The sequence below is a fragment of the Rhizobium sp. PL01 genome (assembly GCF_033447125.1).
Classification (GTDB): Bacteria; Pseudomonadota; Alphaproteobacteria; order Rhizobiales; family Rhizobiaceae; genus Pararhizobium.
In genome coordinates, this window is record NZ_JAWQUM010000001.1 from 455,993 (window position 1) to 571,335 (window position 115,343).

The following is a 115,343-nucleotide window of genomic DNA, read 5'->3' on the forward strand; positions in this document are numbered from 1 at the left end:
GGCCTCGACCCGCACCAGCAGGTCGTCAGGCCCCGGAACGGGCGTCTCGATCTCGCGCACGAAGAGATTGCCGATCGATTCCAGGCGCATGGCTTTCATAGGCTCGTTCCTCCCAAAACAATGACGGTGATACTGGCATGCTCCGTCAGCGGCTGCCAACGACTGGTTTGAATTTTAGCGGCTGAAAAACTTTGTTATTTGGGTCTTGTACAAAATCGCGTCTGGCGCGTTATATGATTGTGAAAAGCTTGATAGCCGCTGCGGCTAAGACGGGGAGACCAGATCATGGAATGGAAGGGCCGGCGCCAATCGGGCAATGTCGAGGACGAGCGCGGAGCGGGTCCGGTGCGGGGCGGCATGGGCGGCAATCCGTTCGGCCGGGGTGGTGGTTTCCGCCTCCCGACCGGCGGTGGCGGCCGTGGCGGCGGCATGAGCATCGGCACGATCATCTTCCTCGTTGCTATCTATTTCGTCCTGAAGATGATGGGCATCGACATGCTGCAGGTGCTCGACGGCGGGCAGGGCAGCTCGCCTAGCGTCCAGCAGACCCAGTCGCAGTCGCCGCAAGGGTCTGCGCAGGAAGAGGAAACGAAAGCCTTCGTGTCGACCGTGCTGGCTGAGACCGAGGATACCTGGAACGGCATCTTCCAGGCGAGCGGACAGACGTATGTCGAGCCGAAGCTGGTTCTCTTCCGCGACGGCATCAATTCGGCCTGCGGCATGGCGTCGTCGGCCAGCGGCCCGTTCTATTGCCCTGGCGACCAGAAGGTCTATCTCGACATGGCCTTCTTCGATGAACTGGCTCAGAAGTTCGGCGCATCCGGCGATTTCGCCGAGGCCTATGTCGTCGCCCACGAGGTCGGCCATCACGTCCAGAACCTGCTCGGCATCTTGCCGAAGGTCAACGCCCAGCGCCAGCGCATGAGCGAGGCGGATTCCAACCAGATGTCGATCCGTGTGGAGCTGCAGGCGGATTGCTTTGCCGGCATCTGGGGCAAGTACACCGAGCAGAAAGGTCTTCTGGACACGGGCGATCTGGAGGAGGCACTGAACGCTGCCACCCAGATCGGCGACGATACGCTGCAGAAGCGGACCCAGGGTTATGTCGTTCCCGAAAGTTTCAACCACGGCACCTCGGCCCAGCGCTCGACCTGGTTCAAGCGTGGCTTCGACAGCGGTAAGCTTTCGGCCTGCGACACCTTCAATAGCAATATCTGAACAAACGGCGGCGCGTCCCTGCGCGGGCGCGCCGCTCTCTTATGACCGGCTTTCAACTTTGGCGTTAAAAAATTCACCCACCGCGCTGCCGCCAATCGAAAAAAAGCCACGAGGCAACCTATATCTCTCCTATCGAGACGGAAGCTGGTGGAAAAAAACCGGATGTGCCGGGTGGCCAGCGAAGGAGAACAAGCATGCGAAAAATCATCACCCTGACATTGACGGCAGCGGCCGTTGCCCTATCGGTGGTGCCGTCAGCATTTGCGACGGAAACGCTCGGCACCATTCTGTTCGGTCATCCCATGGAGCCCGGCATTGCCGTCGTCATGATGAAGTCCGGCGATCGCGGCGGTGATCGCGCTCCAGCGATCTTCCGTGATCCGTCCGCCGAGACGCGCGCGCGGGCGCAGGCGGAAATTGCCTCCAATCCGGTGATCAAGGCATCCCTGGAGCGCCGCAATATTCGGCCGCACAACGTTCTTGCCATTCAAACCGCGCTGGATGGCAGCAAGATCATTTATGCAAGATGAGAGCAGCGCTTTGCGGTATCATTCGCCGTAAACGTGCAACGCCTGAAGGAGAAAGACAGTGAAGAAGATTGCCACGCTTGTTCTGGCCGCCGCCCTTCTGGCTCCTATCGGTGCTGGTTTGGCAATCGCGCCTGCCTACGCCCAGAAGTCGCCGACGGCCCGCCAGGCCGCCAACACCAATCCGAGGGTCACGGTGATCATCATCCGCGATTATATCGGCCCGGACGATTTCCAGCAGGTGCCGCGTACCTATCGCGATCCCTCTCCGCAGACCTATGCAAAGGGGCAGGAGGAAATCCGCAACTCGCCCAATATCCGCGCTGCCCTGAAGAAGCGCGGTATCCCGGCACGCAACGTCAATGGCGTCCAGACAGCCTTCAATGGCGGCAAGATCGTCTATGTGAGGTGATCGGTATTGTGGGGCATCCGGTTTCATGAACACGGATGCGACCCGGCGAAACTATCGCGCGCGCCCAACCGTTACTCAATGCGACACCGATCTGTGACCGTTTACCGGCCGCAATAAACGGGTGCCGTATTTTTGAGGAGAATGACAATGCGCAGATACATCATGCTCGCATTTGCCGTCCTGATCTCGGCCATGCCGCTTGGCAGTTTCGCCAGCGCCCGTGATGCGCGTTCCGGCCAGGTCAGCATCACCGTAATCATCATCAAGGATGAGGTTGACGACGACGACCAGACACAACAAGTACCGCGGACCTATCGCTATCCTTCGCCACAGACCATCGCCAAAGCTCAGAACGAAATCCGGTCCGATGCTTACCTCAAGAGCTTTCTCCTGAATAAGCGCGTCCAACTGCGCAACGTTGTCGGCATCCAGACCGCTTTCAACGGCGGCAAGATCGTCTATGTGAAATAATCACTTTGCGTAGGACAGCCTTGAGCGACGGGAGCGTTCGCCTCACTCGAGGCCCTGTCGATTCTATCAAGCCAGCCAAGGCGTTCGCCTGCAGCGCTCATCAATGTTCCCGAAGCACTCATCACGAACATTGAAATGTTCACGTATTGTTTCCGTTATAATTTTCAGATACAGACGATCTGCCTGTCATGTTCGCGTTCTGTATCCGTGCGCTGCCGGATGCCCAGTGAGGTTTGTCCGATGATTGATCCGAAGTCAGCGCGGCGCGGTCTTTTCCTGGTTTTTGTCATCCTGTTCCTCGATATCATGGGCATTGCCATCATTGTGCCGGTGCTGCCTGCCTATTTGAAAGAACTGACGGGCGATACGATCAGCGAGGCGGCGGTCGATGGCGGCTGGCTGCTTCTGGTCTATTCCGGCATGCAGTTCATCTTCGCGCCGCTGATCGGCAACCTGTCGGACCGTTTCGGCCGGCGCCCGATCTTGCTTGTCTCCGTGCTGACATTTGCGCTCGACAATCTGATCTGTGCGTTGGCGACAACCTACTGGATGTTGTTTATCGGCCGGGTGCTGGCGGGGATCAGCGGCGCCAGCTTTTCCACCGCTGCGGCCTATATCGCCGATGTCAGCGATGACACCAACCGGGCGAAGAACTTCGGCCTGATCGGCATCGCCTTCGGCACGGGCTTTGCGCTCGGCCCGGTGCTGGGCGGCCTGCTTGGGGAGTTTGGCCCGCGCGTTCCGTTCTATGGTGCCGCCGCCCTGTCTTTCGTCAATTTTGTTGTCGCCTGGTTCCTGCTGCCCGAGACGCTGCAAAGCCATAACCGCCGCCGTTTCGAATGGAGGCGGGCCAATCCGCTCGGAGCCTTGAAGCAGATGCGCAACTATCCTGGCATCGGCTGGGTGCTGCTGGTGTTTTTCCTGTTCTGGCAGGCGCATGCGGTCTATCCGGCGGTCTGGTCCTTCGTCGCCTCTTATCGCTACGGTTGGAGCGAGGGGCAGATCGGCCTGTCGCTCGGTATTTTCGGTATTTGCGGCGCGCTGGTGATGGGGTTTGTCCTGCCCAAGGCCATCCCGCTTTTAGGCGAATGGAAGGCAGGCGCAGTCGGGCTGATCTTCACCGGCCTCGGCCTTGTGGGGTATGCCTTCGCCTTCCAGGGCTGGATGATCTATGCCGTCATCATCGTTACATGCCTCGAGGCGCTGGCCGATCCGCCGTTGCGCAGCATCGCTTCGGCCAAGGTGCCGCCGTCGGCACAAGGCGAGTTGCAGGGCGCCTTGTCGAGCATTTCCAGTTTCACAACCATTCTCGGACCACTGATGTTTGCGCAGATCTTCAGCGTCTTCACCGCGCCGCAGGCACCCGTCGCGTTTGCCGGTGCGCCGTATGTTCTGGGAGCCGTCTTCGTCGCGCTGGCCATTGCCGTCTACATCCTGAAAGTGAGGCCGGTACCCGATCCGGTGGATGATGGCGGTGCTGCGGGGCAGGCGGTTTGACCGGTTCCCAGTGGCTTTTCAGTGGTTCCGCGTGAAAAACGATCAAGTTTTGTGATGTTTGGATGAAAAAATATGCACATTTGCCGTTCTGGCTGGTGCTTTTCAAACGGTTGTTCTATTTCCCATTCTTCCGTCTTGCGGCCCATACTGGCTGCGACGAAGCCAAAGGCCTATCCTCATCATGCTGACTTCAACCCCTGTCGATACGGGCGTCCGCACCGATAATTCCTGGTCTGCGCATTATCGCGCCACCATCGCGCTTGGCGTGCCCTTTGTCGGTGCCCAGCTGGCGCAGTTCGCCATCCATGCCACCGACGTCCTGATGGTCGGCCGCCTCGGCACGACCGAGCTTGCGGCGATGGTTCTGGCTGCGCAGATGTTCTTCACCATCTTCATTTTCGGCTCGGGCTTTGCCAATGCCGTCGTGCCGATCGTGGCGCAGGCCGAAGGCCGCGGCGACCGCGTTGCCGTGCGCCGTGCCGTGCGCATGGGCATGTGGGCGGTGCTTGGCTATGGCGTCATCATGGCGCCGGTGCTGTGGCAGGCGGAACATGTGCTGCTGATGCTGGGTCAGAAGCCCGAGGTCGCGGCCCTTGCCGGAAGCTATCTTCATATCGCTCTCTGGGGCATGTTCCCGGCGCTGCTGTTCATGGTGCTGCGTGGCTTCCTGAGTTCGCTGGAGCGTGCCGGTATTATCCTCTACGTGACGATTGTCGTGCTGCTCGCCAATGCAGCGCTTTGCTATGTTTTCATCTATGGTCACTTTGGCGCTCCGGCACTCGGCATCGTCGGCGCCGGCATTTCGGCGCTCATCGTCAATACCCTGAGCTTTGTGCTGCTTTTCATCTATATCCAGGCGCAGCCGCAGACCCGTTCCTACGAGATCTTCGTGCGCTTCTGGCGGCCGGACTGGCCGGTGCTGAAGGATGTCGTCAAGCTCGGCCTGCCGATCGCCGTCACCATTCTGGCCGAAGTCAGCCTGTTCACCGTTGCGTCGCTGTTGATGGGTATGATCGGCACAGTCGAACTCGCCGCCCACGGCATCGCGCTGCAGTTCGCCTCCGTCGCCTTCATGGTGCCGCTCGGGCTGGCGCAGGTCGCGACCGTGCGCATCGGCCTTGCCCATGGCCGCCGTGACGCCGAGGGCATCAAGCGGGCGGCGATTGCTGTTTTCGTCGTCGGCTGTGGTTTTGCCCTGATCGGCAGCGTTGTCTTCGCGGTGTTTTCGCACGAACTCGCGGCGATGTATCTCGATACCAACCGGCCTGACGCGGCGCAGGTTCTGGCCTATGCCGGCCCGCTGATCGTCATTGCCGGTGCGTTCCAGCTGGTCGATGGTGTGCAGGCCCTGGCCGCCGGCATGCTGCGTGGCCTGAAGGATACGACGGTGCCGATGGTTCTGGCGCTGGTGTCCTACTGGCCGATCGGCTTCGTCGCCGCGTATTTCCTGGCCTTCCACTTTGGCTTCGGCGGCGTCGGCGTCTGGTATGGCTTCGTGCTCGGCCTGACCGCTGCCAGCATCTCACTGACCTGGCGCTTCTTTCTTTTCCTGAAGCGCGAGCGCAAGATTCTGGCCTTGCCGGTCGGAACGCGTTTGTGATCCGTATCGTGCCGGCGATGCCGGCACGGGCGGTCATGAGTGCATTCATATTCTGGCAAACATCCCGCATCGGAACCCGCCGGTCGCCAGCGAAGGCATGCACTGTATCAACGGCGATAGCGATAACCTTGGTCTCGCCGATACGCCGGAATTGATCGAGATGCCCGGGCTCGTCGAGCGCATCATGCGGTATGCTGTGTGGCCGGAAGGATGCCACCGTGCCGATGGTTCTGGCGCTGATGTCCGATGGCCGATCGGCTTCGTACTCGGCCTTACCGCCGCCAGCATCTCGTTGACCTGGCGCTTCTTTATCTTTCTGTCGCGCGGAATGAAACTTCTGGCGGCCAAATAGGGCGATTGATCAAACGCGGAGATGGGCATGCCGGAAAAGACACTGAACCTTCAGCCGGAACTGAGCAACGAAACGCTTTTTCTGCGCCCCTTGAAATCAGATGATTTGGATGGGCTCTATGCGGCCGGCAGCGATCCGGCCGTCTGGGCGGGGCATCCGGCCAGGGAGCGGTACAAGCCAGAGGTTTTTCGCCAGTATTTCGATGCCCAGATGGCTAGCAAAAGTACGCTGGCTTTCGTCGACAGGACCACGGGAAAGCTGATTGGCTGTTCGCGCTATTACGTGGCGCCGGACCAGCCGCAGGCGGTCTCGATCGGCTTCACCTTCCTGAACAACGGTTACTGGGGCGGGGCCACCAATTTCGAGATCAAGCGCCTGATGCTCGACCATGCCTTCCAGAGCGTTGGCGACGTCTGGTTCCACATCGACCCCAGCAATATCCGCTCGCAGAAAGCCACCACCAAACTCGGGGCGGTGCATGCCTATGATGCGGTGCTGGATATTTCAGGTTCACCGGTCAACTGGATGTGCTTCCGGCTGACGCGGGATGCCTGGGCGCAGGTCAAGTCAGCACGCGGGTAGCGGGGACCAAGCGGCGCTTGACGTCTATTGGCCGCTTTCAAAGCGATCGTAGAAAGCGCGAATCCTGCCTTCTCCGGCGCGATTTTGTTCTTTATTTGTTCCTGCTTCTGACTTAGGCTGGCAATGATCAAAGGGAGAATGAAATGACTGCTTATGCGACTGTCGGAACGTTGGATCACGCGACATCGGTGCGCTTCTATGATGCCGTTCTCGCCACTATCGGCTGGAGCGCCCACGTCAACTATCCGGGCTGGCGTGCCTATACTCTGGGTGGCAGCGGCGAAGGTTTTCTTCTGTGGGTCTGCGAGCCGTTCAACCATGAACCGGCAACGCCCGGCAACGGTACGATGGTCGGCTTCATGGTGAAGTCGCATGCCGAGGTCGAAGCTTTCTATCATGCGGCGCTCGCCCATGGCGGCACCGACGAAGGCGCTCCGGGCGCTCGTCCGCAATACGGCCCGGACTGGTATTCGGCCTATATGCGAGACCCGGCCGGCAACAAACTTTCCGTAGTCTTCAATGGTTAGAGCCCTCAGGGGCTAAATAAAAAAGCCCCGGTACTCCTTTGAGAGACCGGGGCTTTTCTGTGTTTGATGATGTCAGGTTTCAGCGTTCGGCCAGCGCCGGTTCGCCCTTCTTCTCGCGCACCAGATTGATGAAGCGGCGGAAGAGGTAGTGGCTGTCCTGCGGGCCGGGCGAGGCTTCCGGGTGGTGCTGGACCGAGAACACCGGCTTGCCGGTCAGGCGCAGCCCGCAATTGGTGCCGTCGAACAGGGAAACGTGAGTCTCTTCAACACCTTCCGGCAGGGACTTCGAATCCACCGCGAAGCCGTGGTTCATCGAGACGATCTCCACCTTGCCTGTCGTGTGATCCTTGACCGGATGGTTAGCGCCGTGATGGCCCTGATGCATCTTTTCGGTGGTGGCGCCAAGCGCCAGGCCCAGCATCTGGTGGCCAAGGCAGATGCCGAACAGCGGGATGTCGCTCTTGATCAGCTCCTGGATGACCGGAACAGCGTATTCGCCTGTTGCAGCCGGGTCGCCCGGGCCGTTCGACAGGAAGATGCCGTCCGGCTTCTGCGCGAGAACGTCCTCGGCTGATGTCGTTGCCGGCATGACGGTGACCTTGCAGCCAAGACCGGTGAACAGGCGCAGGATGTTGCGCTTGACGCCATAGTCGAGCGCCACGACATGATGCTTGGTGTCGGCATCGGCCAGCTCGCTGGCGTCTTCGTTCCAGACCCACGGCTTTTCGCTCCAGCGCGAGGACTGGCCGGAGGAGGCTTCCTTGGCAAGGTCGAGGCCTTCGAGACCGCTCCAGGCCTTGGCTTCAGCCTTCAGCGCCTCAATATCGAAGACGCCGTTCGGATCGTGGGCGATCACGGCGTTCGGCGCGCCGTTTTCGCGGATCCAGGCTGTGAGCGCTCTGGTGTCGATGCCGCTGAGGCCAATGACGCCGCGCGCCTTCAGCCACGTGTCGAGGTCTGTGGTGGCGCGGTAGTTCGACGGGGCGGTGATGTCGGCCTTGAAGATGACGCCGACCGCGCCGTGGCGTGCTGCCGGCGTCAGGTCTTCGATGTCTTCGCCGTTGGCACCGATATTGCCGATATGCGGGAAGGTGAAGGTAACGATCTGCCCGAGATAGGACGGATCCGTCATGATCTCCTGATAGCCGGTGAGCGCGGTGTTGAAGACCACTTCGGCCTGCACCTTGCCGGTGGCGCCGATGCCCTTGCCTTCGATGACAGTGCCGTCGGCCAGAACGAGCAGGGCGGTTGGTTTTGTGGTGGTCCAGGGGGCTGTCGCGGTCATTGTCTTCATCCCGTTCAGGCGGCGCGTCACGAACGTTCGATGGAACGCCGGCCGGCCGTTGTGGTTTGCAGGCGGACAGATGCGAGCGATGGGCGCGCGCTCTCAGGCCTGGTCACGATGTTGGTGCAGGTGACGGTCAATAACTGCAGCACCCGGCAAGGTCAATCTTGAAGACGGTAAGATCGGGCTTTTCCTGCGGCTTTTACCGCGGATTCTCGCATTTCGTTTGCTCCGGTCTGTCCGGCTGGTTTATGAAACGCCATCAAACAGGAGTAAGACAGATGCGCGATCAACTCGCTGCCGCCCTCAAGGATGCAATGAAATCAAAGGACGCACCGCGGCTTTCCACGGTTCGCCTCGTTCTGGCCGAGGTCAAGACCCGCGATATCGCCAATCGCGGTGCCGGCAAGGGCGATGCCAGCGACGACGAGATCCTGCAGATCCTGGCCAAGATGGTCAAGCAGCGTGAGGAATCGGCCAAGATCTACGAAGACAATGCCCGCCCGGAACTTGCTGCCAAGGAACGTGCGGAAATCGCCGTCGTGCAGGATTTTATGCCCAAGCAGCTGAGTGAAGCGGACGTGCGGGCCAATGTCGCCGCTGCCATAGCAGAAGCCGGCGCCAGCGGCCCGAAGGACATGGGCAAGGTCATGGCGGTGCTGAAGGAGCGTTATGCCGGCCAGATGGATTTTTCCAAGGCGTCGTCGGTGCTCAAGGAACTGCTGACAGCTGCCTGACGGCTGATCCCCCTGCTGTTTTTTCCGGCGCGGCCTGCGTATGAAAGGCCGCGTCGATGAGTGCAAATTTTTCTGCCTGATAGGTCCAGTATTCGCGCACAAACCCTTGCGAAAGCCACAGCATGTTTTTGCCGGCCACGGTCTCGTGACCGAGGCTGCCCATTTGGGCCGCCTTGTCCATCAGCCGTTTCAGGTGCGTTTTCGAGATCAGGTAGCGCTGGCAGATGTCGGCTGATGAGACCTGACCGAGCACCGTGCGCGGCGCGTCGGGATCGAAGTCCTGGATCCGTGCGATGAAACTGTCCATCACCAATCCGCCGGAATTGGCCCAGGTAAACAGATTGAATGTCTCGCCCGGATTGCGCACCGCGTGATTTTCCAGAATTCCCTGGGCAATGGTGGGCTGCAAGCGGGCAAACAACACCGGATTTTCCGCCAGCGCCACAGCCCTTTCGCCACCGTCCAGCGTGTCGAGAATGGCCAGATGGACATAGAGCCATTTGACGATGGATTGAACCGCCATATCCGTCGGTTCAAGCGGCCGCATCCGATGGTCGGCAGGGTTGTCGATCGGACGGGCGAAACGATAGGCAAGCATTTCCTTGATGAAAGCGCCGGCAGTATTGCGGCTGGCAATGTCATATTGCATCGCTGCCGCTACAAAGCGCCCGGAATAGAGGCCCTTCGCCGGGTCTTGAGGATCGGGCCTGTAGTAAAGCGAAAATCCAAGCTGCGCCATCAGCCAGCGCTGTTGTGAGGCGAAGATCGAATTCAGCCGCGGATTTTCCGCAAAAAGCGCGGTCATCCGCCGCGCATTTTCCTGCATGGCAGCAAAGAAGGCGGTGTTGGACACAAGGTCGTTTGCTGCAAGGGGCATCTTCGCGGTTTCCGGAAGGGCGGTCCGTAATTCATTGCCTGTCTTGCGTTTGGTATCAACTGTTTATTCCCGGCGCATGACATATCGATTCAAGGAAAATGCTACCGCCGTGTTTGCTCATGTCGGCCGTGATGTTTCGTCAACCTGTGAATTGCGGGTATGATGCGTGCCCTCGCTGGCGCGGCCCGCGATTGCCGCCTATATGGAAACCAGCCCAGAGGTATTCATGCGATTTTCCAACACCTTCCTTGACGAGATCCGCGACCGCGTTCCCATTTCCGACGTGATCGGCAGACGTGTGACCTGGGACCGCAAGAAGACCAATGCCTCGCGTGGTGACTATTGGGCCTGTTGCCCGTTCCATGGCGAGAAGTCGCCGAGCTTCCATTGCGAGGACCGCAAGGGCCGCTACCATTGTTTTGGCTGCGGCGTATCGGGTGATCATTTCCGCTTTCTGACCGATCTCGACGGCATGGCTTTTCCAGAAGCCGTGCAGCAGGTGGCCGATCTTGCCGGTGTGGCGATGCCGCAGCCGGATGTCGAGGCGGAAAAGCGCGACCGCCAGCGCATCGGCCTGCAGGACGTCATGGAAGTGGCGACGCAATTTTTCCAGGACCAGCTGCAAACGGCAAACGGCGCCAAGGCGCGCGCCTATCTTCGCGACCGGGGCCTGACCGGACGCACCATCGAGACGTTTCGTCTTGGTTTTGCGCCGGAAAGCCGCAACGCGCTGAAGGAGTTTCTGGCCGGGAAGGGTATACCGAAGGACCAGATCGAGGCCTGCGGTCTTGTCGTCCATGGTCCGGATATTCCGGTCTCTTACGATCGTTTTCGCGACCGCATCATGTTCCCGATCTTGTCGTCACGCGAAAAGGTCATCGCCTTTGGTGGCCGCGCCATGTCGCCGGACGCGCCGGCGAAATATCTCAATTCCAATGAGACGGAGCTCTTTCACAAGGGCAATGTGCTCTACAATTTCGCCCGCGCCCGCCGCGCCATGTCCGGCGCCGACGGGGCAGGGACGATCATCGCCGTCGAAGGCTATATGGACGTCATCGCGCTGCATCAGGCGGGTATCGAAAATGCTGTTGCACCGCTTGGTACAGCGCTCACCGAAAACCAGATGACGCTGTTGTGGAAGCTCACCCAGCAGCCGGTTCTCTGCTTCGACGGTGATGGCGCCGGTATCCGTGCTGCCAACCGCGCCGTCGATCTGGCGCTGCCGCACCTGAAGCCCGGGTTCTCCGTGCGCTTCGCCATGCTGCCGGATGGCAAGGACCCTGACGATCTCGTGCGCAATGAAGGCCGCGCGCCGTTCGACAAGGTTATGGCCTCGGCGCGGTCCTTGTCGGAAATGGTCTGGCTGCGCGAGGCGCAGGCCGGTGGCTTCGATACGCCGGAGAGCCGCGCCCAGCTGGAAGCGACCTTGAAACAGGTGGTTTCGGTGATTGCCGATGAAAACGTCCGCCGCCACTATGGCCAGGATGTGCGCGACCGGCTGAACCAGTTTTTTCAAGGAGCGTCGCGCCAACAGAATGGCCAGCGGAATTTTGACCGCAACCAGCGCCAGGGTGCCAACCGGAATGGCGGCCAGGGGCAGGGGCGTGGCGGCCAGCAGGGCGCGCGCATGTCGGAGCGTTCGGGCATTTCCGACAGGCTCGCCCGCTCATCGCTGGTGAGTGGCCATCAGGCATTGCCGCCCTTGCGCGAAAGCGTTCTGGCCCTGACCATCGTCAATCATCCGCAGCTGCTGTTTGAAGAATATGACGAGATTTCCGCGATCGAATACGACAATCGTGACCTGCAGCGCTTCTGGTCGTCGGTGCTGAACGCCGCCGCCGCCAAGGGGCCGCGCCTGTCGCGCGAAATCCTGGTCGAGCTACTCGAGGCCGAAGGTTTTGACGTTCTGTTGAAATCGCTCGACCAGCAGATCCGCTTTGCCCGCCTGTGGACCGCAACCACGGCCGCGGCGCCGGAGGATGCCCGCGAAGGCTACCTGCAGGCGCTGGCGCTGCACCAGCGTACCAAGGCTTTGCTCTGGCAGCGGCGCGAACTGGAAAGCGAACTTGCCTATGCCACCGAGGAAGGCGACGACGACACCGTCAGCCAGATCCTGCGCAATCTGCAGGAGGTCCAGCTGGAGGTGACGCGGCTCGAAAACCAGGAGGCGATCATCGACGGTTTTGGCGTCCTGTCCGGGCGTGTGAAGGGGCCGGCGGGCAAGTAGAGCCCGCCGTTCGCTTTCTCTGAATGCTGGCCTATCGTCAGGGTCTTGCCACCGGTCCCGGCAATTGCAAGACTGCCTATCGATTGGGTCGCCTGCGATGTCATCCGCAGGCTCGGGGGAGGGTCGCTTATGACTGAAATCACCTTGCTGGCTTTCGCGCTGGTTGCCTTTATCGGTATTGCCACGCCCGGTCCGACTGTGCTCTTGGCGCTGACCAACGGCTCGCGCTTCGGCGTGCGGCGCGCCCTGATCGGCATGATCGGTGCGGTGCTGTCGGATTTTGTCCTCATCGGCGCTGTCGCGCTCGGTCTTGGCGCGCTGCTGGCCGCGTCCGAATTCTGGTTCTCCGTCGTCAAATGGATCGGTGCCGGGTATCTCGCCTTTCTCGGGATCATGCTCCTGCGTTCGAAGGGCACGCTCAACGAAACGCTGCATGGAACGGCGGAGGGCGTATCGGGCTCCGCGCGGGCGATCCTTCTGAAGAGCTTTCTGGTCGCAGTGACCAACCCCAAGGGATACCTGTTCTTCTCAGCCTTCCTGCCACAATTCATCATGCCATCCGAACCGCAGATTCCGCAATATGCCCTCTTGGCTGCGGTCTTCGCCTCGATCGATTTCCTGGTCATGTTCGGCTACGCGGCGCTCGGCTCACAAGCCGTGAGGGTACTGAAAAAATCCGGTGCGCTCTGGCTTGACCGGATCTGCGGCGGCGCGCTGTTGGCGCTTGCCGGTTCGCTCGCACTCTATCGGCGTGCGAGCGTCTGACGGCTGCATACACACCGTCACGCTTGACCGTTCCCACGCTTGGATGTATTTCGCAGATAGGTCTCGGATACCTGCCGCTCGCAATCTCCCGGTGAAATTCTAAATGTGATGATCTTCTCGCCCTCGAAGCATTTCGTGTGGTGGGCAATGCGAGCTCCCCTCCCGATGTTCGAAATGCAATATTGAGGAGAATGAGATGTCGTCAGGCAACTCTGGTAACAATGCCTTCTTGACTGCCCCTCTTGGTTCAATTTTTGCCAGGACCGCATTTCCCATCATCTTCGTCATGAGCATGAACGGGCTGTTGACCATCGTCGATGCGATGATGCTCGGCCTCTATGTGGGTCCCGAAGCCGTCGGCGCCGTCGCCTCGGTGTTTCCGGTCTTCATGCTGCTCGTTGCGCTTTCGACGCTTGTCGGCAGCGGCATGGCAAGTCTTCTGGCCCGCAACATCGGGGCGGGTGATTTCGAAAGCGCGCGCTCTGTGTTTGGTAGCGCGCATGGCCTTGCGCTGGCGATTGGCGCAGGGTTCGCGCTGTTGTTTCTCCTGTTCGGCAAAGCCCTGGTTCTGGCCGTGGCGAATGGAACCGGGCCTCTTGCCGATATGGCCTATACCTATATCGCCATCATCGCCCTGTTCTGCCCGTTACAGTTCCTGCTATCGGTCAATGCGGACGCCCTGCGCTGTGAAGGGCGGGTGGGATTGATGGCGCTGCTCAGCATCTTTATTTCGCTGGTCAATCTCGCCCTGAACTATGTCTTCATCGCGTCGTTCGGGCTTGGGGTTGCGGGATCGGCCTATGCCACGGTGCTGGCTCAGGGGCTGGCGCTTGGTCTTCTCGTCCTCTTCCGTCTCTCCGGGCGAACCGCCTTGCCGCTTGCCGCATTGCTTCGCAGCAATCCGTTTTCGGGATGGGGTCGAATCGTTGCCCTTGGTGCGCCGCAGAGCCTCGGCTTTATCGGCATGGCCTTGGTCTCGGCAACCATCATCGTCACTCTGCAGAGCGTGGCAGCCCAGACCTATGACACCGTCATCTCGGCCTACGGGATCGCCACCCGCGTCATGACCTTTGCGTTCCTGCCACTGTTGGGCATGGGGCAGGCCATGCAGGCGATCGTCGGCAACAACAGAGGGGCGGGCCTTTGGCAACGTTCGGACAAGGCCCTGCGCCTCGCCGTCGTCACCGCGCTGATCTATTGTGTCGCCGTCGAAATACTGCTCGTCTCCTTCGCCCGGCCGATTGGCTCGATCTTCGTCAGCGATGGTGCCGTCATCAGCGATGTCGCCCGGATCATGCCGTTGATGGTCACGATGTATTTCCTGTCGGGACCGCTGATGATGATCGGCAGTTATTTCCAGGCCATCGGCGACGCCAAGCGGGCGGCGATCCTGGGATTGGCTAAGCCCTATCTCTTCACCATGCCGATGGTCGTCATCTTCGCGGCATTTCTCGGCGAACCGGGACTATGGTTCGCCACCCCGGCTGCGGAGGTGCTGCTGCTGGCGGTGACCGTGCTTGTCTTGTGGCAGACAGCGAAGAAACGATCCCTTGGCTGGGGGCTGTTTACGCGGCAGATCGAAAGCAAGCCGTAGTGTTTTGCGGCAGGATTTCGGGCCTGATATCGGTTCTTGAAATCCCGCTTGTCGCAGTGAACCGGTGTCGTTCCACCGCTGCCCGTGCACAGGTGCCGGCCATGTGGACAGACGGGCACCCGAGCGCTAAGTCTGTCGCAACCTAACCTGCGGGTGCGACGGGCTCTCTCGTCGCTTTCACATGGTTTTATGGTGCCATGCAAACCGAGACAGCAAGAGCGATAACGTGCAGCCGCCAGACTATACCTTTGATGCAAAAAGGCTCCTCGCCCTCGATGGCTACGATATTGTAGACACGCCCGACGAGGCCGGGTTTGATGACATCGTGCTTCTTGCGGCACAGATTTGCGACGTTCCCGTTGCCTTGGTCAGCTTTGTCGGCCGTGATCGGCAATGGTTCAAGGCGCGCGTCGGTTTTGAACCCTGCGAGACGAATCTGGAGAGTTCCGTCTGCGCCCATGCGCTGATCGAACCGGATTTGCTGATCATTCCGGATCTCACGCAGGATGAGCGAACAAGCGCCAATCCGCTGGTGACGGGCGAGCCTTACATCCGGTTTTATGCCGGTGCGCCGCTGCGCACCGCTGCGGGCGACGTGATCGGCAGCCTCTGCGTCATCGATGGAAAGCCGCGTCCGGACGGATTGACGCAAGCGCAGGCGAGCGCATTGCGCAGCCTCTCCGGCCAAGTCATGAGCCAGCTGGAACTTCGCCGCGCGATCGGTGAGCGCGACAGAGCGATGGCGCTCCAGCAAACGGATGAACTGCGGCGTGAAGAGAGTGAACGGCAGTATAAAACCCTGTTCGACGCCATTACCGATGGATTCTGCATTGTCGAGATGAATTTCGATGGCAGCCTGCCGGCCGATTATCGGTTTGTCGAAATCAATCCGGCTTTCGCGCAGCAGACCGGACTGGAGGATGCGCGCGGGAAATGGATGCGCGACCTCGCGCCTGATCATGAACAGCACTGGTTCGATCTTTACGGCGGCGTGGCAATGACCGGCCAACCTGTCCGTTTTGAGCAGTTTGCCGCTCAACTGGGTGGCCGCTGGTATGATGTTCACGCGTTTCCTGTCGGAAACCCGGCTTTGCATCAGGTCGGCATTCTCTTCAACGACGTCACGGATCGAAAGTCCACGGAGCTTCTGCGAAAACAGGTCGAGCAGCAGCAGGAGGTTCTCAATAAGGAACTGAGCCACCGGATGAAGAATACATTCGCGATGGTGCAGGCGATCGCATCGCAAACGCTCCGGCGCGTTTCCGACCGCGAGCCGGTCGAGGCGTTCACACAGCGTATACAGGCGCTATCGACCGCCCATGATGTGCTGGTGAAGCAGAATTGGGCCGCGGCCAATATGGATATCGTCGTCCGAAGCGTGCTTGCGACATTGGCGGAGAAGGACAGGTTCGTTATCACCGGGCCAGGCATCGGCCTCGGCGCCCGGGCAACGCTCGCACTGTCGCTTCTGCTGCATGAACTCACCACCAACGCCGTGAAATATGGCGCGCTCTCCAACGAAAACGGCCGCGTTTCTGTCGACTGGCGGCTCGATGTTATCGACGGCACGGAAGAACTGACGCTTGCCTGGCGGGAGACCGGCGGACCTGTTGTCACCGAGCCCAGCCAGAAGGGATTCGGTTCCCGGTTGATCCGGATGGGACTGATCGGCACCGGCGGCGTCGAACTCTGCTACCAGCCGCAGGGCTTCAGCGCAGAGTTCAAGGCGCCCCTTGCTCAGCTGCAGGAAGCCGAGAACCCCGGCAATTAGATCGCCAATACACTGCTGGTATCCCGGCTTTTGCGATCGGCGAAAGAGAATCCGGTTCTTTGACCAAAGCACTGATTTTCAGCGTTAAAGTGCCAGCAGGGGCATCCTGTTCATCGCCCCTTTCCGTGATGGTTATCAAGACACCGCACATCGTTTCGGGGGCTTCGAGGTTGAATGGTCAGCGCACTCGTCCGGGCAAGCGCCCATCCCGGCGGCAAAACTCTCGCACCCGCCACCGTTCCTGTGCCATAGTCCCGCTTCCCCACGAAAGCGATTCCATGCCGCAGACCCAAAACCGTATCGATCCCGTGTTTGAGACCGAAGGCGCCAAAAATCCGCTGTCGGTGTTGAAACGGGTCTACGGCTATCCCGCTTTTCGCGGCAAGCAGGCGGCCGTCGTCGAGCGCGTCGTGTCCGGGGGCGATGCCGTGGTTTTGTTTCCAACCGGTGCCGGAAAATCGCTCTGCTTCCAGATCCCGGCGCTCTGCCGCGATGGCGTCGGTATCGTCGTCTCGCCGCTGATTGCGCTGATGCGCGATCAGGTGCAGGCGCTGAAGCAGCTGGGTGTGCGGGCAGCAGCCCTCAATTCCTCGCTGTCGCGCGAAGAGTTCGTCGATGTCCGCCGGGCGATTGCCAATGGCGAGCTTGATCTTCTCTATGTGACGCCGGAGCGCATCGTTACGCCGGCCTTCAAGGAGATGATCGGCAACGCCCGGATTTCGCTCTTCGCCATCGATGAGGCGCATTGTGTCTCGCAGTGGGGCCATGATTTTCGCCCGGAATACCGGGAATTGGGCCAGCTCGCAGAGCATTATCCCGGCGTGCCGCGCATGGCCCTGACGGCGACCGCCGATCCACACACGCGCGAAGATATTATCGACAGGCTCGGCCTGCGCAGTGCCGAAGTGTTCACCACCTCGTTCGACCGGCCCAACATCGCCTATGAAATCGTCGAGCGCGACCAGCCGCGCCAGCAGTTGTTGCGTTTCCTGTCACGCCACAAGGGCTCGAGCGGCATCGTCTATTGCCTGTCGCGCGCCAAGGTCGAGGATACGGCCGAATGGCTGAACGGGCAGGGCATTTACGCGCTCGCCTACCATGCCGGTATGGACCGTGCGGTGCGCGACACCAATCAGGATGCGTTCCTCAAGGAGGAAGAGCTTTGCCTGGTGGCGACCGTCGCTTTCGGCATGGGCATCGACAAGCCGAACGTGCGCTACGTCGCCCATCTCGATCTGCCGGGTTCGGTCGAGGCCTATTACCAGGAAACCGGCCGTGCCGGGCGTGACGGCCTGCCGTCGGACGTCTGGATGGCCTATGGCATGGCCGATGTCATCCAGCGCGGCCGGATGATCGATGGCGGAACCTCCGGCGACGATATCAAGCGGGTCGAGCGCGCCAAGCTGAATGCGCTTTTGGCCATTTGCGAAACCCCCGGCTGCCGGCGGCAATCGATCCTTGCCCATTTCGGCGAGGCGCATGGTGGTGGATGCGGCAATTGCGATACCTGCATCAACCCGGTGGAAACCTGGGATGGAACCGACGCGGCGATCAAGGCGCTGGCCGCAATCTACCGTACCGGCGAACGGTTCGGCACCGGCCACCTGATCGATGTGCTCTTGGGCACCGAAAACGAAAAGACCGAGCGCTTCGGCCACAGCAAGATGCCGGTGTTCGGGGCGGGCAAGGATATCCCGTCGAAAACCTGGCAGTCGGTCTATCGCCAGCTTCTGGCGGCCGGCCTGATCAGCGTCGATCACGAAGCGTTCGGAGCGCTGAAGCTGGAGGCCGATGCCCGCACCGTCTTCAAGCGCGAGCGCGAGGTGCGTTTCCGTAAGGACCGGCCGACAACCGGTAAAGGCAAGGGCAAGAATGCCCGGCAATCGGCGGCATCCGGCGCCAAATCGGCTCTGTCCGGTTCGGAGGCGGAGCTGTTCGAGGCACTGCGCCGGGCGCGTTCCGGCATTGCCAAGGAGTTGGGCGTACCGCCTTATGTCGTCTTCCCGGATACGACCCTGATCGCCTTTGCCACCGAGCGTCCGCACAATCACGATGCGCTGCTCGGCATTTCCGGCGTCGGCCAGTCCAAGCTGGAACGCTATGGCGATGCGTTTCTGGATGTGATTCGCGGGTTCGAATGAGGTCTCAAAGCCTCAAAGAGGCCGGATGGTCTTGAGAACTTCGAGCGGCGATGCTGTGATTGCCCAGTTGTACTGCTGCAGCGACGGCTTGCGGGTGACGACCTCCCTGACAAATATCCGGCAAAAGGCGCGACTTGCCTCGATCGGGCGGACCTTGAGCTGCGACGCAAGGCGGCCAAGTTCATCCTGAGATACGGCCCCATCGGCAAGACGCGCGTCCAGACCGCGCTCACACGTTCCCGCCGCGCGGGCCTGGCCCCACCGGTTTTCGCTAAGACTGGCGAGATGCTCCTGCCATTCTACTTCCGAGAGTGCCGCTGGATCGGCGAAATCTGCCTGCTTGGCTATAAATTGATTGATCGTTAGACCGGTTAATCCCAGCGTTGCCAGTACGACGACCAAATTCACAAATGTTGATCTTTTCAAGGGCGGGTCCTGCAGTTGTTTTCTCTGTCATGCATCCTTTTGTTCCCCGTCACATCCTCACCGTCATGCCACCATCTACCGTCAGCACATGGCCGTTGACGAAGGAGGCGGCGTCGCTGGCCAGAAACAGCGCTGCACCGGCGATCTCGTCCGGCCGGCCCCAGCGTTGCGCGGGGATGCGCTGGCGCACGAACGGCATCAGGTCCTCGTTGGCGGCCATCTCGGCGTTGGTCTCTGTCGCAAACCAGCCCGGTGCGATGACATTGCTGGTGATGCCATAGGGACCGTACTCGACCGCCATCGAACGCATCAGTCCGGTCAGCCCCTGTTTGGCAAGGGGATAGATGCCGTCGCCCGGCATTGCCACCTGGCCGTTGATCGAGGTGATCGAGATCAGCCGTCCGTGCTCGTTGCGCTTCATCAACGCCGCCGCATCGCGCGACAGGGTCGTGGCGGCGATCAGATCGGTCTGGATCAGCGCCAGGATCGCATCATCGTCGAATTCGGCAAGCGGCCGCCGGTCGCGGGCGCCGACATTGTTGACAAGAATATCCAGCCGGGCATGGCGCTGGTCGATGCCGGCGAGTGTTGTTCGCTGCGCCTCCCGGTCGGCGATGTCGAAGGCAGCAGCCTCGGCGCTGCCGCCGGTCTTGGTGATCCCGGACACGGCCTCCTCAAGCGTTGCCGCTGTTCGGCCGGTGATAACGACATGCGCTCCGGCGTCGGCCAGTGCCCGGGCAATTTCCAGTCCAAGGCCTCGCCCGCCGCCGGTGACCAGTGCGACCCGGCCTTTCAGGGAAAATCTGTCGAAGATGCTCATACGGTTCTCATCGCATGGGCAGCGGTGTTTTTCCACCGGAAAGGCTAAATTTTGCCACGCTTACAGGCAGTTGCGTCCTTGACACCCGGGGTTTGGCGGCTAAACCGGCCGTTCTGTTCATTTTGGGAGGAGGCCGCTTTGAAGGCTGTTGCATCGTTATCGGCGTTTGTCGGCAAGACATTCGCTATCTGGGTCATTCTGTTCGCGGTTCTCGGTTTCGTCTTTCCGGACACGTTCAAGCAGATCGCGCCCTATATTGTCACGCTTCTGGCGATCATCATGTTCGGCATGGGCCTGACGATTTCGGTTGGCGATTTTCGCGAGGTTGCGCGCCGGCCGTTCGATGTCGCCATCGGCGTCTTCTCGCAGTTCATCATCATGCCGCTCATCGCCGTCATCCTGACGAAGATCATCCCGATGGCGCCTGAAGTCGCAGCCGGTGTTATCCTGGTCGGCTGCTGCCCCGGCGGCACGTCGTCGAATGTGATGACCTATCTTTCCAAGGGTGACGTGGCGCTGTCGGTCGCCTGCACCAGCGTCACGACGCTGGCAGCCCCGTTGGTCACGCCGTTCCTCGTCTGGATGTTTGCCAGTCAGTATCTGCCGGTTGATGGCTGGGCGAGGTTCCTCAGCATCGTCAAGGTCGTTCTGGTGCCCCTGGCGCTGGGCTTTGCCCTACAGAAGATTTTGCCCGGCCTTGTCAAGGCAGCGGTTCCAGCCCTGCCGCTGGTCAGCGTTGTCGGCATCGTGCTGATCGTTTCGGCTGTTGTCGGTGCGAGCAAGCCGGCTATTGCCACTTCCGGCCTGATGATCTTTGCCGTCGTCGTCCTGCACAATGGCCTTGGCTATCTGCTCGGCTATTTTGCCGCCCGTGCCAGCGGCCTATCGCTTGCCAAGCGCAAGGCGATCGCCATCGAAGTCGGCATGCAGAACAGCGGTCTCGGAGCCGCCTTGGCCAATGCCTATTTCTCGCCGGTTGCTGCTGTTCCGAGTGCAATCTTCAGCGTCTGGCACAATATTTCCGGTGCGCTGCTGGCCAACTACTTTTCCCGCCGCGTCGAGGACGAGCCGCAAGCGACAAAGCCTGCCTTCGTGAAATAATGTAATGCCGGGGGCGGGTTTTCCTGCTCCCGGTTTGCCGGCGAGGGGTATCCGCGGAGGATAGCTCTCGCCTTGTCGCAGGTCCGGGTGGCCTGCGTCGTATCTGGACGAGGCCACATCATCGCCCTGTCCTGCAAGCGCCGCACGCTGACGCTGCCTTCTGCTGTCACACGCATCGGAATATGATATGTTTCGATCGCAACCCGACATCAGCTTGGAAAGCGCGTTCATGACCTCAGCTTTCATCCAACATCTCTCTTCCGAACTTTCCGCTTTGAAGTCTTCCGGGCTTTACAAGTCCGAGCGTGTCATCGTTTCCAAGCAGGGTGGCGAGATCGAGGTGGCGTCGGGGGCGAAGGTCTTGAACTTCTGCGCCAACAATTATCTTGGGCTTGCCGATAATGCCGACCTGATCGAGGCCGGCAAGCGGGCGCTCGATCGTTATGGGTATGGCATGGCCTCGGTGCGGTTCATCTGCGGCACGCAGGAAGAGCATACGCAGCTCGAGGCGCGGATTTCGTCGTTTCTCGGGATGGAAGACACGATCCTCTATTCCTCCTGTTTCGATGCCAATGGCGGCCTGTTCGAAACGCTGCTGGGCGAGGAAGACGCGATCATCTCGGATGCGCTCAATCATGCCTCGATCATCGATGGCGTGCGGCTGTCGAAGGCCAAGCGCTTCCGCTATGCCAACAATGACATGGCGGCGCTTGAGGAAGAACTGAAGAAGGCCGAGGGTGCACGCTTCAAGCTGATCGCCACCGATGGCGTCTTCTCGATGGACGGTATCATCGCCAATCTGCAAGGTGTCTGCGATCTCGCCGAACAATACGGCGCCATGGTCATGGTCGATGACAGTCATGCGGTCGGTTTCGTCGGTCAACATGGCCGCGGTTCGGCCGAATATTGCGGCGTCGAGGGCCGGGTGGATATCATCACCGGCACGCTCGGCAAGGCGCTCGGCGGTGCCTCCGGCGGGTATACGTCGGCAAAGACGGAAGTGGTCGACTGGCTGCGCCAACGCTCGCGCCCCTATCTGTTTTCCAACACGCTGGCCCCGGTGATTGCGGCCGCCTCGCTGAAAGTGTTCGACCTGATCGACACTGGCGATGCTCTTCGCGCCCGGCTCGAAGCCAACGCGACGCTGTTCCGCTCAGAGATGAGCAAGCTCGGCTTCACGTTGGCCGGCGAAGGTCATCCGATCATCCCGGTGATGCTGGGCGATGCGTCGCTGGCGCAGGCGATGGCCGCGAAGATGCTGGAAAAGAGCGTCTATGTCGTCGGCTTTGCCTTCCCGGTCGTGCCGAAGGGCCAGGCCCGTATCCGCACCCAGATGTCGGCCGCCCATAGCGAGGCGGATGTGCGCCGGGCGATTGCGGTGTTCGAAGAGGTCGGACGGGAGTTGGGCGTGATCGGGTGAAGCAGGTGGTGTTTCTTCGCATTCGCGGCTTCACCCCGCTCTGTCCTTTCAGGACATCTCCCCCTCAAGGGGGGAGATTATTCTTTTCCCTTGAGGTGACTGGCTGAATGAGAGCCAGCCTGAAGGGCACACACTGCATAGCTGATCTCCCCCCCTGAGGGGGAGATGTCACGAGAGTGACAGAGGGGGGTGAAACGTCATTCTCCAAGGTCAATATCTGCTAATCCAAGGACCACCCGATGACAAACATGATGAAGGCGCTCGTTAAATCCAGACCGGAAGCCGGCCTGTGGATGGAGCATGTGCCGGTACCGGAGCCCGGCCCCAATGACGTGCTGATCAAGGTGAAGAAATCGGCGATCTGCGGCACCGATGTGCATATCTGGAACTGGGACCAGTGGGCCCAAAAAACCATTCCGGTGCCGATGGTCGTCGGCCATGAGTTCGTCGGTGTCATCGCCGAAATCGGCTCGGCCGTTACCCGGTACCATGTCGGCGAGCGTGTTTCGGGCGAGGGGCATATCGTCTGCGGCAAGTGCCGCAATTGCCGCGCGGGCAGGGGGCATCTGTGCCGCAACACGCTCGGCGTCGGCGTGCATCGTCCGGGCTCATTTGCCGAATATGTCTGCATCCCCGAATACAACGTCGTTGCCATTCCCGACGAGGTGCCGGATGAGGTTGCCGCGATCTTCGATCCGTTCGGCAATGCTGTTCATACGGCCCTGTCCTTCGATGTCGTCGGCGAGGATGTGCTGGTCACCGGTGCTGGCCCGATCGGCATCATGGGTGCGCTTGTCGCCAAACGCTCCGGCGCGCGCAAGGTTGTGATTACCGATATCAATCCGGTGCGCCTGGCGCTGGCGGAAAAAATGGGCATCGATTATGTCGTCGATGCGTCCAAGGAAAACCTGTCGGATGTGATGACGCGCATCGGCATGACCGAGGGGTTTGATGTCGGGCTGGAAATGTCAGGCGCTGCCCCCGCCTTCCGCGACATGATCGACAAGATGAACAATGGCGGCAAGATCGCCATTCTCGGCATTGCGCCGACCGGTTTCGAGATCGACTGGAACAAGGTGATCTTCAAGATGCTCAACCTCAAGGGCATCTATGGCCGCGAGATGTTCGAGACCTGGTACAAGATGATCGCCTTCGTCCAGGGCGGCCTCGACCTGTCGCCGATCATCACCCACCGCATCGGCATCGACGATTTCCGCGACGGGTTTGAGGCCATGCGCTCCGGAAATTCCGGCAAGGTCGTCATGGACTGGTAGGGCTTTCCCGCACCGCTGAGAGGCGGTGCGGACTTGTCTGCTACTCAATGACTTCCCGCGGATAGACACCCCAGAGTTTCGCCTGGGCAACATAACCGCTGAGCCGTGGCCGCTGGAGGGCGACACTGCACCAAGAGCCGCTGCAGTCGCGGATTTTCACAAGCACGCCTGGCTGCAGCAGAGCCGTGATGTCAGCGCCTTGGGCCGGACTGCGCTGCAGATTGGCGCCCTGTTTCAGCCATGGCGCAACGGTGGCCGTGCGCTGACCCGACAACAGGGCCGCGTGCATCCAGCCGGACGCTCCGTCCTGATCGCGCACCAGCCGCCAGTTGCCCCACTCCTCGATCAGTTCCAGCGGCAGACCGGTGACCATGTAGACGAACCGCACGGCATAATCGGTCGAGGGGCCGACGCGCATACGGGCCGTCTCGCTTTTCAGCGAGACGAAACGCGGCAGTTTGAGGCCGGTCACACGGCCGGTATTGCGGCCGGAGGTGGCGATGCTGTCGCTGGCCGCTATGGGTGCGGGCGTTGCCTGGGCAGGCTGCACCATTGCCGCGAAGGCCGAAAAGAACACGATTGCCGCCTTCATCCGTGCTGTCTCCCGCCGCTGGCGGGGTCTACCGTCCGGTGCTCGCCCATCAGCACGAGGTTGCCTTTTTCAGCGCCGCCGTGATGCCATCCAGCGAAAAGTCGTATTGCGTATTCGTGCCGCGACTGGAGGTCGCCTGCAGCGTCAGCGTGGATCCGGATTTCATGGCTGCGACCAGCGCGTTGTCGCGGTTTTCGCGGGTGAGCCATGCGACGTTTCCGCGCGGGGTCATGGCAAAGGCCTCGCCGCCGATCTTGATCGTGACCTCGGATTCGGCCTTCAGGCCGTAACCCATCTGGGCTTGCGGCATGTAGCCGCCGGCGCCCTTCGGCGCGACCAGCAGGAAGTTGTTGCCGTGGTTGACCTCGGCCGGCTGCATGGTGCGCGGCATGGTCAGGGCGTAGCAGTTGGTCTGGCCGTTATCGTTGTAGGAATAGACGCCCCAATGGCCAAAAGTCTTGACCATCACCGGCTGTGCCTGGGCTGGCAGGATGGTGCTGGCAAGCGCCAGGGCGGCGAGGATATGTCGGTTGAGGGACATCTGATCTCCGTCATTTCGGGGGATGGGCCTGACTGGCAGGCAGGAATTGTGCCCGCAATGAACCGTCTGAAGGTTATCAGACGGTAAATATTGCCCCCGCGAAATTTTGGGTGCGGCAGCTCAGCGCAGCCGCCAACTGGGGCGTCCGGCACTGCCGGAAATGGTTCTGGCAGATGCCCGGTTATCCGGTCATAAACGATCACTTTTCTGTTAGGAGGGTTCCAATGCATGCTCCGGCATGGCAAGCGGGGGCCTTAGACAAGCAGATGAGGTTCCCCAGATTGATTGATTTGAATGTGTCCCGCCGAACCTTCCTTCAGGCGGGCGGCGCCTTTGCAGCGCTCGGTCTTGCCGGCTGCGCCACCACGGCTCAGCCCGTCATTGCGCCGGTGAAAGCCGAACCCATCGTGCTGAATACCGCCGAAAGCGAAATGTATGCGGCCCGGCCGGAAGAGCAGTTCCCGCTGCCGGCCGTCCCCTACCAGAAGGTTCCAGCGCGCTTTCGCCGCCAGTGGGTCGACAACACCACCGGCGAGCGGCCCGGTACGCTGGTCGTCGATACCGCCAATCATTTCCTCTACCTCACCTATGAGAACGGCAAGGCGATGCGCTACGGCGTCGGTCTTGGCCGTGCGGGCTTCGAATGGGCCGGTCGCGGTGTCATCCAGTACAAGCGCAAATGGCCGCGCTGGACCCCACCCGACGAGATGGTCGCCCGCCGCCCTGATCTCAAACCCTACAGCATTGCCAATGGCGGCATGGATCCGGGCCTGAAAAACCCGCTCGGTGCCCGCGCGCTCTATATCTTCAAGGACGGCGTTGATACGATCTACCGCATCCATGGTTCGCCGGAATGGTGGACGATCGGCAAGTCGGTGTCGTCCGGCTGTGTGCGCATGCTCAATCAGGATGTGATCGATCTGCACAGCCGGGTGCCCAACCGCACCGAAATTCTGGTCATCGGCGCAACAATGGCCTAACTGCCGGCCCGGGCGTCCTTGACGCCGGCATGAACCGTTTTGGGTGGCGATGGAGGCAAGGCCTTGACATCGCCCCCTGCCGCATCATCTCTCAGGCAGCCGGACTTGGGAGGGTTTTGATGATCTATTCTGGAAGTTGTCATTGCGGTGCGATCGCCTTTGAGGTCGAGGCCGAAATCACGCAGGCGATGGATTGCAATTGTTCGATGTGCCGCCGGCGCGGCGGACTTCTCGCCTTCGTGCCGCGCGAAAATTTCAAGCTGCAAACGCCGGCCTCGGCCGTGTCGACCTATCAATTCAACAAGCACGTCATCCAGCATCATTTCTGTGCCAACTGTGGAATTGCGCCCTATGCCGATGGCGAAAGCAAGACCGGCCCGATGACGGCGGTGAATGTCCGCTGCCTGCCGGATGTGGATCTCGAAACTCTGACGATCACCAAGGTCGATGGGCGAAGTTTTTGACGCGGCCGGAAAAGCGTTTCGGGTTGAAGTCAGACCGCATCTGCAAGCGTAGATTCCTTTAGCCCTTGTCTTTCCATCAACAGTTCCTACATTTCGGCCATGGAACTGAATCTTTGAAGCACTCCGCTGGATTCAGTCTTTTTTGCCGATTTGAACGGTTTTTCACCGGAAATGCTTGACGGGACCGAAAATTGTGGGAATCACCATTTCTAAACACAGAAGGTGAAATGGGTACGGCGGATACGACCATCATGCAAGTGATGTCCAGATGGCACTGCTGTCGCAGCTGGCCGGTGGAACCGCGGTGACTATCGTGGTTAATCAGGAATTAAATATCATCCCTTTACGTCAGGGGTAATGATTCGCGGTGGGTGTGGTGACGCGCCCGGGCCTTAAACAGGTTTGTACCGCTCACACGTTGAATGCTGTCCAGGAAAGCGACGATATAAATGGCAACCAAAGTCAAAGAGAACGAAGAAGCAGAAGCCGAACGCGAAGGCGCACCCGACGGCCCGCTTCTCGATCTCTCGGATGACGCGGTCAAAAAAATGATCAAGGCCGCCAAGAAGCGCGGCTATGTGACCATGGATGAGCTGAACGAGGTTCTGCCGTCCGATCAGGTTGACCCCGACCGTATCGAAGACATCATGGCGATGCTCAGCGAAATGGGCATCAACGTGGTCGAGGACGAGGAAGCCGACGAAGGCCCAGCCGCGTCCGAGGAAGAAGACAACGACGCCGACGGCGAGAGCGAAGGTGGCGAACTTGCCCCTTCGAGCGGTACGGCCCTTGCGACCGCCAAGAAGAAAGAACCGACCGACCGCACCGATGATCCGGTGCGCATGTACCTGCGCGAAATGGGCTCGGTGGAGCTTCTGTCGCGTGAGGGCGAAATCGCCATTGCCAAGCGCATCGAGGCTGGCCGCGAAACGATGATCGCCGGTCTCTGTGAGAGCCCATTGACGTTCCAAGCCATCATCATCTGGCGTGACGAACTCAACGAAGGCAACACGCTTTTGCGCGAGATCATCGATCTCGAAACCACCTATTCCGGTCCGGAAGCCAAGGCTGCACCGCAGTTCCAAAGTCCTGAGAAGATCGAGGCTGACCGCAAGGCTGCCGAGGAAAAGGAAAAGAACCGCAAGCCGCGCGCTGGCGACGACGACGTGACCAATGTCGGCGGCGAAGGTCTGCCTGGCGAGGAAGAGGAAGAGGACGACGACGAGTCGAACCTTTCGCTTGCCGCGATGGAAGCCGAACTGCGCCCGCAGGTCATGGAAACGCTCGACATCATCGCCGAGACCTACAAGAAGCTGCGCAAGCTGCAGGACCAGCAGGTCGAAGCTCGCCTTCAGGCGACCGGCACGCTGTCGCCCGCACAGGAGCGCCGCTACAAGGAACTCAAGGACGAGCTGATCACGGCTGTGAAGTCGCTGTCGCTCAACCAGAACCGCGTCGATAGCCTTGTCGAGCAGCTCTACGACATTTCCAAGCGTCTGATGCAGAACGAAGGCCGTCTGCTGCGTCTGGCCGAATCCTATGGCGTCAAGCGCGATTCGTTCCTGGAACAGTATGCCGGTGCCGAACTCGATCCGAACTGGATGAAGTCGATCGCCAATCTGGCCGCCAAGGGCTGGAAGGAATTCGCCAAGAACGAAGGCACGATGATCCGCAACATTCGCGGCGAGATCCAGAATCTTGCCACGGAAACCGGCATCTCGATCCTGGAATTCCGCCGTATCGTCTCGATGGTACAGAAGGGCGAGCGCGAAGCCCGCATCGCCAAGAAGGAAATGGTCGAAGCGAACCTTCGCCTCGTTATCTCGATCGCCAAGAAGTATACGAACCGCGGCCTGCAGTTTCTCGACCTCATTCAGGAAGGCAATATTGGCCTGATGAAGGCGGTCGACAAGTTCGAATACCGCCGTGGTTACAAGTTCTCGACCTATGCGACGTGGTGGATCCGTCAAGCGATCACCCGCTCGATCGCCGACCAGGCCCGCACGATCCGTATTCCGGTGCACATGATCGAAACGATCAACAAGATCGTTCGCACATCGCGCCAGATGCTGCACGAGATCGGCCGCGAGCCGACCCCGGAAGAGCTGGCCGAAAAGCTGGCCATGCCGCTCGAAAAGGTCCGCAAGGTCCTGAAGATTGCCAAGGAGCCGATCTCGCTCGAAACCCCGGTGGGTGACGAAGAGGATTCGCATCTCGGGGACTTCATCGAGGACAAGAATGCACTGCTGCCGATCGACGCCGCCATTCAGGCGAACCTGCGCGAAACGACGACCCGTGTTCTCGCCTCGCTGACGCCGCGCGAAGAACGTGTTTTGCGCATGCGCTTCGGTATCGGCATGAACACCGACCACACGCTCGAAGAAGTCGGCCAGCAGTTCTCGGTTACCCGGGAACGCATCCGTCAGATCGAAGCCAAGGCGCTGCGCAAGCTCAAGCACCCGAGCCGCTCACGCAAACTGCGCTCGTTCCTCGATAGCTAAACGACAGCTTTTTCGAATGAAACATCAAACCCGGTCAGTGAAAACTGGCCGGGTTTTTCGTTGGGCCGCTGGCGATGATATCGGGCAACGTCCGCCCGATGGCTGTTCGGCCAACGCGAGCCTCGACCTTTGCTTGTTCGCCCAAGCCGACAGGTTTATACTTGAGTGCTCGCTAAAACCTTCGGGCCTCGATCGCACACGCTCTGTTAATTGACATCGACCGCCCGCCTTGTCGGGCGGTGTGTTCGGTGAGGTGGGAGGCGGAGGCACAATCGCGGCGCCACCGTCACGGCTGCGCCGCATGGGAGGTGTGCCATGACCACGTACATCGTGCTGATCAACTGGACGGAGCAGGGCGTCAAGAATGTGCGCGACTCGCCGAGGCGTCTCGATGCGGCGAAGAAGCTGCTGAAGGACATGGGCGGTTCGTTCCGGGAATTTTACCTGACCATGGGCGAACACGACATGGTGGCGGTGTGCGAAGCGCCGGATGATGCGGTGATGGCGCGGTTTGCCCTTTCCCTCGGCATGGGCGGCAATGTCCGTACCAGCACCTTGAAGGCATTTCCGGAGGCTGCCTATCGGGAACTCGTCAGTTCGCTTGGATAGGGGGCGAAATCCGAGACGCCGTTTATCGGTAAGGCATCACGTGCATTTGCATGGCGAGACCGCTTGCTCTTGGTTCTCTGTCATCGCGACCCCATGTGTTAGAAGCAAAGTCGCTTCAAACACATGGAGTTCGCCATGCTCGACAAGCCCGTTAAGATCCCCGGTCCGGATCATCCGATCACGATTACGTCCAATCCCGGCCGCGTCATCGTCCGGCTGGGAGACGTGATGGTCGCCGACACCCGCAGCGCGCTGACATTGCGCGAGGCATCTTATCCTGCTGTGCAGTACATTCCCCGCACCGATGTCGATATGGCGCTGCTGCAATCGACGGATCACGGTAGCTATTGCCCCTACAAGGGTGAGGCTTCCTATTTCAGCGTGCCGTCCGGTGGCGAGCGGCTGGGCAATGCCATCTGGTCCTATGAGGCGCCCTATGCAGCTGTTGCTGCCATCAAGGGCCACCTGGCCTTCTATCCCGATCGTTTCGAGATCACGGACGCTTGAGCTGGTGTCTGCTGCGCTAGGAACAGCGTTGCGCCCATGCTAGGGGTAAGGCCGCTATCGGGCTAGGCCGCCCGGTTCCCGTATCCCTTTGTCCCGCCGGTCACGATCCGGTCAGTATCCGGTTCTATCCACCATTCATGACGCAGAATACGGAAAAACGATGGGGCACATTCAAGGCGGGATTGTTCGCCTCTGCGGCTGTGCATGTCGTTGCCGCTGCGTTTCTGCTTTTCGATTTGCCGATGACGCCGCCAGAACCTGAAAAGGAGGAGGTGGTCAAGGTCGAGATGGTGCCCGACCCGGAGAAGAAACCGGAACCGGAAAAAAAGCCCGAGCCCGAAAAGAAACCGGCGCCAGAGCCGGAAAAGAAGCCGGAGCCGAAACCTGAGCCGCAGCAGAAGCCGCAGGAAGAGGTCAAGCCGATTGAGACGCCGATAGACGAGGCGCAAGTGAAACCTGGGGAAGAAGGTGCGAAGCCGCCTGCGGAGAAACAGGCGGCGGAGCAGGCCGAAGCGCAAAAAGCAGAAGCCCAGAAGGCAGAGGCAGCGAAAGCCGAGGCCCAGCAAGCAGAAGCAGAGAAAGCAGAAGCGGAAAAAGCAGAAGCGGAAAAAACCGAGGCCCAGAAGGCCGAAATGCAACCGCTTCAGCCGCAAGCCTTCGAATCTGCGGCCAAGGACGGCGGCAAGGAGGCAGGCGGCGATCGCCCGTCGGAGCCGCAGAACCAGCCCGAACCTGAATTGCGCGCAGAGCCTGTCATTCCACCGGCCGGCCAACAGACGCCGGAAAAAAATGAGCCGCAGCTGAGCCAGCCGGAGGCAAAGCCCGCCGATACATTGGCCGTTGCCAAGCTACCCGAGCTTGATCTTCCCGAAACGGCCAATGCCAATGCGGTGCTCAACGAAGGTGAAGCGCTGATCGAAACAGTGCCGATCCCGCAGGCCAAGCCTGCCGACAGGCCGGTCGATGCCGCCGATCAACAGCTTGCCTCGTCAGAGACTGTTTCGGCGGATGCCAGGCCAAGCCGCCCGCCATCGGAGTTGAAGAAGGCACGTGAACTCTATTCCGCCAATACGCTGTCGGATCCGCGCGTCCGCCAGGCGCTCGGCCAGTTGCCCAGGGACCGGCGAATTGTGCAGATGTGCATGATCGAGACGCTGGAGCAGGTTCGCCGCACCCGGCCGGATACTGTGCCGCGGGGGCTGTTCTTCGATCCGCGCAACGGTTCGCCCATCGTCGGGCAGGTGATGACGGCCAATCGTGCCGCCTACAAGACTGCAGACGGCTGGATCGACGTCGATTTCAAATGCACCGTCAACGCCGACGTCAACGGGATCACCGCCTTCAGTTTCGCGGTCGGTGGTTCAGTGCCGAAAAGCCAGTGGCAGGCGCGGCGGTTTCCGAAAAATTGAGCCGCCGCGCCTGTTGCTGCATTACTTGTAAAAGCCTTCGCGCAGGTTGATGCCGTGTTCCAGCCAGGCTTTCATGGCGCAAAGCGCACCGGTCCAGCCTTCGCAATTGCCATAGGAGCCCTTCAGCCCGCCGGGCGTTTCGCGCCAGCCTTCTTCGGCAATGGTGACCAGTGTCCTGCTGCCATCCACAGGTTCGAACAGCATTGTCACCGTGGTGTCGTATTTCGGCGTTTCCGCGCCCGGTCCTTCGTAGGCGGCCCACTGAAAGACGATTTTCTCATCCTTGATCACGTCGACTACCTTCACCGGGAAGGCGCCGGGGAAATCGTGAAAATCCCAGGTGACGGTCGCGCCGGTCTCAAGCCTGCCGTTGGCGCCACCGGTGGTGAAATAGCGTGACAATTGGTCCGGATTGACCACCGCCTCGAAAACCGCCGAGACAGGCTTAGCGATGCGGCCCGCGACCCTGAATTTCAGTTCCATGTTCTTTCCTCCTGCTTTTTCTGCTTGTCCTGGTGCCCATTATGTTATAAAAATATAACATGTCAACTGATGATGAAAATGATAGAATCTTCAAGGCTTTGGCTGCATCCAGCCGGCGTGCCATGTTGGATGTGCTGAAAGATCAGCCGCAGACCACCGGGGATTTATGCGCGCGGTTTCCCGCCCTCGATCGCTGCACGGTGATGCAGCATCTGAAGGTGCTGGAGGCGGCCGATCTGGTCATCGTCAAGCGCGAGGGCCGCGAGCGCTGGAATTACCTCAACCCGCTGCCGATCAAGCATATCCATGACCGCTGGATCGGTCCCTATGCCGCCCAGGCGGTCAACTTGCTCAGCCGGTTGAAGGACGATCTGGAAGGGTAGGGCGCGTTCATCCGGCGGCGGCCTTTTCCAGTTCCGCGACGTCGATCTTCACCATCCGCATCATCGCGTCGCGCACCCGACCGGCCTTGGCCTGGTCGGGATCGCTCATCAGCTGCATCAGTGCATTCGGAATGATCTGCCAGGTGACGCCGAAACGGTCGGTCAGCCAGCCGCATTGCTGTGCTTGTCCGCCGTCCAGCAGGCGGTCCCAATAATGATCGACCTCCGCTTGGTCGGCGCAGGCGACGAAGAAGGAGATGGCGGGCGTCAGCTTAAAATGTGGTCCGCCGTTCAGCGCCATAAAGCCTTGCCCCTCCAGTTCGAAGGCGGCGGTGAACGTTTTTCCGTCCGGTCCCTTCTGCTGATAGGTGACCTTCGCCTGCCGGAAAATCGAAAGATAAAAGGCGAGCGCCTCGTCGAGAGTGTTGTCGAACCAGAGAAAGGGCGTGATCTTTTGCATGAACTTTCCTCCTGTTGGCGTGAACTTTACCTGCAAAGACGAATGGGCAGTCCCATATTCGACAGTCATATGATCTTTTTCTGAAACACCGAAGCCCTTGGCAGCACTTTGCTTTTCCTTTGCAGGCCGGGCAGCCATCGAAAGCGCCAGCCGAAACAACGTCATCGCCTCTTGTTTATCGAAAAATATATCTTAAGATATGTCTAGCGTTATATCTTAAGAAGGAAAACTCCATGTTTGGACGTCACCGCGGACATGAACACCGCAATCACGATGAATCCTGCCGCGAGCGGCATGCACACGGCGGTCATGGCCGCCATGGTCCCGGCCGTTTCGAAGGCGGCTTTGCCTCGCGCGACGGTTTTCGCGCCGGGCGCAAGCTGTCCTCGATCGATCTGCAATTGCTGATCCTGGCGCTGCTTGCCCGCCAGCCGGCCCATGGCTACGAGCTGATCCGCACCATCGAGGAAATATCCGGCGGCTTCTATGTTCCGAGCCCTGGCATGATCTATCCGGCTTTGACCTATCTCGACGAAATCGGCCATGCGGTGGCGGAAGCCGATGGCAACAAGAAGCTGTTCACCATCACCGATGCCGGCCGGGCAGCACTTGAGGCTGACCGGGCAGCGGCCGATCGCATCATCGAAGGTCTTGGCCGCATCGGCGCCAAGATGGATGCGGTGCGCGATGTCATGGAGGGCCGGGGGCAGGTCCCGGGCGAGGATCCGGAAGCGCATGGCCACCACGCGCTGGAGATTGCCCGTCAGGCGATCAAGGCCTCCCTGTTTCACAAGAGGGGCTGTTCCTCCCAGGAGGCCACGCGGCTTGCGGATATCCTCCGCCGGGCCGTCGAAGAGATCAATCGCGGCTAGAACCGCCCACGTTGAAGGATTTTACATGACAGAAAGACACGCCGTCGCGCGCGTCCGCCACGAGTTGCGCCGCCGTCTGCTGACTGTGAAGACGGCCGAGCGGCTCACCCCGCAGATGGTTCGCATTACGCTCTCCGGCGATGACCTCAAAGGCTTCGCCAGCGCCGGTTACGACGATCACGTCAAGCTATGCCTGCCTACGGCCGGGCAGGAGGCGCCCGTCTGGCCGGTTGGTCCCGATGCGCCCGCTCTTCCGAAGGGCGTTACCGCTTCGCCGATGCGCGATTTCACACCGCGCAGCCATGATGCCAACAAGGGCGAACTGGTGGTCGATTTTGCCATCCACGCGGCAGGCCCCGCCACAGAATGGGCATCTGCCGCCAAGCCCGGCCGCAAGCTCGGCGTCGCCGGACCACGCGGCTCCTTCGTCGTCACCGATGATTTCGACTGGTATCTCATGATCGGCGACGAAACAGCCCTTCCGGCCATCGGCCGCCGGCTGCAAGAACTGCGGTCCAACGTACCCGCGATCGTCATCGCCACGGTTGTCGGTGCCGCGGAAGAGCAGGTTTTCGAAACCGCGAACCGCCTCGAAACCCGCTGGATCCACCGGCCGCTCATCAATGCCAACGATCCGGCGTTCCTGCTGGATGCCGTCAAGTCGCTGCCGCTACCCGAAGGCGACGGCTATATCTGGATCGCCGGCGAGAACGATACGGTGAAGCTGCTGCGCAAGCATTTCGTCGAAGAACGGGGCCACAACCGGTCGTGGATCAAGGCCGCCGGCTATTGGCGCAAGGGCAGTGCCGGGTTCCACGAAAACCACAACGAGGGATAGGCCGGTGTGATCTCCGCGATGGCTGCCGTGGGCCCATGTGCTCCCGGCGGCTCAATCGCACTCATCAATCTGCCTGCCACCCGGATTGACACGCGGCCCCCGCCTGTTTTATCTGACCGCATGACCAGTCTGCCGATCAACGCTCTTTCGCACATGATGATGCCGCTCTCCATCCGGGAAGCGGAGCCTTTTGCGTGATCTGAGTTAATTTTCGCCAGACGCCCAAGCCGCTTCATCCGAGGCGGCTTTTTTTGTGGAACCGCCTCCCCATACCATCCAGAGGAGTTCCGCCATTGACCCAAACGCCCAATCCCGCCCTGGTCCGCTACATCACCACCGCCATCCCGTTTGTGAATGCCGCGCCGCATCTGGGCTTTGCGCTCGAAGTCATTCATGCTGATACGCTCGCCCGCTTCTACCGGCAAAGGGGGGATGACGTGCGCTTGCTGGCCGGCACCGACGAGAACAGCATCAAGAACGTCCGGGCCGCCGAGGCGGCGGGAGAGACCGTCTTCGATCTGGTCGAGCGCAATGCCGCACGTTTCCAGGCTTTGCCCGAAAGTCTCAACCTCTCCTATGACGATTTCATCCGCACCAGCGTCGATCCCCGCCATCCGCCGGGCGTCATAAGGCTCTGGCAGGCCTGCTGCGAAAGGGGCGATATCTACAAGCGGTCCTACAAGGGCCTTTACTGCGTCGGCTGCGAGCAGTTCTACAAGTCCGATGAACTGGCCGGTGGCCGTTGCCCCGAACACGATGCGCCGCTGGAGGAGATCGAGGAGGAAAACTGGTTCTTCCGGCTGTCAAACTATGCCGAGCAGCTGCGCGATCTCTACCGTCAGGGGACCATCAAGGTGGTACCGCATGCGCGCCAAAACGAGATTTCCGCACTGATCGAGCGCGGGCTGGAGGATTTCAGCATTTCGCGCAGTGCCGGGCGGGCGCGTGGCTGGGGCATTCCTGTTCCCGGCGATCCCGGCCAAGTGATCTATGTCTGGTTCGATGCGCTGGCCAATTACATCACGGCGCTCGGCTACGGCACCGATGAGGCATTGCTGGCGCGGTATTGGGCAGACGCCAATGCCCGCGATCATGTCATCGGCAAGGGCATCACCCGGTTTCATGCGGTCTACTGGCCGGCCATTCTTCTGTCAGCCGGCCTGCCTTTGCCGACCCGCATTCTCGTCCATGGCTATCTGACGACGGAAGGCCGCAAGATCAGCAAGTCGCTCGGAAACGCCATCGAGCCCGCTGTCTATGCCGAACGCTTTGGCGCCGACGCCCTGCGCTATTTCCTGCTGCGCCATATCCGGACAACGGAAGACGGCGATTTTTCGCTGGAGCGCTTTGAAAAGGCCTATAAATCCGAACTGGCGGGACAGCTCGGAAATCTCGTTCACCGCACGCTGAGCATCATTGAGCGTTCGAATGCCGGAGCCCTGCGCGAACCTTCGAAGGAGCTCGTCGAGCACGACACGCTGATCCAGCACGCCTTGAGCGTTGAGGAAACGGTCACCGCCCATCTGAACGCCTATGCCTTCGACCGGGCACTGGATGCAATCTGGAAACTGGTGGCTGAAGCCAACAAATATGTCGCCGACCAGCAGCCATGGGCGCATGCAAAGGCGGTGGCAGCGGCGCAGACCGCAGACGAAAGACAAACCGCCGCCACCCGCTTGAACGACAGCCTGTACAGCGTCGCATCGACCCTTCAGATCATCGCCACGGTGCTCACCCCGTTCATGCCCTCGATTGGCGCGCAACTGCTGCAAAAGCTCGGGCTGGAAGAGGGCAATGACGGTCATCGGCCAAGTTTGACCGGAGCGAAGATCGCAGCGGGCGAGCCGCTGTTTCCGATGGATCCAGTGGACCCGTAACCGGGAAACTGGAGCGGGCCGGTTCGATCAAACCGGTCGCTCCTTACCGGACATCTCGACCTTGGCGCCCATGACTGTCCTACTCCGGAGTTGCCGGCGCAAGGCAGGTTTATGCTTCTAGTCCAGTGCGACGATGGCCTCGACCTCGAAGAGCATGGGGTCAATGGCAAGCTTGGGGACGGGGATCAGTGTCTGCGCCGGCAGTGTCTCGCCGAACATGTCCTTGACGCTCATGGTCAACACTTCAAGCTTGGACATATCGTGGTCGACCACGAAGAGCGTGAGCTTGGCGACCTGGTCCGGCCGTGCGCCGAGCGCATCAAGGGCTGTGCGCAAATTTGCGTAGGCCTGCTTTACCTGGACGGCGAAGTCCGGCGACAAGGCCCCAGCGCTGTCTTGGCCGCCCTGTCCGGAGATATAGGCCATCCGCGCTTGCCGGGGCACAATCACCGCCGTGCTGTAGCCATTCGGCGTCGGGTCGTAGAGGTTTTGCGGATTGACGATGGTCAGCTTGTGGTCATTCTCGTTCGCTGTCGTCGCAGTGGGGATGCCCATGGTCATGATGATTAGCCCTCCGATAAGCCGCTTCTTGATGTCGCGTGACATGATTTTTCTCTTGGCTCTGAGGCGTGCGAGCAAGTCCTCTCGCAGCCTGCAGGATCGAATTTTCAGCGCGTTGTCGATTGACTCGTACACCGTACGATAAAATCGCATCGTACGGTGTACGAGTCAATCGTTGAGAATCGACATTCATTGCATTGTCGGCGTACATCGGAGTTCTGATCAGCGAGGAAGACGGATGGCAGTCAAACGCAGCAGTGCTGAGAGCAAGCGGTCGCGCCGGACAGAGGCGTCAATCCAGTCCGTGCAGGAGCCACGCAGCGAACCGCCTCTGTCTCCGGAGCGGATCGTCACGACTGCGATTGAACTGCTGGACGCGGAGGGGCTCGACGGTTTGAAGATGCGCCGGCTGGCCGATCGCCTCGGCTCTGGCGCGATGAGCCTCTATTGGCATGTCGGCAACAAGGAGCAGGTGCTCGATCTGGCGCTCGACCAAGTGCTCGAGTATCGCGGGCTGCCGCAATCAGGTGAGCCTCAGGACTGGCGTGCGGAAATCGTTCATATGCTCGAAGACTGGCGCGCCAGCATGCTGCGCCATCCCTGGTCGGCATCGCTTTTGCCGCGCCGGGCGCTCGGTCCGAACATCCTTGCCCGCCTGGAATTATTGAGCAAGACCTTGTCCGCAGCCGGCGTGGCGGACGCGGATCTGAACGTTGCCATCTGGTCGCTCTGGAACTATGTCATTGGCGCGACGGTCACCCGGGCGAGCTTCGATCTCTCGGATGATGAGATGGCCGCCGCACAGGTGCGCCTGCCAGGTCTCGGCGAACTTTACCCGACAATCGAACGCTCCCGCCTGCTGCTGGACAATGATTGGGACGGGGTTTTCCGCAAAGGCCTCGACGTCCTGTTGGACGGCCTCGCTCCGGAATAAGGAACAGTCGTCTTTTCATGGACGAGACAGTGCCGGATGATCGCGATATTCTGTGCCGGTGGCGTGGGGTAGTGGGGATAGCGCCTCGGCACGGCTCAGTCCACGCTGTCCCGCAACACGCGACGATGCCGGGTTTTGTCCCAGTGCGGAATAAAACGGCGGGGCGTCTCGCAGAAAAAATCATCCCCGCAAATCCCCGCCCTCTTTCCCCGTGCCATACTTCTTCCCGTCCCATCACGGATACACCGGTTTGCGTTACCGGCGAGGTGGGGCCGGTGCCCGGACGGTTTGGCGAAACGCGCGCGAAATCCCCGGGGCTGCGTGAAAGGTGGTTCTCCTCCGGTTCGTGAAAGCGGACCGGGCGTGCCGGGTGGTCACGCCGTCCTTGACGGCCCAGGGCCAAACCCCACCGGATTGAAAAGCCCGCGGATAAGCGGCGGGCCGGGGCATTGGAGGCTTCTCCTGACAAGAGAAGCGCAGAAGAACCTGAGAAGCGCGGCAAAAGACACCGAAGCGGGGCACATCGCGTGTCACCTATTCTACTACCCTAAGGCACTCGATGTGCCCCGGCCAATTCCGCCAGGCAAGAGCCCGGCGAACCTGCAGATGGTTCAAACCACGGGCGAAAAACACGCCGCGTGAAGAACCCCCGTGTCCATCGCCGCGCTCCCTTCACCCTTGCCCCCGAAAAGGAGAAAGACATGCCTCCGGTCTGCGAACCTGAAGAACTGCCATTGCATCCTGAACTGTTCGAAGTGCTCTGCCGCGCTGCTGCGGCACGAATGGATATTCCCGCCTTCTGCCGGATCCGGCGCTGCGCCCGGCAAGAGGAATGCACCGGTGCGCTGAAGCCGCGCGAAATTCCGCGATGCTTCCGTGGCCTTGCGGATGTCGATGCGCTGTTGCCGGTATGTATTGCGCGCGCCGACGATGCCTGGTTTCGCGAATTCGTCCTTCACTGGATCCTGTGCCGGGAAGATTATTTCGGCCGCGTGCGTCCGCCCGAAGCGGTTCGCAGCCTGCTTGCCCTTGACGAGCAGTGGCCGGTTTCCATCTATGTCGATGAGCAAGGCGAAACACCGGCCGCCGCACGCTCCGGCACCGCGACGCAGGATTTGCTCGATACGCTGCAGGCCTCCTTGGAGGGGAGACATGCACGGACCGATAAAAAGGCGCATCTCTAGGAGGAGACCCGAAATGCCCTACGTCGATGGATTTGTCCTCGCCGTCCCGAAGGACAGTATCGAAGCCTACAAGGATCTGGCGCGCACCGCAGGCACGGTCTGGAAGGAACATGGCGCACTTTCCTATGTCGAGTGCATCGGCGACGATGTGCCCTATGGCGAGCTCACCTCCTTTCCCCGTGCCGTTCAGGCCACGGATGACGAGGTGGTGGTGTTTTCCTGGATCACCTATCCCTCGCGTGAAGAGCGGGACGAAATCAACAAGAAGGTCATGGCCGATCCGCGCCTCAGCATGGACAACTGGACCATGCCGTTCGATGGCAAGCGGATGATCTATGGCGGCTTCCAGAGTTTTCTGGAATTGTAACTCTGTGCACCACCACGCTGCAGGGCGCACGGCCTGAAAGGATACCATGCCCCAGACGATCATCAGCCTGCCGACGCGCGGTGCCGGTCTCTACGAGTTTACCGGCGAGGCGCAGGCTTTCGTGCGCAAGGCCGGTGTAGAGGAGGGGCTTTTAACCGTGTTCGTGCGCCACACGTCCTGTTCGCTTTTGATCCAGGAAAATGCCGATCCGGACGTCAAGCGCGATCTCGACCAGTTTTTCAAACGTCTTGTACCGCCGTCCAGCGATCCGTCGATGGGCTGGATCATCCATACCGCCGAAGGCCCGGACGACATGCCTGCCCATATCAAGGCGGCCCTGACGCAGGTCTCGATCGGCATTCCGGTCGGGCAAGACGGTTTGATGCTCGGCACCTGGCAAGGCCTCTATCTGTTCGAACACCGCGACCGCCCGCACCACCGCGAGGTGGTCCTGCATCTGGGGGGATGAACTGGCAGGCGTTTGCTCTGGACAAACGGACGGGAGCGGGTGCGATCTTGATGGCGTCGATAGGGACATATCGATTAAAGTAATTGGAACAAAAACAGTTGCTTGGACGTTCGAAGGTTTCGATTGGATTGATTGGGACAGCACGGATTTTTTACGCTCTCCGTCATCCTCGCCCTTGTGGCGGGGATCCAGCACGCTCACGTCCGTGAACGAAAGGCTCTTCCACGTGACGGACGTCGCCTGACTGGATTCCTGTGACAGGCAGAGGAATGACAGACAGGGGGACGCTGAGCCCATCGAATTTCTACCGGTGCCGCCCGCACCGGCCAAACAGGCAAGGGGAACACCATTGACCGACGCGCAGACCATTGCCAGCCGCTTCATGCAGGCCCTGAACGAGCGGGATTTCGAGACGATCGGCACATTCCTCGATGAAGACGTGGCGCTCGATACCCTGACCGGCCAGCGCACCATCGGTGCCGGTCCATTGCGCATGGCGGTGATGACCTATTTCCGTCATTTCGACGAGAGTTTCAGCGACATGGTGCTGATGCACGACGCTTTTGGCCAGCGCGTCGCTATCGATGCCACCGCGCGTGGCCATTACCGGGAAACCATGCCGGGGTTCCCCGAGGCCAGCGGTCAGTCCTATTCGATCCCGAGTGTGTTCGTGTTCGAGTTCGAAAATGGCGCCGTCATCCGTCTCAGCCACTATCGCAATATTCGCGTCTTTGAACAGATGCTCGCCCGCTGAACGAGATCCGCGCTCGCCGCCTTTTTCCTGCCATTCCAGCACGTTCTTGCTCCGGCTGAACCCCGGATGAATGGCCGATTCGGATTCCGTTCAGCCTCGCCGGATTAGGGTCTCGTCAATGCCCCGGAACAACAGGCGGGCGGACGTCTCAAGGTTTTGGACCCATATAGGAGAAACAGTCATGAAACAGATTTTTGCAAAGCTCGCCCTTGCCGGCATGATCGGTTTGACCGGTCTTGGCGCTACTGTCGCACCGGCATCTGCCGATACGCTGACGCTTGGCCTGCATTCCAGCGGTGTTGTCGACGTTCAGTATCGCGACCGTGACCGCGACGGTTACGGCGATGAGCGCGACTGGGACGGCGATCGTCGCCATCGCCCGGGCTGGGGCGGTGACCGCCGTGGCCGCTGCGATCCAAGGCTCGCCCAGGAAAAGGCCCGCGATTTCGGCATGCGCCGCGCCCGTGTGGTTGATGTGTCGCCCCGCCGGGTTGTTGTAGAGGGCATGCGCCGCGGCGATTATCGCAGCATGGTGTTCGCCAATGCCCGCGGTTGCCCGGTTCTCGGCCGCTAAACACTGCTAATCATTCCCATTCTTTCCGCCTTGTCTCCCCCGGCCGGCGGAAAGTTTCACCCCTCGCGGTTTTCCGCGAGGGGTGTTTTTGTTTTGGGAAACTGGAAATTCGCCGGGTGTCTGACCGCCCCTATAGTGCCGGGGCCTTCCAGACCCGAGATCCGTCCTCTGCCAGATACCGCGTCAGCTATCGCCCAAACCGATTGCATAAAAAAACCCCGCCGGAGCGGGGTTCGATTGTCCTTCGGCCTTGGCGATGGGCTATTATTGCTTGATCGCGAAGGTGACGTTGACGGTAACGTTATAGCTGTTTTCTCCCGTGGCGATCGGTACGGCGTCAGCGGCATATTCTTTTGCCATGGCGCGCATCATCGGCATCGGTTCGGGCCGGGATGAGTTCTCTGAAATCTCGACGATACGGCCGATCGAAACACCGGCGGCTTCCGACAGGATCTTGGCCTTGGCAACGGCATCCGCCACCGCCGACTTGCGGGCTTCGGTGATCGTTGCTTCCGGCTTGTCGTTGGAAAACTGGATCGAGCCGCCCTGGTTGATGCCGAGCGTCACCGACTGGTCGATGATGGCACCGAGCTTATCGAGGTCGCGCACCTTGATGGTCAGCGAGTTGGCCACCTGGTAACCGGTCAGAACAGGCTGGCGATTGCCGCCATCATTGTTGTCCGGATACTGGTACTGCGGATTGACGGCGAAACCGGAGGTCTGCAGGTCACGGTCGGCAATGCCGCCGGTCTTCAGCGCGTTGAGCACATCGGCCATCGCCTTGTTGTTGGCGTCGAGCGCTTCCTTGGCGGTCTTGGCATCCTTGACGACGCTGAACGACAGGATCGCCAAGTCCGGTGCAATGCTTGCACGGCCTTCGCCGGAAACGGTGATCACGGCTTCACGCGGCGTGTTGTCCTGCGCAAAGGCAGAGGCGCCGGCAATACCCGCAAAAGCGGCCGCCAGAACGACGGTCTTGAGGCGGCGGGGGAAATAGGTGGATGTCATGGATGGGTTCTCTCCAGTTGTGTTTCGTCCCTGTCACCTTATTGATGTTTGATTGTGTAGGGATTGCGGCAACGTCTTGTGGGAAAACCAGTTTTCCGCTAGAGCCAGTCCCACCCGCGGTCTGCCATTGGCCCGCGGTGTACCGGACACGTCCGGCGGGGCCTGTAGCTCAATGGTTAGAGCCGGCGGCTCATAACCGCTTGGTTGGGAGTTCGAGTCTCTCCGGGCCCACCATTTTTGCCTCTGCCGCCTGGCAACGAGCGGGTAGTTTGGGCAAGTCGCGCCGTCAATTGCAACTTAATGTTTATTATCAATTGGTTGGCGCGACTTTAAATGGTTAGAGGTCGGAAATTGGCCCAAGTCATCCGCTTGATAAGCAGAAGGTCAGAGGTTCAGTTGGCTTTGAATTGATAGTTTTTTTGCCATCTCAGTAGGCGTAAGCTGAGCTGAAAACTCTCCGTGGCACCATTTTTGACAACGGAAGCGTTCATGTCCCTCTGTTGCATGCATTAAACGTTCCTTCATTTCTCATCGATGGAGCGCTTTTTTTTGACACCTTTTTTGTCAAATTGCGGAGGGTTGGCTATCCAGTCATCGACTAGGTCCGCGAAAAACGCCCGCCGTCGTCCTGGAGTTAAAGCGTGATCTTCGGGAAATAGCCCGGCTTTGATCAACCGCTTGATAGTGCTTTTTGCCAGGGTCGTCAGCTCGCACACTTGGCGCCACGTGTAGAGCCGTCTGGGGGGCGATGGATTACTCGTCATCGTTCTGGTCTTTCGGGTAAGTGGAGCGGCGACGTTGCCGCAGCGCCATCATATCCGGACGCAATTCGAGAGCAACCTAAGATTGATAGTCAACAATTATAGAGCTGACCTCGAACACCCCACTTCAAGCGATTTTTTGAGCCTTCTATTGGGAAGTCAATAATGGTCGCTGTCGGTCGCATCACCTGTGGCATCGCGCCGCAATTTTGTCTCGCTAAACAAACCAGCCAGAAATTAACAAAAAACACACTTTGTGATCAAAATGAACATGACATGGGCAATTTGTTATGCTATGTTGCTAATATAAAGAATTCGGCTCTCTAAAAGCGATTCGAAATGTTGTGAGCTAAAGGTCGCCAATCCTTGCAAACAACGTTTTTGAGAGAACTCGAATTCTTTCGGCGAGGTGTTGCGAGCCTTTGATAAATACAACCCTAGAAGGATTCGCCCACTACCAAAATGGTGCCGAATCCATGAGCAAGATGAGTAAATCGGACCGACACATCGTGACGGTTTACGGAGGGGTGTTGTAAAAATGTCACATATATAATGCCTGAAATTGCGAATACCGCACTTGTTCCACCATGTCCTGGGGTTCCAAGGTTAATCGTTTGTCGCTTTGTGTTCGTGCGACGTGATTTTTCGCCCGGTGCGGAGTTTAAATGACTGGTCACAAGGCTCGTAAACTTCAGTGGTGAGAAGCTGGATGTGACCTTTCAGCGAACCGTAAATCCAGTATTTTTGACGTTAAAGTCCTGCTTACTCAGTCGCCGCCCTGCAGAGTGGAGGAACGAGGACGTTTTCTTGTCTGCGACTGCTACCTGAGCACTAAATGAGCCCCGTCACCGCTTCGTTCGGGAAACTGCACGTCGCTGCGATCCGCGCTAAAGATCGCCATGAGATCAAATAGTCCCAGCCGCAAACGTATCGAACCGACGTAAGCATTCTGGATAAATATCGTCGGAAGGCCCACGTGCGCTTTTTTGACGGACTGTACAGCCGGTCGATCGATGCGTTGATCACTTTGTAGCGTAGCGGGGTGGGCGCCTCCAAAAAGTTGATCTCGAGCGCGGTCCTATGAACAAGCCGGCCGCAACGGTGTCAGTTGACGAGATTATACGCGCACTTGGAACTGAAGCCTTTTTTGATTGCCGCTAGGAAATTTGGATGCCGAAATGCGCGATGAATGACGCTCGATTCGCCAAACACATCGCTTTTCAATAACCGTCAAGAGCGCTCAATACCAGTCTTTAGTGTTCAGGAAGGCATATTAACCAATTGATATGATTGACTAAATTGTAATTTTATGGTTTCCTAATTTTCGAGGCGGCCATTCCGGCCGACCGATCTCGCGTTCACAAGGAAAATCCGAATGGCTCGCAAAATTCAGAGCGATGAAGATATTGAGGCGCTCCCTTGGTCGAAGGGCAATGCCTATTTCGTCCACGACAGCGTCGTGCCCAAGCTGCAGGTGCGGGTCGGAGGAGGGGGGATCAAAACTTTTGTCATGCGTGACCGGTACGGACACGCGAAAAATCCCGCAACCCGGTCGATTGGAGACGCGTGTAAAATGTCTGTCGAAACCGCCCGAGCGATCGCCATCCATTGGAGTAAACTAAACCGCAAGGGGATCGATCCGGCGGAGGAAACTTTACTTGCCGAGCTGAAGGATGAAGAATACCGTCGGCAGACTTTCAGACACGTGTTGGAAGATTATCTTGCCGATCAGCCGAACCGGATCGAAAATCGGCAGGCGCATAAAGATGTCAGCGTCCTTACGCGAGAGTTCCTCGATCCAGAAAAAATTCCCTTCCTAGACAAACCGATTCGCGACGTGACAGCCAGCGACGTAAAGCTTGCCATCGAAGCCATTCGCGTACGACCGGCCGCGACGCAGGCACTCAATATGTTCTGTAAGATCAAGACCTTTTTCAACTGGGTGCTTGCGAGTGGAGGATACGGAGTAACCCATTCGCCTTTGGCAAACTTAAAGATTAAGCCACTGAAGTTGCAGAGAATCAAAAGGAAAAGATCGCACACGTCAGATGAAGTACGCTGCTACTGGGCTGCTTGTGAAGTTACCAAATTTCCATTGAACGAGTTCTTCAGGGCTGCATTGCTTACGGGACAACGGAAGAACGAGATCCGACTGGCGGAATGGTCGGAAATAGATTTGAGACGAAAGCTTTGGACCATTCCGGCGTGTCGCTTCAAAACCAACCGAGTGCAGCTCGTACCTCTGTCGGTACCGATGATGCAACTGTTGGAGCGGATAAAGGCCCGCCAGAGCGATAGGCACGGGCCATTTGTATTCAGTAGGACGGACGGCGAGGCGCCCATGGGGTACAATGGAAAGGACATTCAGAAGTTCCGAGAGATATTGTCGAAAATCTACCTCGCGAACCATCCCGAAAAAAGCGCGCCGGAGCGGTGGAGCCTGCATGACAATCGGCGAACCGTCCGGACAGCCTTAAGCAACTTAGGAGTTCCAACCGAGGTCGCAGAAGCGGTGATTGGACACATTCAGGTGGGGCTCGAGGACACCTACAACACAAATACCTTCAGAACAAAACGTCGCCGAGCGCTCCATCTATGGGCCGAGGAGCTGGCGATCATCGTCGCGGATCCGGATCACCGTTTCGATGATGAAGAATACGAGGCGCCTGAATGGCCATCGCGCTGGAATGACACAAGACAGTTCATTCCAAGAGAGTCGCCCGGTCCGGAGGATTTACCAAGTCGGGAAAACCCCACTATATGAAAAAAACCGCGAAAGTCACAAAAGTCAGGCGGTTCAACACAGCAGCCAAGCCCGTCAATATGACGCGAGTAGAGCTTTTTCATCTAATGTGGGCGGAGTCTTCGGTCGCCGCCGCCCGAATACTGGGAGTATCACCCAGCTATCTCGCACGGGTATGCAGAGCTCTGGAGGTGCCACGGCCAAGTTGGGGTTACTGGGCAATGCGAGCGGAGGGACGAGCTCCACCCCCGCCGCTTCCCGCGCTTAGTCCAGGAAATCCTGAGATCTGGACGCGCGACAAATCGAAACGTGTGTTTATCAAGCCATTTTATACCAACAACGTCCGTAATACGGGTGCGGCATTCCGCGATTCGGACCATCCGCTCATGACCCTGACCCGTCGGCGTTTCGAAGCTGCGGCAAACATGCCTGATAATATCGATCGTTACCTTCGGTTTCCGAACAGGTTTCAACGCGCGGACGTGACCGTCTCGGGAAGGGGAGTGCATGCTGCATTCGATTTCGCCAACGCACTCTTTGTGGCACTAGAAGCTCGCGGCCATCGCGTAATTATAGCTGGGTCGTTCAAGAACCTCCACCGACTCTCTACCGATCGCGGCGAAGTACCTTCTTCTCGTCCGGAGGAGGGCGAGGAGTCGTTTTCGGAAGCCCTTCGCCCGACAGTGGTCTACATCGGACCTACGCCAGTCGGATTGGCGGTCATCGAGACCAGCACACAGATGAAAATGCAATACGCTGGCTATGGTAAGTTCGTTCCAGTGACGGAATGGAAGGGCCGGCATGTGGGACACACCTGGCAAGTTGTCAAAGAAATGCCGACCGGGCGCATGAAGCTCGTCGCGTACGATCCGACCCGATTGCACGAATGGCGACAGGAATGGCGGGAGACGAAAGCTGGACAGCTCATCAAACGTGTCAGAGAGATTATCTTAGATCTCGAAACAGCGTCCAATATGTTGGCGGCCGGGGCCCAGGCTCGATGACTCTCGTTGTTTATCGCGTGTCGCGGAATGATGTAGCAAATGCCACAAGGCGATTTCAGCGAAAAAGCGGCCCACCCACTTACAGCCGCAGGCCGACGTTTTAAGAAATAGCGGGTTAACTTAAAGTACCTTGACTGTGCGAGAGCCACGCATCGTGGCCGAGAGCGATCCAAGGCCTGTTTTTTCCATAGATAGCAATGATCGGCGGGTGGAAAGTTTGTTCATCAACCATGGCCCGTCCCTCTGGCTCGCCGTCCAACAGATCGCTTGCTCTCTCTCTAGTGAATGGTGTCTCTCGATGGATCCCGCGCGAATAACCTACCCAAAACTCTGTGGTTATTTTCCCAAGTTGACACGAACAGAGGGCACAAGCTTCATCGCTGCGGGCCTGCCGAACCCAAAAATGATCCTTTGTGAATTTCGATTGCCCAACTAGGGTGGTGGTGAAGGTTCCTATCGGATCCCGAAGTTTTAGATGGTTGCAGGTTAGTTCGCGCTGTCGAATCCTTAGCGGGAAGGTGTCGAGGGATTGACCGCGGGATCAAGTCTATTGGCATCCCCGGAGTTCGTCACATGATTGGTCGTCCAATTTGAGCGATTTTTCGACGAAATCGCCTAAGACTTGCGCTAACGAATCCTTCCACACTAATTGTTGACAATGCGGCCCGATTGCAGCCTGTTCGTCTCTATGGATTCGATTTCGGAAATTATGAGCGTCCTAAGAGCGGGTCGCGCCCTTTTGGATCTTAGCCAGGAAGAGCTCGCCTCCCTCGCCGGGGTTAATCGGCAGATCGTCGTCAGGGTAGAACGGGGTGACGCAAACGTCCTTGTCGATGCCATTGAGAAGATTCGGGCAGCGCTCGAGGCCGGCGGAATTGTCTTTATTGAGGGCAGCGCGGAACGCGGGCCGGGTGTGGCATTAACGCGATCGCGCTTACGTCAGCATATCTTGCCTGCATCGAGCAAGCCTGAATAGCCGACTTCTTGTTATGTGAATCCATGATGCGCGCTGAAAAGCTCACTCGCGAATCCTTTGTCCGGACAGCGTTTCGTTCTTGAAGTCGGTCGCAGGACCTCTTTATCTTGCCGACTATTAAATGAGTAGCCTGGTTGTTATGTTGTCATTATGTTCTGGTGCCATTGGAGAGGAACTTGATGGCAATAGAAATCGACTCAAATGACATTGAGCGCAGCTTCCAGGATATTCCTGGCGACAAGAAGACCGAGACCGAACAGACAGCCTTTCTTATGGACTTGGGCTGGCACAAAGGATCGAATTGGCACGACCTGCTCAAATCTAAGCGCATTCTCATCATTTCCGAAGCAGGTGCTGGTAAAACCTATGAATGCCGAGCAGAGCAGCAGGCGCGTTGGGCTGCGGGTGAGCCCGCATTTTATGTCGAGCTGGCCGAGCTTGCACGCACCAATCTGTGCGACTCTCTTTCGCACGAAGAGGAAGTCCGCTTCGACACTTGGCTTACGTCCCAGTCTGATGTAGCGACGTTTTTTCTCGATTCTGTCGACGAACTAAAGCTTAGCCTCGGTTCGTTCGAGCAAGCGCTAAAGCGCTTGGCAAAGGCAGTCGCCGGGCAGCTTGGCCGCATCCGCGTCGTTATCACTTCGCGCCCTATTCCAGTCGACGAGCATCTCTTTCGGCGAATATTACCGGTGCCTGATGAGCCGGACGAAGCCCCGACCAGCGAAGTGTTCGCGGATATCGCGATGGCGCGCCGAGCTCAGAAATCTAACGAGGAAAGGGCCGCGCCGGATTGGCGCAACGTCGCTCTGCTGCCCCTGTCGATTGCCCAGATTAAACAAATTGCGATCAAGGAAGGAGTGACTGACCCCGATGCGTTGCTCACCGACATCCGGCAGCGAAACGCAGAGGACTTTGTACGCCGTCCGCAAGACCTCATTGAGTTATGTTCCGATTGGCGAGTGTATCGCCAAATTCGATCACATCGCGATCAAGTGGCGACCAACATCGCCGTGAAGTTAAAGCCTCGGGAAGACGGCCGTGAAATGGCGGCTTTGTCCGCCGGCAAAGCGTTGGAAGGTGCTCGCCGTCTAGCTATTGCGGCCATTTTGAGCCGCAAGCTCACGTTGCGCCATAGCGCAGAGGCGGACCGAGCCGGCGATCCAGCCGACGCGCCGCTCGATCCTTCGTCGATCCTCCACGACTGGACACAACACGAACTTAAGGCACTTTGGAGCGGTCACTTTTCGGATTTGCATCCTACGGGCGTGTGCGCTTCCACCACCGGTCGGTGATTGAATATTTGAGCGCCGAGCATCTTCTTGCTATGCGCGCACAGGGAAGACCTATCCGGTCGATCAAGCGTATCCTGTTCACGACTACGGTGCAGGGGAAGGTGGTAGTCAAGCCTTCCCTGCGCCCGATCGCCGCTTGGATGGCCTTGCGCGACGAGTCAATTTTCGAGGAAGTGCTGCGGCGGGAGCCGGACATTCTGCTAAATTTTGGCGATCCTGAATCGCTTTCGCCAATTCATCGACAGCGGGCCCTGTGCGCCTATGTCGAGCGCCATAGCGCCGGCGGCTGGCGTGGATTGCGAGTGCCGAGCGTCCAGCTTCATCGCTTCGCCACGGCTGATCTCGGATCAGAGGTAAAGCGACTATGGGAAGGCGAGATCGAGAACCCCGAAATCCGCGAAATTTTGCTGACCTTGATTGGTGTGGGGAAGATGGCTGGTTGTGCGGATATTGCCCACGGTGCATTGGTCGATCGCGCAGTTCCTGATGGCGAGCGGATTGATGCGCTAGTTGCGCTCATCGAGTTAGGCGATCCTCGCCTTGCGGCAATTAGCGCCAGCCTAGTCGAGCACGTACCGCTTTGGCCAAACCGGCTGTCACGAGCTGTGTTGCTGCGATTGTTCCCTGCTCACCTTTCTGTAGCCCTTCTTTGCAAGATTCTCGCGCGTGTCACGGAAAAGAAGCGCTCTGTTGGGGACATCTCATGGAACCTCCCTCGCCTGATTGAGAAGGCGGATATATCGCCGCAGACGCTGGATGCACTACGCCATGGGCTTACAGAGTTGGCGGTGGAAGGGATCGCCTGGAACGAGAAGAAATGGCCACATCTTGCGAGTAAACGGCAGTTTCTCTTACCACCGCTGGCTATCACCTGCCTGCGCCAGCTTCAAAATGGTATCGTTACTTCAGAGTTAATGCGTTCTACGGCGATCGCGTTACGGCTGGCAGAACGGGAATATGACCACAGCGAACCAGCGAAGCAATTGGGGGCAGCACTTCGCGGATTGCCGCCGGATGTGCGGTGTCTGATATTCGAGGCCGAAGACGCTTTCCTGCAATCACACCATCATCAAGCCGATGCCTTCGATCGCTTCGCGCGGGTTGCGTTCCATGATGCGTCAATTCATCTTGGTGCAGACGATAAAGATTGGGTTTTCGCATCGCTCTCCAACCGCAGTCGTACTGCCGACGATCGCGCTGTGATGCTGGAAGCGGCGATCCGCATCCCTAACGAGAATGTCGAATGGATCGATCATGTGGCATCGCTGAAGCCGCTTGTTGCCGATCTACCGCATCTTCTTCAGCGTCTCGACGTATTTGCCAAACCGAGAGAGCGTAGGCCCGAAGAACTTCGCTTTGAACGCGAGAATGCCAAGCGGCAGAAGAATGACAAACGTCGCGACGCAAAAGCTCACGCCAGTTGGGAGTTGTTCTGGCGGGAAATAATCAATGATCCCGATGTAGTGTTCGCCTCCGACCGTTCCGAAAATACCGCTTGGAATCTCTGGCGAGCAATGGAAAGCAGTGGCGAGGAAAGCCGTGCCTCCGGTTGGAATCGGCGTTTTATTGAGCGGCATTTTAGCAAGGACGTGGCCGATCGGTTGCGTCTCGCGATCATGGCATTCTGGCGCCAAGACCGCCCGACCTTACGAAGCGAACGACCAGAACAGGAAAAAGGCACCTTTCTGACCCGTTGGCAGCTTGGCTTGGCGGGGATCGCTGCCGAGGCCGAGGATACCCTATGGGTGGAAAAGCTTGGGCAGGACGAAGCAGAACTGGCGCTGCGTTATGTGCCCATCGAACTGAACGGCTTTCCAGCCTGGCTGGAGGGATTTGCCACCGTACACTCGGCAGCAATAGACACCGTCTTGGGAGCCGAACTAACTGCGGAACTCGACGATCCCGCTGGCCACTCGAATATTTTACACAATATCGAGTACGCGGTCTCTGCCGTTGCACTCATATTCTTACCGCGTGTACGTGCCTGGCTGGATTCCAGCAAATGGCGGCTCGGCCACAGCGAGGAGATGAAGGCCCGGCTGCGGCAGGTGGTGAAAATCCTCTTGCAACATGGCGATGCCGATACAAACGCGTATATCCATGCACTCGCAAAGACGGAGCTGACACATGGTGCAAAAGATGCGGTGAGCAGCATCTGGTTACTAATTTTATTGCGTCTCGAACCGGCGGCCGGCCTTGATGCCCTCGAGAAGACTATAGAGCCTCATGCACCGGCAAGGTTCGGCCAACCAACGGAATGGTTCGCTTCTCTCTTTGGCGACGGGCACGGTCCTGGCGAAACATATCTTTCCGCGTCCGGCTTCACCCCGGAATTGCTGCTACGCCTCGCGCGCCTTGCCTACCAATACATTCGACTGTCCGACGATATACCTCGCGAAGGTAGTTTTACGCCCAATGCGCGCGATCATGCACAGCGCGGTCGGAGCAATATCGTCAACGCGCTGTTGTCGACGACGGGGACTGAAGGCTGGGCAATAAAACTCAGATTGGCTGACGATCCACTCTTTGCTGATCTGAAAGACCGCGCTCTAGCAATGGCCGTTGAGCGTGCGGCCGAGGACGCGGACGCAGCCGCCTTCGCCGAGGCCGACATCGTGGGACTTGAGCGATATGGCGACCTCCCACCCTTGACGCGTGATGAGATGTTCATGCTCATGATCGATAGGCTGGATGACATTGACGACGTGCTGTTGCGCGACGACTCACCGAGAGCGGCATGGGCGCTCATAGAGGATGAGAAAATTATGCGACAGCAACTTGCCCGCGAACTGCGCTCCAATGCCAACGGTGCCTACAAGGTTGACCAGGAGGCGGTGACCGCTGATGAGAAGGAAACCGATATCCGCCTTCGCTCTACCGGTTCAGAGCATGAGGCGATCATAGAGTTAAAGATCGGGGAGAAGGACCGCTCCGCGGCCGACCTAAAAACTGCGATCAGAAACCAGTTGGTTGCTAAATACATGGCAGCGGAAAACAGCCGCGCCGGCTGTTTGTTTATTACCGTAAAATCTCCCCGAACATGGGTACACCCTGAAACCGGAGCCGCGTTGGACTTGCCTGGGCTCATAGCCATGCTGAATCAAGAAGCGGCCCGGATTGAGCAGGAGATGGGAGGAAGCCTGCGTTTGACTATGCGTGGCCTCGACCTCCAACCACGCTTGTTGACCGAAGCCGCAATATCGCGCGGCCGTCGGCGGAAAGCTGTTCCCGAATAAGCACTTCGGGTGTGGGCAACCCGATGTGGGCATCACACGCTCGCGTTCTCCAGCTTGGACTACGCGAATGATCGGTCCTTGGCTGTCGGGATGGACACCGATCGACGGCTTGAGGTTGCCCTCTCGGAACCGGTGATACCAATAAAATCGCGGATGGCCTGTCGATTGATCGTGCGATTGTAGAGATTAGACCCGTTTTCCCATTCCCCGTCAGATAGCCGATGCCAAAGGCTTTCAACGGGAACCCGATAGGAACTTTTCCGATAGCTATGGGTTTGCTTCCTGAGATCGCGCCGTGTCAATCGGACGCGACGGAGAAGGTGAACGCATCGGTTTTTCCGATTTCTCGTGCGGGCAACGAAACGCCAGTCGAGCATCTTAACCTGTCCGCTGCGATCTCAACCGCAAAGGAATCCGCCATGATTGATCCGCCCACCACCCCACCGGAAGACCCTAAACGCAAGGTCGAGCTCGATCAGACGGTGGATTTCGCAATCCAACTTCTCGTCGAAGAAGCGCACACCATCGGATGGCAGCGCGCGGAGTTCCTGACTGCCATCACGGACTCTGCCAATGCTCGCCTATCCGTCTTGGAAGAAGAGCGTCAGTTGGACGGCGACATGGCTGAAGAGCCTACCAACAAATGGCCTGGAGCATCTGAAAAGTAGGCGGTCTCGAGAATGCCACTGCTTCACGATACGTCGTCCTTCGATCCGAGACAGGGAAACCACGTACCGCATCGATCACCGTCTATATGGTTCAGGCGTTCGCAACCCATAGCCGACATGCGACGAAGCCGAGCGAAAGTGATGCTGGCGCCGTGCTTTTTTACGATCTCTGCTCGATCGTAGCTGCCTGCTCGGCCGCAAGACTGACACTCGACATCCACAACAGGGAGGCCAACCTGGCGTAGCGTGGATGTAAGTCCCAGCGGAAGGTTCGTTTTCGTTGGCATCCCGGTCTCCAACTTAGGTCAAAAAAATTATTCAATAAGACCGGCTACTTATACCGGTGTCCTAGCGAACTGATTCAAAACGACAATCTGCAGAATCTCTAAATTGTGAGTGGATATTCCCGATTCTGACCAGCTTGACTCTCGTTCTATGAAGGAACAGAAGAAGAACATCAAGCGTTTATGGCGGCATGAAGTCGCCTTTACTGAACACCACGAGCCGAAGGGATTCCGTGAACCATGACGGCTGTCCGCGAGCACGTAATAGCAGAACTCCGTGATCGCATAGCCTCCCTCCGCGGAAGCGCAGCGAGGCAAGCGGGGTGTCTGCCTTTCGGCATTGCCGAGATCGATGACCGACTGCCTGGCGGAGGCCTTGCTTACGGCGCGTTACACGAATTTGCAGGAGGCGGTGCTGGCACGGTTGATGGCGCTGCCGCCGCCCTGTTCGTGGCGGGGGTTGCAGCCAGGACCAAAGGCAAAATTGTCTGGTGCCTGACCCGGCCAGACCTGTTCTTCCCGTCGTTGGCGCAAGTCGGCCTGAATGCGAACCGAGTGATCTTCGTCGAAAGCGATAAGGAGGAGGATCTGCTCGCGAACATGGAGGAGGCACTTTCTTACGGCGGCCTTGGTGCTGTCGTCGGGGAGATCGTCCGCTTGCCGATGGTGGCCAGCCGACGGCTTCAGTTAGCGGCGGAAAAGTCTGGCACCCTGGCAATGATAGTCCGGCGATGGCGGCGACAAACGGAAGCCAATGATTTCGGCCAGCCTACCGCGTCGACGACACGGTGGCGGGTGAGTGTGATGCCGTCAGAAGAACTCCCGGTTCCAGGAGTCGGGCGGGGTCAATGGTTGTTAGAGTTGATGAGATCGCGTGCAGGCGAGTGTGCTGAGTTTCTCGTAGGAGCGTGTGATGACAAGGGTCGTATCGATATTCCTTCCCGATCTGGCGACCGATCGAATTCGACGGGCCGATCCCGCCATTCCGGCTGATCAGGCGATTGCGGTGATTGCAAAGTCAGGCTCCAAACGCTGGGTTGCTGCAGCAGACATGGCTGCCAGGGAAGCTGGTCTGCGTGTCGGCATGCCAGCGGCGAAGGCGCAGGCACTGTTTCAGGGTCTGATGATGGTCGATGCCAATCCAGTTGCCGATGCCACTGCCCTTGAACGGATCACGTTCTGGGCGCTCACTCACTACTCGCCGATTGTCGCTGTCGATGGGCTTGACGGCATCGTCATGGATACTGAAGGAGCTGACCACCTTCAGGGAGGCGAAGAACCGATGCTGTCGGGGATCGCCAACAGGTTTCGCCTGAAAGGTTTGAAGGCGAGGGTGGCGATTGCTGACACGTGGGGCGCAGCCCATGCCTGTGCACGCGCGATTACGCGGGACACCGTCATTGTACCGCGTGGGGAGACGGCGCGCGCGGTGGAACGGCTGCCGATCTCGCTCCTTCGTCTCCCTCCGAAAATCATCGGCGACCTCCGGACGCTAGGATTCCGGACCATCGATGAGCTGTCGACCACCCCACGAGCACCCCTGACGCTTCGGTTCGGCCCCGAGATCGGTCGTCGGCTGGATCAGATGTTTGGGAGGAGCAGAGAGCCGATCGATCCTGTCCGAACGGCCGATCTTGTCGAGGTTACTCGCTCGTTTCAGGAACCCATCGGCGCTGCCGAAACCATCAACAAATATGTTGGTCTTCTCGTCATCGAACTATGCAACGAGCTTCAGAAAAAGGGCCTCGGCGCGCGGCGGGTAGATCTCATAGTCCACAAGGTCGACAATTCGATCCAGGCGATCAGGGCCGGGACGGCAAAGCCGGCGCGTGATGTTTCCTGGTTGACGAAGCTGTTCAAGGACAGAACCGAAAAGATCGAGCCTGGCTTTGGAATTGAGAAGCTCACTCTTGTGGCCGTCATGTCGGAACCGCTTGACGAGGTGCAGCGGTCGTCGTCCTTGGTCGAGGAGGAGGTCAAAGATATCACACCGCTCATCGATATCTTTGGCAACCGCGGCTCCCGCGTGTATCGGCTTGCGCCCGTTGCTTCAGATGTACCCGAACGCTCCGTTCAGCGCATCGGTGCCGCCGCCGATGATGTTGCCATCCTATGGTCTCATCAGTGGCCCCGGCCCGTGAGACTGCTGCCGCATCCTGAACTCGCTGAAGTGATCGCATTGATGCCCGACCACCCACCTGTCTCCGTGAAATGGCGCGGCAAGCGACGAAAGGTCAAGCGAGCCGACGGCCCCGAGCGCGTATTCGGGGAATGGTGGATTCGAAACTCCGAGCTGGAAGCTGTCCGTGACTATTTCGTCATCGAAGACGAGGCGGGGGAGCGACTTTGGGTCTATCGCGCCGGGGACGGCGTTGATGGCAACACCGGCTCGCACAAATGGTTCGTCCATGGAATTTTCGCATGAGATACGCCGAACTTCAGGTCACCACCCACTTTTCATTTTTGCGCGGTGCGAGCAGTGCGACCGAGCTGTTCGAGACCGCAAAGATGCTCGGCATCGATGCTATAGGCGTGGTTGATCGCAATTCACTTGCGGGCATCGTCCGCGCACTAGAAGCATCTCGCGGCACGGGCATCCGGCTTGTTGTTGGCTGCCGGCTCGATCTTCAGGACGGGATGTCGATCCTCGTCTACCCGACCGACCGGGCAGCATATTCGCGCCTGACCCGGCTCATCACGTTGGGCAAAAGCAGGGGCGGCAAGAACAACTGCATCCTGAATCTCGACGATGTCGTCGCGTACTCGGATGGGATGATAGGCATCCTAGTGCCTGACCTGCCGGACGATACCTGCGCAATCCGCCTCCGCAAGATGGCTGAAATCTTCGGCGACCGCGCTTATCTTTCGCTCTCGCTTCGCCGCCGGCCCAATGATCAGATGCGACTCCACGAGCTGTCGAACCTGGCGATGCGGTTCAAAGTGAAGACCGTCATTACCAATGATGTTCTGTTTCACAAGCCGGGACGGCGGCAGCTTCAGGACATCGTCACCTGCATCCGCAACAACACGACGATCGATGAGGTTGGTTTCGAACGGGAGCGTCATGCGGATCGATATCTCAAGCCGCCCGAGGAGATGGAGCGTCTGTTTCCACGATATCCCGAGGCACTGCGCCGGACGATGGAGATCGTGGATCGATGCAAATTTTCGTTGGAGGAGCTGACCTACCAATATCCCGAAGAAGCGATCATCCCCGGTAAGACACCGCAGGAGTCGCTCGAGCACTACGTGTGGGAGTGCATCCCCGACAGATATCCCGAAGGCCTGCCCCCCGATGTCCTGAAGACGGTTCGTCATGAACTCGATCTCATCCAGAAGATGAAATATGCCCCATACTTCCTCACTGTCTTCTCGATCGTTCGTTTCGCCCGGAGCCAGGGCATCCTTTGTCAGGGACGCGGATCAGCGGCCAACAGCGCAGTGTGTTACATTCTTGGGGTCACGAGCATCGACCCATCGACGAACGATCTGCTGTTCGAACGGTTCGTAAGCCAGGAGCGGGACGAGCCGCCGGACATCGATGTGGATTTCGAGCACGAACGACGTGAAGAGGTCATTCAGTGGATCTACAAGACCTATACACCTCAGAAGGCGGCACTGTGCGCGACCGTAACACGGTATCGGGCAAAGGGCGCGATCCGAGATGTCGGCAAGGCGCTTGGACTGCCGGAAGATTTGATCAAGGCTTTGTCGTCTGGGATGTGGGCATGGTCAGAAGTGGTCAGCGACCGGAACGTCCGTGAGCTTAATCTGAACCCGGACGACCGCCGCCTGGTTCTGACGCTGAAGCTGGCGCAGCAGCTTATGGGCGCACCCCGTCATCTAGGCCAGCACCCTGGTGGTTTCGTGTTGACCCACGACCGTCTGGACGATCTCGTTCCGATCGAACCCGCGAGCATGAAAGACCGGCAGATCATTGAATGGGACAAGGATGATGTCGAAGCGCTCAAGATGATGAAGGTCGACGTGCTGGCTCTGGGCATGCTGACCTGCATGAGCAAAGCCTTTGCCTTAATCCGCGACCATAAAAACGACGATCTCGATCTGGCGAAGATCAAGCAGGAGGATGCCGCGACGTATGCGATGATCCGGAAGGCTGATACCCTCGGAACCTTCCAGATCGAGAGCCGGGCACAGATGGCAATGCTACCGCGTCTGAAGCCGCGGACATTTTATGATCTCGTCGTGCAAGTTGCCATCGTTCGTCCGGGCCCGATCCAGGGGGATATGGTCCACCCATATCTCCGTCGCCGAGAGGGAAAGGAGAAGGTCGAGTATCCAACGCCGGAACTGGAGGCCGTCCTCGGAAAGACGCTTGGGGTGCCGCTGTTTCAGGAGTCCGCGATGCGGGTCGCGATGGTGTGCGCCGGCTTCACGGGCGGCGAAGCCGACCAGCTCCGAAAAAGCATGGCAACGTTCAAGTTCACAGGTGGAGTTTCAAAATTCAAGGAAAAGCTTGTCTCCGGTATGGTCGGGAATGGATACTCGCAGGAATTTGCTGAGAAGACCTTCTCACAGCTCGAGGGGTTTGGATCGTACGGTTTTCCGGAGAGCCATGCGGCCTCCTTCGCCCTGATCGCCTATGCTTCGAACTATGTGAAATGCCACTTTCCCGATGTCTTCTGTGCCGCATTGCTGAATTCCCAGCCTATGGGCTTCTACGCCCCGGCCCAGATCGTCGGCGATGCCCGGAACCACGGTGTCGGGGTTCTACCTGTATGCGTGAACAGATCGCGATGGGATTGCACCCTCGAGCGCATTGGCGTTACCGATCGGCACGCGGTGCGACTTGGAATGCGTATGGTCAAAGGCTTGGCGGCCGCCGATGCAGCGAGGATTGTTGCCGCTCGAATGGACAACGAATTCGAGTCCGTCGATGATATGTGGCGGCGATCTGGCATCCCGGCCGCATCCTTGGTCGAGCTTGCAGAGGCCGACGCTTTCCACCCTGCATTGAAGCTCGAACGCCGTGACGCTCTGTGGGCAATCAAAGCCCTTCGCGATGAGCCTTTGCCGTTGTTTGCAGCCGCCGCCGAGCGCGAGGAGCGAACGATTGCCGAACAGCAAGAACCTCAAGTCGAGTTGCGACAGATGACTGAAGGTCACAATGTCGTTGAAGACTATGGGCACACTGGGCTTACGCTTCGCGATCATCCCATGGCGTTCCTCCGGAAGAGTTTGGCGAAACGGAGCATGGTGACGTGCGAGGAGGCGATGTCTGCCCGTGAAGGCCGCTGGGTCTACACCGCAGGTCTCGTGTTGGTTCGTCAGAAGCCGGGCTCAGCCAAGGGCGTGATGTTTATCACCATTGAGGACGAGACTGGCCCCGCGAACATAGTTGTTTGGCCGTCGCTCTTTGAAAAGCGCCGTCGCGTCGTGCTCGGATCGTCGATGATGGCTATCAACGGCCGTATCCAGCGCGAGGGCGATGTTGTGCACTTGGTCGCCCAGCAGCTCTTCGATCTCTCTGCTGACCTGTCGGGCTTGGCCGATATGGATGTTGAGTTCAAGTTGCAATCGGGACGGGGAGACGAGTTTGCTCACGGCTCGGCTGGCGGTGGAGATTCCAGGGATCGGCCGAAGCCCGCGCCACAGGCGAGAGATATCTTCGTCCGGGATTTGCATATCGACACGCTCAAGGTGAAGGCGCGAAATTTCCAATAGATGTGTCTCAGAGACTGCGAATCTCTAAACAATGGCCCATGAAGTGCAACAGCAACAGCTAAGTTTCGGGAGCATAAGACTTCCCCTGTCTTGCGATTTGGTAGCACGCATGTTCCAGCGTGAGTAGCCCGACGGCCTCGGCAATATTGAACTAGTGAGTGGCTGGTACGGAGACTGTGGCCTCGAAAGCCCTCGATCGGGCCTAGCGATAAAAGTGCGGACCGATATATAATGGTTCCCGATGAGGGCTAGAGCAATATTCTGGGGTGATCCGCCATGTTACAAACCGTTTCGGAGCCGCTTTTTTCCAAAGTCTTCGTCACTGAGGAGCTCGACGCTCGCCCGGCTGGGCAAGCGGATTTCCTGAAGGAAAAAATGGCGCTTCAGGATCTGGCCGCGCGACTGGTTGGCGACCCGGAAGGTGTGCTACCCAGGTTCGTCGAGCTTGCCATGCAGATGACCTATGGCGATGCAGCCGGCCTTAGCATATTCGAGCCCGACGGCAATGTGTTCCGCTGGATGCACCTCTGCGGCTCGCTCGCGGCGTTCGAAGGGGCGACGACACCGCGAGACTACAGTCCCTGTGGCATAACCCTGGACCGCCGTGTCCCCGTCCTCTGCCGTCATCCCGAGTGGGCCTATGACTGGGTAGCAGACGCGAATATCGCACTGCCCGAAGTATTGCTTGTTCCCTTGTTCGTCGGCGGTCAGGACCCCGTCGGAACGTTGTGGATCGCCTCGGAGCAAGATGGTCATTTTCATTCTGGACATTCGCGTATCGCAGCCGAGCTCGCGACGTTTGTCGGCATCGCTCTTCACGTCAAACGCGGTGAAGACCGCTTGAGGCGGGCTCTTGAGATGCAGGAGACGCTAACGCGGGAGATGAACCACCGGTTGAAGAACTTGTTCGCGCTAGCTGACGGGATGCTGCGCCAGACGCTTCGGAGTTCGGCAACGAAGGAAGCGATGGCAGAAAGCCTTTCAGGACGCTTGCACGCACTATCAACAGCCTACTCACTCGTTTTGGGGCAGGGTTCGCAAGCGGGGATCCTGGATCTCACCAAACTTGCGGAAGCCGTCATCTCTCCCCACGTCGACGATCCCGCGCGGTTTAAGATGGAAGGCCCACGCCTATCCTGCAAGGAAACCGCGGCAAGTTCGATCGCGCTGGTTTTAAACGAACTTTCGACCAATGCCGCTAAGTACGGTGCGCTGAGCGCGGATTCCGGGACGGTGTCTCTCTCATGGTTCGCCGACGATGCGCGCGTGAAATTTTTCTGGGTTGAGCGGAATGGGCCAGCGGTGGAAGCGCCGACAGCAGTTGGATTTGGAAGTAGGCTGATCGAAGCGACTGTCGTGCGGCAATGCGGAGGAAGCTGTGAAGTCGACTGGGAGCCAGGCGGTCTTTCAATGACCCTCTCGTTGCCTCGATCAATCTTTGAGGACTGAGCAGCGGCCGCGGATCAAGGGCCGGTTGCGTCATCTACCTTGCGAACAAATGCACCCGCATGAGCTGTTGCAGGGAACCTAACCAACCTTCACTCAGTTTCCACGGAATGAACGATGACGAATTTGCAAAACTTCCGATCCCCGTCGCCCTCGTAGTCGACGACGAGCCTTTAATCCGGCTGGATACGACCGATATGGTTGCTGATGAGGGCTATCATGTTCTGGAAGCAAGGACTGCCGACGAGGCGTTCGCCTTTCTCAAACAACACAGCTCGCTGAAGCTGATTGTAACGGATGTCCAAATGCCTGGGGATATGGATGGGGTCCAGTTGGCGATAGCGGTCGCCCGACAGTGGCCGCATATCTCGTTGATCGTTGCCTCCGGTAACGTCACTCCTCCAGAAGGGTTACTTCCGCCTTCCGCGGAGTTCATTGCGAAGCCAATCAGCCCCCAGTTAATTCGGGACGCGCTTGATAAGCTCGGTCTCACCGGTTCGGATGCGGACTAACCCTCACGGTTCGGTTGACCGTAGGGACGGCACCCACCATATGAAGCTACGCAGCTCCCGTTTTCCCTCGGGCGCAATTTCCAATGGCGCGTGACTTTGCGGTGAGACACCGTGCCGCTGATAGTGTCTGGATCCGATATTGGTTAAGCAAAATGGCATGCTACGCGAGCAGTTTCTTGAAGCCATCCTTCAGAGCGCAATCGACTACGCGATCATCTCTCTCGATCTCGACGGCCTAGTCACGAGCTGGAATGAGGGTGCGCGCCGAATCATGGGCTGGACCGAACTAGAGATGCAGGGCACACCTGCGGCGGTCTTCTTCACCGAAGAGGATAAGCGTAGTGGCATTCCGCAAAAGGAAATGACTGCGGCTCTCGAGAAAGGGCACGGCAATGACGAGCGATGGCATCTTCGCAAGGACGGCTCGCGCTTCTGGGCATCCGGTGAGATGATGGCGCTGCGCGAGGAAGGCGGGCAGGTACAGGGCTTCATCAAGATACTGCGCGACCGAACCGAACAAAGGGGACGCGACGAGAAGAACCGTGCGGATGCCGAATTCATGCGCCAGGTGCTGGCAGCTTCCGACGATTGCATCAAGGCACTCGACCTGGATGCCAACCTGATCTTCATGTCTGAAGGTGGTCGGCGCGTCATGGAGGTCGATGACTTCACCACGGTGGCTGGATGCCCGTGGCCGGATTTCTGGCAGGATAGCGGCAATCACTCCGCTCGGATGGCTGTCGAAGCTGCAAGGGCCGGAAAGTCTGACCGCTTTGTCGGCAAGGCCGACACCGCCAAGGGAAACCCCAGATGGTGGGATGTTCAGGTTTCTCCCATCCTTGACGCTGACGGGAAACCAGAACGTATTCTCTCGATCTCCCGCGACATCACCGAACGCAAGGAAGCAGAGGAGACACAAGCGCTCGTGATGCGCGAGCTGGGTCATCGAGTCAAAAACACCTTGTCAGTCGCTCAGGCAATCGTGAAACAGTCGTTGCGAAGCAGTTCGTCGGTCGAGGAAGCCGGCACAAAAATCCAGGCAAGGTTCTTGGCCTTGTCTCAGGCACACGATATTCTCATCCATCGCAACTGGCTGAGTGCGTCTATGGTGGAAATCATCCGGGGTACCGTTCAAATGAGCGGCCTGGAGGATGAGGATCGCGTTCGAATTTCGGGTCCGGAAATCACTATCGGGCCGCAGCAGGCATTATCTATCAGCCTCGTAGTGCATGAACTTCTGACGAATGCAGTCAAATACGGGGCGATGTCCAACGAGGTCGGGTTGGTCGATATCACCTGGAAAATCACCGGAACAGAATCAGCCCCTGCGCTCGAATTCGTCTGGAAAGAAGCGGGCGGCCCAACGGTCGTAGAACCAGAGAGGAAGGGCTTCGGCTCCAAGCTGATATCCTCAAGCCTTCAGAGCCTTGGTGAGACCACCATTCAATATCGTGCTGAGGGACTTCATTTAACGTTGCAAGCGGACTTGGCAAAACTGCAGCCCGTTGCCGAGGGCCGTCAGATCCCACGGTAAATCAATATTCTCGGGTACGGTGTGCGTGACTTCGAACGTGTCTTGGACCAGATGTCGAATGACGCAATCAACGATGTTAACGACGATGCCATCGATGGAGAACTGGAGAGGGTCAGGACATGTTCAGGGGGAATGGCCGTTGATTGACAAACCGGAACCTGAAGACGCGAGAAAGCCCCGCGTCCTGATTATGGTTAAAACCCTTTGTCCCTTCTGGAAGTGCTTGACTGGTGCTTCGAACCGGGATGCGATGTGATGATAACCGACATGGTGATTGCCGAGATAGGTGCGCCGCTTCAACGTTCTAAGCTGCTGAACCATCCGGCGTAGGGAGAGTTCTTAGCAAGGTGACGGTTGAAATCGGGAGCTCCGTCATCGCACCAGACGGGTCCGCGTTCGCCCAACGCGATCTTCGCCTCATTGACTCTGCTCCGGGCCGCTCGCACTGCCAGTTGGTCATCCTTGGTATCCCTGACCGCCCGGCGGGCTGACATCAGCTCCCGAACCAGAGTAGTTCGAGCCTCCACGTCGAGGGAGGGGTTGCTTTTGCGCCATAGCCGACCGCGCACGATGAAGTATCGGCCGTCAGGTGTTTCAGGATAGGGGCCGCCAGCTTTCAATCCGCGCGCTTCCGCACCGTTTCTACCGAGAAGCTTCCCTCTGGCAGAGGCCTCAGTAGATCGGACTCGTCCTTTGTCAGCTCTAGCCAGTGCCGCCAGTCCTTGGGCTGCAGTACCACGATCTGACGGTCGTGGATTGGCGCTACGTCAGGGCCTGGTGTGGTGGTGAGCATGGTGAATGACGGCGGCTGGTTGCCTACACCTTCGCGCCAGAGGCCGGCGATCGCAAGGAATGTTGAAGCGTTCAGAGTAAAACGATGCTTGGCTTTCGGATACTTGATTCCTGTGAATTCGAAGAACGCTGAGGCCGGAATTAGACAGCGCCGACTGTCAGAGAAATGACGACCCTCGCTGCGGAAGTTAAAGACGGGCCCGCCTTTCCGCCCAGCCGGGGGAGGGAAACCGAATTTCATCGGCGACAGCTCCACAATACCATCGTCCGTTGACCTCATAACAGGACCTATGTCACCGATCTTGATGTCGTCGGACTGCGGAAGATCCAATTCCGTCTGATGTGAGGGGATGCCAAGCTCAAGGTCCTGCATCATCTTGCAGTATTCGGCGTAAGCGATGTGTTGTTCGTAGTCGTTGCACATGGCGCTGATCCGCTAATATTTTTGCCTGTCTGGCTTCAAAGCGTAAGACGGATAAGGGCGTTTTTGTTCCGAAGTATGGTAACCCCATGGGGCCTGGTTGCGGACCACTCCCTTGAGTGCATCAACAAGCGAAGGCGGCCGCGGCCAAAAGCCATTGATCTTGAAAACTGCGTGGCTCGTTCGTATCTAGGATCTACCGCCCGTGATTGATGACCGCCACCCCGACATGATGTCGTGTGTATGGTTGTCCGGGTTGGCGAGGGCGCTCCGACATCATGTCGTTGAGCGCCCTCTTCATTAACGCCATCGCTATCGCGCCACCATTCTGAAACCTCTCCCCATTTCGTGCGTTTCAACGGCATTGAAAATGGAGAGCGACATGTCAAAGAGAGAACTTATCGACACCGGAAGCGACAAGAGATACGTCCGTCGAGACAAGCAGGGGCAGTTCAAGGAGTCTGTCGATGTCGGCCGGTCGCTGTCGGCAGACAAGCGCCACAAGGCCGAACACGAAGCGAAGCCGGGCGAGGCGACAAAGGCGACCACAAGTCCAAGTGAAGATCGCCAGCTATAATGTCAACGGAGTGAATGGCCGCCTTGACGTGCTTCTGAGGTGGCTCAAAGAGGCAGAGCCGGATGTCGCTTGCCTTCAGGAACTAAAGGCACCGGACGCAAAGTTTCCGGTGGAGGCTATCGAGGCGGCTGGATACGGGGCTGTCTGGCATGGGCAGAAATCGTGGAACGGTGTCGCTATCCTTGCGCGGGATCAGGAACCGTTGCTGACGAGGAAGGGATTACCCGGAGATCCCGATGACAGCCATAGTCGATATATCGAGGCGGTAGTCGACGGCATTGTGGTCGGTGGCCTTTATCTTCCAAATGGTAATCCGTACCCAGGTGGGAAGTTCGAGTACAAGCTGGCTTGGTTCCGGCGACTGCATGAATACGCTGCCGAATTGCTCAAGCTTGAGGTCCCCGTCGTCCTTGCGGGCGACTACAATGTGATGCCGACGGAACTCGACGTTTACAATCCTGAGCGCTGGACGAATGACGCGCTTTTCCGGGTTGAAGTGCGGGAACTCTACCGAGAACTGGTTTCGCAAGGATGGACCGACGCGCTCCGTGAGCTTCATCCGGGCGAGCGCATCTATACGTTTTGGGATTACGTCCGAAATGCGTATGGACGGGATGCTGGGCTTCGGCTCGACCACTTCCTATTAAGCCCGAATATCGCTGAACGGCTATTGAAAGCCGAAGTTGACAAGCACGTCCGTGGCTGGGAACATACCAGCGACCATGCGCCAGTTTGGATCGAGCTTGCCGACGGACCGGTGAAAAGGAGAAGGAAGAGGTGACTTCGACCGATCCCGGAACGACCCTGCGCTGAGGTTCGCAATTGCTTGTGACCGCCAAAGCCCTTGTTCCTACGTGACTTTGCCTCTCCACACTTGCAGTACTTTGTCTCGGCATGGGATTGTAAGGCGGTTAAACCTACAGAAATTGGATTCGTTCGTAGCGGGGGCTCGCGGAGTGAAGAAACGATTGGTTGCCGTAGCGTTGACGGCACTGACACCAGCAATCGGCATGGTGGCTTACAACGAGATAACCGCACGTTCCGAGCGCAGTACCGAAGTCCATCGGCAGGCTGCGCAAACTGCGCGCCAGGCGGCATCAGAAGTCAGAAGCGTCATCGAGGGCATCAAGGGATTGCTGATCGCGACCGCTTCAATTCCTTCAATCGCCGAAAAGGATCCAGCCGCCTGCAACACAGTTCTCAAGTCGGTCGCCTCGAAGCTGGCTTCGGTGCAGAATATCCTTGTGCTCGACAAGTCTGGAAAGCTTGTCTGCGACAGCATGGGTTGGGAACCAGGTATTGACTTTGGCGACCGTGAATACGTGCAACGCGCCCTAGCAACCGACGATCTGGTCGTCGGCGAATATACGGTCGCCCGCGTCTCCCGCAGAGCAATATTGCCGATGGCTGTGGCGCTCAAACGAGGATCCGAAACGATCGGAATTCTGGCGACCGGCGTGCGCCTTGAGTGGCTGCAGGATCGAATTCGGGAGAGAGGCCTCTCTCCTGGAGGGTCGCTGACTATCGCTGATCGCAAGGGCGTGATCCTTGCTCGTAATCCAGAACCGGAAAAGTTTGTCGGAACGAGAATACCGGACCAATATCAACCGCTTCTCTCGGCGGAGCAGCCCGGAACCATCGAACTGTTCAGTCAGGATGGGACCAAGCGCATCATGGGGTATACGCCCGTGTCGGATACCAATCCCTTGTATGTCAGCACCGGGCTCTCCGAGTCAGTGGCGTTTGGGCCGATTGACCGGGCTTCGCTGACAGGTCTGATTATGATGGCGATTGGAGCAGCACTTGCTTTGAGTGCCGCTTTCTACGTCGGCAACCGATTCATCTTGAACCCCATCAACCAGATCGTGTCTGTTCTTCAGCGCTGGCGGGACGGCGAGGTTGATGCCCGTACGCAAATGAGGGGGCAGCACGGAGAGCTCGGGCAGGTCGGAGCCTCCGTCGATGGTCTTTTGGACGAACTCGAGGTGCGGCGGCGAGAAACTGTACGATCTGATAATCAACGCACCTTGATGGCCAAGGAGATGTCCCACCGGGTCAAGAACACCATGGCCATCATTCAGGCCATTGCGAGACAGACATTCAAGAATCGTTCCGAAGAGAACGCTGTATTTGCCAGTCGGGTTGGCGCTCTCGCTGGAGCCTTCGATGTGTTGCAGTCCGAGGATTGGAAGGCGGCGGATATCAGGGAAGTGCTGGTGCGCACACTTTCGCCAGTCGGCGGCGAACGTTCCGAGGGTATCACTTTATCGGGGCCGGCTTGCCTACTAGGACCCGAGGCGGTCACCGCTCTCTCCCTTGTCGTGCACGAACTCGCAACGAACGCTCTCAAGTACGGAGCTTTGAGCGAAGCGACGGGACGGCTGGAAGTCCTGTGGCGACAGAACGATGGCCGGATCGAATTGGACTGGAGAGAGATAGATGGGCCAGCGGTGAAGACACCAGAGAATGAGGGCTTCGGGTCTAAGCTGATCAGAAACGCCTTTCCTCCGACAATGGAACCGAAAAGCGAGACCGAATACGCCGCGGATGGCCTCAAGTTCCATCTGTCCTTTGTTTTGAATCCAACCGACGACCTGGAGGAACACTCTTAGTGACCACCACCCGGTCGTCGCTAACCGCGCGTCAATTAACGAACGCTGGCACGCTCAGATAGTCTCACTCATCCACGGGTTCGCATGCAAATGACTTCCCGACTGATGGGCCAGGTGGAATGATCCGTGCAATTTCAGAATTCCCGTCGGTGACGCGCAGGTCGACCTCGAACCATCCGTTCTGGTTGATCAAATCAAGGAGAGCGATGGCAAGGCGACCTGCACAAACCGGATTTGTGCGCAGATCGATAATCTCGCCGTCTTCTCCTGCAAGCCTGACAACCATTTCGCCATCCTCCATAGGACGAAAACACATAGCGCTGACAAATCCCATGACATCTTCTTCGGCGAGCCCGTCTGGAGATGGGCGCTGGTCGTCGAACAGGGCGTGAGCATCGATTTTTGCGTTTTTTGTAAAAGGCATCTGGTTCTTTCCGGAGATAGCCGCTCTAACATCTGCTAAACAACAACCCTCAGATCGGCATGTTTGATAACGCCGAGACAGCGACTGCAAGACGTTTGCGTAAAACCCCTTTCCCGTCGCTGATGCCGAAGCTTATTTCATCAGGCCTGCTGCCCGCAATGCGTCTTCGATCGTCTTTTGAATCCCGCTCGTCGAGCCAGATGGCGGAACTGTCGTAGCAACCGAAATGGGCGGCACGGGTAGATCGAAATCGAGATCCGGTTCCTTGCATTTGTCGAACGACGCGACCAATCCCCACGACCGGGCGATATGGAGAGTAGAGGAAATTCCGGCATCCAGCATATAGGGCGCACTCTTGCCATAGCCCGACCTGGGATCGATCGGTGTGCCATGTCCCATGGCATTGATGCTGAAATGCTCGATGACATCTCGCCCGTCCGATGACTTCCAGACTTGACGGATATGACCATCGACCGTTTCGACCAGATCAGCCTTTTGTGGCACACCATGAACGCCGCGCCATTGATCAGCGACCGAAACCGCGTTGGAAGGAACCACGGTTGCGTCCCGCGTTCCCTGCCATACTGAAATCGTAGGCCATGGCCCGGTGTGGCTTGAGGCATTGCGTAGGAGGGACTGTAGTGTCTTCGCGTCGGGCACGCCATGACCGCGCATCCGGTCGAATGCCTCGGGAACCGTCGATGCTGTGCCATAGGGAAGGCCGGCAATGATTGCGCCCCCAGCAAACACTTCAGGATATGTCGCAAGCATCACGTTCGCCATGGCACCACCTGCCGACAACCCAGTTATGAAGATGCGGCTGCGGTCGATGTCGTAGCGTGTCGCAACCGTTTCTATCATTTGGCGGATCGATACGGCTTCTCCCCGGTCGCGCTCGATGTCGCCAGGCACGAACCAGTTGAAGCAGGTGTTGGCATTATTGCTCCGGGTTTGCTGGGGGAAAAGTGCCGCGAAGCCGTAGTCGTCTGCCAGACGTGACCATCCAGAGCCATGATCGTAGGCGCTGGCGGTCTGAGTGCATCCATGAAGGACGACGACCAGTGGGGAGCGAGGCAGCAACCCGGTCGGAAGGTGTGCACGTGCCTCCAATCCGCCGGGGTTCGTTCCGAAAGGCCCAAAATCCGACAGTCTTCCGTCAGGGACGTGAGCTTGGCCCTTTGACATGCGTAGTTTGCTTAGGCGTTCGATTGTATCGGAAATGGATCGCATTTTATGCCTCCTCGCGGCTGAGGATGACTGCCACGTGGTAGCCCAACGCGCGATAGGCCATATAGTTGCTGCACTGCACAAAGAATGTTGTGCGAATTCCTCCCTTTTGATGCAATCCCAATCTACGGCCCCAGCGCCTTGAGCCGTCTTGCGATATCGTCAAAGATGTAAGGCTTCGAAACGAACTGAGCATTCGGAGGCAGATCAATATCCGCTGAAGTCAGCCGACCTGAGACGACGACAATTCCCGCGTCCGGGAAGCGTTGGTGGACTGTATGCGCGAGGTCAACACCGGAGAGCTGTCCTGGCTCTGTATGTCGGTGAACAAAAACTGGATGGTCTGCGCATCGATGATATCCATTGCATCATCGGCGGTTGCGGCCTCAAGGACCACAAATCCTGCTTCCTCAAGAAAATCTTTGCGGCGAGACGTATCAGTGGCTCGTCTTCTACCACCAGAACTTTACGCAAAGCGGCACCTTCAAGTTTTGCACATCGCCAGAGCTCCAACGGAGACGGCCAATGAATTGGATGACTCCCTCCCGGAGTTAAAGGATCCACCGCCGAAACAGTGGATCCAAGAAACCGCTCGTTCAGCCTTCGGCCTTCTGATTGACCACGGATGTCGCAATGTCGGTCAAAGCCAGATCGGTCGCCTGCTCTTCATCAAGCGTCGTCTGCAGGAGCCCCGCAGCATCGTTCAGGCCCAACTCCAACGCCCAAGTGCGGAGGGTGCCGTAGCGTGACATCTCGTAATGCTCCACTGCTTGTGCCGCGGCAAGAAGGCCAGCATCCAAGGCAGGGGAGCCGTTATATTCTTCCATGATCTCGGCTCCCTCGTCGGTGATGCCGAGGATTGCGTCACACGTCTTTGCCTCCGGCTTCTCGCCGACGATCTCAAACACCTGCTCGAGGCGCTCGACATGGACCTTTGTTTCGGCAAGATGCTTCGCGAAAGCGTCCTTGAGCTGAACGCTCGTTGCCGCTTCCTCCATCTTCGGAAGGGTTTCAACAATCTTTTGTTCTGCAAAGTAGACATCCTTGAGTGTGTCAAGGAACAAGTCTTTTAGCTTCTTCGTTTCGGCCATTGGAAAATTCCGTTCTTTGCTGGAGTGTCCGCTGGCACTATGCCAGCGAGTGGTAGTTACGAGATGACGCGACCAGAAACGTCAAAGACGAGCTCCCGCTCAGTTCCGTAGATACCGCCAAACCACGCAGCGATCGCGCCAAGCGCCAGCGCCACGAACCCGAGGATTGCTCCGGCAGAAACTGCGGCCGTGGCGGCCTGTGCGGCATCGATCGCCTTCTGCTTGGCAGCGGCCATGTTGTCACGGTAGGTCTTTTCGTATTGATCGACCTGGGCACGCGCCTGCTCGACCGGAATGCCCTGAGACTTGGCGATGGCTTCGGCAGCACGGTTGCGCGCGTCATCAGCAGTGGCTTCGTCACCCATAACCACGGCCTGCATCGCCGACACCGCGGCATCCTGAAAAGCCTGCGGATCGTTACCGGTCGTCGAGCGGATTTGCTGCTCGATGCGGCCCATCGGGTTAGTGCTATTGGTCAGCGCCGGCGCAGCAGCCGTTACTGCCGTGGCGGCGGTCGAACCTACGCCACTGACGACCGAGGAGAGACCGCTGAATGCGCCGCCGACCAGTGCGCCCACAGATGTGGTCAGCAGGTAGAGAACGATAAGGGTCGTGACGGCCCACGATGTGAGACCCTGGTAGCCGCCAGTCGAATTGCTGGGACGACCGGATAGTCGGCTCGCAACATACCCACCTGCGAACGAGGCGATGATACCTGCCACGACGAACCACAAACCTCCTGCTATGGAGAACGTGCTGGCTTCAGGATTGTCGTACGTGGCGGGGTCAAAGACGGCAGCACCGATTCCGACCCCAAGCAGGTTCAGCAGAAACTGGGTGCTCAACGCGATGGCGACACCCGCGAATATCGCTCCCCAGGAAACCTTGTTCAAGGCTGCCGTAGTTGAAGCCGGGCTTCCATAGGCCGGATCGGAAGAAAAATTGGTCGAGATGGGGGGCATGTCGCGTCCTCTGCAGTCACACCTTTGTGAGTTCTGCTGAACGCTATTTCGCGACAATAGTTCCGGCACGGTTTCGCTTCGGTGTTTAGGTTGCGTTCTTAGCGGACAAGTATTTCCGGGCTTGCCTTAATCGAGAAGCAATCCCACGTCGCTATCATCTCGGCCGGGGATCAAGGCTTACGAACCCAGATTGGGGAACGGAAAGCGGGATCGGTCTCTTTCGTGGCCACAATCGGCACTCCTCGCCCCGTGAGCATCTGTGCGATGCCAGCAGATGAATACTTCCACCCCTGCCACCTCGCACGCAATGGACTGAGCGGACGATCACGGACGACGGAATGGGCACCCCGACCGTAAGATATCAGGAAGTGGCCTCAATGCCGGGGGTGGATGGTCAGACGGCGTTGATGCCGGGCAGAAACTTCTCGACATCCTCTTTCTGGTTAGGAGGCAGGTTCTCGATGTTAGTTCGCCAGAACGAAGCAGCCTCCGGACTGTCATCCTCCCACTCACGAGTCGACACGAGATTGTCGTCGAGGACGGCACGGCGCTTGCCGCCAAGCCTGACATATTCTGTGGCGAGTTCCTCGGATCGGTTACTGGTTTCGGTCATCGCGTCACTCCCTAGGCCAATGCATGAACCCAATCCAAATTACTGGGTTTTCTCGGTACCTGATGGAACGACTGACTGCGAATCACCGCCCGTACTAGACTCGGCGGTCGGATCACGGTCGGTCGGAGCAGTCTGCATTTTTTCTCCAACTGGAGGCGTGTTATCGATCACGGTCTGATCCGCAGGCGTGACGACGGCCTTTGTTCCGGTGGTCGTTTGCTGCTTCGTCGTTGCAGCATCATTGTCGATACTTTCGCCGTATTGCCCCGCAATACCCCAGGCGATGGCCGCGAGTACCAGACCGCCAATCAGCACCATCAGCACTGGTCGGCCAAGAAACGCCTGACGGGCGCGCACCGGCGTTGTTTCCACCACCTTTTGCGTCTGTGCGCCAGAGACCGTATTTCCGCGCTCTTCCTTGTAAGAAACCATGACACTGAATCCTGATTGTTTCCCCAAACGCATGACGCTTCCCGAAGTTCCAGGTGGGGCAAAATCGCTGACCTATAGCAATCTAGGATCGCTCCCGCCGTGCCCGTGCTGCTACGTTTCGGGCGGAGAGTATCAATGTCAGAACAATGAAAGAAAAAGGATGTCGCGAGAGTCGCGGCGGCACTTGAGCGTCTGGACGCGGCCATTAGGACAAACCACGAGCGGAAACCCATGTTCTCTTTCGACGAACTCGACCGGGTTTTGAAGGAGGCGTTGGCACCTGTGTGCGACAGCCCGCTAATCCGAGATATCCTCGAAGACCTGTTGGGACATTGCCAGGCTGACGTTCTGAAGAGAGTGGGTTCATTTCCGAGTTTTTAGTTTGAAAAGACACCAAGTCACTAAACCGATCGCGCTAGAGCCCGCATCGCGAGCACGCGGACGAAATCTCGTCCTGTTTAAACCGGCGATCGAGCTCCGGGCGACATCCGCGCCACCATATCTCGTCGAAGGCATCGACCATGACTTCTGCAACGACGATTGCGTCCCGCTCGGTCTCCCGTCATCCATCCAGTTGCCCTCGGCAGGCGCATTTCGATAAAACGTCATTCCGCCGAACTTCTCGGTGAGAGTGGTGCGCACACGTTCCAGATCGGCGGATACCTCTGTTCTTCTACCGGATGGCAACGGCAGCAGAATCGGGATGAGCTGCATGGCGCTACTCATGCGTCGGGCACGTCACGTCCCGACACGAAGCTGGCCACCAACTTCTCTGCGGAGAGGTAGCGCCCGTCTTCCGTCCCTACTGCGTCTTCTGCGGGGTCCTGCTCGTACGCCAAGGCTTGGTTTACAACGATTTCTGCGAGGGCCCTGAATGCCGCGCCCGTTTCCCACCCAGCTTGGCCAGCCTTATCGACGAGGTCGAGCACCTCAAGTTCGAGGGCCCGTTGGCATTCAAATTCGTACTCAGGTTCGTCCGGAGAATGTGTCGGGCCTACGATAACCACGTTAGTCTCCTTTTCTAACGAAACTGAGATCGTTGCCGAGCTCACCCTCCGAGACTGCAAGAGTTTTCGGAGGGAAATCATACCTGCATCACGCACCGTGGCTGATTGTGACGGTCGTGTCGGTCTTCATCGCCACCGTGGGTCTCTATGAATATTCTAACAACCGTCCTGCGCCATGAGGCGTACGGTGAATTCTCCACCGGTGCGCTTCGGATCACGCCAGCGAAACGGTCCAGCGCGAGACTTGCGGTCACTCGCTTACCTCTAACGGGTACTTGGGACTTGTAGCACCCTCCAGCCCTGGCTTTGCAGCCAGCCGCAACTCTCGTAAACGCTGGGTTTTCCGCGTATCCGCTTCCCGCCGCTCCCTAATCGTCTCCTCAGCAATGGCTTTGGACTGGTCAAAGTTTCCATAAGGGGATGATCCGCGCTCGCGTCTCGATTTGCGCTCTTCCATCTGAAACCTCCTATGCTTAGCTGGCCACATTCGGTTTGGCCTGTGTGAGTGCAGCGATTAAGTCGTCGGGGAGGCAGGGTTTTGACACCCAAATGCCGTGGCGAAATTCTGATCCGCAGCCTCCTTGCTTGAGCCAGAACAAACGACAAATGGAATGCCTTTGTTCCTCAAGGGTTTTGCAACTTCGGAACTGGGTCGAAGGCAAGAGGATCAACCACATCGCCTGCGCCCGCTTTCAACTCTCGAATAGTCACGATTGCACGCCCCAGGAGGCGGCCTTTCTCGTTCGCGGCACACAGCAGTTCAGAGGCGAAATTGGTGGTGCGTGGACATCCGTGGATAAGAAGGGGTAGCCAAGTCAATCTACCGCCTAAAGAAAAAAGGCCGGGCAAATTACCCGACCTCTCCAAGCGCCATACAGCACGTGCCAGTACATCCGTGGTCAAACGCTGGGCGAATTTTTTGAGCGGATCTCCTCGGGCATTTCGTACGCCCAAGTCTCTCGCGCGAAAACTCTGGCAGCGTTTTCAGCGCTGTCTTTATCGTCGAACTGTTCGGGTAAAACATGGCTATTATCCCCGAGTTGCAAAAGAACGGTTTTGCTGATGCAATCGTATTGAATCCGAAGCTGCTCGTCCATCGTGCCCACCCTTAAGTTGATCCGGCACGAAAACGTCAGAGCGAGCGATTTGTTCCGCCCGACGTTTGCGGAGGACGAAGGCGAAGGCCTTCCGGCTTGGCCGAGACTGCCTTTGCATTTCCGCAAACTTAGCTTGCCCGTAACGAGGGAAGCCGTCGCCTCTGAGGTGGGAGCAAGCCGCCTGAATAGCGCGACGAGCCTCTATGTCGCCTCCGCCTGACGACCGGGGGACGGTTAAGTGACAATAGTGTGGAGTCAACCTTCATTGGAACATTTGGGCATCAGCGTGGTTCTCCGGCAAAGGAGATCCAGATGCAAATTCCCGCACCCACGCACGATCCCGGCGAGATGCAGCGCACCGTTGAATGCGAAGAAATCATCCATCCCCTAATCGACACGATCGTATCTGCAGCCACGGCCTCTGGCTGGACGATTGATGAGGCGCTGATTGCGGTCGAGGAGGTGGTAAAGGATATAAGGACGGCTAAGCCGGCCGGATAGGCTGGCAAAAAAGCCGCCATCCGTTGCAAGATGGCGGCGCAATATCTCTCCAATATCGAAACTCAATAAACATAAAGCGCAATAACCTCTCCATCAGAGAGTGTTTATATACCACTATTATTTTAGGGGTTTTGCAAGTTCCATTTCTGGGCTGTTGTCCATTTGTATAATATTGATGGCGAAAGATCCGAATGGTCGCAGGTCATCCGGACAGACCCCAGTCTCTTCGCTTTCCTGGCGCCACTCTCCCGTTTCATTCGATCCCACGTCTCTGGCGCTATCACGCGATACAGGTGATGAAGGGTTGTTCGCGGAACTAAAGCTGTTCGTGGGCATTTTTCTCTTTTGCTGGGGAGATGACATATGGCACCACGCGCGAACTGGAAAGGGTTTCTCAAGATTGGTGAGCTTACGTGCGCCGTTTCCCTCTACACCGCAGCTTCGACATCAGAGCGAATTGCCTTCCACACCCTCAACCGCAAGACCGGAAACCGCGTGCGTCGTGAGTTCGTCGACAGCGAAACGGGTAAGGTGGTGGAGCGGGATGACCAGGTTAAGGGTTACGAAGATTCCAACGGGCACTACGTCGTCTTCGAGCCTGAAGAGGTTGCCGCAGCAGTTCCAGACGCTGACAAAATGCTCGACGCGGACATGTTCATCGGTTGCGAGGACATCGATGATGTCTACTTCGATAAGCCATATTACCTCTCCCCGTCGGATAAGCAGAGCCTCGAAGTCTTCACCCTGATCCGTGACGGTCTGGAAAAGAAGAAAGTGGCCGCCATTGCTGAGACGGTCCTATTCCGCCGCGTCCGCAAGCTTTTGATCAGACCTCATGGGAAAGGGCTGGTCGCGTCAACTCTCAACTTCGAATACGAGGTCCGCTCGGCCGAGGATGCTTTCAGCGACACACCCAAACTGAAAATCGAAAAGGAACTGCTCGATCTCGCCGACCACATCATCGGTGGCAAGATGGGCAAATTCGATCCAAGCAAGTTTGACGACCGTTATGAAGACGCATTGACGGAAGTGGTGAAGGCCAAGCTCGAGGGCAGGGAGATAAAACCTCTCCCGGCTCCGGAACCAACGAAGGTCGTGAACCTGATGGATGCCCTGCGGCAGAGTGCTGGTCTCAAGAGCGAAGCGAAAAAGCCAAGCAAGAAAACGGCAAAAAGCGCTGACACTCCACCGAAGAAGAAGGCTCCGACCCGCAAAACGGGCTAACAACTGGAGGGTTATTTTTTCTTCGACGCTTCCAGGCTCTTTTTGAGAGCTTCCATGATGTTAATGACGTTGCTCGGCCCCTTGCTCTCGGCCTTCGGAGCATTTTTCTTCTTCGATTTGCCCTTTTTCTTGGCGGCAATCATATCCAGAATGCGGTCTTGGACCGGGTCATCGACGATCGAAGGGTCCCATGGGGTTGAACGCGCCTCAATGAACTTTTCCATGAGCTGCATATAGTCGGATTCAGATTTCTGCGGTCCGATGGCTTTGAAATATTCGTTCGGGTCACGAACCTCGTCGCCATAACGCAGCGTCCACAGAACAATGCCATTATCGCGGGGTTCGAGCATGACGGCCCGCTCGCGCCGATACATGACAAGTCGAGCAATTCCAACCACCCCCTTGGTTGCCATCGCTTCCCGAATGACGGCGAACGCTTCCTCTCCGACCTTATCGCTCGGTGTGAGATAATGGGGCGTGTCGTACCAAATCCATTCGATCGAATCTTTGGGGACAAAGGTCTCGATATCTATCGTACGCGTGCTCTCCAGGGCGACGGCATCAATCTCGTCGTCTTCCAGCATGACGTATTCATCTTCGCCGCGCTGAAAACCTTTGACCTCGTCATCTTCATCCACCTCGCGTCCGGTCACGGAATCGACGTAGCGGCTGACGACACGGTTTTCTGTGGCCCGGTTCAGGGTATGAAACCGTACTTTCTCGCTCTCAGTCGTCGCTGGGACCATTGAGACAGCGCAGTTGACCAAAGATAGCTTGAGGTAGCCTTTCCAGAACGACCGAGGTGCCATGCAACATACTCCGTGGGAATTCTTCGTGAACGGTGTGGTGACGCGATTGTTCCCTTCTTTGGGGCACTATGGCGGAAGGTAAGCCGCTATTTTTGCCAGCAGCCGACCGCTTACGCATCTTTTGTAGAGGCCGCGCGTTATGGCGATCATCATCGAAAGTGTTCCGAGGGTCCGATGGCAGACGACAAGCTTTCCAAATACAAGGCGAAACGGGACTTCAAGCTGACGAAGGAGCCCAGCGGTGCAGGCAAATTAAACGCCTCCAACCGTCTGCGTTTTGTCATTCAAAAGCACGATGCCACGCGTCTGCATTACGACCTCAGACTGGAATTGGGTGGCGTTTTCAAATCCTGGGCGGTGACGCGTGGGCCGTCGCTCGACCCGCACGACAAGCGTTTGGCCGTGGAAGTCGAAGACCACCCCTTGGACTACGGCGATTTCGAGGGGACAATTCCCAAGGGCCAATACGGCGGCGGTACCGTCATGCTCTGGGATCGCGGCTACTGGGAGCCGGAAGGAAAGAAGACCCCTCAGCAGGCACTGGAAGACGGCGACTTCAAATTTTTGCTCGAGGGAAAGCGCCTGCATGGCAGCTTCGTCCTTGTCCGAATGAAACATGATCGCAATGGCGGCAAGCGTACCAACTGGCTGCTTATCAAGCATCACGACGAACACGCCGTCGAGAGCAAAGGCGAAGCAATCCTTGACGATGCCACTTCGATCGCGTCCGGACGGACGATGGATGTCATCGCATCGGGCAAAGGCAGGAAGCCCAAGCCCTTCATGGTTTCTGGCGATGCCGTTTCAGCCGATGCGGTTTGGGACAGTAATAATGGGCTCGCCGCAGATGAGCGGAAAGGCCGAGCGTCCAAAGCTAGTCGGGCGACACCACCGAAAACGCGGACATCGGAAATGCCCGAGTTCATCCAACCGCAACTCTGCGAGAGCCTCGCCCGTCCCCCATCTGTCGACGGTTGGATCCATGAAATCAAGTTCGACGGCTACAGGATTCAAGCCCGGATCGTTGACGGCGAGGTTACATTGAAGACCCGCAAGGGACTTGATTGGACGGCAAAGTATCCAGCGATCGAAAAATCTTTCTCAGGACTGCCCAGCGCGATCATCGACGGTGAAATCTGTGCACTCGACGAACATGGCGCGCCGGACTTCGCCGCACTCCAGGCGGCTCTGTCCGAGGGAAAGACAGACGATCTGGTCTATTTCGCATTTGATCTGCTTTTCGAAGGAGACAAGGACTGGCGTGACAAGCCGTTGGTCGACCGGAAAGAACGCCTCCAAGACTTGATGAAGGAAAGCGGCGACGATCCTCGATTGCGATTTGTCGATCATTTCGACACGGGCGGCGACGCGGTTTTGAAATCAGCCTGCAAACTGTCCCTTGAAGGCATTGTTTCCAAGCGGGCTGATGCCCCATACAAATCCGGCCGGACGAAAACCTGGGCCAAATCCAAATGCCGGGCGGGCCACGAGGTTGTCATCGGTGGCTGGGCCAAGACGAATGGAAGGTTCCGTTCGCTTCTGGTGGGCGTGAACCGAGGCGGCAGCTTCGTCTATGTCGGCCGAGTGGGAACCGGGTACGGAGCGAAGAAGGTAGCGACGCTGGTGCACAGATTGAAGGAGATAGAGACGAAGACCTCGCCGTTTACGGGGATAGGCGCTCCCAAGCGGGATCCCGACGTGGTCTGGGTCAAACCCGAGCTCGTTGCCGAGATTGAATTCGAGGGATGGACAGGCGACGGCATGGTTCGACAGGCAGCCTTCAAAGGCCTGCGGGACGACAAACCTGCATCGGAGGTTGAGGCCGAGAAGCCAGCAGACCCTGAAACAGCAGATGTCCCGGAGCCGCAGAACGACGTGAGAGCATCCAGCCGTCGTCGTGCCGGCGCAAAAGCGAACGTGATGGGGGTATTGATCTCCAATGCGGCCAAGCCTCTGTGGCCAGATGCTAACGATGGAAAACCCGTCACCAAACAGGAACTCGCTGAATATTATGAAGCCGTCGGCCCCTGGTTGATCGATCACATCAAGGGGCGACCTTGCTCGATCATCCGAGCCCCGGACGGCATCGACGGCGAGCAGTTCTTCCAACGACACGCGATGATGGGGACATCCAACCTTCTCGAGCTTGTCACGGTGTTTGGCGATAACAAGCCCTACCTCCAGATTGACCGCGTCGAAGGGCTGGCGGCGGTAGCTCAGGTTGCAGCACTTGAGCTTCATCCATGGAACTGCGAACCAAAACAGCCGGAAGTCCCAGGCCGCCTCGTGTTTGACCTCGATCCCGGACCCGACGTTCCATTTTCGATGGTGGTCGAAGCGGCCAAGGAAATGCGTGATCGTTTGGATGCGCTGGGTCTCGTCAGTTTCTGCAAGACGACGGGAGGAAAGGGGCTTCACGTCGTGACCCCCCTTGAGGTCGGCAAGCGCAGCAAGCTGACGTGGCCGGAAGCAAAGGCGTTTGCACACGACGTTTGTCTCCAGATGGCACGCGACGATCCGGAGAAATTCCTCGTGAAAATGGCGAAGAAGCTTCGCAACGGAAGAATTTTCCTCGACTACTTACGCAACGACCGAATGGCGACTGCAGTTGCGCCATTGTCGCCACGTTCACGGCCCGGCGCGACTGTGTCGATGCCCTTAACCTGGTCGCAGGTCAAATCGGATCTCGATCCGAAGCGATTTACGGTGCGCACCGTGCCTGCGCTCCTGAAGAGGACGAAAGCATGGGAAGACTACTGCAGCGGCGAACGCCCGTTGGAGAAGGCGATCAAGCTTCTGGCGAAGTCGAACCGGGCAGCCGCGTGATGTCCACAGTGTGTGCAAAGACAACGGCTCCCTTAAAATGAGCCCTCAGGTCGATGGGAATTCAACATTAAGGGTCAAGCCAACCTTTGCCACTACAACGCGCGCGGAATTGACGACCTCCACGGTTATCGCAGCGCCAGGTGCTTTGGGAATCCCGTCGAGCGCCATTTCCGCAAGAACCCGTTTTGCTTCTTCGATCGCCGCAAGCAGATCAGGAAATTCGTACACTTCCTCCGTCTCGACATCGCCTTCCCGATCAGAAAATCGAAACTGAAAACCGGACATTGAACTCTCCTTGGCCGACCTAAAAAACGAAGCGCTCACGTGATGGTTCCCATGCCTGTCGAGAAATCTTCACATCCACGCATCTTTCTGAAATCTCAGGCGTTTAATGGCGACACACCGTCAGAGGACCGAGATATGGCGGCCCCTTCGACGAGGCGTGCGATTTCAGTATGCTGGAAGAGCACACATCGGCGATCAGGTCTAAGTCATTCAGACCGCGACCAATTGAAACAGGAGTTCGGCATGTTATTACGAAGAGCGCACCTCCCGCAGGAGGAAATTTTCTTGGTTGGTGTCGAAGATGCTGTCGTTATCGATGACATTGCGGCCACCGCTGCTGACCGAGCACGCTTTAAGCACGAACTGCTTCAAAAGGAACTCGATCTTCTACGCGCTAGGCTTGACATCATCCGCTCCCAAGTTCGCGTTGTCGCTAAATCCGGAGTGACTTGGGCGAATGCAAGCGCGCGCTCGCAACTCACCTCCTATCCCTGGACGAAGCTTGGCGCACTCGCCGCAAGTTCGTTCCTTGTCACCAGGGCTCTGCGCACTCTGCGTTTGGGTCCAGAACTTCGGCGGCCGTTCAACTGATGACCGCAGCTTCTCGTTTAGGCACTCGGCACTGTTCTGAATTGCCGTTCTAATGCCGGCCCGTTAATGCCGTCCGACACACCACGTTACCGCCAGTGCCAATTCAGCAACATCCATTCCGATTGCCACGAACATGCTGTCGACAACGTTCACTCAGCGGGTCCTGCAATGAGGAGAAGGCTAGCTCGGATTTTGTCGTGTGTTATCAACTTGTGCTGTTTCTTTGATCACTAGCCTACAACCTCGGTCTCGCCATTGGCCTTCGTCCACGTCAGTGACCATTCGTCCATGCTGCCTTCGCTATTCGTATATTTCCCACTGTCTGGGATCTCTGGTTGTCCTGCATGAACACATTGATGCCAGGGAGATCTAAGATGCGAAGCACGTCTTGCAGCTCGGGAACGGTCGTAACCTCCGTGATATCCTGACGACCAGGCTTTGATATTGTCCAGGCATAGATGGTCATGGCACATCTTCCACAAATGCCCTGACAAGTCCGTCCGCTGACGGGAACTCGCCAAAGTCATTTGCATCGCCGCTGTCCGCTTCCGGCGGGTCTTCTGCCGGATCCGGGTCTTCGGCGTAGGCGAGGCGAAGGTGTCGCAACACTTCTTCCATGGCAGAGATCGTTTCGATGGCTCCCCACCCGTGAGTGGTCGCGTCGTCGATCACCTGCTGGACGTGGAGTTCTATCGCCTCCTGACAAGCCAAGGCTCGATCGGGATGGCTCACTTGATGTTTGGCTGCATCGATCATAACTTGCCCTCCATTCGCTCAAAACTGGATTCTGATTGAATGGTTCCGCATTCAGCCATTCAGTTGGTAGATCTCAGATGCATCCGCTGCCTCTCTAAGCCCTTTGAATGATGCGTGCCGCAGTTTCCTGTCGCCTTTCCAAGCGCGAAACTCGATCTCGGCAATCAGGTCCGTGCGGGCGTAGACCAGGTTCTTTCCCTTGATTGCCACTGACGGCTTGTCTACACGCGCCTTATTGAGCTGCTGTTTCAAGTCGCGGGCAACCTTGTCTTTGGAACCGGTCCCGACCGATCCGACATAGACGAGACCCTTACCCCTTCGAGCGGCCAGCAGTAGGCTCGCAATGGAACCCGGCATCGTGGTTGATGGTTCGTAGCCCACGACGACAAAGCTCTCACTCACAACGCACTTGATCTTCAGCCAGTCATCGGTCCGGCCCGATCGGTATGGCCTACGGCGGTGCTTCAGGGTGGCAGAATGACCGAGAAAGCCCAAACCGTCCTCGTGACGGATTCGACAGGTGGGATCGGTATCGCGGTTTGCGAATATCTCGCGAGAGCCGGACATCGGTTGATGCTCGCCGCCGGCAACGAGGAGAGGCTTGCGTATCGGCAGTACGGGGAAAATCGTGATAGACTCCGAAAAATCGTCGTCACAGGTGCTCGGACATTTCCTCGAACGTGTTGCGGTGCGCCTGGTTAGGCGAGGCAAGGACGCTGGCATTTGCGCTGGGGCTGCGCGGTCGCTCAGCGGAACTTTGTTGCCCTGGTATCGAGAAGGCATCGAGAAGAGAGCCTCATTCGCCGGGCATGACCGTTGATGAGAGGATAGGCGGGTAGACCTCTAATATTCCGCTTGGGGAATATGGCCAGCCGAACGAAGTCGCGATTGCAGTACAAGAACTGCTATCGCGGTTGTCCTATAATATGACCGGCAACAACATCATGCATGACGGTGGTTTCACGCGATCTTATTAAATCCAAACCATGTACCATACTCCACCGACAAGAACGGCCAAACCTTCCCCTGGAAATGAGTGCTTGAATGACTGAGAGACAATCTGGGCGATGGCTCAAAAAGTACACCGACTTGCAATATCTGAAAAAGGTGCTCGATGATTGCGAGCTACACCTTGGTGACCCCAGATGTTGGGATGATAGAAACGACGGTGCACTAACAGAATTATACGCGAAAGCGAAATCGATGGCAAAATGTCGGGCAACATGTCTGACAATGGCTGAAGATCGATATCACTTTTGGACTGTATTCGGCGACAGAAAAAGAGGGGTTTGCCTCTGGTTCGATCGGAAAGAGTTCGTAGAAGGCCTTCGCTCCGACCCATCTGTATCTGGGCGTTCAGTGAAGTATATGCGCTCCGATAAGTTGCGGCAAATTTCCTTGTCTAAGCTGCCTTTCGCTAAACGGAACCAATACGCTGACGAACGTGAATACCGTGTCATTCGCGAATATCGGGAAAAATCCGACAAGCAGACAAACACCTTCTCGTTCCCTCCAAAAAGTCTCAGACGAATTTACCTGAATCCTTGGCTTTCTCGCGAAGAAGAGAGGGCCGAGCGTGATAAATTCTCTCAACTGTTGATCGGCGACTTACGGCACGTGGAGCTGTATCAAAATAGGACGATTGAGTATCGGCCATGGACCGAGGCAGCAGAGTCTGTGGTTTCCAGATCAACAAAGCGTTGACAATTCACCTCAGCGTGGTGCAGCTCTTCAACGAGGAAGTCCACGAATATGCGTGCCGAAAGCTGAGTTGCCATTTCAGCGGGAGAGTAAGCGCGGACAGGAAGCCTTCGGGTTTTTCACACAGGCCGCAGTCTCACCGGTGCAGCTCGCCCCCAGTTCAACGCGGAAGGCCCAGGAAGTGGTTGAGGTCACCCCGAGATCGCTGATTGCGGCCGCAAGCGCTCCTTCGGTGTCATTAGTCTCCTGGCCTGATTTTGGCCGCCGTCAACTTTGTTTCGGCTAAAGGAAGTCGGCAGCAAAGCAGGCATCGACGTGTCGTAACGCTCTGCTCACCGCACTTCCACGAACGACTTCTGTCGCGACGCATTCCTCAATGAAGAGGTTTTTCAACTTGATGATCGGCGGCATCGCAGAGACGCAAGATGCTGTCGCCGCGATGCCTATGAAGTGATGTAGGCGGGGCGGGCCACATCGGTTGGGCCAGCACGGTGCAAATCCCATTCAAGAACGCCACCCAATGCCTTCGTTCAAGGTCGCATTCCCGCCAATCTCTTAAAAATGTAAGGGAAAACCACAATTTCATTTCGAGGAAGCCGCGAGTGCGCTTGTGAACTATCGCAATGCTTGTAAACATTTAGGCCCATTTCTTCAAGAGTTCCCGGATCATGCTCTTTCTTCACCTGTCGGATATCCACTTCAAAAGCTGGGAAGTAGGTCGGTCAACCGACCCAAATCGCGGTCTCAGGGATGACTTGATCACCGACGTGCGCAAGATGCGCAACACAATCATTGGAAAGCCATTCGACGCAATTTTGATCTCTGGCGACATCGCGTTCGCAGGGAAGGAGAAGGAGTATGGATTCGCGCTCGAGTGGCTTCGCGATAAGCTTTGCCCAGCCGCCGGCTGCGATTTTCTGAACATTGTGGTGATTCCTGGTAATCACGATGTCGACCGCGATGCCGCCAAGCGTCCCGTGCACATGAGGTCAAGGGCCTCTCTACGTGGCGTAGCCGTTCACGAGTCGAACAGAGCCATTACGGAGTTCTTGAATGATGAGGATTCGGCACAAATTCTTTTCAAACCTCTGGATAGCTACAATCGCTTTGCAGCGAATTTTCTCTGCGAAATTGGCTTCGAAGACGACAAGCTACTCCGCAAGCCGTACGTCTCCAGAGAGTTCAAGTTGAACGACGACTCGAAGATTGTCGTCTGGGGATTCAATTCCGTGTTGGTATGCGATGCCAACGACAATAAGGACTTGATGTTCGTCGACCCCTCCGCAGCACAGGTCATTGAGCGCGATGACGGGACGGCTCATCTTGTCATGTGCCACCATCCATTTGGATGGCTGCGCAATGGTGCGGAGTTCCGCGAGCGGATCGAGGAAGTCGCAAAAATCCATCTCTTTGGGCACGAGCATAATGTTCGTGTCGAACAGCAGACAAACCGGTTCACTAGGATCCGGGCAGGGGCAGTGCAGCCTGAACGAGATGAACCGGGCTGGAAGCCAGGCTACAATGCAGTTGATGTCTCCGTCCAGGGGACGGGAAACGATCGAAAACTTGCAGTGAAGATATGGGTGCGGCAGCGCGAGCAAGCCCGGTATATTGCGGTTCCAGCTTTTGACGATAATCCGACCTGGGATTCGCTCGTTCCCCTGCCAAGCTGGGTGCCCCCGATCGAAGTGAATTTTTCGGAGGCCATTGAGAAGTCGCGCCTGGAGCCCCAGGTTTCCTCGGTTTCTACAAAGGATTGGAGTATGGCCTCAGACTCTCCAACAATCCGATCGGTTGCACCAAAGTTGCTCGCATTGCCGGAGCGTGACCGGGATGAACTCATCGCCGCTCTTGGCCTGAACGAAGAGAGCGACAAAAAGCTGCGGGATTACGAAGCTGCACTCGCGGCAATTCGCCGTGCTGCCGATCGCTCTCAACTTGGTGCCCTCGATCAGGCCATAGACACGTTCACAACATCTCGCGGAGCTTAAACATGAAATTTGACTTCGTGCAGCAGTACCGGTCGCTACAACCATTGGCGGACCAGGCAAAAATTGAAGCGAGCCATAAAAGCTTCGAAGAGTTGAAAGAAAGTGTTGAAGAGACTGAAGCGCGCGATGCAGACCTCGTTCGCCTTGCCTTCGGGCTGCCCCACGAGGATCCATCTGAATCCGACGAGTGGTTTAGCAAGTCAATGCGTAATCACAACCCGATGTTTAGCTTGGAGCATGATCGCGAAGAAGCCGCGAACATCGCGACCCTGGTTCTCAAAGCGCGCATTGCATCGGATGTTCAAACGACCTGCATCTTCGTGCTTGCGGCAAGCTTTATCGGTCGACGGTCGACGGTGGATAAAGGGGCGCTTATCGAATGGGCAAAGGACGGATTGGCCCAGGCAGTACGCCGCAACGGAAAAGTGACAGCAGTTCCCCGTGTCAGCTCACATAAGATCCCCGATCTCACAAAGGCCATAGGAGCTTTTGATGAGAATGCTGAAGGGGCTGCCGCGGCGTTGGTAGATTCGCAGTCGACCGCATACGTCAGTCGAATAAATAAGGTGGTTGCAGAGACGAATGCGTTGGTTGGAACTCTGGTATCCGTAAACAGCCGCCTCGCAACTGAAGTCAATATGCTATGGTGGCATATCGGTAATCACAGTCTTCTGGCCGATCGCCCACTGGATGAAATCCCACTTAACGCCAGAGCATTTGTTGTAGCGGCCGACGTGGCGACAATATCGGGAACGCCACCCGGTCCTTACGGTGCTTACGGGATAATCCGAAAGACCTTAGGAGCGGATGCGGACAAGAAGGTAACACTGTCCGATGCGGTCAATGCGCTTCAAGACGTGAAGCTTGCGTCCTTGGTCGGAAAGAAGGTGGACGAGGATAAGGCGATTATCCCAATCCATGTTGCGGCGAGGGCGCTATTGGTCGATGGCTCCCCGATGACCACCTTGCAACTGGAGAAGGCGACTGGCATAGCGCTTGACACCTCTATGAGCGTTTATGAACTGGCGCTACAGGTCTTTCATGAACGTCTACTCGTAAACAGCGAACTGCTGATATGACAGGTTTGTCCGCGGTTTGTTCAAATGCTAAGTGTACGGTTGCGATCATGGGCACCTGTATTCTCGGTCATGACCCGATCGATTCGTGTGAGCATTTTCTTACGGCGGAGGCGGACCTCAACGCCGATCACGGCGATGACGTTGAAACGCTCGACCCCGGCGACGAATTCGATACGCCGGGACAAGCAAACGGTGTACCGCTTCAATCGAACAGAGCAATTACTGAAAACGACATCACAGAGTTCCGTGGACGTTTCCACACCAAGACCATCGTTTTGGTAGGTGAGCAAAAGGCCGGCAAGACCACACTTCTTGCCACAATCTTTGGGCTATTCTGCGCCGGCCCGGTAGGTAGGTTTTCGTTTGCGGGTAGCCAGACACTCTTGGCATTTGCTGAGCGCCGCCATCTCGCCCTCGAAAAATCAAAGCGTGTTTCACCATCAACTCCACGTACGAGCAGAGCTGATCCGGTGAGCTTCTTTCACCTCTGTCTTTCAGATAGCACATCCAACAATCCTACCAATCTCATCATTTCGGACCGATCGGGTGAAGCGTACGACGACGCTCGAAAAAACACGCAACTTATCGACAAGCTCGTCGAGCTGCGAATGGCGGACATCGTTTGCTTTCTCCTTGATGCCGGAAAGCTTACAGACCTTGAAACACGTGCTGGCTACAAAAGAAAATTCAGAGAAACTATCCGTGCGCTCGTTGATAATGAGGCACTTACGGGGACTGCCGAGATAGAGGTTCTGATAACAAAGCTCGACAAGCTTCAGCGGAAAGATGTTGAGCCCAGTCTTGCTGATGATCTCGCTTCTTACGAGAACGAGTTGCGGCGCGAATTCGGTTCAAGAATTGCGTTTTTCGATATCCACCGGATCTGTGCGCTTCCGCGTGCGAACATGGCAACCGGCGTTGTGGGGCTCGTTGAGATGGTCGAACGATGGTGCGCGCCGGATCCGCAGATCGACACTCGTCCGAAACCCATCGCTGATGCCGCGCGGCATTTCGATCGTCTTGTAGAGGTTTGGGCAAAATGACGAGCGCGCATCGGCACATGGTCATTGGTTTGCAAGCGTCGGGGAAAACAACTTTTGCCGCCGCCCTTTGGTACATCCTTGCTAATGGTGGGGTTTCGACAGTTTTGGCTCGAGGACTCCATGCTGGCGACTATAGCTATCTGGACAAGATCGCGGACTTGTGGGAGCGCGGGTACAAGGTACCGCGCACCGAACACTACGAACATCAGACAATATCAATCAACCTGGTTGATCCCTCTTCGGGTAAATCAATGTCCCTGACGTTTGCTGACTTGCCGGGTGAGGGTTTCGAGCGAGCGTTCGCGACGCGTCGTCTCGCAGAGCCGATTGCCGAAGCATTGCAGGGTGTCCATGGACTGTTGCTCTTCGTGAGCGCCGCAGTTGGACCCGACGACATCTCGATTTTGGATATTGCAAAAGGGGTGGGCCTTGAAGATGAATTCGTCGATGACGATGATGATCACGAGGACAGTGTAATTCCCGAGGGAGATCGATCGGGGGGAAATACTTCGACCGAAACCTCAGCACCCAAATTTGTTCCGTTCACCCCAGGCGAAACTCCTCGTGACGTTCAAATAGTCGATATATTGCAGAGCTTGCAGCAGCGACCGGTCGGAGGTAGTTTTCCAAGGATCGTCGTCATAGTGTCCGCTTGGGACAAAGTCGTGCGAGCCGCCAATCCCGCCGAGTGGCTGTTCACCAACATGCCGTTGCTTGACCAATATCTTAGGAATACTCATATCCCGACGCGGATCTATGGCGTGTCGGCTCAAGGCGGAGATGTACCGAAGGATTCGACGGCACCCGATCAACTGGAACGACAGAAGCTATTGTTGATTTCGAACGCCAGTGCGAGAGTCGAGGTTGTTGGATATGGTGCGGATAAGCATGACTTGACCCACGCAATACGATGGCTCAGCGGCTTGGAAGTTGAATGACTAGCGTTGATAAAAATGAAGTCCATCAGGCGGTTTTTGGGTATTCCAATGGCCACAGACTTCTTGCGTCTAGCATGCAATTGGGCTCTGTCGACACTTATGAGTTGGCGGCTGCATCGGACATGGCACCGGGGGTCTCGCTCGATCGAGCAGGTAGCTATGTGACCGGTCTGGTCTTGCCGGAGAGCAAGATCTACGCGCTGATGCGCACATGGGAGGCCCCTGAAATGCAGCGGCCAGGTTGCGTTTGGACGCATGTTCTTCTCCTTTCCAAGTCGCTCATTTCGTCACAGATTGACCTCGGAGTGTTGTCGCCCCTCTTCACACGGCCGGCTGACTACCAACGCGAGAACGCGTTCTCGGCACCGTTGGCGGTGGGGCGGAGAGAAAGAGCGGCCCCGCCGCCTAGGAAATTGATCGAGCAGGTTTTGACGGCTTGCTATGACAAAGCATTTCTGAGTGCGTCAATGGGCCAAGAGGCTGACATGGAACGCGCAATCTTGGCGGTCTGGTCCCAGCAGTGGCCACGGATGCGATCAACGTTCTGCTTTCGATCGGTACAGTCGAGCTCGCTGCTACCGGGCCAGACGCTGAAGTTTGCGAGTGAAGGGAAGCTGAGGACAAGCGAGCCAAGCTCGTGGCTTCAATTGGCCGTCGACGATGCAGTTTCTGATGTTGTCACTCCCCTCCGTCGCTTTCTTTGGCGCTATGGAAAGGACATTGACCCCGCACGCCGCCCATTTGTCGTTTTGGTAGAGATATTTGCGCTACTCGAAGGCAAGGGGACAACATATTCTCATGCCGTTGAGGTCTTCAAAAGGCTTGCACCAGGCCAGGGACAAACGTTGAAGCGTGATCTTCTCGGCTTGTCTCCAAGTAAACTGTCTTTGGTGAAGAATGTTTCTCCAGCAACACTCATTCGACTGATGGTCGAGCATGATGTTTCCGACCTCAACGTTACGGACGGGGAAATCGTTGAACTGATGGGAAATGCAACTGACGCAGTTTTACCGGAGCTCGCCTTGGTCCTCGACCACAACGAGGCTAGTTTGGGTTCTCGGTTCGGGATGATCTTTGACGCTATCTTGCCATCACTTACGTCAGAAAGCCTTGAAACAGATGAACTTTCGGTGCGGTTTGTGTTCGAGGCCCTTAAGAGACGACCTGTGCTTATCTCAGAAGAAGCGATTAAACGGCTCTCTTCTGATGATCTCGTCGCCTTGCTGGCTACCACCGGTGCCGACCTCGAAACCTATGAAATCTTGCGTGCTCTCTTTCAACGTTCGTCCGACGAGATCAGTACTTCCGTCGTTGCCGAATTTCCGTTGCTGTCGCTGGAGGCGGCGGTCGAGTTGGTTCGGGAAGAAAGGTTGCACGACGAGTGGCACAGCGTTCTCCGAGAGAACAGCGCGACGCTGGTAACGTACGTTCCGGAGATGCTCAACGGCGGCGCAGCGCTTGATGCGGCAAGGATCATGGCGTTCCCCGTCGAACCGCGCAATGCCCCGGATATCTGGTTCGATGTACTAAAAAGGTATGGACAGCATCTTGATCACGCGGCGGAAACAACGCTGATAACTTATCTGTTCGTTCTCTGCGTTCGCTGGGGGGTGGAGCAGCACCGCCAGATCGCAGCGCAGATCATGCCAGAACTACGGGCTAGAATTGTCTCCGGAAACCTGAATGGCGAAGACGAAAAGATGCTCGGCCGCTGGCTTCCACATCATTCGGATAGCTGGGACCTTAACAAGCGACTGCTCAAACTTCTTCGACAAGAATACAAGCGCGGATCGAATTTTGACGATCTGGTTGCGCTACTCGGTCTGACCTCAGACGAGTACGCCTACGCTACCAACCAGGACCCGGAAAATCTGACGCGGCAAATGCTTCAGATGTTCATGCCTTGGCGGACTTGAAGCGATTGGAGCGATTTTTTATCGAAAAGGCGACGAGGCCACCTTTTCGAATAAGCGGCGTAATGGCGGCCGCCGTCAGCTCGCCCGCTTGTCGAAAACATCCTTCGCGACAGGAATTGCTGAAAACACATAGGCCATCCCGCATAAAAGGCGACTTGCGTCAGAACTTCTGATTCTTCCGCCTGCGTGAGCCCGTTGTCCATGGCGCAGTTCGGATGGAATGGAATTTGGGCGCTTTGTCCATTGGCAATCAGCGTCGTCACCGTCACGAGGCTGCGGTCGCGCGGTGCCAAGCCCGGACGAAGCCATAACTCATTGAAGAGAAGACCGTTGGTAAACTCAACCACGCCTGCATACCCCGGTCCAACATTCTGTTCAACGCCGTTTGCTCGTTGTGCGTCCGCAGCCTCATCGAAAGGAAGCGGTGTAGGTGTAGCCTCCGGCAACTGGTCGGCCGTCACGCCGCGCGCACCGAAAACGCCCTTGGCAATTGCAACCGCCGACGTTGCGCTAGCCCAGCCGGAATAGAATGCCAAATGCGTGATGATTTCGGAGATCTGTGAAGGCTTTACGCCGTTTTCCAAAGCAAGGGTTAGGTGGTAGGCCAGCTCGGCAGTTTGGTTCTTGGCGACCAACGTTGCTACGGTTAGCCGTGGCGAAATCTATAAATGAGCCGACGGCCGCTCTAGGCTCACACACGCCACGTCTTTATGATGTCTGATTTTGGTAAGTGCGACCATTAGAACTCTGACCTAGATGGGCGCGTCAAGTCGTTGTTCAAATATCAGTTTCCCTTTCGGCCGATAGCGGTCATGCCCGGAATGCGCCCAAGGCGGACATGGTACTAATTGGAGAAGTGGCCTATTTGGGGCCGAAAACAATCGTTCAGCTTTGGAGGTCAGCCGTCCCGCTCATCGTTAAGGCGAAAGGACCACCCTTGCATTAAATTCTATATAATGATGTATTAGTATTCTATTATATAAAAAGGGGCAAACATGCGCCGCCACGGAGCCATTCTTTTCAGCGCTTGGATGCTCGTTGCGTCTCACGGAGCGCACGCGGCCTGTGACGTTCGAGACTTCATCGTGAAAGATGAAGTTATGGCCGACGCAAGTGACGTTGTCCGACTTTCCGTACTTAGCGAGCTTCAGTCTTCTCTCGACAAAGCGGAAGATAAGTCGATCGACGGTTCTTTACTGATCCCAGGGTATTTGGATGGAAAATATAGCTCAGACCAGAGTAGTAAGATCATTTCTCGGCAATATAAACTTCTTAACCTTAGCCTTGATTCGGAGACGCGAAGGACAATAGTTGCTTCCAGACTCTCCGACAACTCGGCGAGAATGTATGAGACATGTATCGCAAACGACGGCGGCGTTGTCGTCAAGCTTCCTGCACATGCTCTGAGCTCAAGGGAGTTTTTCGTGTTGGTTCGATATCTACCGGGTGTCGACGGTAAAGAAGCGCCGCTAATAATTAATGGGCAGCCACAGATATTTTTTACAAATGGCGCGTTGCAGAAAGAATTTTCTATAGCCAGCCTTCCCGAGACCGTAGCTCCAAGTGGAGAGCTTCGTTTTCCGATTTCCAGAGATCCTGCTCAAACCTTTGAAGTGGCTGTTAACCTCGGCCGACGATCAGGATCAGCCTCATTGCCGCCTATTCAGACACGTCGGATCGAATTCCAACTGAGGAAGTCAGGCGTTGTCAGTGCCAGCGCTACGCGGCATCCGGGTCCCGGCACGCTTTTGAAACAGTTTTGCTTGGAGGCTACTCCTGACGAGGTCTTCTTTCCTGAAACCGCGCAGGTGATAGCAACACGCAGGGTTCCCCCAACTGACCTGAACGTCGCAAGCCTGCTTCCTGAACAGTCAAACGAAAAGCAAATTTGCGGTCAGGTTAAGGCGCAGATATACGACGATTTTACAGGTGGGTTTGTGGAGGCATACGTGTCGGTGATCGCCGCCAAGCTAGCAGAAACCTCTGCGCAACCTTAAGAAGATGCTAATCCGCGTTCGAAACGAACAAATTTATCGCTCTCCAAAAGGCGCCTGTTCCTCGGGATCTGTGAAATTGGCCTCGATGACAGAGTGAATGCGCGAAACCGTCTTTAGTCATCGACCCACTCTGTCCGCTTAGAGACGAGTGTGGACATCGTTAATCGAGCGCCAGATGTCCACTTTCGAGCTGGCCGCACCAATAGCCGTCAGTTCGCTTCCGGCCACAATCCAATCATCTGTCGCGAATTAGTCCATAGCAGAGTTGCTGTCTTGAAGGGACTTTGCAATTCGGCTACGCCCGGACTCCTAGCACGGCCGTTCTGTTCCAACTTCCTTGGCACACTGTTCGGAGGTAGTCATATCAAGCAGGATTGGATAGGTTTGAAACTGCGGATTCCACATGGTCGCTCGAGTGTTCATTTGGAGACTGGCTAACGCAATACGCCAACTTCGCGCGCTGCTGGAGCCGCAGGTGTACCTAGCCTTTACCGTATTGACGGTCGAGCCGCATCGCATCTCATTGGAGGAGCTATCATGGAATAACGTCGGCTTGGGAAATCCGGTCTGAAGGTGAGCGAGTTTTCGTTCGGTTCCTGGGTCACGTTTGGCAAGCAGGTGGACGGGGGCGACGCTGTAAGCCTGATGGCGCATGGTCACGGGTGCGACGGGTGGGATCGGACAGGCAGTTTGCACCCACCTTGCACCCACCTTGCACAGACGGGCTATCGATTAATCCTGGCAGCCAGAAACCAAGAAAAGCTCTCTTCTTTGCCCGCGTCCCTCGACCATGGTGCCGGAGTAGGGCACACTTGGATATCCCTCGATATGGGTGACTTGGATTCCATTCGAGCGTCCCCAAGGGTATAGCGATTTTGTGTTTACGTTGACTGAAGACCGTTCGCGTCAATCCGATCTTGTCGACATGAACGGATCAGACCTAGGATCATAGAGAGCGATAGAATTGCCGACCACGATCCTAAACGCGAGCCCACTGTCGCGAAAGACAGGGTCAGCATCGGCTTCTGCAGCGTGTTCGGCACAGAGGGTTCCGTACCACATACCATTGCAGCAGAGGCGACCGCGGCGGCCACACTGCTCGCACACATGGAAGGACCGCGCTTCGGCGAGACCATATGCTTCATCGATGGACCGTTGGGCTTCCTGCGAAAGACCTGCCGTTCGAAAGGAGATCCTCAAAGCTCCCATTTTCTCTTTAACCTGAAGCACATGAAGCGTCCCTTTGCCGTCATTGAGCGCTTTGTGGGCCGCCGAAAAGAACTCGTGAATTATCTCCGCCCAACCATCTCCGCATTCAAAACCAAAAGGCAGATTTCGGAGAATTACGCTTGGAAATCGGCGCGCGAAATCCGCAACGTTGATCATATCATCCAACTCCTATCGGCTTTTGGGGAAACGCAATTCAAGCAGATACTGACCGTCCGGACGTAGGCCTGATCAGCGCCGCCATTTGCGGTTTGGAACCGCAGATCACTGACCAGGAAGCTTGCGGAAACCCAATGGAGAACGCTTACTGCTTTTCGATGCGCATCCGTCGATCGACAACCAGCTCCGCGGCCAATCGCATAAGACGAGTCTTTTCCTTTGCGAGCAATTCTTTCGCCGCACGATATTCACGTGCAAGGATTCCATCGACCTCAACACGAAGCTCCGGCATGGGTACGAAGGATTCGTCCACCCTTTTTGCGGGGAACTGATAACGCATCCATTTGCCAAGGCCGTAACTTCCGACAAGCCGGTACGCAAGTCTGGTCGCTTGATCCAGGTCGCTTCCTTCCACGCCGCCAGCACCAATGGACCTGGTGCCGAAGACAACTTCCTCAGCGGCCGCGCCGCCCAGCATCATGCGGATTTTTGCTAGAAGCTCCTTTTCCGTAGGTAGCGCAGTGTTGCGAATCTGATAGTGCATACGGCCACCATCTTGGACAATCGCGCCTTCGACCATATGCGACTCAACCCGAATGTCGATCACATCCGCAACGCCGGATGAGATCGCCATCAGAGCATGGCCGATCTCGTGCACACAAATTCGATGCACAACGTCCTCCGGTAGTGGCACCCTCGCCGGCAGCGATGCCTCAACGTCCTTGATGTTCAGCGTGGCTTTTCGGCCTCTGGCAAATCGCTTGGCCTTTCGCGCCAGCTTCTCAAGGTCTGCTGGAGTCGCGAGCCGCAATTTGTCGGTTACGGCGCGAAGCTCACGTGCCGAAATGTTTTGCTCCAGGTGGTAAGCAAGGATCTCTGCGCGCTCCTCCTCATCAGGTAAATCGAGATAGATGTGAGACTCGAGGCGCCCAGACCTGAGAACGGCAGGATCGATGAGATTTGGGTGATTGGTTGCTCCGACGAGAATTACACCTTCCTGCTCAAAAAGATGGGTGACGAGTTCTAGGAAACGATTGATGACGTTGCCTTCATAATAGGCGTGACCATCTCTCATGCGGCCTCGATCTCCCAACGAATCCAATTCGTCGATAAAGAGAACCGCCCCCTTGCGCGCAGAGGCTTCGGCAAAGGATTCGGTCATGGCCCGTAGCATCGTTCCGAGGTGCCCCTCGTTCTTTCCTTGCCAGTCGCCGACGCTTGTCGAAATGAGCTCGAATCCTAGCTCGGCTGCGAGCGCTGTCGCAAACAGGGTCTTCCCTGTGCCGGGTGGGCCGGCGAGAAGCAGACCTTTATCAACATTTGACCAAGCCAGTTTTCCCTCGCGCCAGTCCGCAACGTCCTGCTTCACATCAGCTACCCAAGGACGCGCGGCTCCATATCCTGGAAGGTCAGATAGTTTGGGCCCCTTAAGTTGCGTGCTCACTGGCTCTCGAAGTAGCGACGCGTCGAACCGAGACAACGAGTTCCTCGCCGCGAGGCCGATAACCACATCGGCGTTCTGCCGGGATATTTCATCGGCAACGTCGATATCTACATCATCAACGCCACAAACCCGACGAGCTGCTTTGACATGTCGCCCTGTTGGCGGGTTGATGGTGACAATCTCGTCGGCTGCGAGAACGAGAGAAGTTGGAAATGCCTCCAACGTGGGCGCGAGATAAATGGCCTGGTGTTCGGGTCTAACGATCGTAACGCCATCATTTGTGGACTTAGACTTGGACCATTTCGCGCTGACACCGAAAACCTGCGCCTGCTGCCGGAAATCATCATAGTTGTGGGAAGTGCGGCCGCCCGTGAGGAACAGTGTTGCCGCCGACTTTGCAGACCAGATCCACCCTTTGTCAACAATACAAAGGATTATGCCCTTCGCGTTCTTTTGAAACTGGACAGTCGGACGCAGCGCCCGCCGCAGCGCACAGGTCATCATGAATTTTCCAGGGTTCTTTCGGAGATCGGTAAATTCCGACTGAGCGATGGGTTGCTTCATTTTACCTTTCTCCAAGGTGGAGAGACCCTCGTTGCGCGGCTAGGCGAGCTCACAAGGTCGATCGAAAGATAGTTAATTGCAGTGGGGAGGTGGGAAAACATCAAACAGTAACCTCGCCTTCAATCCTGTACCAGCGAGACAAAGTTCGAACGTAAAAATTCTCTGAATAGCAGGCAGCCCAGAGCTGCGACGTAACGATATCGTCCCCGTCCGGGAGACGAGCATGACCGGTTACGATGCCTTTCAGGCATCTCATGGGCCGTTTCACGACTGCGGCGTTTCGAAGGAGCGGCGCGTTCAGAATTGACAAGAAGTCAAACGTGCCGTCGCGAACGGCGACAAGGTCAGCAGTGAGGCTTTCGAGATTTGTAATGTCGGCGAAAAATTTGTGTGGCTGTTGCATCCAGAATTCCTCTCAAGAAGTTCTCTGCGGGTCGCGTAAGCCGGCGCGGCTTTGGATCTCGCCATGTCTAACGATGTCCGTAAATGCGATCTCATCCGATTGGAATCAAAATGATCGCATGGTGATCAAAATGATCACAAACGCTGCTAATGTCAACAATCTTTGTGGGGCTTGAAACAGGCGGGGCGCTCCCATGAGTTCCGCCGCTACGTATCGTCTTCCTGCGAGGATCTGGCGATGAACAGTACGCGGAGATCGGGTAGGGCGGTCTTGGCCATTTGCGGTGGGTGAGGCATGGGGCGCTGTTACAAGGGGGCCGTGTCGCCATTATCGCTTTTGTCGATGCGATCGTGTGGTCACCAACTTGGCCGGGGTCCGCCGTCCCAGGCGATTCCACAATGGCATGCAATAACAATCAAACGTTGTGCAGGTCCGGCGGATGAATGCGGATAGAGGGGGCGATTTCGCCCCGGCGCGTTCGTCAATGGGGAACGACGCGACAGCAGCAGCAAGTCGGCTCAGGTGGTGGCGGTTCGGACGGCGAGGGGCAGACCTAAACCGGTGGAAAAACGGCGAATGTTCCGGGCTGAGCCGATGCACTCTCGAGCGCTGCCAGCGGCCGTACACCTCGTAGCGGGCGCTAAATGAATCCTTGCCTTCCGCCGTGCGCTCCTCTTCGTGGCGGCTGCGCAGTCAATCGCATCGGCCTCACGGGCGTTGCCGACCGGGAGCGAGATATATAGGCGATGAGATGGCAACAATCATGACATCAACGATTACAACGGATCGCACCAGATATGGCAACAGCCGACGCAGAAACAATGGTGCGCCTTGAACGCTCTCGGCCGCAGAGTCTGGCAAAAATGGCGAATTGAATCACGGTGTTGTGTCGCTCTTGAAAGCTAGTGACTACTCATGGATGGTCCCGTTCATACGCCTCATAACCGCTTGGTTGGGGGTTCGAGTCCCTCCGGGCCCACCATTTCGTCCATATACGTCCTATGCCGTACACAGGCGTCCAAAAATACCAATATAGCTGTAGCCCGACGCAAATTTTCGGAGTTTTGACACGCTAAATCGGGAAAACTGAAATTCCGATGGTATGTCAACATGGATTTTAAATATCTCAAACCCATGTTGAAGGCGCGATTCGCGACGGGATAGTAGTGGCGCGGCGGCAGCTTCTGGATCGGATGGCGTTCGCTTCTGGATTGAAAAAACTCCAAACGTAACCTGCCTAAAAAATATCCCATCGGGGCGCTTCATTTTTGGCGTATCGTGGCGTCGTTAGAGTGGTTGCACTCTGTTCAACGCCCTAGCGGCGGCAAGCAGCGAGGCATGCTCCGGCTGCCGCTCCGATCTATAGCGCGCAAAAAGTTGCGCCAGGACCGAGTTGAAATTGCTTTCATTTACGCGCGAAGCGCAGCCGGACGCACCTTGCGCGGCAATGATGGCAAGCATGGCGATGTCCTTTGATTGCGAGTAACGGATTTGAAAAGTGCGGAACCTACGCCGCCCACGCGCGTTCAGCCCCACATGAATATCGACTGGCAATATATTCAGAACAATTTTGACTGGTTGGGCCACATCGCGGAAGCTTTGTGCATAGCCGCTGTCGTTACAGCCCTCGGCCTTGTATTCTTCAAGCGCCGTACAGCCCTGATCATCGGACTAGCTTTTGCCTCTGGATATTTTCACGGCCGGGAGAAGCGTGACTTTGAAGTCTCAGTCCATATGCACCCACCACATCTCGAAGCCTACGAGATGTGGAAGTGGTCATGGGATCAGGCAACTGATTTTTGGCCGGTGGCGATCTTGATGTTTGCGCTTTTGTTGCTCGCTGTCAGATATAAAAGCGCATCGACATCAGATTTGAACGGCCATCCGCAACCGCCGCAAGAGAGGTTGGTAGGTCATAGAAATGCGCTTTGATGATGCTGTCGGAACAAATTGAGGTGCCGAGCGCGCTCACGTGATCAAAGTGTGCAATGCGTTCAATTGCTCGGTCTTGGATCGTTAAACCTAAAATGCGCTGCCAGAGTTGGGCCGCGATCGACTAGGTCTCGCCAATCGGCACGCGACATAAGGCCCATCCGATACTCGTTTATCAGAAAATTCTGATCTTCCCTCAACGTTGGTAGCTCCACCGATTGTGTCGACCCGTATATAAAGAAATTGAGCAGTTTTATCAAAACATGCTCCTCGCAATTATGCCGACCAACAGTTTTATTGGCGACACGCCGCATTCACCAGACAGTTTAGGGCGGAAAGCGGTATGGTCTTACCTAAGAGAAGGTCGTCGCTTATGATGACCTAAGCTCCTGAACTTCCTCCAGATTTTGGTAGAGTCCGTCACACTGAGGAGACGGACAGCATGAAGTATTCACCGTTCTCGAACGAACAGATCACCGGGATATTGAAAGAGCAGGAGCACGGCTTGAGGATGGCCGATGTCTGCCGCAAGCACGGAATATCCGAGGCGACCTTCTACAAATACCAGGCCAAGTTCGGCGGCATGGAGATCTCCGATGCTCGCAAGCTGAAAGCTTTGGAAGACGAGAACGCCAAGCTGAAGAAACTGCTGGCCGAGACCATGCTGGATAATGCCATTTTGAAAGACGTCGTTTCAAAAAAATGATGACGCCCGGCGGGAAGCGTCCCCGTAATCTCCCGCGTATTCCCGGCTTTTCCCCATCCGGTGACAGACATCAGGCGCGCGAATTCAGGTGTCTGAAACCCGGCATAGGCGAACCGCCCCAATTTTATCCGGCGCCCCGTAACATTTTTTCCAGAGGTCAGATTGCCACCTGCTCGCCGAGTTCCACGACGCGGTTTGCTGGGAGCTTGAAGTAAGCCGATGGATCGATCCCGAAGTCTGCCAGCGCGATATAGAGCCGTTCCTGCCAGACGGGCAGGTCCGTGTTCGGTGTGCTGATGAGGTTGCGCCGTCCGAGGTAGAACGAGGTTTGCATGATCTCGAACTTGAAACCCTTTTTCTTGCAGAGGACGAGGGCCTTGGCCACGTTCGGCTCGTCCATGAAGCCGAAGTGGATATCGACCCGCAGGAACCGCTCGGACAGCCGCGTGACCTCGACGCGCTCGCTGTCTGGGACGTGCGGCTTGTCCTGCGTCCAGATTGTCAGGACGACGTTCTGCTCGTGGAGAACGTGGTTGTGCTTGATATTGTGGAGAAGGACGGCGGGCGTCCTGTCTGGCACGCTTGTCAGGAACACGGCGGTGCCGGGAACAGTGACCGGAGCGTGATCCGATTGGCGCTCCACCGACTTGATGAACATGTCCAATGGCATGTCGTTCTTGGCCGTCTTCTCCCGCAGTGCGCGCGAGCCACGTGTCCAGGTCCACATCACTGCCATGATGGCGAGCGCTAGTGCGATGGGAACCCAGCCGCCATCGTGGATCTTGAGGAGGTTTGCTCCGAGGAAAACCGCTTCGAGAAGAAGAAGCGGCAGCAGGATGGCTGCTGCCTTGATGGTGGACCAGCCCCATATGGAGCGCAGGAACTGGAACGACATCAGCGAGGTTACGACCATCGCGCCCGTGACAGAGATACCGTATGCCGTCGCGAGCGACTCAGAGTTGCCGAACGCGAAGATCAAGACGATGACGCCGATGAAGAGGAGCATGTTCACGGCCGGAACGTAAATCTGTCCGGTGTTTGTTTCCGAGGTAAACTTGATGGCGAGCCTCGGAAGGAAACCGAGGTGGACGGCCTGACGGGCAAGAGAAAATGCCCCTGTGATGACCGCCTGGCTGGCGATGATGGTCGCCATGGTGGCGAGAATGACGACGGGCAGCAGCGCCCATTCAGGGTACATCAGGTAAAACGGGTTTTCGATGGCCTCCGGATGGGCCAGCACGAAGGCACCCTGGCCGAGGTAGTTCAGGGCGAGTGCCGGGAAGACCAGGATAAACCATGCCGTCTGGATCGGCTTGCGGCCGAAATGCCCGAGATCGGCGTAAAGGGCTTCGGCACCCGTTACCGTCAGGAAAACCGCGCCGAGGACGATAAGGCCGGTAAAGCCCGCATGGGTGATGAACCAGAGAGCGTTGACCGGGTTCAGGGCCTTCAGGATCGTCCAGTCATCGCCGATATGGATGAGGCCGCCCCACGCCATGACCAGAAACCAGACGACCGTGATCGGACCGAAGAACTTGGACACCGCAGCCGTGCCCTTGGATTGTACGAGGAACAGGCCGACCATGATCGCAGCCGACATCGGCAGGACGTAATTCGCGAACGCCGGTGTTACCAGTTTCAGGCCCTCCAGCGCCGACATGACCGAAAGGGCGGGCGTGATCATGGCGTCGCCGATGAACAGCGCCGCGCCGATGATGCCGGCGAAAAACAGGATCGGCGTGAAGCTGCCGGTTTTCTTCATCAGCAGCGCCAGCAGCGACAGCGTGCCACCTTCGCCGTCGTTGTCGGCGCGCAGCAGGAAGAGGACGTATTTGACGGTGACGATAATCGTCAGCGTCCAGATCATCAGCGAGATCAGTCCCAGCACCTCATTTTCGTGGACACCATCAGCCGAAAAAGGTCTCAGCGCCTCGCGGAAAGCGTAGAGGGGACTGGTGCCGATATCACCATAGACGACGCCGATCGAGCCGAGCAGCAGGACAAGGAACTTGCGGGTCTCGGACGTCTCGCCTGGTGATGCGGTATGCGATGTCATGCGATATTGGCCTTCCAGGCTTTTCAGGCCTTCTGGCCGTGTGTCCGCAATATGGTGCAATGCAGCGCTCCCGGCAAACCCCGGAATAGGTTTCTCAGCGAATTCACGGTTAACCTGGGGGCACACCGCAAAAGCGCGACAGCGCTCGAGTGCCTTGCAATCGAATACTCATGGCGGCGGTTCGCTTCCGATGTCAATATTTTGTACCGTCTGAGGCCGCTGCAGGGTAAAAACTGTTTGGGCGATGGGAATGTGATCCGCCCCAGGTTCTCCAATCTTTTTACCCTAGCTCGCCCGATGCTCGGCCACTTTTGATCACGATACGGAGTTCACTGGCTGGCCCCACCTGCAGGCCAGCATCGGAGCGCAGATATGGTTTTGCGATCCACTATCGCCTTGAGCAAAGTGCACCGTCGAAAATTCGAACAGGGTATGAGCGCACAATGTCCGTTTGGCTCAATTCGGTTTTGCATCGAGTGCGTGCAGGATGCCGCGCAGTTCGGCAAGACCGCGCAGGCGGCCGATGGAGGGGTAGCCGGGGGTGACGGTCTTGTTGAGATCGTCGAGCAGGCGGTGGCCGTGGTCGGAGCGGAAGACGATGGTGTTTTCGGGTGAGCGGCGGCGGTCCTCGGTGACGAGTTCTTTCAGCACCGCCACCATATCGACGTCGCCGTCGAGATGGGCGCTTTCGTGGAAACTGCGGCCGTCGCCTTCGCGGGTCGTGGCGCGCAGATGGGTGAAATGGATACGTGAGGCGAAACGGCGGGCAATCGCAGGCAGGTCGTTATCGGCGCGGACGCCAAGACTGCCGGTGCAAAAGCACATGCCGTTTGATTGTGACGGCACCGCGTCAAACAGGGCGGCGTAGTCGTCTGCGGTCGAGGCGATGCGTGGCAGGCCGAAAAGCGGGCGTGGCGGATCGTCCGGATGCAATGTCAGTTTGACGCCACGCGCTTCGGCGGCAGGGGTGACGGCCTCCAGGAATTCGATCAGATGCTGGCGAAACCGGCTCGCGTCAACGCCACTGTAGGCCGCGAGGCGTTCGCGAAAGCCAGGGACCGTCATCGGTTCGGTGGTGGAGCCGGGCAGGGCTGAGGTGATGATGCGGGTGATCTCGGCCATCTCTGCTTCGGGCATCTCATCGAAAACGGTTTTGGCCCGCAGGCGATCCTCGTCCGAATAGTCATTTTCGGCACCGGGCCGCTTGAGCACGAAAAGGTCGAAGGCGGCAAAACGCTCATGGTCGAAACGCATGGCGGTGGCGCCGGTCGCGGTGACGAAATCCAGCTCGGTGCGCGTCCAATCGACCACCGGCATGAAATTATAGCAGATGATCTTGATGCCGCAGGCGGCGACCGCTTCGAGACTGGCAATCCAGGCTTCGATCTCTGCCTTGGCTTTGCCGCCTGTGCGCTTGACGGCATCGGGGATGGGGATGCTTTCGACGACGGACCAGGTAAGCGGTGAGCGGCCGGCAGGCGTGGTTTCGATCAGTGCCTGACGCTCGCGAACCTCGCTCTCAGTCCAAGCGCGGCCAATCGGTATCTGGTGCAGCGCCGAAACGATATTGGTCGCCCCGGTCTGGCGCACGTCATCCAGCGTCACCGGCGCATCCGGCCCGAACCATCTCCATCCCTGACGCATACCTGTTACTTCCTCCGGCTTATTCAGTTGTTTTCGTTCAGCAAAAGTAATCGGGGTGCATGACGCGCAATTCGGCAACGTCGGGGATGACGGCGCTCAAATGGTGCATCATCGCGGCGCGGGCGCCTTCGATATCATGGGCGGCAATGGCATTGCGGATCGTCATGTGCTCTTCGATCACGCTCTCCATGCGTCCGAGCGCCGGCAGGGTCAGGCGCCGGGCGCGGTCGATCTGGATCTTGACGGTTTTCAGGATGGCCCAGATGCCGGGATAGCCGGCGATACCAGCGATCGTCTCGTGGAAGGCCTCGTCCTGCTCGTGGAACAGCGACATCTCGTTATGGGTAGCATGGACACGCTGGCGGGCGATGATGGCGTCGAGCTTGGCGATGTCGGCGGATGTCGCAATTGCGGTTGCCGATTCGACTGTTGTTCCTTCCAGCGACTTGCGGATTACCACCGCTTCGGGAATGGCCCCGACGGGAACCAGGGATACGAAGGTGCCGGACTGGGGGAAGATATCGACAAGCCCAGCCTCCGCCAGCCGCAGCAGCGCCTCGCGTACCGGCGTCCGGCTGACACCGAATTCCTCGGCGATCCTTTTCTCTTGCAAGGGCATGCCGGGCGGCATTTGCAGCGAGGTGATGGCCGAATGCAGTCTCTCATAAATCGCTGATCCAGCCGTAACACGCCGCAGCTTTGCAGTCGCCGGCTCGGGAAGGAGGGGCACGACGGCGTTGTTGCGGGGCGATGATGGCATGGGTTTCTCGAAGCGTTGACACTGTTGTGGATACTAGTATATCAGTTTCTCCACGTTGCCAAGACGTGAAGCGGGAGGAGCGACAAGGAATGGCATTGCACCCCGACAGGCTGTTTCCTGCCGATCCCGGAACACGGGCGATCGCAAGGCAGCTTTACGAGACCGTAGCCGGACTGCCGATCGTATCGCCGCATGGCCATACGGATCCGTCCTGGTATGCGGAAGACAAGCCGTTTCCGGACCCCGCAGCGCTGTTCATTACCCCGGACCACTATGCAACGCGCATGCTCTATTCGCAGGGTGTGCGGCTGGAGGATCTGGGCGTCGCCCGGCGCGACGGTGCACCGGTCGAGGCGGACCCGCGAAAAATATGGCGGCTGTTTGCTGAGCACTTCCATCTGTTTGCCGGCACACCGACGCGGCTCTGGTTCGAGCATTCGATGGAGACCGTGTTCGGGATCACGGAGCGCCTGTCGCCAAAGACGACAGACGCCCTGTTCGACCGGATCGCGGCGGCAATCCCAACGCCGGAGATGCGGCCGCGTGCCCTGTTTGACCGTTTCGGCATTGAAGTGATTGCCACCACGGACAGCGCGCTTGACGACCTTGCGCATCACGATGCGGTGCGTAAATCGGGATGGCATGGGCGCGTGGTGCCGACGTACCGGCCAGATTCAGTGGTCGATCCGCAAGCGCTTGGATTTGCCGGAAACCTTGAGCGGTTCTTCGCCATGACTGGTGAAACAGCGACCTGGACCGGTTATCTCAATGCGCATCGGGCGCGGCGTGCCTTCTTCAAAGAGCGCGGCGCAACAGCGACGGACCATGGCCATGCGAGCGCCCGGACCGAAAACCTTTCGACCGGCGATGCGGCGGCGCTCTTCACCAAAGTGCTTGCGGGCACGGCGGATGCGGCAGAGGCGGATGCCTTCCGCGGCCAGATGCTGACGGAAATGGCGCGGATGAGCAGGGATGACGGGCTGGTCATGCAGATCCATCCGGGCTCCTATCGCAATCACAATCCCTCGCTGTTTACGGATTTCGGTCCTGACAAGGGGGCGGATATTCCGAAATCGACCGGTTACGTCCAGGCATTGAAGCCACTGCTCGACGCTGTTGGCAATGATCCGGCATTGACGGTGATCCTTTTCACGCTCGATGAAACCGCCTATTCGCGCGAACTGGCGCCACTCGCCGGCCATTATCCGGCCCTGAAGCTTGGACCTGCCTGGTGGTTCTTTGACAGTCCGGAGGGCATGCGCCGCTACCGCGAGACGACAACGGAAACCGCCGGGTTCTACAACACGGTTGGCTTCAACGACGACACCCGCGCCTATCTGTCGATCCCGGCCCGCCACGACATGGCGCGGCGGGTGGATTGCGCCTATCTGGCGCGGCTCGTGGCCGACCACCGCCTCGACGAGGAAGAGGCGTTCGGTCTGGCACATGAACTCGCCTACGGGCTGGCGAAAAAGGCTTACCGACTGTGACCATCTGGCAGACGGGCGGCTGAGGAGGCGCCCGCTGCACAACAAGGGAGGAGAAAGACATGAACGTTACACGCAGGACTTTCGTCGGCGGAGTTGCCGGCCTGACCGGTCTGGGACTTTTGCCCGGCCGCCTTTTTGCTCAGCTCAAGGCGCCGGCAAGCCCCGTGACCATCACCGTGGTGGATGTTGCCGGTAACCTTGCCCTGACGCAGGGCATGCTCGAGGCCTATGCGGCGGCAAAGCCGGAATGGGTATCAAGCTTCGCCTTTACCAAGGCGCCGGCACCGGAACTTCCTGCCAAGATCAAGGCGCAGCAGGCTGCCGGCAAGGTGGATATCGATCTCGTTCTGACCGGAACCGACGTGCTGGCCGCCGGTCTCGACCAAGGCCTCTGGATCGATCTTGCTGCACACAAAGGCGACCTGCCCAATCTCGAAAGCATCCTTCTGCCGCAGGCGTTCAAGATGCAGGCGCTCGCCAAGGAGCAGGGTGTCGTCGTTACCTATTATCCATCCGGCCCGCTGATCGAATATATCCCGGAGCGCGTTGCGACACCGCCGAAGACGGCGGCGGAACTGCTGGAATGGGCGAAGGCCAATCCGAAAAAGTTCATGTATGCCCGTCCGGCCAATTCCGGTCCCGGCCGGACATTCCTGATGGGGCTTCCCTACATTCTCGGCGACAGCGATCCGCGCGATCCGGTCAAGGGATGGGCGAAGACATGGGAATACCTCAAGGCTCTGGGCGAGCACATCGAGTATTATGGCACCGGCACGACGCAGGTGATGAAGGAACTCGGCGAAGGTACCCGCGACATCGTCGTTTCGACGACGGGCTGGGATATCAATCCGCGTGCGCTCGGCATTGTTCCGGCCGAAGCCAAGGTCGGCAAGCTCGAAGGCTTCCATTGGGTGACGGACGCGCATTATGCGGTCATTCCGAAGGGCGTCTCGGACGAGAAAGTCACTGTTCTGCTCGATATCATCAACTTCATGCTGCAGCCGCAACAGCAGGCCATCGCCTACGACCAGGGCTATTTCTACCCGGGCCCGGCGGTAAAGGACGTGACGATCGACATGGCGCCGCAGGAAAGCCAGGACGCCATCAAGGAGTTCGGCCGTCCGGAATACGCGGACTGGATTGCCAACAATCCGCTCGAAGTGCCACTGGAGCCGGCCCGGATCGTCGAGGCCTTCCGTATCTGGGACGAGCAGGTCGGCGCATCCAAGGGCTGAGCCTGACACGACCTGAAACGGCGGCGGTATCGCCGCCGTTTCACACCGCTTATCGACGTGGAGGAGACGACCTTGAATTTGCCGCTTCAGAACGCAGCGACAGTGCTTTCGCCAAAACAGACGGCCCGTCTCGAGCTGGATGGACTGCGCCGCTCGTTCGGCGCCTACACCGCGCTCGACGGCATCGACCTCTCCATCGAGCCTGGCGAGTTTATCGCACTTCTCGGTCCGTCCGGTTGCGGCAAGTCAACGGCGCTCAACTGTGTCGCTGGTCTTCTGGCCCTGTCGGGTGGCGAAATCCGGCTGGGTGGCGACCGCATCGATCAATTGGAGCCGGAAAAGCGCGGATTCGGCATGGTGTTCCAGAGCTATGCCCTCTTTCCGCATATGAGCGTGCGCCGCAATGTCGGTTTCGGGCTGACTATGCAGGGCATTCGCGGCAGCGAGGCCGACCGGCGCATCGAACAGGCGCTGGCGCTTGTCAGACTGGAAAGCCAGATCGATAAACTTCCGGGGCAACTCTCCGGCGGACAGCAGCAGCGCGTGGCGATTGCCCGCGCCATCGTCATCCGGCCGCCGGTCGTGCTGATGGACGAGCCGCTGTCCAATCTCGACGCCAAGCTGAGGCTGGAGATGCGCGCCGAAATCCGCGGCATTCACGACCAGATCGGCTCGACAACCATTTATGTGACGCATGATCAGGACGAAGCGCTGTCGCTTGCCGACAGGATCGTGGTGATGGACCAGGGGCGGATCATGCAGATCGGCTCCCCGCAGGATCTCTACCAGCGGCCCAATCATATCGAGGTCGCCGATTTTATGGGTTTTCGCACCCGTATCGCGGGGCGGGTGACCGGCGTATCCGGCGATGAGGCACGGATCGAGGTGGCAGGCGCGCAACTGACGGGCACGATGCGCGAGCCGCTCCAGGTCGGCGATGCGGCGGTTCTGTCGGTGCGGCCTGAGGATCTCGTCGCCGTCGAGGATGGCAATGGCATGCCTGCCACGGTCGTCAACATGGAGTATCGCGGCCGTGCCTTTTTCGGACTGGCCAAGTCTGCGGATGGGTCCGATCTTTATTTTCGCGCCGAACAGGCGCTGCCACGCGGAGCGTCGGCGACATTGCAGCCGGCCGCCGGCCGCGCACTGCTGTTTAAGGGGACGGACGCATGAGCACGCCGTCGCTTCGCACCCGGCTTGCCGCGCGCGGTTTTGACGGCACGACGCTGCTGGTTCTGCCGGGGCTCGCGGTCATGCTCGGGCTGTTCATCTACCCATTCTTCTACGGCCTTGCCGATTCGATGATGCCAAAGGAGGGGGCCTGGTATGCCAATTATGTGACCTTCTTCAGCGATCCCTTTCAATACCGCACGATTGCCTCGACGCTCTGGCTGGCGCTGCCGGTAACGATCGTCAATCTCGCCTTCGCGGTGCCGATTGCCTTCCGGGTCCGGCTGATGACGCGGCAACGGCTGCTGACGACGATCCTTGTTCTGCCAATCACGCTGGGTACGGTTTTCGTAGCCGACGGGCTTTTGACGTTTCTCGGGCCGCAGGGCTGGTTCAATCGCGTGCTGGTCCTCGTCGGATTGCTGGATGCACCGGTCAAGCTGACCAACAATTACTGGGGCGTGTTCGCGTCGCTGGTGATCACCGGTTTCCCCTTCGCTTTCCTTTTAACACTGTCTTATGTGACCGGCATCGACCCGGCGATAGAACAGGCGGCCGCAACACTTGGCGCCAACGCGCGCCAGCGCTTCACGAAAGTCTTCCTGCCGCTGCTGGTGCCGGGACTTGCCGTCACCTTTTGCCTCGCTTTCGTCCAGGCCTTCGCCGTCTTTCCCTCCGCCGTCCTGCTCGGCGCGCCGGCAGGCCCGACGCGGGTGATCTCCATCGCCGCCTATCAAGCGGCCTTCGAGCAATATGACCATTCTCTGGGAACGGCGATCGCCATGATCATGGGCGCGGTTGAACTGGTCGTCGTTTTGGCCGTTCTTGGCGCGCGCTCCTTCTTCTACCGTGGCCCGACCGGGGGAACGAAGGGATGATGACGATGACAAATCCTGCGCCTCACCATTCATTGCTCCGGGAGATGCCACTATGATCCGCGATCAAGGCCTCGTGTCGAAAATCTGGCGCTATGCCGTCTGGGCCGTTGCCGGGCTGTTCATCCTCAACCTCATCGGCGTCATCGCTGCTGTTGTGGTCAATTCCTTTGCCACCCGTTGGCTCGGCACCTGGCTGCCGATCGGCCTGACGACAAAATGGTATTTTAGCGCCTGGAAGGAATTCCAGCTGTCGAGCGTCGTGTTCGTGACGTTCCAGATCGTTTTTACGGTGGTGATCATTTCCGGGATTCTGGGCGTGACCACGGCCTATGCGCTGGCGCGGCGGGATTTTCCGGGCAAGCGCCTCGTCGTCCTCCTGTTCCTTTTGCCCTTGCTCATTCCGCCGTTGACCTACGGTATTCCGCTGGCGACTGTGCTCTATCAGATGGGTCTCGGTGGTTCCTTCTGGGGTGTCGTCCTGATCAACCTCGTGCCCTCGCTGCCCTTTGTCGTTCTGGTGATGATCCCGTTCATTGAGCAGATCGACCCACGTATCGAGGCGGCAGCGCGTGTCTTCGGGGCGGGGACGGGCAGCCTGTTTCTGCGTATCCTCCTGCCGCTTCTGCTTCCCGGCATGCTGGCAGCCCTGCTTCTGGTGCTGGTGCGCACCATTGCCATGTTCGAGCTGACCTTCCTGATTGCCGGGCCGACGAGCCAGACGCTGGTCGTGTCGCTCTATTATGCGGTCTTTGCGGCCGGCGTGCGGGCCGGCCAATCGATCGATGCCATGGCGGTGATCTACATGGTGACGACGCTGTTCTGGCTGATCCTCGCCCTGCAATTCGTCAACCCGTCGCAGATTGTCGCCCGTGCCAAACAGCAGCCAGCATCATGACCAGATTATCGAATGAAACCCTGCCGCACCTTCCGGCGGCGGTCGCAAAGCCAGATTATGATCGCGCAAAGGTGACAATTGGTATCGTCCATCTCGGGATCGGCGCCTTCCACCGGGCACATCAGGCGGTGTTTACCGACGACGTCTTGGCACGCGATCTCTCCTGGGGAATTTGCGGCGTGTCGTTGCGCAGCGCCGAGACCCGCGATGCATTGGCACCGCAGGACGGGCTCTATACGCTGAAGGTTCAGGACGGTAGTGGCGAGACGCTGCGTATCATCGGCAGCGCTTTCGAAACACTTGTAGCGCCGGAAGACCCGCAGGCTGTTCTGGCGCGCATGGCTGACCCGGCAACCCGCATCGTCTCGCTGACCGTCACCGAAAAAGGATATTGCCACAATCCGGCGACCGGCATGCTGGATGACAATCATCCGGATATTGTCCACGACCTGCAGAATCCGGATAAACCGAGATCGGCCATCGGCTTCATCGTCGAGGCTCTCGCCCGCAGGCAGGCGGCGGGCGTGGCGGCGTTTACGCTTCTGTCGTGCGACAATCTTCCATCCAACGGTCATGTGCTGAAGCAGGTTGTCGCCCGCTTCGCCGCGTTGCGCGATCCGGGACTGGCCGCTTTCGTTTCGGATGTAGCCTCGCCATCCACCATGATCGACCGGATCGTGCCGGCAACGGCGGAAGCGGACCGCGCCGCGATTGGGACTGCTCTTGGCGTGGAGGATGCTTGGCCGGTGGTGACAGAGCCATTCCGGCAATGGATTGTGGAGGACAATTTTCCGCTTGGCCGGCCGGCCTGGGAGGAAGCAGGCGTCGTCTTTGTTCCCGAGGTTTCGGCTTTCGAGACGATGAAACTGCGGCTTCTTAACGGCAGTCATTCGACCCTTGCCTATCTGGGTTTTCTGGCTGGCGCCGAAACGGTGGCGGAGGCGATGGCCTTGCCGGGTATGCAGGCGCTGATCGAAGGCCTGATGGGCGAGGAAGTCTCTCCGACGCTGCCGCCGCTTGCGGGGTTCGATCTGGAATCTTATCGGCGCGCGCTGATCGCGCGCTTCAAGAACCCGGCGCTACGCCATCGCACTTGGCAGATCGCCATGGACGGATCGCAAAAGCTGCCGCAACGCCTGCTCGGGACGATCCGCGACCGCATTCGTGGAGGTTCCTCCTATGATCGGCTGGTGCTTGGGGTTGCAGCCTGGATGTTTTATGCCCGTGGCTTGAATGAGGCCGGAAAAGCGATCGACGTCCGCGATCCGCTGGCCGGAAGGATGGCGGCACTGACGCAAGGGCTGAACGACCCGGAAGAGATCGTCACGGCGTTCCTGAGCCTGACGGAAGTATTCGCCGATGATCTCCGCCGCGATGCGGGTTTCCGGACGGCGCTTGTTGGTGCCTTGTCGCGTCTTCTCGCAAACGGGTGCGCCTCAGAATTGGCGGCGTGGCAAGGATCACGTGGGTAAGATCCAACTCCGCCGAGCGTTGTAGTGACGGCCGCCAATGGTATCCGGCCCGGCCTTGTCGACCCGCAGGCATCTCTTTATTTGGATTTATTACCCAGGGTTGTTAAGTAGAAATAATGTGTATTATTAGTGTATTTGCGCGCCGACGCGTATTCCTTTCTGCCCGGATGTCCTGAACCGTTGCAATTTATGTTTCGTATTTTGCTTCCAACTCGTTCGGTCATGATCGCAATTTACTAAACAATATTTAGCTGAATTACGTATCGGTTAACTACCGCTTTTTACCACCGTTTAGAGTTTCGCAAGTACTGTCCGTCGTCTGAGGAATACATCTAAGCCGGGTGATGCCCTGGTGCGGAGACGGGGGATCATAGTGCGTATCTTGAAGAAGCTCTTTGCCGACCGGGCAGGAAATTTTGCCATCATGGGCGCCATCGCCATCGTTCCAATCCTTGGCTGCGCCGGCATGGCGGTGGATTTCAGCCGCGCCATGGATCTTAAATCGAGGCTGCAGGATGCCGCCGATGCAGCGGTGCTCGGATCAATCGCGGAAAAATCCGCGGGTGTTGCGCAAGCGGTTGGTATGACCACAGATGGTCCTCTGCCGCTCAGCGAAGCTGAAGCGGAGGCTTTTTTCAAGGCTCGAAGCGCAGACAAATCGAGCTCTCTGAAAGAAGAAGGCATCGAGAAGGAAAAAATCGACACGGAGGACATGAAACTCCAGCTCGTCAAGGCGACGGTCACCAAGGACGGCAAGAATATCAAAGCCAATCTGACTTACCAAGTAACCTTGAAAACATCTTTCCTGCGCATTCTCGGCAAGGAAAATATTACGATTTCAGGCAGCGCCAACGCCGTTTACCAAACGCAATCCTTCATGGATTTCTACATGCTGCTCGACAATACCCCGTCCATGGGCGTGGCTGCCACCCCAGCTGACGTCGACAAGATGATTGCCGCGACAAAGAATGTCGCGGATTCCGGTTCCAGAAACTGTGCGTTTGCCTGTCATATCGTTGCCGAAAACGGCACCATCAATACGAACAGCAATTATTTCGTCGCAAAGACGAACGGTATCGCCATTCGAATCGACGTCGTTGCAAAGGCCGTCAAGGCCTTGACCGAGGAAGCCGGGCTCCAGCAGAGCTATGCCAACCAGTTTCGTATGGCCGCCTACACCTTCGGCGAGAAGGCACAGGATGTGAAGCTGCTCAAGGTAGCGGAATTGACCGCTGACCTGTCAAAGGTAAAGGCCGGTACGCAGGACATCAAGCTGATGAGCATTCCCTATCAGGGATACAATAACGACCAGCAGACGAGTTTCGACAGTGCGCTGACCAAGATCAATGCGGAGATAAGCACGCCCGGTGATGGCACGACCTCTGCTAAACCAGAAAAAGTCGTGTTCTTCGTTTCCGATGGCGTGGGCGACAGCAACAAGCCGAAGGGCTGCACCAAGCAACTGACGGGCACGCGCTGTCAGGAGCCGATCGACACTGCATATTGCAAGGTTTTGAAGGATCGCCAAATCAAGATCGCCGTCCTCTACACGACCTATCTGCCGCTGCCGAACAACAGCTGGTACAACAGCTGGATCAAGCCGTTCCAAACTGAAATCGGAGCGCGCATGCAGGACTGCGCGTCACCCGGTTTCTATTTCGAGGTCAGTCCGACACAAGGCATCGAAGCCGCCATGAAGGCGTTGTTCAACAAGGTCATCAGGACCCCGCGTCTGACGAGCTGAGTGGCGCCTGCGCAAAGACCAGACCTTTTGAACCTGAACGGCCATGCGTCCAATAGGATGCATGGCCGGTTTTCCGTCTATCATCCCGTCTGTTTACTGATATTCTCTCCCGTTTTTGCAGCGCAGCATCCGGGCGCTCTGTACAATTGCACTCAGGCGCAGTAAGAGGGCGCGCATGTATTGGCTGGCGACGTGCCGGCTGCGGGGACTGCGCTTACCCTCATCGACCGAGGCGTGCATGACATCCGAATTCCGAAAGATAAACATATGGTAGAGTTAGACGGCATCGCTCCGGCGATCGCTCAGGCATTGAGCAAGCGCGGTTATTCAGAGTTGACGCCGGTTCAGAAGGCTGTTTTGGGCCCTGAACTCGAAGGCAGGGATGCTCTGGTTTCGGCGCAGACCGGTTCGGGCAAGACCGTTGCCTTCGGCCTGGCGCTCGCTTCGACGCTGCTTGAAGGCAAGGAACGCTTCGGCCAGCCAGGCGCGCCGCTGGCGCTCGCCGTCGCCCCGACACGCGAATTGGCGCTGCAGGTCAAGCGCGAGCTGGAATGGCTCTATGAGCTGACCGGCGCAACCGTCGTTTCCTGCGTCGGCGGCATGGACATGCGCAGCGAACGGCGCGCGCTCGATCGCGGCGCCCACATCGTCGTTGGCACACCTGGGCGTCTCTGCGACCATATCCGCCGTAACGGCCTCGACATGTCGAGCCTGAAGGCTGTCGTTCTCGACGAAGCCGACGAGATGCTTGACCTTGGCTTTCGTGAAGATCTTGAATTCATCCTCGAAGCCGCTCCGGCCGACCGCCGCACGCTGATGTTTTCGGCGACCGTGCCGCGTTCGATTGCCAATCTGGCGAAGAGCTACCAGAAGGATGCCATTCGTATCTCGACCCAGGCCGAGCAGAAGCAGCATCTCGATATCGAATACCGGGCGCTGACCGTCGCGCCGTCCGATCGTGAAAATGCGATTATCAACGTTCTGCGTTTTTACGAGGCAAAGAACGCGCTGGTGTTCTGCTCGACACGTGCTGCCGTCAACCATCTGACGGCGCGCTTCAACAATCGCGGTTTCGCTGTTGTCGCCATGTCCGGGGAGCTCAGCCAGAACGAGCGCACACATGCGCTGCAGGCCATGCGCGACGGACGCGCCCGCGTCTGCATCGCCACCGACGTTGCCGCCCGCGGTATCGATCTGCCGGGTCTCGAACTGGTGGTTCACGCCGATCTGCCGACCAATCCCGATACGCTACTGCACCGGAGCGGCCGTACTGGCCGCGCTGGACGCAAGGGCGTCAGCGCTCTGATCGTGCCGAACAGCGCGCGCCGCAAGGCCGAACGTCTGCTGCGCGACGCCAATATCAATGCTGAATGGGGCCGTCCGCCTTCGGCCGACGAGGTCAGCCGCCGCGATGACGAGCGGGTTCTAGCCGATCCGGCGCTCACCGAAGTGATCACGCCCGATGAGGCCGATTTCATCCGTGAACTGCTGGAAAAGCACGGTGCCGATCAAGTGGCTGCTGCTTTCCTGCGGCAGGCCCGTGCCGGCCGTTCTGCGCCGGAAGATCTGATGGATACACCCAACTACACGCCATCGGGCGACCGTCCTGACCGTGGCGACCGCCCGGAGCGCAGCGAGCCGCGTGCTCCGCGTGGCGATTTTGGCGACAGTGTCTGGTTTTCGCTGTCGGCAGGCCGCAAGCAGAGTGTCGAGCCGCGCTGGCTGATCCCGATGCTGTGCCGCATTGGCAAGATCACCAAGCAGGAAATCGGCGCCATCAAGATGCAGACCGAAGAAACCTATGTCGAGATCGCCCGCGAGTGGGTGGATCGTTTCGTCGAGGCAATCGGTCCGAAGCGGGCGCTCGAAAAGGGCATCACCGTGACGCAGCTTGACGGCATGCCGGATATGTCCGGCGGTTCGCGTGGAGCGCCGTTTGCCGGCAAGAAGCCGTATCCGGCCAAGCAAGCCGACTGGAACGGCGAGAAGCCGAAGCGCAAGTTCGAGGGCAAGCCAGATTTTGCGAAGGCCGATAACCGCCCGGCTGAGAAGACCGACAGCAAGCCCTGGACCAAGAAGGCCGGCAAGCCGGCTTTCGACAAGCCGAAATTCGATAAACCGAAATTTGACAAGCCGAAGTTTGACAAGCCTGCAACCGAGGGCGTCAAGCGCAAGCCGTTTAAGAACAAGACGAACTGATTGCTTTTTGCGCGAGAGGCATGACCTACTCGCCAGAGACTGAAAAACCCGCGTATCGAAAGATGCGCGGGTTTTTTGTTGAAAGGGAGATGCCTCCCTTATGCACCGGGTACGCCAAGCCGTTTGATCTGGCCCGCAAGCGTTAAAGCGAGCCGTGTACTTGCGCCACACGCGATGACCATTTGCGGCAGGATCATCCATTCCAGGGTCCAGGCAGCACCGGAGCGTTCCTGTTCGTGCACCATCGATTGGTGGAGGCCAGAAAGCTGGACCGCGTTGAAGCGGGCGAGAGATACCAGCGCTTCAGCAGTCACCGGGTTTTGCTTGTGCGGCATGGCGGACGAAGCGCCGCCGCCCGAAAGCGCGATATCGTCACCGGCCTGGGCCAAAAGGGCGATATCCTGGCCAAACTTTCCAAGGCTGCCGGTGACTAGTGACAAGGGATGGGCGAGATCGGCGATAACCGAACGTTGGCTTTGCCATTGCGGACGGTCGGAAAGGTCGAGGTTTTTGGCCAGCGTCGCCCGCACTGATGATGCCTTGGCGCCCAGTTTTTCAAGTGTACCGGCTGCTCCGCCGAACTGCACCGGGAACGAGACCTTCTGCAGCTGCTCAAGCCTGTCGCGATAGTCGATCAAAGGGGATGACCAGGCGGAAAGACGGTCTGACACCGTGATCGGGATGGCGGCCTGCATCCGGGTGTGGCCCATCAGCCGGTTCGTTCCCCATGTCCGGGTCAACTGATCAAACGAGCCAGTGATCGTCGTCAGGCGCTTTGAAAGGACAGCCGTTGCCGCCTTCAGCCGCAGCATCAGGCTTGTGTCGATAACATCCTGACTGGTGGCGCCGAAATGGACTTTCTCCGCCGCTTCACCGCCAACCGCTATGCGAAGCTGCCGGACAAGGTCGGGGATCACCACGCCATCTGTCGCGACGGCGTGGCGCAGGGCAAGGACGTCAGGCTGAAACGTGGCGCAGATCTCGGCGATACGGGTCGCCGTTTCCTTCGAAACAATCCCGTGTTCTGCCTGTGCCCGCACCAAGGCCGTCTCGAAGGCCAGCATCGCACGGATATCCGCTTCCGCCGAGAAGAAGGCGGAGATTTCCTCGTCGCCGAGAAGGCCCGAGAGATAGGGATGGTCGAAGGCCGAAGCAGTCATGTTTGTCCTTGGTCCCTAGGAGCGAGGGGCGTCGCTAGATGTCGAGGAACACGGTTTCGTTCTCGCCCTGCAAATGGATATCGAACGTATAGACCGATCCGTCGCGCGGTGCGACCAGTGTTGCGACACGGTGGCGGTGTTCGATGCGGGCGAGCAGCGGGTCTTCGGCGTTGGCGTCCGTCTCGTCGGCGAAGTACATGCGGGTGTGCAGGCCGATATTGATGCCTCGGGCGACGATCCAGACGCTGATGTGCGGTGCCATATTGCGCCCGTCCTTGTAGGGCGCGCGTCCGGGCTTGATGGTTTCGAACGTGAAGAGACCGTCATCGGCACTGGTCGGGCAGCGGCCCCAACCGGTGAAGTTGGGATCGGCTGTGCCGCGTAGCTCCGAAGGGCTGTTGTAGAAACCGGCTGCGTCTGCCTGCCAGATTTCAATCAGTGCGTCTTTCAGTGGAGCACCGGCGCCGTCGATGACCCGGCCGCGCACGGTGATGCGTTCGCCGAGCGTCTTGTCGTTGACCATCGACGTGCCGAGATCGGTCTGATAGACGCCGCTGATACCGGCAAAATTTGGGGTGCAGCCGATATGGACATAGGGACCGGCGGTCTGCGACGGCGATTCCTTCAGGTAACCGAGATCCTGGACCATCAGTTCCCCTCCATCCGGTTTTCAAACAGCGTCGAGCGGCGACCGCGCAGCACGATATCGAATTTATAGGCGCGGGCATCCATGGGGATGGTGTTGGCCCAGTCGAGCGGTGCGATCAGCTGTTCGATGGCGCTCCTGTCGGGGATGGTCGTGACGATCGGACACTTCCAGATCATCGGGTCGCCTTCGAAATACATCTGGGTGATCAGCCGCTGGGCAAAGCCGTGGCCGAAGATCGAGAAATGGATATGGGCCGGGCGCCAGTCGTTGACGCCGTTTGGCCAGGGATATGCGCCGGGCCGTATGGTGCGGAAACGGTAGCTGCCATCTTCGCCGGTGATGGTGCGGCCGCAACCGCCGAAATTGGGATCGAGGGCCGCCAGATAGCTTTCCTTCTTGTGGCGATAGCGGCCGCCGGCATTGGCCTGCCAGAATTCGAGCAGCGCGCCCGGAACAGGCTTGCCGCGCTCGTCCAGTACGCGGCCATGGACGATGATGCGTTCGCCGAT

The 115,343-nt window shown here is 58.0% G+C and carries 103 protein-coding genes, 1 tRNA gene and 4 pseudogenes (2 of these 108 running past the window's edge); 74 read left to right on the top strand and 34 right to left on the bottom strand.

All coding sequences use genetic code 11. From position 1 onward, the window contains the following. Positions 1–99 carry the beginning of a zinc-dependent alcohol dehydrogenase family protein gene (locus R6X40_RS02130; RefSeq protein ID WP_318410570.1) on the bottom strand. 930 nt of this gene lie to the left of the window's left edge, so the window shows 99 of its 1,029 coding nt (coding positions 1–99); the start codon lies at positions 97–99; the stop codon falls past the left edge of the window. A gap of 186 nt (positions 100–285) precedes the next feature. On the opposite strand from R6X40_RS02130, the gene R6X40_RS02135 reads away from it, so the two are divergent. From R6X40_RS02135 to R6X40_RS02175, 9 genes are all read left to right on the top strand, one after another. After that, complete coding sequence (locus R6X40_RS02135; RefSeq protein ID WP_318410571.1) at positions 286–1,218, top strand: neutral zinc metallopeptidase; 933 nt, start codon at positions 286–288, stop codon at positions 1,216–1,218. Positions 1,219–1,412: 194 nt separating this feature from the next. After that, positions 1,413–1,748, top strand: coding sequence for a hypothetical protein (locus R6X40_RS02140; protein ID WP_318410573.1), 336 nt, complete (start codon positions 1,413–1,415; stop codon positions 1,746–1,748). 58 nt (positions 1,749–1,806) lie between these two features. Then, the gene (locus tag R6X40_RS02145; RefSeq protein ID WP_318410574.1) at positions 1,807–2,157 is read left to right on the top strand and encodes a hypothetical protein; all 351 of its coding nucleotides are present in this window, start codon (positions 1,807–1,809) and stop codon (positions 2,155–2,157) included. Positions 2,158–2,304: 147 nt separating this feature from the next. Next, on the top strand, positions 2,305–2,628 hold the full coding sequence (locus tag R6X40_RS02150) for a hypothetical protein (RefSeq protein ID WP_318410576.1): 324 nt from the start codon (positions 2,305–2,307) through the stop codon (positions 2,626–2,628). A gap of 240 nt (positions 2,629–2,868) precedes the next feature. Next, complete coding sequence (locus R6X40_RS02155; RefSeq protein WP_318410577.1) at positions 2,869–4,125, top strand: TCR/Tet family MFS transporter; 1,257 nt, start codon at positions 2,869–2,871, stop codon at positions 4,123–4,125. Positions 4,126–4,306: 181 nt separating this feature from the next. Next, on the top strand, positions 4,307–5,725 hold the full coding sequence (locus R6X40_RS02160) for an MATE family efflux transporter (RefSeq protein ID WP_318410579.1): 1,419 nt from the start codon (positions 4,307–4,309) through the stop codon (positions 5,723–5,725). 97 nt (positions 5,726–5,822) lie between these two features. After that, on the top strand, positions 5,823–6,077 hold the full coding sequence (locus R6X40_RS02165) for a hypothetical protein (RefSeq protein WP_318410580.1): 255 nt from the start codon (positions 5,823–5,825) through the stop codon (positions 6,075–6,077). Between the two features lie 27 nt (positions 6,078–6,104). Continuing rightward, entirely contained in the window at positions 6,105–6,659 is a 555-nt protein-coding gene (locus R6X40_RS02170) for a GNAT family N-acetyltransferase (RefSeq protein WP_318410582.1), read from the top strand. A 143-nt stretch (positions 6,660–6,802) separates the two neighbouring features. After that, positions 6,803–7,186: a VOC family protein gene (locus R6X40_RS02175; RefSeq protein WP_318410584.1), complete on the top strand. Its 384-nt coding sequence runs from the start codon at positions 6,803–6,805 to the stop codon at positions 7,184–7,186. Positions 7,187–7,265: 79 nt separating this feature from the next. Here the strand turns inward: R6X40_RS02175 and carA are convergent, their stop codons facing one another. Continuing rightward, complete coding sequence (carA, locus tag R6X40_RS02180) at positions 7,266–8,471, bottom strand: glutamine-hydrolyzing carbamoyl-phosphate synthase small subunit (protein WP_318410586.1); 1,206 nt, start codon at positions 8,469–8,471, stop codon at positions 7,266–7,268. A gap of 281 nt (positions 8,472–8,752) precedes the next feature. Between carA and R6X40_RS02185 the strand changes: the two genes are divergently transcribed. Beyond that, the gene (locus R6X40_RS02185) at positions 8,753–9,208 is read left to right on the top strand and encodes a GatB/YqeY domain-containing protein (protein WP_318410588.1); all 456 of its coding nucleotides are present in this window, start codon (positions 8,753–8,755) and stop codon (positions 9,206–9,208) included. Here R6X40_RS02185 and R6X40_RS02190 read toward each other — a convergent pair. Further along, a complete protein-coding gene (locus tag R6X40_RS02190) occupies positions 9,183–10,085 on the bottom strand; it encodes a hypothetical protein (RefSeq protein WP_318410589.1) in 903 nt (300 codons plus the stop codon). The two genes, R6X40_RS02185 and R6X40_RS02190, sit on opposite strands and share 26 nt — an antisense overlap. Before the next feature lie 226 nt (positions 10,086–10,311). Here R6X40_RS02190 and dnaG point away from each other — a divergent pair, with 226 nt between their 5' ends. The 5 genes from dnaG (at position 10,312) to recQ (ending at position 18,583) form a co-directional block, all read left to right on the top strand. Continuing rightward, positions 10,312–12,312: a DNA primase gene (dnaG, locus tag R6X40_RS02195; protein WP_318410590.1), complete on the top strand. Its 2,001-nt coding sequence runs from the start codon at positions 10,312–10,314 to the stop codon at positions 12,310–12,312. A 129-nt stretch (positions 12,313–12,441) separates the two neighbouring features. After that, a complete protein-coding gene (locus R6X40_RS02200; protein WP_318410592.1) occupies positions 12,442–13,077 on the top strand; it encodes a LysE family translocator in 636 nt (211 codons plus the stop codon). Positions 13,078–13,273: 196 nt separating this feature from the next. After that, positions 13,274–14,671 carry an MATE family efflux transporter gene (locus R6X40_RS02205; RefSeq protein WP_318410593.1) on the top strand — a complete coding sequence of 466 codons (1,398 nt, stop codon included), beginning with the start codon at positions 13,274–13,276 and terminating at the stop codon, positions 14,669–14,671. Positions 14,672–14,897: 226 nt separating this feature from the next. Then, positions 14,898–16,442: a sensor histidine kinase gene (locus R6X40_RS02210; protein WP_318410595.1), complete on the top strand. Its 1,545-nt coding sequence runs from the start codon at positions 14,898–14,900 to the stop codon at positions 16,440–16,442. Positions 16,443–16,720: 278 nt separating this feature from the next. Continuing rightward, positions 16,721–18,583 carry a DNA helicase RecQ gene (recQ, locus tag R6X40_RS02215; protein ID WP_318410597.1) on the top strand — a complete coding sequence of 621 codons (1,863 nt, stop codon included), beginning with the start codon at positions 16,721–16,723 and terminating at the stop codon, positions 18,581–18,583. A gap of 12 nt (positions 18,584–18,595) precedes the next feature. On the opposite strand, the gene R6X40_RS02220 is transcribed toward recQ, so the two are convergent. Both R6X40_RS02220 and R6X40_RS02225 read right to left on the bottom strand, forming a co-directional pair. Next, a complete protein-coding gene (locus R6X40_RS02220; protein WP_318410598.1) occupies positions 18,596–19,009 on the bottom strand; it encodes a hypothetical protein in 414 nt (137 codons plus the stop codon). 49 nt (positions 19,010–19,058) lie between these two features. Next, complete coding sequence (locus R6X40_RS02225) at positions 19,059–19,829, bottom strand: SDR family oxidoreductase (RefSeq protein ID WP_318410599.1); 771 nt, start codon at positions 19,827–19,829, stop codon at positions 19,059–19,061. Between the two features lie 138 nt (positions 19,830–19,967). Between R6X40_RS02225 and R6X40_RS02230 the strand changes: the two genes are divergently transcribed. The 3 genes from R6X40_RS02230 (at position 19,968) to tdh (ending at position 23,624) form a co-directional block, all read left to right on the top strand. Continuing rightward, complete coding sequence (locus tag R6X40_RS02230) at positions 19,968–20,930, top strand: bile acid:sodium symporter family protein (RefSeq protein WP_318410600.1); 963 nt, start codon at positions 19,968–19,970, stop codon at positions 20,928–20,930. Positions 20,931–21,159: 229 nt separating this feature from the next. Further along, positions 21,160–22,350, top strand: coding sequence for a glycine C-acetyltransferase (locus R6X40_RS02235; RefSeq protein ID WP_318410602.1), 1,191 nt, complete (start codon positions 21,160–21,162; stop codon positions 22,348–22,350). Positions 22,351–22,589: 239 nt separating this feature from the next. After that, positions 22,590–23,624 (top strand): L-threonine 3-dehydrogenase, encoded by a 1,035-nt coding sequence (gene tdh, locus R6X40_RS02240; RefSeq protein ID WP_318410603.1) that lies wholly within the window; start codon positions 22,590–22,592, stop codon positions 23,622–23,624. Positions 23,625–23,664: 40 nt separating this feature from the next. On the opposite strand, the gene R6X40_RS02245 is transcribed toward tdh, so the two are convergent. After that, positions 23,665–24,216 (bottom strand): SH3 domain-containing protein, encoded by a 552-nt coding sequence (locus R6X40_RS02245; RefSeq protein ID WP_318410605.1) that lies wholly within the window; start codon positions 24,214–24,216, stop codon positions 23,665–23,667. 49 nt (positions 24,217–24,265) lie between these two features. Beyond that, positions 24,266–24,757: an invasion associated locus B family protein gene (locus R6X40_RS02250; RefSeq protein WP_318410607.1), complete on the bottom strand. Its 492-nt coding sequence runs from the start codon at positions 24,755–24,757 to the stop codon at positions 24,266–24,268. Positions 24,758–25,038: 281 nt separating this feature from the next. Between R6X40_RS02250 and R6X40_RS02255 the strand changes: the two genes are divergently transcribed. From R6X40_RS02255 to R6X40_RS02280, 6 genes are all read left to right on the top strand, one after another. After that, positions 25,039–25,737 (top strand): L,D-transpeptidase, encoded by a 699-nt coding sequence (locus R6X40_RS02255; protein WP_318410608.1) that lies wholly within the window; start codon positions 25,039–25,041, stop codon positions 25,735–25,737. A 119-nt stretch (positions 25,738–25,856) separates the two neighbouring features. Further along, positions 25,857–26,201 carry a GFA family protein gene (locus R6X40_RS02260; protein WP_318410609.1) on the top strand — a complete coding sequence of 115 codons (345 nt, stop codon included), beginning with the start codon at positions 25,857–25,859 and terminating at the stop codon, positions 26,199–26,201. A gap of 449 nt (positions 26,202–26,650) precedes the next feature. Continuing rightward, positions 26,651–28,702, top strand: coding sequence for an RNA polymerase sigma factor RpoD (rpoD, locus tag R6X40_RS02265; RefSeq protein WP_318410610.1), 2,052 nt, complete (start codon positions 26,651–26,653; stop codon positions 28,700–28,702). Positions 28,703–29,017: 315 nt separating this feature from the next. Further along, the gene (locus tag R6X40_RS02270; protein WP_318410612.1) at positions 29,018–29,311 is read left to right on the top strand and encodes a GYD domain-containing protein; all 294 of its coding nucleotides are present in this window, start codon (positions 29,018–29,020) and stop codon (positions 29,309–29,311) included. Between the two features lie 135 nt (positions 29,312–29,446). Next, positions 29,447–29,818 carry a DUF427 domain-containing protein gene (locus R6X40_RS02275; RefSeq protein WP_318410613.1) on the top strand — a complete coding sequence of 124 codons (372 nt, stop codon included), beginning with the start codon at positions 29,447–29,449 and terminating at the stop codon, positions 29,816–29,818. 137 nt (positions 29,819–29,955) lie between these two features. Beyond that, on the top strand, positions 29,956–31,227 hold the full coding sequence (locus R6X40_RS02280) for a DUF930 domain-containing protein (protein ID WP_318410614.1): 1,272 nt from the start codon (positions 29,956–29,958) through the stop codon (positions 31,225–31,227). A 21-nt stretch (positions 31,228–31,248) separates the two neighbouring features. Here R6X40_RS02280 and R6X40_RS02285 read toward each other — a convergent pair whose 3' ends face one another. Beyond that, positions 31,249–31,710 carry an SRPBCC family protein gene (locus R6X40_RS02285; RefSeq protein ID WP_318410616.1) on the bottom strand — a complete coding sequence of 154 codons (462 nt, stop codon included), beginning with the start codon at positions 31,708–31,710 and terminating at the stop codon, positions 31,249–31,251. A 59-nt stretch (positions 31,711–31,769) separates the two neighbouring features. On the opposite strand from R6X40_RS02285, the gene R6X40_RS02290 reads away from it, so the two are divergent. Continuing rightward, positions 31,770–32,093 carry a metalloregulator ArsR/SmtB family transcription factor gene (locus tag R6X40_RS02290; protein ID WP_318410618.1) on the top strand — a complete coding sequence of 108 codons (324 nt, stop codon included), beginning with the start codon at positions 31,770–31,772 and terminating at the stop codon, positions 32,091–32,093. Positions 32,094–32,100: 7 nt separating this feature from the next. On the opposite strand, the gene R6X40_RS02295 is transcribed toward R6X40_RS02290, so the two are convergent. Continuing rightward, positions 32,101–32,553, bottom strand: coding sequence for a VOC family protein (locus tag R6X40_RS02295; RefSeq protein WP_318410619.1), 453 nt, complete (start codon positions 32,551–32,553; stop codon positions 32,101–32,103). Between the two features lie 233 nt (positions 32,554–32,786). On the opposite strand from R6X40_RS02295, the gene R6X40_RS02300 reads away from it, so the two are divergent. From R6X40_RS02300 to metG, 3 genes are all read left to right on the top strand, one after another. After that, positions 32,787–33,425 carry a PadR family transcriptional regulator gene (locus R6X40_RS02300; RefSeq protein ID WP_318410621.1) on the top strand — a complete coding sequence of 213 codons (639 nt, stop codon included), beginning with the start codon at positions 32,787–32,789 and terminating at the stop codon, positions 33,423–33,425. Between the two features lie 25 nt (positions 33,426–33,450). Then, positions 33,451–34,263: a siderophore-interacting protein gene (locus tag R6X40_RS02305; RefSeq protein WP_318410622.1), complete on the top strand. Its 813-nt coding sequence runs from the start codon at positions 33,451–33,453 to the stop codon at positions 34,261–34,263. A gap of 293 nt (positions 34,264–34,556) precedes the next feature. After that, entirely contained in the window at positions 34,557–36,140 is a 1,584-nt protein-coding gene (gene metG / locus R6X40_RS02310; RefSeq protein WP_318410623.1) for a methionine--tRNA ligase, read from the top strand. Positions 36,141–36,257: 117 nt separating this feature from the next. Here metG and R6X40_RS02315 read toward each other — a convergent pair whose 3' ends face one another. After that, positions 36,258–36,746: a RidA family protein gene (locus R6X40_RS02315; protein WP_318410625.1), complete on the bottom strand. Its 489-nt coding sequence runs from the start codon at positions 36,744–36,746 to the stop codon at positions 36,258–36,260. A 193-nt stretch (positions 36,747–36,939) separates the two neighbouring features. Between R6X40_RS02315 and R6X40_RS02320 the strand changes: the two genes are divergently transcribed. The 6 genes from R6X40_RS02320 (at position 36,940) to R6X40_RS02345 (ending at position 40,983) form a co-directional block, all read left to right on the top strand. Then, positions 36,940–37,635: a TetR/AcrR family transcriptional regulator gene (locus R6X40_RS02320; RefSeq protein WP_318410626.1), complete on the top strand. Its 696-nt coding sequence runs from the start codon at positions 36,940–36,942 to the stop codon at positions 37,633–37,635. A gap of 701 nt (positions 37,636–38,336) precedes the next feature. Further along, the gene (locus tag R6X40_RS02325; protein WP_318410628.1) at positions 38,337–38,819 is read left to right on the top strand and encodes a hypothetical protein; all 483 of its coding nucleotides are present in this window, start codon (positions 38,337–38,339) and stop codon (positions 38,817–38,819) included. A gap of 13 nt (positions 38,820–38,832) precedes the next feature. After that, positions 38,833–39,186 (top strand): DUF1428 domain-containing protein, encoded by a 354-nt coding sequence (locus R6X40_RS02330; RefSeq protein WP_318410629.1) that lies wholly within the window; start codon positions 38,833–38,835, stop codon positions 39,184–39,186. Between the two features lie 46 nt (positions 39,187–39,232). After that, positions 39,233–39,655, top strand: coding sequence for a secondary thiamine-phosphate synthase enzyme YjbQ (locus R6X40_RS02335; RefSeq protein ID WP_318410630.1), 423 nt, complete (start codon positions 39,233–39,235; stop codon positions 39,653–39,655). A 349-nt stretch (positions 39,656–40,004) separates the two neighbouring features. Continuing rightward, positions 40,005–40,409, top strand: a complete 405-nt coding sequence (locus tag R6X40_RS02340; RefSeq protein WP_318410631.1) for a ketosteroid isomerase-related protein — start codon at positions 40,005–40,007, stop codon at positions 40,407–40,409. Between the two features lie 181 nt (positions 40,410–40,590). Beyond that, a complete protein-coding gene (locus R6X40_RS02345; RefSeq protein ID WP_318410633.1) occupies positions 40,591–40,983 on the top strand; it encodes a hypothetical protein in 393 nt (130 codons plus the stop codon). 264 nt (positions 40,984–41,247) lie between these two features. Here the strand turns inward: R6X40_RS02345 and R6X40_RS02350 are convergent, their stop codons facing one another. After that, positions 41,248–41,991: an SIMPL domain-containing protein gene (locus R6X40_RS02350; protein WP_318410634.1), complete on the bottom strand. Its 744-nt coding sequence runs from the start codon at positions 41,989–41,991 to the stop codon at positions 41,248–41,250. 158 nt (positions 41,992–42,149) lie between these two features. Between R6X40_RS02350 and R6X40_RS02355 the strand changes: the two genes are divergently transcribed. From R6X40_RS02355 to R6X40_RS02415, 14 genes and pseudogenes are all read left to right on the top strand, one after another. Beyond that, positions 42,150–42,225, top strand: a tRNA-Ile gene (locus R6X40_RS02355). Positions 42,226–44,127: 1,902 nt separating this feature from the next. Beyond that, positions 44,128–45,516 carry a tyrosine-type recombinase/integrase gene (locus tag R6X40_RS02360; RefSeq protein ID WP_318410636.1) on the top strand — a complete coding sequence of 463 codons (1,389 nt, stop codon included), beginning with the start codon at positions 44,128–44,130 and terminating at the stop codon, positions 45,514–45,516. Further along, positions 45,513–46,499 carry a hypothetical protein gene (locus tag R6X40_RS02365; protein ID WP_318410638.1) on the top strand — a complete coding sequence of 329 codons (987 nt, stop codon included), beginning with the start codon at positions 45,513–45,515 and terminating at the stop codon, positions 46,497–46,499. Before R6X40_RS02360 ends, R6X40_RS02365 begins: the two co-directional genes overlap by 4 nt. Before the next feature lie 688 nt (positions 46,500–47,187). Further along, on the top strand, positions 47,188–47,475 hold the full coding sequence (locus R6X40_RS02370; RefSeq protein WP_318410640.1) for a helix-turn-helix transcriptional regulator: 288 nt from the start codon (positions 47,188–47,190) through the stop codon (positions 47,473–47,475). A 179-nt stretch (positions 47,476–47,654) separates the two neighbouring features. Beyond that, positions 47,655–48,770, top strand: coding sequence for a hypothetical protein (locus R6X40_RS02375; RefSeq protein ID WP_318410641.1), 1,116 nt, complete (start codon positions 47,655–47,657; stop codon positions 48,768–48,770). 8 nt (positions 48,771–48,778) lie between these two features. Next, the gene (locus R6X40_RS02380; protein WP_318410642.1) at positions 48,779–52,006 is read left to right on the top strand and encodes a hypothetical protein; all 3,228 of its coding nucleotides are present in this window, start codon (positions 48,779–48,781) and stop codon (positions 52,004–52,006) included. Between the two features lie 269 nt (positions 52,007–52,275). After that, complete coding sequence (locus R6X40_RS02385) at positions 52,276–52,674, top strand: hypothetical protein (protein ID WP_318410643.1); 399 nt, start codon at positions 52,276–52,278, stop codon at positions 52,672–52,674. 524 nt (positions 52,675–53,198) lie between these two features. Then, on the top strand, positions 53,199–53,951 hold the full coding sequence (locus R6X40_RS02390) for an ImuA family protein (RefSeq protein ID WP_318410645.1): 753 nt from the start codon (positions 53,199–53,201) through the stop codon (positions 53,949–53,951). Continuing rightward, entirely contained in the window at positions 53,872–55,383 is a 1,512-nt protein-coding gene (locus R6X40_RS02395; protein ID WP_318410646.1) for a DNA polymerase Y family protein, read from the top strand. The genes R6X40_RS02390 and R6X40_RS02395 overlap by 80 nt, the downstream gene beginning before the upstream one ends. After that, entirely contained in the window at positions 55,380–58,643 is a 3,264-nt protein-coding gene (locus R6X40_RS02400) for an error-prone DNA polymerase (RefSeq protein WP_318410648.1), read from the top strand. The genes R6X40_RS02395 and R6X40_RS02400 overlap by 4 nt, the downstream gene beginning before the upstream one ends. A 276-nt stretch (positions 58,644–58,919) precedes the next feature. Beyond that, positions 58,920–60,092 carry a sensor histidine kinase gene (locus R6X40_RS02405; protein WP_318410650.1) on the top strand — a complete coding sequence of 391 codons (1,173 nt, stop codon included), beginning with the start codon at positions 58,920–58,922 and terminating at the stop codon, positions 60,090–60,092. A 107-nt stretch (positions 60,093–60,199) separates the two neighbouring features. Next, positions 60,200–60,601 carry a response regulator gene (locus R6X40_RS02410; RefSeq protein ID WP_318410651.1) on the top strand — a complete coding sequence of 134 codons (402 nt, stop codon included), beginning with the start codon at positions 60,200–60,202 and terminating at the stop codon, positions 60,599–60,601. Between the two features lie 157 nt (positions 60,602–60,758). After that, positions 60,759–61,145 (top strand): annotated as a pseudogene (locus R6X40_RS31565) (PAS domain-containing protein); the annotation flags it as partial. A 42-nt stretch (positions 61,146–61,187) separates the two neighbouring features. After that, positions 61,188–62,135, top strand: a pseudogene (locus tag R6X40_RS02415) (sensor histidine kinase); the annotation flags it as partial. A 616-nt stretch (positions 62,136–62,751) separates the two neighbouring features. On the opposite strand, the gene R6X40_RS02420 reads toward R6X40_RS02415, so the two are convergent. Then, on the bottom strand, positions 62,752–63,351 hold the full coding sequence (locus tag R6X40_RS02420) for an SOS response-associated peptidase (protein ID WP_318410654.1): 600 nt from the start codon (positions 63,349–63,351) through the stop codon (positions 62,752–62,754). Positions 63,352–63,730: 379 nt separating this feature from the next. On the opposite strand from R6X40_RS02420, the gene R6X40_RS02425 reads away from it, so the two are divergent. From R6X40_RS02425 to R6X40_RS02435, 3 genes are all read left to right on the top strand, one after another. After that, on the top strand, positions 63,731–63,925 hold the full coding sequence (locus R6X40_RS02425) for a hypothetical protein (RefSeq protein WP_318411328.1): 195 nt from the start codon (positions 63,731–63,733) through the stop codon (positions 63,923–63,925). Continuing rightward, complete coding sequence (xth, locus tag R6X40_RS02430; protein WP_318410656.1) at positions 63,906–64,706, top strand: exodeoxyribonuclease III; 801 nt, start codon at positions 63,906–63,908, stop codon at positions 64,704–64,706. Before R6X40_RS02425 ends, xth begins: the two co-directional genes overlap by 20 nt. Positions 64,707–64,881: 175 nt before the next feature. Further along, a complete protein-coding gene (locus R6X40_RS02435) occupies positions 64,882–66,537 on the top strand; it encodes a sensor histidine kinase (RefSeq protein ID WP_318410657.1) in 1,656 nt (551 codons plus the stop codon). A gap of 64 nt (positions 66,538–66,601) precedes the next feature. Here R6X40_RS02435 and R6X40_RS02440 read toward each other — a convergent pair whose 3' ends face one another. The 8 genes from R6X40_RS02440 to R6X40_RS02475 form a co-directional block, all read right to left on the bottom strand. Then, positions 66,602–66,961 carry a hypothetical protein gene (locus R6X40_RS02440; protein ID WP_318410659.1) on the bottom strand — a complete coding sequence of 120 codons (360 nt, stop codon included), beginning with the start codon at positions 66,959–66,961 and terminating at the stop codon, positions 66,602–66,604. A gap of 132 nt (positions 66,962–67,093) precedes the next feature. Beyond that, positions 67,094–68,191, bottom strand: coding sequence for a PHB depolymerase family esterase (locus R6X40_RS02445; protein ID WP_318410661.1), 1,098 nt, complete (start codon positions 68,189–68,191; stop codon positions 67,094–67,096). Positions 68,192–68,784: 593 nt separating this feature from the next. Next, positions 68,785–69,279: a ferritin-like domain-containing protein gene (locus R6X40_RS02450; RefSeq protein WP_318410662.1), complete on the bottom strand. Its 495-nt coding sequence runs from the start codon at positions 69,277–69,279 to the stop codon at positions 68,785–68,787. 56 nt (positions 69,280–69,335) lie between these two features. Further along, the gene (locus R6X40_RS02455; protein WP_318410663.1) at positions 69,336–70,241 is read right to left on the bottom strand and encodes a PhnA-like protein; all 906 of its coding nucleotides are present in this window, start codon (positions 70,239–70,241) and stop codon (positions 69,336–69,338) included. 394 nt (positions 70,242–70,635) lie between these two features. Further along, positions 70,636–70,854, bottom strand: a complete 219-nt coding sequence (locus tag R6X40_RS02460) for a hypothetical protein (RefSeq protein ID WP_318410664.1) — start codon at positions 70,852–70,854, stop codon at positions 70,636–70,638. Between the two features lie 39 nt (positions 70,855–70,893). After that, on the bottom strand, positions 70,894–71,286 hold the full coding sequence (locus R6X40_RS02465; protein ID WP_318410665.1) for a hypothetical protein: 393 nt from the start codon (positions 71,284–71,286) through the stop codon (positions 70,894–70,896). A 722-nt stretch (positions 71,287–72,008) separates the two neighbouring features. Then, positions 72,009–72,293 (bottom strand): hypothetical protein, encoded by a 285-nt coding sequence (locus tag R6X40_RS02470; RefSeq protein ID WP_318410666.1) that lies wholly within the window; start codon positions 72,291–72,293, stop codon positions 72,009–72,011. Positions 72,294–73,192: 899 nt separating this feature from the next. Then, a complete protein-coding gene (locus R6X40_RS02475) occupies positions 73,193–73,390 on the bottom strand; it encodes a hypothetical protein (protein ID WP_318410667.1) in 198 nt (65 codons plus the stop codon). Between the two features lie 312 nt (positions 73,391–73,702). Between R6X40_RS02475 and R6X40_RS02480 the strand changes: the two genes are divergently transcribed. Continuing rightward, positions 73,703–73,891, top strand: a complete 189-nt coding sequence (locus tag R6X40_RS02480; protein WP_318410668.1) for a hypothetical protein — start codon at positions 73,703–73,705, stop codon at positions 73,889–73,891. A gap of 363 nt (positions 73,892–74,254) precedes the next feature. After that, positions 74,255–75,115 (top strand): Ku protein, encoded by an 861-nt coding sequence (locus tag R6X40_RS02485; RefSeq protein ID WP_318410669.1) that lies wholly within the window; start codon positions 74,255–74,257, stop codon positions 75,113–75,115. A gap of 11 nt (positions 75,116–75,126) precedes the next feature. On the opposite strand, the gene R6X40_RS02490 is transcribed toward R6X40_RS02485, so the two are convergent. Continuing rightward, positions 75,127–75,924 carry a Ku protein gene (locus R6X40_RS02490; protein WP_318410670.1) on the bottom strand — a complete coding sequence of 266 codons (798 nt, stop codon included), beginning with the start codon at positions 75,922–75,924 and terminating at the stop codon, positions 75,127–75,129. Positions 75,925–76,098: 174 nt separating this feature from the next. Here R6X40_RS02490 and ligD point away from each other — a divergent pair, with 174 nt between their 5' ends. Then, a complete protein-coding gene (gene ligD / locus R6X40_RS02495) occupies positions 76,099–78,750 on the top strand; it encodes a DNA ligase D (protein WP_318410671.1) in 2,652 nt (883 codons plus the stop codon). 45 nt (positions 78,751–78,795) lie between these two features. Here ligD and R6X40_RS02500 read toward each other — a convergent pair whose 3' ends face one another. Then, positions 78,796–79,035 carry a DUF6894 family protein gene (locus R6X40_RS02500; RefSeq protein ID WP_318410672.1) on the bottom strand — a complete coding sequence of 80 codons (240 nt, stop codon included), beginning with the start codon at positions 79,033–79,035 and terminating at the stop codon, positions 78,796–78,798. 285 nt (positions 79,036–79,320) lie between these two features. On the opposite strand from R6X40_RS02500, the gene R6X40_RS02505 reads away from it, so the two are divergent. Then, positions 79,321–79,626, top strand: a complete 306-nt coding sequence (locus R6X40_RS02505; protein ID WP_318410673.1) for a hypothetical protein — start codon at positions 79,321–79,323, stop codon at positions 79,624–79,626. Between the two features lie 462 nt (positions 79,627–80,088). Here R6X40_RS02505 and R6X40_RS02510 read toward each other — a convergent pair whose 3' ends face one another. Both R6X40_RS02510 and R6X40_RS02515 read right to left on the bottom strand, forming a co-directional pair. Further along, complete coding sequence (locus R6X40_RS02510) at positions 80,089–80,382, bottom strand: hypothetical protein (protein ID WP_318410674.1); 294 nt, start codon at positions 80,380–80,382, stop codon at positions 80,089–80,091. A 51-nt stretch (positions 80,383–80,433) separates the two neighbouring features. After that, on the bottom strand, positions 80,434–80,784 hold the full coding sequence (locus R6X40_RS02515) for a hypothetical protein (protein WP_318410675.1): 351 nt from the start codon (positions 80,782–80,784) through the stop codon (positions 80,434–80,436). A gap of 485 nt (positions 80,785–81,269) precedes the next feature. On the opposite strand from R6X40_RS02515, the gene R6X40_RS02520 reads away from it, so the two are divergent. The 7 genes from R6X40_RS02520 to R6X40_RS02550 all read left to right on the top strand — a co-directional run bounded on the left by R6X40_RS02520 (position 81,270) and on the right by R6X40_RS02550 (position 89,050). Further along, the gene (locus R6X40_RS02520) at positions 81,270–81,359 is read left to right on the top strand and encodes a hypothetical protein (protein ID WP_318411287.1); all 90 of its coding nucleotides are present in this window, start codon (positions 81,270–81,272) and stop codon (positions 81,357–81,359) included. A gap of 67 nt (positions 81,360–81,426) precedes the next feature. Further along, positions 81,427–82,086: a hypothetical protein gene (locus tag R6X40_RS02525; RefSeq protein WP_318410677.1), complete on the top strand. Its 660-nt coding sequence runs from the start codon at positions 81,427–81,429 to the stop codon at positions 82,084–82,086. A gap of 665 nt (positions 82,087–82,751) precedes the next feature. After that, on the top strand, positions 82,752–84,074 hold the full coding sequence (locus R6X40_RS02530) for a metallophosphoesterase family protein (protein WP_318410679.1): 1,323 nt from the start codon (positions 82,752–82,754) through the stop codon (positions 84,072–84,074). Positions 84,075–84,076: 2 nt separating this feature from the next. After that, positions 84,077–85,153 (top strand): GTPase-associated system all-helical protein GASH, encoded by a 1,077-nt coding sequence (locus tag R6X40_RS02535; protein WP_318410681.1) that lies wholly within the window; start codon positions 84,077–84,079, stop codon positions 85,151–85,153. Between the two features lie 47 nt (positions 85,154–85,200). Continuing rightward, positions 85,201–86,196 carry a TRAFAC clade GTPase domain-containing protein gene (locus R6X40_RS02540; protein WP_318410683.1) on the top strand — a complete coding sequence of 332 codons (996 nt, stop codon included), beginning with the start codon at positions 85,201–85,203 and terminating at the stop codon, positions 86,194–86,196. Continuing rightward, a complete protein-coding gene (locus R6X40_RS02545) occupies positions 86,193–87,134 on the top strand; it encodes a hypothetical protein (RefSeq protein ID WP_318410685.1) in 942 nt (313 codons plus the stop codon). Before R6X40_RS02540 ends, R6X40_RS02545 begins: the two co-directional genes overlap by 4 nt. Next, the gene (locus R6X40_RS02550; protein WP_318410686.1) at positions 87,131–89,050 is read left to right on the top strand and encodes a hypothetical protein; all 1,920 of its coding nucleotides are present in this window, start codon (positions 87,131–87,133) and stop codon (positions 89,048–89,050) included. The genes R6X40_RS02545 and R6X40_RS02550 overlap by 4 nt, the downstream gene beginning before the upstream one ends. Here the strand turns inward: R6X40_RS02550 and R6X40_RS02555 are convergent. Continuing rightward, positions 89,023–89,685: a carboxymuconolactone decarboxylase family protein gene (locus R6X40_RS02555; RefSeq protein WP_318410688.1), complete on the bottom strand. Its 663-nt coding sequence runs from the start codon at positions 89,683–89,685 to the stop codon at positions 89,023–89,025. The two genes, R6X40_RS02550 and R6X40_RS02555, sit on opposite strands and share 28 nt — an antisense overlap. Before the next feature lie 450 nt (positions 89,686–90,135). On the opposite strand from R6X40_RS02555, the gene R6X40_RS02560 reads away from it, so the two are divergent. Together R6X40_RS02560 and R6X40_RS02565 are read left to right on the top strand one after the other, a co-directional pair. After that, entirely contained in the window at positions 90,136–91,047 is a 912-nt protein-coding gene (locus tag R6X40_RS02560) for a hypothetical protein (RefSeq protein WP_318410690.1), read from the top strand. Positions 91,048–91,614: 567 nt separating this feature from the next. After that, positions 91,615–91,725 (top strand): annotated as a pseudogene (locus R6X40_RS02565) (aldo/keto reductase); the annotation flags it as partial. Positions 91,726–91,953: 228 nt separating this feature from the next. Here R6X40_RS02565 and R6X40_RS02570 read toward each other — a convergent pair. The 3 genes from R6X40_RS02570 to R6X40_RS02580 all read right to left on the bottom strand — a co-directional run bounded on the left by R6X40_RS02570 (position 91,954) and on the right by R6X40_RS02580 (position 96,305). Continuing rightward, entirely contained in the window at positions 91,954–92,433 is a 480-nt protein-coding gene (locus tag R6X40_RS02570) for a hypothetical protein (protein ID WP_318410692.1), read from the bottom strand. 145 nt (positions 92,434–92,578) lie between these two features. Then, positions 92,579–94,441, bottom strand: a complete 1,863-nt coding sequence (locus tag R6X40_RS02575) for an AAA family ATPase (protein ID WP_318410693.1) — start codon at positions 94,439–94,441, stop codon at positions 92,579–92,581. Between the two features lie 1,690 nt (positions 94,442–96,131). After that, positions 96,132–96,305 (bottom strand): hypothetical protein, encoded by a 174-nt coding sequence (locus R6X40_RS02580; RefSeq protein WP_318410695.1) that lies wholly within the window; start codon positions 96,303–96,305, stop codon positions 96,132–96,134. Positions 96,306–96,380: 75 nt separating this feature from the next. Between R6X40_RS02580 and R6X40_RS02585 the strand changes: the two genes are divergently transcribed. Together R6X40_RS02585 and R6X40_RS02590 are read left to right on the top strand one after the other, a co-directional pair. Next, positions 96,381–96,776 carry a hypothetical protein gene (locus tag R6X40_RS02585; RefSeq protein WP_318410697.1) on the top strand — a complete coding sequence of 132 codons (396 nt, stop codon included), beginning with the start codon at positions 96,381–96,383 and terminating at the stop codon, positions 96,774–96,776. Positions 96,777–97,218: 442 nt separating this feature from the next. Then, positions 97,219–97,479: pseudogene (locus tag R6X40_RS02590) on the top strand (transposase); the annotation flags it as partial. Positions 97,480–97,639: 160 nt separating this feature from the next. Here the strand turns inward: R6X40_RS02590 and R6X40_RS02595 are convergent. The 3 genes from R6X40_RS02595 to R6X40_RS02605 all read right to left on the bottom strand — a co-directional run bounded on the left by R6X40_RS02595 (position 97,640) and on the right by R6X40_RS02605 (position 101,942). Further along, positions 97,640–99,538, bottom strand: coding sequence for a potassium transporter Kup (locus tag R6X40_RS02595; protein ID WP_318410699.1), 1,899 nt, complete (start codon positions 99,536–99,538; stop codon positions 97,640–97,642). 456 nt (positions 99,539–99,994) lie between these two features. Further along, a complete protein-coding gene (gene uxuA, locus R6X40_RS02600; protein WP_318410701.1) occupies positions 99,995–101,182 on the bottom strand; it encodes a mannonate dehydratase in 1,188 nt (395 codons plus the stop codon). A 37-nt stretch (positions 101,183–101,219) separates the two neighbouring features. Then, complete coding sequence (locus R6X40_RS02605) at positions 101,220–101,942, bottom strand: GntR family transcriptional regulator (protein ID WP_318410702.1); 723 nt, start codon at positions 101,940–101,942, stop codon at positions 101,220–101,222. An 89-nt stretch (positions 101,943–102,031) separates the two neighbouring features. Between R6X40_RS02605 and uxaC the strand changes: the two genes are divergently transcribed. The 8 genes from uxaC to R6X40_RS02645 all read left to right on the top strand — a co-directional run bounded on the left by uxaC (position 102,032) and on the right by R6X40_RS02645 (position 113,025). Next, entirely contained in the window at positions 102,032–103,432 is a 1,401-nt protein-coding gene (gene uxaC / locus R6X40_RS02610) for a glucuronate isomerase (protein ID WP_318410704.1), read from the top strand. A 59-nt stretch (positions 103,433–103,491) separates the two neighbouring features. Then, on the top strand, positions 103,492–104,667 hold the full coding sequence (locus R6X40_RS02615) for an ABC transporter substrate-binding protein (protein ID WP_318410705.1): 1,176 nt from the start codon (positions 103,492–103,494) through the stop codon (positions 104,665–104,667). A gap of 72 nt (positions 104,668–104,739) precedes the next feature. After that, on the top strand, positions 104,740–105,840 hold the full coding sequence (locus R6X40_RS02620) for an ABC transporter ATP-binding protein (protein ID WP_318410706.1): 1,101 nt from the start codon (positions 104,740–104,742) through the stop codon (positions 105,838–105,840). Beyond that, on the top strand, positions 105,837–106,715 hold the full coding sequence (locus tag R6X40_RS02625) for an ABC transporter permease (RefSeq protein WP_318410708.1): 879 nt from the start codon (positions 105,837–105,839) through the stop codon (positions 106,713–106,715). Before R6X40_RS02620 ends, R6X40_RS02625 begins: the two co-directional genes overlap by 4 nt. Positions 106,716–106,767: 52 nt before the next feature. After that, positions 106,768–107,610 carry an ABC transporter permease gene (locus tag R6X40_RS02630; RefSeq protein ID WP_318410710.1) on the top strand — a complete coding sequence of 281 codons (843 nt, stop codon included), beginning with the start codon at positions 106,768–106,770 and terminating at the stop codon, positions 107,608–107,610. Further along, positions 107,607–109,082 carry a mannitol dehydrogenase family protein gene (locus tag R6X40_RS02635; protein ID WP_318410711.1) on the top strand — a complete coding sequence of 492 codons (1,476 nt, stop codon included), beginning with the start codon at positions 107,607–107,609 and terminating at the stop codon, positions 109,080–109,082. Before R6X40_RS02630 ends, R6X40_RS02635 begins: the two co-directional genes overlap by 4 nt. Positions 109,083–109,464: 382 nt before the next feature. Further along, positions 109,465–110,826 (top strand): TadE/TadG family type IV pilus assembly protein, encoded by a 1,362-nt coding sequence (locus R6X40_RS02640; RefSeq protein WP_318411289.1) that lies wholly within the window; start codon positions 109,465–109,467, stop codon positions 110,824–110,826. A 267-nt stretch (positions 110,827–111,093) separates the two neighbouring features. After that, positions 111,094–113,025, top strand: a complete 1,932-nt coding sequence (locus R6X40_RS02645) for a DEAD/DEAH box helicase (protein ID WP_318410713.1) — start codon at positions 111,094–111,096, stop codon at positions 113,023–113,025. A 98-nt stretch (positions 113,026–113,123) separates the two neighbouring features. Here R6X40_RS02645 and R6X40_RS02650 read toward each other — a convergent pair whose 3' ends face one another. The 3 genes in view from R6X40_RS02650 to pcaH are tightly spaced (at most 34 nt apart) and all read right to left on the bottom strand, a layout consistent with a single transcriptional unit that may run on beyond the window. Then, positions 113,124–114,185, bottom strand: a complete 1,062-nt coding sequence (locus R6X40_RS02650; protein ID WP_318410715.1) for a 3-carboxy-cis,cis-muconate cycloisomerase — start codon at positions 114,183–114,185, stop codon at positions 113,124–113,126. A gap of 34 nt (positions 114,186–114,219) precedes the next feature. Then, positions 114,220–114,834, bottom strand: a complete 615-nt coding sequence (pcaG, locus tag R6X40_RS02655) for a protocatechuate 3,4-dioxygenase subunit alpha (protein ID WP_318410716.1) — start codon at positions 114,832–114,834, stop codon at positions 114,220–114,222. Further along, on the bottom strand, positions 114,834–115,343 hold the 3' portion of the coding sequence (gene pcaH, locus R6X40_RS02660; protein ID WP_318410717.1) for a protocatechuate 3,4-dioxygenase subunit beta. Its footprint extends 240 nt past the window's final position; 510 of the gene's 750 nt are visible here — the last part of the coding sequence; the start codon falls outside the window, past its right edge — the gene reads right to left on this strand; the stop codon is at positions 114,834–114,836. The genes pcaG and pcaH overlap by 1 nt, the downstream gene beginning before the upstream one ends.

Excerpts from the sequence above, each read along its gene's own strand:
- R6X40_RS02375 (WP_318410641.1), top strand. The coding sequence starts at position 47,655 with ATGGCAATAGAAATCGACTCAAATGACATTGAGCGCAGCTTCCAGGAT.
- R6X40_RS02325 (WP_318410628.1), top strand. The coding sequence starts at position 38,337 with ATGCCTCCGGTCTGCGAACCTGAAGAACTGCCATTGCATCCTGAACTG.
- R6X40_RS02635 (WP_318410711.1), top strand. The coding sequence starts at position 107,607 with ATGACCAGATTATCGAATGAAACCCTGCCGCACCTTCCGGCGGCGGTC.
- R6X40_RS02410 (WP_318410651.1), top strand. The coding sequence starts at position 60,200 with ATGAACGATGACGAATTTGCAAAACTTCCGATCCCCGTCGCCCTCGTA.
- R6X40_RS02475 (WP_318410667.1), bottom strand. The coding sequence starts at position 73,390 with ATGGACGAGCAGCTTCGGATTCAATACGATTGCATCAGCAAAACCGTT.
- R6X40_RS02285 (WP_318410616.1), bottom strand. The coding sequence starts at position 31,710 with ATGGAACTGAAATTCAGGGTCGCGGGCCGCATCGCTAAGCCTGTCTCG.
- R6X40_RS02445 (WP_318410661.1), bottom strand. The coding sequence starts at position 68,191 with ATGCGATCCATTTCCGATACAATCGAACGCCTAAGCAAACTACGCATG.
- R6X40_RS02150 (WP_318410576.1), top strand. The coding sequence starts at position 2,305 with ATGCGCAGATACATCATGCTCGCATTTGCCGTCCTGATCTCGGCCATG.
- R6X40_RS02140 (WP_318410573.1), top strand. The coding sequence starts at position 1,413 with ATGCGAAAAATCATCACCCTGACATTGACGGCAGCGGCCGTTGCCCTA.
- R6X40_RS02530 (WP_318410679.1), top strand. The coding sequence starts at position 82,752 with ATGCTCTTTCTTCACCTGTCGGATATCCACTTCAAAAGCTGGGAAGTA.
- R6X40_RS02645 (WP_318410713.1), top strand. The coding sequence starts at position 111,094 with ATGGTAGAGTTAGACGGCATCGCTCCGGCGATCGCTCAGGCATTGAGC.
- R6X40_RS02200 (WP_318410592.1), top strand. The coding sequence starts at position 12,442 with ATGACTGAAATCACCTTGCTGGCTTTCGCGCTGGTTGCCTTTATCGGT.
- R6X40_RS02625 (WP_318410708.1), top strand. The coding sequence starts at position 105,837 with ATGAGCACGCCGTCGCTTCGCACCCGGCTTGCCGCGCGCGGTTTTGAC.
- R6X40_RS02420 (WP_318410654.1), bottom strand. The coding sequence starts at position 63,351 with ATGTGCAACGACTACGAACAACACATCGCTTACGCCGAATACTGCAAG.
- R6X40_RS02545 (WP_318410685.1), top strand. The coding sequence starts at position 86,193 with ATGACGAGCGCGCATCGGCACATGGTCATTGGTTTGCAAGCGTCGGGG.
- R6X40_RS02190 (WP_318410589.1), bottom strand. The coding sequence starts at position 10,085 with ATGCCCCTTGCAGCAAACGACCTTGTGTCCAACACCGCCTTCTTTGCT.
- R6X40_RS02185 (WP_318410588.1), top strand. The coding sequence starts at position 8,753 with ATGCGCGATCAACTCGCTGCCGCCCTCAAGGATGCAATGAAATCAAAG.
- R6X40_RS02320 (WP_318410626.1), top strand. The coding sequence starts at position 36,940 with ATGGCAGTCAAACGCAGCAGTGCTGAGAGCAAGCGGTCGCGCCGGACA.
- R6X40_RS02165 (WP_318410580.1), top strand. The coding sequence starts at position 5,823 with ATGCACTGTATCAACGGCGATAGCGATAACCTTGGTCTCGCCGATACG.
- R6X40_RS02330 (WP_318410629.1), top strand. The coding sequence starts at position 38,833 with ATGCCCTACGTCGATGGATTTGTCCTCGCCGTCCCGAAGGACAGTATC.
- R6X40_RS02295 (WP_318410619.1), bottom strand. The coding sequence starts at position 32,553 with ATGCAAAAGATCACGCCCTTTCTCTGGTTCGACAACACTCTCGACGAG.
- R6X40_RS02385 (WP_318410643.1), top strand. The coding sequence starts at position 52,276 with ATGGGTTTGCTTCCTGAGATCGCGCCGTGTCAATCGGACGCGACGGAG.
- R6X40_RS02370 (WP_318410640.1), top strand. The coding sequence starts at position 47,188 with ATGGATTCGATTTCGGAAATTATGAGCGTCCTAAGAGCGGGTCGCGCC.
- R6X40_RS02290 (WP_318410618.1), top strand. The coding sequence starts at position 31,770 with ATGTCAACTGATGATGAAAATGATAGAATCTTCAAGGCTTTGGCTGCA.
- R6X40_RS02345 (WP_318410633.1), top strand. The coding sequence starts at position 40,591 with ATGAAACAGATTTTTGCAAAGCTCGCCCTTGCCGGCATGATCGGTTTG.
- R6X40_RS02405 (WP_318410650.1), top strand. The coding sequence starts at position 58,920 with ATGTTACAAACCGTTTCGGAGCCGCTTTTTTCCAAAGTCTTCGTCACT.
- carA (WP_318410586.1), bottom strand. The coding sequence starts at position 8,471 with ATGACCGCGACAGCCCCCTGGACCACCACAAAACCAACCGCCCTGCTC.
- R6X40_RS02400 (WP_318410648.1), top strand. The coding sequence starts at position 55,380 with ATGAGATACGCCGAACTTCAGGTCACCACCCACTTTTCATTTTTGCGC.
- R6X40_RS02300 (WP_318410621.1), top strand. The coding sequence starts at position 32,787 with ATGTTTGGACGTCACCGCGGACATGAACACCGCAATCACGATGAATCC.
- R6X40_RS02570 (WP_318410692.1), bottom strand. The coding sequence starts at position 92,433 with ATGATCAACGTTGCGGATTTCGCGCGCCGATTTCCAAGCGTAATTCTC.
- ligD (WP_318410671.1), top strand. The coding sequence starts at position 76,099 with ATGGCAGACGACAAGCTTTCCAAATACAAGGCGAAACGGGACTTCAAG.
- R6X40_RS02595 (WP_318410699.1), bottom strand. The coding sequence starts at position 99,538 with ATGACATCGCATACCGCATCACCAGGCGAGACGTCCGAGACCCGCAAG.
- R6X40_RS02500 (WP_318410672.1), bottom strand. The coding sequence starts at position 79,035 with ATGTCCGGTTTTCAGTTTCGATTTTCTGATCGGGAAGGCGATGTCGAG.
- R6X40_RS02525 (WP_318410677.1), top strand. The coding sequence starts at position 81,427 with ATGACTGAGAGACAATCTGGGCGATGGCTCAAAAAGTACACCGACTTG.
- R6X40_RS02440 (WP_318410659.1), bottom strand. The coding sequence starts at position 66,961 with ATGCCTTTTACAAAAAACGCAAAAATCGATGCTCACGCCCTGTTCGAC.
- R6X40_RS02315 (WP_318410625.1), bottom strand. The coding sequence starts at position 36,746 with ATGTCACGCGACATCAAGAAGCGGCTTATCGGAGGGCTAATCATCATG.
- R6X40_RS02650 (WP_318410715.1), bottom strand. The coding sequence starts at position 114,185 with ATGACTGCTTCGGCCTTCGACCATCCCTATCTCTCGGGCCTTCTCGGC.
- R6X40_RS02360 (WP_318410636.1), top strand. The coding sequence starts at position 44,128 with ATGGCTCGCAAAATTCAGAGCGATGAAGATATTGAGGCGCTCCCTTGG.
- R6X40_RS02460 (WP_318410664.1), bottom strand. The coding sequence starts at position 70,854 with ATGACCGAAACCAGTAACCGATCCGAGGAACTCGCCACAGAATATGTC.
- R6X40_RS02280 (WP_318410614.1), top strand. The coding sequence starts at position 29,956 with ATGACGCAGAATACGGAAAAACGATGGGGCACATTCAAGGCGGGATTG.
- R6X40_RS02425 (WP_318411328.1), top strand. The coding sequence starts at position 63,731 with ATGTCAAAGAGAGAACTTATCGACACCGGAAGCGACAAGAGATACGTC.
- R6X40_RS02335 (WP_318410630.1), top strand. The coding sequence starts at position 39,233 with ATGCCCCAGACGATCATCAGCCTGCCGACGCGCGGTGCCGGTCTCTAC.
- R6X40_RS02540 (WP_318410683.1), top strand. The coding sequence starts at position 85,201 with ATGGGCACCTGTATTCTCGGTCATGACCCGATCGATTCGTGTGAGCAT.
- R6X40_RS02575 (WP_318410693.1), bottom strand. The coding sequence starts at position 94,441 with ATGAAGCAACCCATCGCTCAGTCGGAATTTACCGATCTCCGAAAGAAC.
- R6X40_RS02250 (WP_318410607.1), bottom strand. The coding sequence starts at position 24,757 with ATGTCCCTCAACCGACATATCCTCGCCGCCCTGGCGCTTGCCAGCACC.
- R6X40_RS02175 (WP_318410584.1), top strand. The coding sequence starts at position 6,803 with ATGACTGCTTATGCGACTGTCGGAACGTTGGATCACGCGACATCGGTG.
- R6X40_RS02390 (WP_318410645.1), top strand. The coding sequence starts at position 53,199 with ATGACGGCTGTCCGCGAGCACGTAATAGCAGAACTCCGTGATCGCATA.
- recQ (WP_318410597.1), top strand. The coding sequence starts at position 16,721 with ATGCCGCAGACCCAAAACCGTATCGATCCCGTGTTTGAGACCGAAGGC.
- R6X40_RS02275 (WP_318410613.1), top strand. The coding sequence starts at position 29,447 with ATGCTCGACAAGCCCGTTAAGATCCCCGGTCCGGATCATCCGATCACG.
- R6X40_RS02305 (WP_318410622.1), top strand. The coding sequence starts at position 33,451 with ATGACAGAAAGACACGCCGTCGCGCGCGTCCGCCACGAGTTGCGCCGC.
- R6X40_RS02155 (WP_318410577.1), top strand. The coding sequence starts at position 2,869 with ATGATTGATCCGAAGTCAGCGCGGCGCGGTCTTTTCCTGGTTTTTGTC.
- R6X40_RS02235 (WP_318410602.1), top strand. The coding sequence starts at position 21,160 with ATGACCTCAGCTTTCATCCAACATCTCTCTTCCGAACTTTCCGCTTTG.
- R6X40_RS02615 (WP_318410705.1), top strand. The coding sequence starts at position 103,492 with ATGAACGTTACACGCAGGACTTTCGTCGGCGGAGTTGCCGGCCTGACC.
- dnaG (WP_318410590.1), top strand. The coding sequence starts at position 10,312 with ATGCGATTTTCCAACACCTTCCTTGACGAGATCCGCGACCGCGTTCCC.
- rpoD (WP_318410610.1), top strand. The coding sequence starts at position 26,651 with ATGGCAACCAAAGTCAAAGAGAACGAAGAAGCAGAAGCCGAACGCGAA.
- R6X40_RS02455 (WP_318410663.1), bottom strand. The coding sequence starts at position 70,241 with ATGCCCCCCATCTCGACCAATTTTTCTTCCGATCCGGCCTATGGAAGC.
- tdh (WP_318410603.1), top strand. The coding sequence starts at position 22,590 with ATGACAAACATGATGAAGGCGCTCGTTAAATCCAGACCGGAAGCCGGC.
- R6X40_RS02205 (WP_318410593.1), top strand. The coding sequence starts at position 13,274 with ATGTCGTCAGGCAACTCTGGTAACAATGCCTTCTTGACTGCCCCTCTT.
- pcaG (WP_318410716.1), bottom strand. The coding sequence starts at position 114,834 with ATGGTCCAGGATCTCGGTTACCTGAAGGAATCGCCGTCGCAGACCGCC.
- uxuA (WP_318410701.1), bottom strand. The coding sequence starts at position 101,182 with ATGCGTCAGGGATGGAGATGGTTCGGGCCGGATGCGCCGGTGACGCTG.
- R6X40_RS02510 (WP_318410674.1), bottom strand. The coding sequence starts at position 80,382 with ATGATCGATGCAGCCAAACATCAAGTGAGCCATCCCGATCGAGCCTTG.
- R6X40_RS02550 (WP_318410686.1), top strand. The coding sequence starts at position 87,131 with ATGACTAGCGTTGATAAAAATGAAGTCCATCAGGCGGTTTTTGGGTAT.
- R6X40_RS02450 (WP_318410662.1), bottom strand. The coding sequence starts at position 69,279 with ATGGCCGAAACGAAGAAGCTAAAAGACTTGTTCCTTGACACACTCAAG.
- R6X40_RS02630 (WP_318410710.1), top strand. The coding sequence starts at position 106,768 with ATGATCCGCGATCAAGGCCTCGTGTCGAAAATCTGGCGCTATGCCGTC.
- R6X40_RS02350 (WP_318410634.1), bottom strand. The coding sequence starts at position 41,991 with ATGACATCCACCTATTTCCCCCGCCGCCTCAAGACCGTCGTTCTGGCG.
- R6X40_RS02395 (WP_318410646.1), top strand. The coding sequence starts at position 53,872 with ATGACAAGGGTCGTATCGATATTCCTTCCCGATCTGGCGACCGATCGA.
- R6X40_RS02225 (WP_318410599.1), bottom strand. The coding sequence starts at position 19,829 with ATGAGCATCTTCGACAGATTTTCCCTGAAAGGCCGGGTCGCACTGGTC.
- R6X40_RS02485 (WP_318410669.1), top strand. The coding sequence starts at position 74,255 with ATGGCACCACGCGCGAACTGGAAAGGGTTTCTCAAGATTGGTGAGCTT.
- R6X40_RS02605 (WP_318410702.1), bottom strand. The coding sequence starts at position 101,942 with ATGCCATCATCGCCCCGCAACAACGCCGTCGTGCCCCTCCTTCCCGAG.
- R6X40_RS02270 (WP_318410612.1), top strand. The coding sequence starts at position 29,018 with ATGACCACGTACATCGTGCTGATCAACTGGACGGAGCAGGGCGTCAAG.
- R6X40_RS02170 (WP_318410582.1), top strand. The coding sequence starts at position 6,105 with ATGCCGGAAAAGACACTGAACCTTCAGCCGGAACTGAGCAACGAAACG.
- R6X40_RS02260 (WP_318410609.1), top strand. The coding sequence starts at position 25,857 with ATGATCTATTCTGGAAGTTGTCATTGCGGTGCGATCGCCTTTGAGGTC.
- R6X40_RS02160 (WP_318410579.1), top strand. The coding sequence starts at position 4,307 with ATGCTGACTTCAACCCCTGTCGATACGGGCGTCCGCACCGATAATTCC.
- R6X40_RS02535 (WP_318410681.1), top strand. The coding sequence starts at position 84,077 with ATGAAATTTGACTTCGTGCAGCAGTACCGGTCGCTACAACCATTGGCG.
- R6X40_RS02135 (WP_318410571.1), top strand. The coding sequence starts at position 286 with ATGGAATGGAAGGGCCGGCGCCAATCGGGCAATGTCGAGGACGAGCGC.
- R6X40_RS02580 (WP_318410695.1), bottom strand. The coding sequence starts at position 96,305 with ATGCTTGCCATCATTGCCGCGCAAGGTGCGTCCGGCTGCGCTTCGCGC.
- R6X40_RS02480 (WP_318410668.1), top strand. The coding sequence starts at position 73,703 with ATGCAAATTCCCGCACCCACGCACGATCCCGGCGAGATGCAGCGCACC.
- R6X40_RS02245 (WP_318410605.1), bottom strand. The coding sequence starts at position 24,216 with ATGAAGGCGGCAATCGTGTTCTTTTCGGCCTTCGCGGCAATGGTGCAG.
- uxaC (WP_318410704.1), top strand. The coding sequence starts at position 102,032 with ATGGCATTGCACCCCGACAGGCTGTTTCCTGCCGATCCCGGAACACGG.
- R6X40_RS02365 (WP_318410638.1), top strand. The coding sequence starts at position 45,513 with ATGAAAAAAACCGCGAAAGTCACAAAAGTCAGGCGGTTCAACACAGCA.
- R6X40_RS02490 (WP_318410670.1), bottom strand. The coding sequence starts at position 75,924 with ATGGCACCTCGGTCGTTCTGGAAAGGCTACCTCAAGCTATCTTTGGTC.
- R6X40_RS02465 (WP_318410665.1), bottom strand. The coding sequence starts at position 71,286 with ATGGTTTCTTACAAGGAAGAGCGCGGAAATACGGTCTCTGGCGCACAG.
- R6X40_RS02585 (WP_318410697.1), top strand. The coding sequence starts at position 96,381 with ATGAATATCGACTGGCAATATATTCAGAACAATTTTGACTGGTTGGGC.